This is a genomic window from Streptomyces sp. M41(2017) (genome assembly GCF_002078175.1).
GTDB lineage: Bacteria > Actinomycetota > Actinomycetes > Streptomycetales > Streptomycetaceae > Streptomyces.
The window spans coordinates 1,428,352-1,543,694 of record NZ_MWFK01000001.1; the positions used below are offsets into that span (position 1 = coordinate 1,428,352).

General features: G+C 72.0%; 91 protein-coding genes, 2 tRNA genes and 2 pseudogenes (2 of these 95 only partly in view). 42 read left to right on the forward strand and 53 right to left on the reverse strand.

Annotated features, from left to right (window positions below):
* The 9 genes from B0675_RS06235 to rsmI form a co-directional block, all read right to left on the reverse strand.
* Positions 1-1,937, reverse strand: partial view of a PQQ-binding-like beta-propeller repeat protein gene (locus B0675_RS06235; protein WP_081217745.1) — the 5' portion only. Its footprint begins 10 nt before the window's first position; 1,937 of the gene's 1,947 nt are visible here — the first part of the coding sequence; it begins with the start codon at positions 1,935-1,937; the stop codon falls past the left edge of the window.
* 79 nt (positions 1,938-2,016) lie between these two features.
* Entirely contained in the window at positions 2,017-3,888 is a 1,872-nt protein-coding gene (locus B0675_RS06240; protein ID WP_081217746.1) for a PQQ-binding-like beta-propeller repeat protein, read from the reverse strand.
* Between the two features lie 357 nt (positions 3,889-4,245).
* A complete protein-coding gene (locus B0675_RS06245; RefSeq protein ID WP_081217747.1) occupies positions 4,246-6,051 on the reverse strand; it encodes an ABC-F family ATP-binding cassette domain-containing protein in 1,806 nt (601 codons plus the stop codon).
* Between the two features lie 123 nt (positions 6,052-6,174).
* The gene (locus B0675_RS06250) at positions 6,175-7,077 is read right to left on the reverse strand and encodes a 4-(cytidine 5'-diphospho)-2-C-methyl-D-erythritol kinase (RefSeq protein ID WP_081217748.1); all 903 of its coding nucleotides are present in this window, start codon (positions 7,075-7,077) and stop codon (positions 6,175-6,177) included.
* Positions 7,074-8,063, reverse strand: a complete 990-nt coding sequence (rsmA, locus tag B0675_RS06255) for a 16S rRNA (adenine(1518)-N(6)/adenine(1519)-N(6))-dimethyltransferase RsmA (RefSeq protein WP_081217749.1) — start codon at positions 8,061-8,063, stop codon at positions 7,074-7,076. The genes B0675_RS06250 and rsmA overlap by 4 nt, the downstream gene beginning before the upstream one ends.
* 150 nt (positions 8,064-8,213) lie before the next feature.
* Positions 8,214-9,497, reverse strand: a complete 1,284-nt coding sequence (locus B0675_RS06260) for a resuscitation-promoting factor (RefSeq protein ID WP_081221620.1) — start codon at positions 9,495-9,497, stop codon at positions 8,214-8,216.
* Positions 9,498-10,202: 705 nt separating this feature from the next.
* The gene (locus tag B0675_RS06265) at positions 10,203-11,093 is read right to left on the reverse strand and encodes a TatD family hydrolase (protein ID WP_081217750.1); all 891 of its coding nucleotides are present in this window, start codon (positions 11,091-11,093) and stop codon (positions 10,203-10,205) included.
* Positions 11,094-11,160: 67 nt separating this feature from the next.
* Positions 11,161-11,634 carry a hypothetical protein gene (locus B0675_RS06270; RefSeq protein WP_081217751.1) on the reverse strand — a complete coding sequence of 158 codons (474 nt, stop codon included), beginning with the start codon at positions 11,632-11,634 and terminating at the stop codon, positions 11,161-11,163.
* Positions 11,635-11,875: 241 nt separating this feature from the next.
* Positions 11,876-12,733 carry a 16S rRNA (cytidine(1402)-2'-O)-methyltransferase gene (gene rsmI / locus B0675_RS06275; protein WP_081217752.1) on the reverse strand — a complete coding sequence of 286 codons (858 nt, stop codon included), beginning with the start codon at positions 12,731-12,733 and terminating at the stop codon, positions 11,876-11,878.
* A 95-nt stretch (positions 12,734-12,828) separates the two neighbouring features.
* Between rsmI and B0675_RS06280 the strand changes: the two genes are divergently transcribed.
* The 5 genes from B0675_RS06280 to B0675_RS06300 all read left to right on the forward strand — a co-directional run bounded on the left by B0675_RS06280 (position 12,829) and on the right by B0675_RS06300 (position 19,691).
* A complete protein-coding gene (locus tag B0675_RS06280) occupies positions 12,829-14,568 on the forward strand; it encodes a phospholipid carrier-dependent glycosyltransferase (RefSeq protein WP_081217753.1) in 1,740 nt (579 codons plus the stop codon).
* Positions 14,569-14,808: 240 nt separating this feature from the next.
* Positions 14,809-16,431 carry a penicillin-binding transpeptidase domain-containing protein gene (locus tag B0675_RS06285; protein WP_081217754.1) on the forward strand — a complete coding sequence of 541 codons (1,623 nt, stop codon included), beginning with the start codon at positions 14,809-14,811 and terminating at the stop codon, positions 16,429-16,431.
* A gap of 104 nt (positions 16,432-16,535) precedes the next feature.
* Positions 16,536-18,203 (forward strand): penicillin-binding transpeptidase domain-containing protein, encoded by a 1,668-nt coding sequence (locus tag B0675_RS06290; RefSeq protein ID WP_081217755.1) that lies wholly within the window; start codon positions 16,536-16,538, stop codon positions 18,201-18,203.
* Between the two features lie 115 nt (positions 18,204-18,318).
* Positions 18,319-18,849, forward strand: a complete 531-nt coding sequence (locus B0675_RS06295; protein ID WP_081221621.1) for a YbaK/EbsC family protein — start codon at positions 18,319-18,321, stop codon at positions 18,847-18,849.
* Positions 18,846-19,691, forward strand: coding sequence for a DMT family transporter (locus B0675_RS06300; protein WP_081217756.1), 846 nt, complete (start codon positions 18,846-18,848; stop codon positions 19,689-19,691). The genes B0675_RS06295 and B0675_RS06300 overlap by 4 nt, the downstream gene beginning before the upstream one ends.
* Before the next feature lie 203 nt (positions 19,692-19,894).
* Here B0675_RS06300 and B0675_RS06305 read toward each other — a convergent pair whose 3' ends face one another.
* The 4 genes from B0675_RS06305 to B0675_RS06320 all read right to left on the reverse strand — a co-directional run bounded on the left by B0675_RS06305 (position 19,895) and on the right by B0675_RS06320 (position 23,748).
* Complete coding sequence (locus B0675_RS06305) at positions 19,895-21,055, reverse strand: serine hydrolase domain-containing protein (RefSeq protein ID WP_081221622.1); 1,161 nt, start codon at positions 21,053-21,055, stop codon at positions 19,895-19,897.
* A 74-nt stretch (positions 21,056-21,129) separates the two neighbouring features.
* Positions 21,130-21,921, reverse strand: coding sequence for an ABC transporter ATP-binding protein (locus B0675_RS06310; protein WP_179165259.1), 792 nt, complete (start codon positions 21,919-21,921; stop codon positions 21,130-21,132).
* The gene (cbiQ, locus tag B0675_RS06315; RefSeq protein ID WP_081217757.1) at positions 21,921-22,682 is read right to left on the reverse strand and encodes a cobalt ECF transporter T component CbiQ; all 762 of its coding nucleotides are present in this window, start codon (positions 22,680-22,682) and stop codon (positions 21,921-21,923) included. Before cbiQ ends, B0675_RS06310 begins: the two co-directional genes overlap by 1 nt.
* Before the next feature lies 1 nt (position 22,683).
* Positions 22,684-23,748, reverse strand: a complete 1,065-nt coding sequence (locus tag B0675_RS06320; RefSeq protein WP_081217758.1) for an energy-coupling factor ABC transporter permease — start codon at positions 23,746-23,748, stop codon at positions 22,684-22,686.
* 284 nt (positions 23,749-24,032) lie between these two features.
* Here B0675_RS06320 and B0675_RS06325 point away from each other — a divergent pair, with 284 nt between their 5' ends.
* Positions 24,033-24,413, forward strand: a complete 381-nt coding sequence (locus tag B0675_RS06325) for an SsgA family sporulation/cell division regulator (RefSeq protein WP_081217759.1) — start codon at positions 24,033-24,035, stop codon at positions 24,411-24,413.
* A 69-nt stretch (positions 24,414-24,482) separates the two neighbouring features.
* Here the strand turns inward: B0675_RS06325 and B0675_RS06330 are convergent, their stop codons facing one another.
* Complete coding sequence (locus B0675_RS06330; protein WP_081217760.1) at positions 24,483-26,699, reverse strand: MMPL family transporter; 2,217 nt, start codon at positions 26,697-26,699, stop codon at positions 24,483-24,485.
* Between the two features lie 159 nt (positions 26,700-26,858).
* Positions 26,859-27,449: a TetR/AcrR family transcriptional regulator gene (locus B0675_RS06335; RefSeq protein ID WP_081217761.1), complete on the reverse strand. Its 591-nt coding sequence runs from the start codon at positions 27,447-27,449 to the stop codon at positions 26,859-26,861.
* A 216-nt stretch (positions 27,450-27,665) separates the two neighbouring features.
* On the opposite strand from B0675_RS06335, the gene B0675_RS06340 reads away from it, so the two are divergent.
* Complete coding sequence (locus B0675_RS06340) at positions 27,666-30,944, forward strand: S41 family peptidase (RefSeq protein WP_081217762.1); 3,279 nt, start codon at positions 27,666-27,668, stop codon at positions 30,942-30,944.
* Positions 30,945-31,073: 129 nt separating this feature from the next.
* Here B0675_RS06340 and B0675_RS06345 read toward each other — a convergent pair whose 3' ends face one another.
* From B0675_RS06345 to B0675_RS06360, 4 genes are all read right to left on the reverse strand, one after another.
* On the reverse strand, positions 31,074-31,259 hold the full coding sequence (locus B0675_RS06345) for a hypothetical protein (RefSeq protein WP_081217763.1): 186 nt from the start codon (positions 31,257-31,259) through the stop codon (positions 31,074-31,076).
* Positions 31,260-31,399: 140 nt separating this feature from the next.
* Positions 31,400-32,284, reverse strand: a complete 885-nt coding sequence (locus B0675_RS06350) for an SDR family oxidoreductase (RefSeq protein WP_081217764.1) — start codon at positions 32,282-32,284, stop codon at positions 31,400-31,402.
* Complete coding sequence (locus B0675_RS06355; RefSeq protein ID WP_081217765.1) at positions 32,281-33,219, reverse strand: alpha/beta hydrolase; 939 nt, start codon at positions 33,217-33,219, stop codon at positions 32,281-32,283. The genes B0675_RS06350 and B0675_RS06355 overlap by 4 nt, the downstream gene beginning before the upstream one ends.
* Complete coding sequence (locus tag B0675_RS06360; protein ID WP_081217766.1) at positions 33,216-34,748, reverse strand: NAD(P)/FAD-dependent oxidoreductase; 1,533 nt, start codon at positions 34,746-34,748, stop codon at positions 33,216-33,218. The genes B0675_RS06355 and B0675_RS06360 overlap by 4 nt, the downstream gene beginning before the upstream one ends.
* A gap of 297 nt (positions 34,749-35,045) precedes the next feature.
* Here B0675_RS06360 and B0675_RS06365 point away from each other — a divergent pair, with 297 nt between their 5' ends.
* Positions 35,046-35,687, forward strand: coding sequence for a MerR family transcriptional regulator (locus B0675_RS06365; protein ID WP_081217767.1), 642 nt, complete (start codon positions 35,046-35,048; stop codon positions 35,685-35,687).
* Positions 35,688-35,745: 58 nt separating this feature from the next.
* Here the strand turns inward: B0675_RS06365 and B0675_RS06370 are convergent, their stop codons facing one another.
* Entirely contained in the window at positions 35,746-36,549 is an 804-nt protein-coding gene (locus tag B0675_RS06370) for an exodeoxyribonuclease III (RefSeq protein WP_081221624.1), read from the reverse strand.
* Between the two features lie 137 nt (positions 36,550-36,686).
* Between B0675_RS06370 and B0675_RS06375 the strand changes: the two genes are divergently transcribed.
* Positions 36,687-37,163, forward strand: coding sequence for a GNAT family N-acetyltransferase (locus tag B0675_RS06375; protein WP_081217768.1), 477 nt, complete (start codon positions 36,687-36,689; stop codon positions 37,161-37,163).
* Positions 37,164-37,316: 153 nt separating this feature from the next.
* Here B0675_RS06375 and B0675_RS06380 read toward each other — a convergent pair.
* The 7 genes from B0675_RS06380 to galU form a co-directional block, all read right to left on the reverse strand.
* Positions 37,317-37,390 (reverse strand) — tRNA-Ala (locus B0675_RS06380).
* Positions 37,391-37,487: 97 nt separating this feature from the next.
* On the reverse strand, positions 37,488-38,771 hold the full coding sequence (gene glpR, locus B0675_RS06385; RefSeq protein WP_081217769.1) for a gephyrin-like molybdotransferase receptor GlpR: 1,284 nt from the start codon (positions 38,769-38,771) through the stop codon (positions 37,488-37,490).
* 173 nt (positions 38,772-38,944) lie between these two features.
* Positions 38,945-39,634, reverse strand: a complete 690-nt coding sequence (locus tag B0675_RS06390; protein WP_241539902.1) for a GNAT family protein — start codon at positions 39,632-39,634, stop codon at positions 38,945-38,947.
* Positions 39,631-40,164 carry a MogA/MoaB family molybdenum cofactor biosynthesis protein gene (locus tag B0675_RS06395; RefSeq protein WP_081217770.1) on the reverse strand — a complete coding sequence of 178 codons (534 nt, stop codon included), beginning with the start codon at positions 40,162-40,164 and terminating at the stop codon, positions 39,631-39,633. The genes B0675_RS06390 and B0675_RS06395 overlap by 4 nt, the downstream gene beginning before the upstream one ends.
* Positions 40,161-40,673, reverse strand: coding sequence for a cyclic pyranopterin monophosphate synthase MoaC (gene moaC, locus B0675_RS06400; protein ID WP_081217771.1), 513 nt, complete (start codon positions 40,671-40,673; stop codon positions 40,161-40,163). The genes B0675_RS06395 and moaC overlap by 4 nt, the downstream gene beginning before the upstream one ends.
* 161 nt (positions 40,674-40,834) lie before the next feature.
* Positions 40,835-42,157: a gephyrin-like molybdotransferase Glp gene (glp, locus tag B0675_RS06405; RefSeq protein WP_081217772.1), complete on the reverse strand. Its 1,323-nt coding sequence runs from the start codon at positions 42,155-42,157 to the stop codon at positions 40,835-40,837.
* A 4-nt stretch (positions 42,158-42,161) separates the two neighbouring features.
* Entirely contained in the window at positions 42,162-43,064 is a 903-nt protein-coding gene (galU, locus tag B0675_RS06410; RefSeq protein WP_081217773.1) for a UTP--glucose-1-phosphate uridylyltransferase GalU, read from the reverse strand.
* Positions 43,065-43,197: 133 nt separating this feature from the next.
* On the opposite strand from galU, the gene B0675_RS06415 reads away from it, so the two are divergent.
* Positions 43,198-43,773 carry a 5-formyltetrahydrofolate cyclo-ligase gene (locus tag B0675_RS06415; RefSeq protein WP_107482569.1) on the forward strand — a complete coding sequence of 192 codons (576 nt, stop codon included), beginning with the start codon at positions 43,198-43,200 and terminating at the stop codon, positions 43,771-43,773.
* A 97-nt stretch (positions 43,774-43,870) separates the two neighbouring features.
* Here B0675_RS06415 and B0675_RS06420 read toward each other — a convergent pair whose 3' ends face one another.
* Complete coding sequence (locus B0675_RS06420; RefSeq protein WP_081217774.1) at positions 43,871-46,627, reverse strand: penicillin acylase family protein; 2,757 nt, start codon at positions 46,625-46,627, stop codon at positions 43,871-43,873.
* Positions 46,628-46,917: 290 nt separating this feature from the next.
* On the opposite strand from B0675_RS06420, the gene B0675_RS06425 reads away from it, so the two are divergent.
* The 6 genes and pseudogenes from B0675_RS06425 (at position 46,918) to mscL (ending at position 52,950) form a co-directional block, all read left to right on the forward strand.
* Positions 46,918-48,423 carry a potassium/proton antiporter gene (locus B0675_RS06425; protein WP_241539712.1) on the forward strand — a complete coding sequence of 502 codons (1,506 nt, stop codon included), beginning with the start codon at positions 46,918-46,920 and terminating at the stop codon, positions 48,421-48,423.
* 262 nt (positions 48,424-48,685) lie between these two features.
* Positions 48,686-49,948, forward strand: a complete 1,263-nt coding sequence (locus B0675_RS06430) for an MFS transporter (RefSeq protein WP_081217776.1) — start codon at positions 48,686-48,688, stop codon at positions 49,946-49,948.
* Positions 49,949-50,016: 68 nt separating this feature from the next.
* Positions 50,017-50,340, forward strand: coding sequence for an FmdB family zinc ribbon protein (locus tag B0675_RS06435; RefSeq protein WP_081217777.1), 324 nt, complete (start codon positions 50,017-50,019; stop codon positions 50,338-50,340).
* Positions 50,341-50,469: 129 nt separating this feature from the next.
* A complete protein-coding gene (locus tag B0675_RS06440) occupies positions 50,470-51,345 on the forward strand; it encodes an S-methyl-5'-thioadenosine phosphorylase (RefSeq protein WP_081217778.1) in 876 nt (291 codons plus the stop codon).
* 489 nt (positions 51,346-51,834) lie between these two features.
* Positions 51,835-52,365, forward strand: a pseudogene (locus B0675_RS06450) (hypothetical protein); the annotation flags it as partial.
* A 114-nt stretch (positions 52,366-52,479) separates the two neighbouring features.
* Complete coding sequence (mscL, locus tag B0675_RS06455) at positions 52,480-52,950, forward strand: large conductance mechanosensitive channel protein MscL (RefSeq protein WP_081221627.1); 471 nt, start codon at positions 52,480-52,482, stop codon at positions 52,948-52,950.
* A 22-nt stretch (positions 52,951-52,972) separates the two neighbouring features.
* Here the strand turns inward: mscL and B0675_RS06460 are convergent, their stop codons facing one another.
* On the reverse strand, positions 52,973-53,155 hold the full coding sequence (locus B0675_RS06460; RefSeq protein WP_081217781.1) for a hypothetical protein: 183 nt from the start codon (positions 53,153-53,155) through the stop codon (positions 52,973-52,975).
* 124 nt (positions 53,156-53,279) lie between these two features.
* Between B0675_RS06460 and B0675_RS06465 the strand changes: the two genes are divergently transcribed.
* The 4 genes from B0675_RS06465 (at position 53,280) to B0675_RS06480 (ending at position 57,912) form a co-directional block, all read left to right on the forward strand.
* Positions 53,280-54,509: a low temperature requirement protein A gene (locus tag B0675_RS06465; protein ID WP_081217782.1), complete on the forward strand. Its 1,230-nt coding sequence runs from the start codon at positions 53,280-53,282 to the stop codon at positions 54,507-54,509.
* 68 nt (positions 54,510-54,577) lie between these two features.
* Positions 54,578-55,606 (forward strand): P1 family peptidase, encoded by a 1,029-nt coding sequence (locus tag B0675_RS06470; RefSeq protein WP_081217783.1) that lies wholly within the window; start codon positions 54,578-54,580, stop codon positions 55,604-55,606.
* Positions 55,607-55,829: 223 nt separating this feature from the next.
* Complete coding sequence (locus tag B0675_RS06475; protein ID WP_107482570.1) at positions 55,830-57,005, forward strand: Ig-like domain-containing protein; 1,176 nt, start codon at positions 55,830-55,832, stop codon at positions 57,003-57,005.
* Between the two features lie 157 nt (positions 57,006-57,162).
* On the forward strand, positions 57,163-57,912 hold the full coding sequence (locus B0675_RS06480) for a DUF6227 family protein (protein ID WP_081217785.1): 750 nt from the start codon (positions 57,163-57,165) through the stop codon (positions 57,910-57,912).
* Positions 57,913-58,104: 192 nt separating this feature from the next.
* Here the strand turns inward: B0675_RS06480 and B0675_RS06485 are convergent, their stop codons facing one another.
* The 5 genes from B0675_RS06485 to B0675_RS06505 all read right to left on the reverse strand — a co-directional run bounded on the left by B0675_RS06485 (position 58,105) and on the right by B0675_RS06505 (position 64,516).
* Complete coding sequence (locus B0675_RS06485; RefSeq protein WP_081217786.1) at positions 58,105-58,362, reverse strand: hypothetical protein; 258 nt, start codon at positions 58,360-58,362, stop codon at positions 58,105-58,107.
* A 109-nt stretch (positions 58,363-58,471) separates the two neighbouring features.
* Positions 58,472-60,637 carry a fructose-specific PTS transporter subunit EIIC gene (locus B0675_RS06490; RefSeq protein ID WP_081217787.1) on the reverse strand — a complete coding sequence of 722 codons (2,166 nt, stop codon included), beginning with the start codon at positions 60,635-60,637 and terminating at the stop codon, positions 58,472-58,474.
* Between the two features lie 130 nt (positions 60,638-60,767).
* The gene (pfkB, locus tag B0675_RS06495) at positions 60,768-61,721 is read right to left on the reverse strand and encodes a 1-phosphofructokinase (RefSeq protein ID WP_081217788.1); all 954 of its coding nucleotides are present in this window, start codon (positions 61,719-61,721) and stop codon (positions 60,768-60,770) included.
* 159 nt (positions 61,722-61,880) lie between these two features.
* A complete protein-coding gene (locus B0675_RS06500; RefSeq protein ID WP_081217789.1) occupies positions 61,881-62,642 on the reverse strand; it encodes a DeoR/GlpR family DNA-binding transcription regulator in 762 nt (253 codons plus the stop codon).
* Positions 62,643-62,962: 320 nt separating this feature from the next.
* On the reverse strand, positions 62,963-64,516 hold the full coding sequence (locus B0675_RS06505; protein WP_081217790.1) for an MFS transporter: 1,554 nt from the start codon (positions 64,514-64,516) through the stop codon (positions 62,963-62,965).
* A gap of 62 nt (positions 64,517-64,578) precedes the next feature.
* Here B0675_RS06505 and B0675_RS06510 point away from each other — a divergent pair, with 62 nt between their 5' ends.
* Positions 64,579-65,553, forward strand: coding sequence for a YafY family protein (locus tag B0675_RS06510; protein ID WP_081217791.1), 975 nt, complete (start codon positions 64,579-64,581; stop codon positions 65,551-65,553).
* A gap of 43 nt (positions 65,554-65,596) precedes the next feature.
* Here the strand turns inward: B0675_RS06510 and B0675_RS06515 are convergent, their stop codons facing one another.
* Both B0675_RS06515 and B0675_RS06520 read right to left on the reverse strand, forming a co-directional pair.
* On the reverse strand, positions 65,597-66,262 hold the full coding sequence (locus tag B0675_RS06515) for a TetR family transcriptional regulator (protein ID WP_081221628.1): 666 nt from the start codon (positions 66,260-66,262) through the stop codon (positions 65,597-65,599).
* Between the two features lie 638 nt (positions 66,263-66,900).
* Positions 66,901-67,899 carry a sigma-70 family RNA polymerase sigma factor gene (locus tag B0675_RS06520; RefSeq protein ID WP_081217792.1) on the reverse strand — a complete coding sequence of 333 codons (999 nt, stop codon included), beginning with the start codon at positions 67,897-67,899 and terminating at the stop codon, positions 66,901-66,903.
* Positions 67,900-68,067: 168 nt separating this feature from the next.
* On the opposite strand from B0675_RS06520, the gene B0675_RS06525 reads away from it, so the two are divergent.
* Positions 68,068-68,592: a GNAT family N-acetyltransferase gene (locus B0675_RS06525; RefSeq protein ID WP_081217793.1), complete on the forward strand. Its 525-nt coding sequence runs from the start codon at positions 68,068-68,070 to the stop codon at positions 68,590-68,592.
* 118 nt (positions 68,593-68,710) lie between these two features.
* On the opposite strand, the gene B0675_RS06530 is transcribed toward B0675_RS06525, so the two are convergent.
* Entirely contained in the window at positions 68,711-69,517 is an 807-nt protein-coding gene (locus B0675_RS06530; RefSeq protein ID WP_081217794.1) for a class III extradiol ring-cleavage dioxygenase, read from the reverse strand.
* Between the two features lie 141 nt (positions 69,518-69,658).
* Here B0675_RS06530 and B0675_RS06535 point away from each other — a divergent pair, with 141 nt between their 5' ends.
* Entirely contained in the window at positions 69,659-70,168 is a 510-nt protein-coding gene (locus tag B0675_RS06535) for a MarR family transcriptional regulator (protein WP_081217795.1), read from the forward strand.
* 148 nt (positions 70,169-70,316) lie between these two features.
* Here B0675_RS06535 and B0675_RS06540 read toward each other — a convergent pair whose 3' ends face one another.
* Positions 70,317-71,861: an MFS transporter gene (locus B0675_RS06540; protein ID WP_081217796.1), complete on the reverse strand. Its 1,545-nt coding sequence runs from the start codon at positions 71,859-71,861 to the stop codon at positions 70,317-70,319.
* A 285-nt stretch (positions 71,862-72,146) separates the two neighbouring features.
* Positions 72,147-72,794 carry a TetR/AcrR family transcriptional regulator gene (locus tag B0675_RS06545; protein WP_081217797.1) on the reverse strand — a complete coding sequence of 216 codons (648 nt, stop codon included), beginning with the start codon at positions 72,792-72,794 and terminating at the stop codon, positions 72,147-72,149.
* Positions 72,795-73,338: 544 nt separating this feature from the next.
* Between B0675_RS06545 and B0675_RS06550 the strand changes: the two genes are divergently transcribed.
* The 5 genes from B0675_RS06550 to B0675_RS06575 all read left to right on the forward strand — a co-directional run bounded on the left by B0675_RS06550 (position 73,339) and on the right by B0675_RS06575 (position 79,439).
* Positions 73,339-74,613, forward strand: coding sequence for a M6 family metalloprotease domain-containing protein (locus B0675_RS06550; protein WP_081217798.1), 1,275 nt, complete (start codon positions 73,339-73,341; stop codon positions 74,611-74,613).
* Positions 74,614-75,214: 601 nt separating this feature from the next.
* The gene (locus tag B0675_RS06560; protein ID WP_081217800.1) at positions 75,215-77,032 is read left to right on the forward strand and encodes an IclR family transcriptional regulator C-terminal domain-containing protein; all 1,818 of its coding nucleotides are present in this window, start codon (positions 75,215-75,217) and stop codon (positions 77,030-77,032) included.
* Positions 77,033-77,182: 150 nt separating this feature from the next.
* Positions 77,183-78,175, forward strand: coding sequence for a TetR/AcrR family transcriptional regulator (locus tag B0675_RS41740; protein WP_081217801.1), 993 nt, complete (start codon positions 77,183-77,185; stop codon positions 78,173-78,175).
* Between the two features lie 348 nt (positions 78,176-78,523).
* Positions 78,524-78,596 (forward strand) — tRNA-Arg (locus tag B0675_RS06570).
* 651 nt (positions 78,597-79,247) lie between these two features.
* Complete coding sequence (locus B0675_RS06575) at positions 79,248-79,439, forward strand: hypothetical protein (RefSeq protein ID WP_081217802.1); 192 nt, start codon at positions 79,248-79,250, stop codon at positions 79,437-79,439.
* Between the two features lie 595 nt (positions 79,440-80,034).
* Here B0675_RS06575 and B0675_RS06585 read toward each other — a convergent pair.
* Complete coding sequence (locus B0675_RS06585) at positions 80,035-80,505, reverse strand: VOC family protein (protein WP_081217804.1); 471 nt, start codon at positions 80,503-80,505, stop codon at positions 80,035-80,037.
* Positions 80,506-80,912: 407 nt separating this feature from the next.
* Between B0675_RS06585 and B0675_RS06590 the strand changes: the two genes are divergently transcribed.
* Entirely contained in the window at positions 80,913-82,943 is a 2,031-nt protein-coding gene (locus tag B0675_RS06590) for a cell wall-binding repeat-containing protein (protein ID WP_081217805.1), read from the forward strand.
* 225 nt (positions 82,944-83,168) lie between these two features.
* Here B0675_RS06590 and B0675_RS06595 read toward each other — a convergent pair whose 3' ends face one another.
* The 4 genes and pseudogenes from B0675_RS06595 to B0675_RS41870 all read right to left on the reverse strand — a co-directional run.
* On the reverse strand, positions 83,169-83,975 hold the full coding sequence (locus tag B0675_RS06595; protein ID WP_241539713.1) for a hypothetical protein: 807 nt from the start codon (positions 83,973-83,975) through the stop codon (positions 83,169-83,171).
* Positions 83,975-84,514: a SigE family RNA polymerase sigma factor gene (locus tag B0675_RS06600; protein ID WP_081217807.1), complete on the reverse strand. Its 540-nt coding sequence runs from the start codon at positions 84,512-84,514 to the stop codon at positions 83,975-83,977. The genes B0675_RS06595 and B0675_RS06600 overlap by 1 nt, the downstream gene beginning before the upstream one ends.
* Before the next feature lie 162 nt (positions 84,515-84,676).
* Positions 84,677-84,772 (reverse strand): hypothetical protein, encoded by a 96-nt coding sequence (locus B0675_RS41865; RefSeq protein WP_241539903.1) that lies wholly within the window; start codon positions 84,770-84,772, stop codon positions 84,677-84,679.
* Positions 84,773-84,825: 53 nt separating this feature from the next.
* Positions 84,826-85,974, reverse strand: a pseudogene (locus B0675_RS41870) (MFS transporter); the annotation flags it as partial.
* A 163-nt stretch (positions 85,975-86,137) separates the two neighbouring features.
* Between B0675_RS41870 and B0675_RS06610 the strand changes: the two are divergent.
* The 4 genes from B0675_RS06610 to B0675_RS06625 all read left to right on the forward strand — a co-directional run bounded on the left by B0675_RS06610 (position 86,138) and on the right by B0675_RS06625 (position 90,181).
* Positions 86,138-87,145, forward strand: a complete 1,008-nt coding sequence (locus B0675_RS06610; RefSeq protein WP_081217808.1) for an ArsR family transcriptional regulator — start codon at positions 86,138-86,140, stop codon at positions 87,143-87,145.
* Positions 87,146-87,154: 9 nt separating this feature from the next.
* Positions 87,155-87,658 (forward strand): glutathione peroxidase, encoded by a 504-nt coding sequence (locus tag B0675_RS06615; RefSeq protein WP_081217809.1) that lies wholly within the window; start codon positions 87,155-87,157, stop codon positions 87,656-87,658.
* A 66-nt stretch (positions 87,659-87,724) separates the two neighbouring features.
* The gene (locus tag B0675_RS06620; RefSeq protein ID WP_081217810.1) at positions 87,725-88,591 is read left to right on the forward strand and encodes a MerR family transcriptional regulator; all 867 of its coding nucleotides are present in this window, start codon (positions 87,725-87,727) and stop codon (positions 88,589-88,591) included.
* A gap of 654 nt (positions 88,592-89,245) precedes the next feature.
* On the forward strand, positions 89,246-90,181 hold the full coding sequence (locus B0675_RS06625) for an alpha/beta fold hydrolase (RefSeq protein ID WP_081217811.1): 936 nt from the start codon (positions 89,246-89,248) through the stop codon (positions 90,179-90,181).
* Between the two features lie 43 nt (positions 90,182-90,224).
* Here B0675_RS06625 and B0675_RS06630 read toward each other — a convergent pair whose 3' ends face one another.
* Together B0675_RS06630 and B0675_RS06635 are read right to left on the reverse strand one after the other, a co-directional pair.
* Positions 90,225-92,090: a hypothetical protein gene (locus B0675_RS06630; RefSeq protein ID WP_081217812.1), complete on the reverse strand. Its 1,866-nt coding sequence runs from the start codon at positions 92,088-92,090 to the stop codon at positions 90,225-90,227.
* 203 nt (positions 92,091-92,293) lie between these two features.
* Positions 92,294-94,906 (reverse strand): D-alanyl-D-alanine carboxypeptidase, encoded by a 2,613-nt coding sequence (locus tag B0675_RS06635; RefSeq protein ID WP_241539714.1) that lies wholly within the window; start codon positions 94,904-94,906, stop codon positions 92,294-92,296.
* Here B0675_RS06635 and B0675_RS41875 point away from each other — a divergent pair.
* From B0675_RS41875 to B0675_RS06650, 4 genes are all read left to right on the forward strand, one after another.
* Positions 94,878-95,153, forward strand: a complete 276-nt coding sequence (locus B0675_RS41875; RefSeq protein WP_241539715.1) for a hypothetical protein — start codon at positions 94,878-94,880, stop codon at positions 95,151-95,153. The genes B0675_RS06635 and B0675_RS41875 overlap by 29 nt on opposite strands.
* A gap of 217 nt (positions 95,154-95,370) precedes the next feature.
* A complete protein-coding gene (locus B0675_RS06640) occupies positions 95,371-96,126 on the forward strand; it encodes a GPP34 family phosphoprotein (protein WP_081217814.1) in 756 nt (251 codons plus the stop codon).
* Between the two features lie 414 nt (positions 96,127-96,540).
* The gene (locus B0675_RS06645; RefSeq protein WP_081217815.1) at positions 96,541-97,398 is read left to right on the forward strand and encodes a helix-turn-helix transcriptional regulator; all 858 of its coding nucleotides are present in this window, start codon (positions 96,541-96,543) and stop codon (positions 97,396-97,398) included.
* Between the two features lie 302 nt (positions 97,399-97,700).
* Positions 97,701-97,910, forward strand: a complete 210-nt coding sequence (locus B0675_RS06650; RefSeq protein ID WP_081217816.1) for a DUF397 domain-containing protein — start codon at positions 97,701-97,703, stop codon at positions 97,908-97,910.
* 236 nt (positions 97,911-98,146) lie between these two features.
* On the opposite strand, the gene B0675_RS06655 is transcribed toward B0675_RS06650, so the two are convergent.
* Positions 98,147-98,986 (reverse strand): hypothetical protein, encoded by an 840-nt coding sequence (locus B0675_RS06655; protein ID WP_081217817.1) that lies wholly within the window; start codon positions 98,984-98,986, stop codon positions 98,147-98,149.
* Positions 98,987-99,096: 110 nt separating this feature from the next.
* On the opposite strand from B0675_RS06655, the gene B0675_RS06660 reads away from it, so the two are divergent.
* The gene (locus B0675_RS06660; protein WP_081217818.1) at positions 99,097-99,882 is read left to right on the forward strand and encodes an SDR family oxidoreductase; all 786 of its coding nucleotides are present in this window, start codon (positions 99,097-99,099) and stop codon (positions 99,880-99,882) included.
* A gap of 380 nt (positions 99,883-100,262) precedes the next feature.
* On the forward strand, positions 100,263-101,837 hold the full coding sequence (locus B0675_RS06665) for a sodium:solute symporter family protein (RefSeq protein ID WP_081217819.1): 1,575 nt from the start codon (positions 100,263-100,265) through the stop codon (positions 101,835-101,837).
* A gap of 25 nt (positions 101,838-101,862) precedes the next feature.
* On the opposite strand, the gene B0675_RS06670 is transcribed toward B0675_RS06665, so the two are convergent.
* The gene (locus B0675_RS06670; protein ID WP_081217820.1) at positions 101,863-102,978 is read right to left on the reverse strand and encodes an ADP-ribosylglycohydrolase family protein; all 1,116 of its coding nucleotides are present in this window, start codon (positions 102,976-102,978) and stop codon (positions 101,863-101,865) included.
* Positions 102,979-103,244: 266 nt separating this feature from the next.
* Between B0675_RS06670 and B0675_RS06675 the strand changes: the two genes are divergently transcribed.
* Together B0675_RS06675 and B0675_RS06680 are read left to right on the forward strand one after the other, a co-directional pair.
* On the forward strand, positions 103,245-104,054 hold the full coding sequence (locus tag B0675_RS06675) for a helix-turn-helix transcriptional regulator (RefSeq protein ID WP_241539904.1): 810 nt from the start codon (positions 103,245-103,247) through the stop codon (positions 104,052-104,054).
* The gene (locus B0675_RS06680) at positions 104,051-104,266 is read left to right on the forward strand and encodes a DUF397 domain-containing protein (protein WP_081217822.1); all 216 of its coding nucleotides are present in this window, start codon (positions 104,051-104,053) and stop codon (positions 104,264-104,266) included. The genes B0675_RS06675 and B0675_RS06680 overlap by 4 nt, the downstream gene beginning before the upstream one ends.
* A 3-nt stretch (positions 104,267-104,269) precedes the next feature.
* Here B0675_RS06680 and B0675_RS06685 read toward each other — a convergent pair whose 3' ends face one another.
* From B0675_RS06685 to B0675_RS06695, 3 genes are all read right to left on the reverse strand, one after another.
* Positions 104,270-106,660, reverse strand: a complete 2,391-nt coding sequence (locus tag B0675_RS06685; protein ID WP_347108198.1) for a tetratricopeptide repeat protein — start codon at positions 106,658-106,660, stop codon at positions 104,270-104,272.
* A gap of 183 nt (positions 106,661-106,843) precedes the next feature.
* Positions 106,844-108,949, reverse strand: a complete 2,106-nt coding sequence (locus tag B0675_RS06690; RefSeq protein ID WP_081221630.1) for a LamG domain-containing protein — start codon at positions 108,947-108,949, stop codon at positions 106,844-106,846.
* A gap of 131 nt (positions 108,950-109,080) precedes the next feature.
* Complete coding sequence (locus B0675_RS06695) at positions 109,081-111,675, reverse strand: bifunctional FO biosynthesis protein CofGH (protein ID WP_081217823.1); 2,595 nt, start codon at positions 111,673-111,675, stop codon at positions 109,081-109,083.
* A gap of 198 nt (positions 111,676-111,873) precedes the next feature.
* Between B0675_RS06695 and B0675_RS06700 the strand changes: the two genes are divergently transcribed.
* The gene (locus B0675_RS06700; protein WP_081217824.1) at positions 111,874-113,418 is read left to right on the forward strand and encodes a CehA/McbA family metallohydrolase; all 1,545 of its coding nucleotides are present in this window, start codon (positions 111,874-111,876) and stop codon (positions 113,416-113,418) included.
* A gap of 135 nt (positions 113,419-113,553) precedes the next feature.
* Here the strand turns inward: B0675_RS06700 and B0675_RS06705 are convergent, their stop codons facing one another.
* Positions 113,554-115,023, reverse strand: coding sequence for an aldehyde dehydrogenase family protein (locus B0675_RS06705; protein WP_081217825.1), 1,470 nt, complete (start codon positions 115,021-115,023; stop codon positions 113,554-113,556).
* Positions 115,020-115,343, reverse strand: partial view of a D-aminoacylase gene (locus B0675_RS06710; protein WP_081217826.1) — the 3' portion only. It continues 1,407 nt past the right edge of the window; 324 of the gene's 1,731 nt are visible here — the last part of the coding sequence; its start codon lies beyond the right edge, outside the window — the gene reads right to left on this strand; it ends in the stop codon at positions 115,020-115,022. The genes B0675_RS06705 and B0675_RS06710 overlap by 4 nt, the downstream gene beginning before the upstream one ends.

Below are 115,343 nucleotides of genomic sequence, written 5' to 3' on the forward strand. Positions count from 1 at the left end.
CCGAAGGCGATCGCCAGGTAGTCCTTGGTGCCCGTCGTCGACGGCTTGTCCGCGAAGACCTGGGACATGTAGAGGTGCCCGTCGTGGAAGAGGATCTCGGCGTACTCCGGGAGCATGCTGGACTCCGCGTCGCGCACCGACTGGTCCGCCGGGTTCTCCAGGAGCTTGGTCTCCTTGAACGAGGTCCCGTCGATCGTGACGATCTGCCCGCCCTTGTCGTACGGCGGCCGCTTGTACGCGAGGAGGTTGGTGCCGTCCATGCGCAGCGGGGTGATGGTGTAGCCGTCCCCGGCGTCCGCGCGCTGGCCGGTCTGCTTGCCGGTGGCCAGGTCGAAGGCGACGATCTCGTTGGTCCGGCTGTACTCGCCGGAGCCGTCGTGCTCCTCGGTCGGGATGTACAGCCTGTCGTTGCCGACGGCGAGCGAGGAGCAGTACTCGATCCTGGTGATGCCGTCGCAGCGGGCCGCGTACGTCTTGCCCGGCGCGGAGATCTTGGTGCGCAGCGTGCCGGTCTTGTTGTCGATGGAGAAGAAGTCCGAGATGCCGCTGCCGTCCCCGGCGGAGTCGCCGACGTCGGCCGCGACGACCAGCGGGTCGGTGGAGACGACGCTCGCGTACTCGATGCCGGGCGACATCTTGTACTCGGAGATCACCTTCCCGGTCTTCGGGTCGATGGTCTGGATGTGCAGCTGGCGCGTGCTGCCGTACTCGCCGCACTTGCGGACCGCGACGAGCTTCGGGCCGCCGCCGTAACCGGAGTCGTAGCAGCTGTCGGTGGTCTTGGGGGCCCAGAGCGGCTTGGCGGTGGAGATGTCGAACGCGCCGCCGCCGCTGGTGCTGCCGGCGGCGACCGTGTTGCCGCTGACCGTCACGTTGTCGAGGTTGATCGGCTGGTCACCGGACTTGATCGTCCGGGTCCAGAGCTTCTTGCCGGTGTCGAGGTCGATGGCGGCGAGCTGGCTGCAGCCGTGCGACGGTTCCGCCTTGGTGGGCATGGCGGGCTCGTAGATGATCGCCGTGCGGTCGGATTCGGTGGTGTGCCGGCTCGCCTGGCAGACCGGGCCCGGGAGCTTGATCGTCCAGGTCTTGGCGCCGGAGTCCGGGTCGTAGCCGTTGATCTCGGCGACACCGCTCTTGGCGTACACCTTGTCGGTGAGCCAGGAGCCGACCGTGGTCACGCTCGTGTCGTCCTTGGGGATGGCGGGCGCGGGGATCTGGAACAGCGGGGTGGAGGCGGTGCTCGCCGGCACCTTCTCCTGTCCGTTGGACGAGGTGCCGCCGGTGCCCTTGCCGTCGCCGCCCTTGCCACCGGTGCCGCCGCCCGAGTCGGCGGAGGTCTTCTTGTCGTCGCTCTTGCCGGAGGAGTTCGCGTACCAGACGCCGCCGCCGATGATCAGCGCGACGGCCACGACGGCCGCCACGATGATGACGATCTGGGCGTTGACCTTCCCGCCGCCGGAGCCCCCTTGGGGAGCCTGCGGCTGGTGGGGCATGGTCTGCTGCTGCGGGTAGCCGTAGGGACCGGGCGCGCCGTACGGGGCCTGCGGCTGGCCGGGTGCGCCGTACGGGCTCTGCGGCTGGCCGGGATAGCCGTAGCCCGGCTGGGCCGGGGGCGGGGTCTGCGGGTAGCCGTAGGGCTGCTGCTGCGGGGCCCCGGGCGGTGCCGTCTGCGGGGGCGGGGGCGTCTGCGGGTAGCCGTAGCCGGGGCCCTGCGCGGGCGGCGGGGGCGGCGTGGGCGCGCCGAAGCCACCGGGGGGCGGGCTCTGCGGGGCGCCGAAGCCACCCGGCGGGGGGCTCTGCGGAGCGCCGAACCCGCCGGGCGGGGGGTCCTGGGGCGCGCCGAAGTCGCCCTTCTGCGGTTCCTTCGGCTCGGGCTGGTCCGACGGCGGCTGGTCCGACGGCGGCTGGTTCGGGGGCGGCGGGGGCGGCTGGCTCATGGCGTGGGTACCTCGGGGGACGAAGGGGCGGCGGGCCGGTGCGCGCGGGGATCGCGCGGGAACGGGAGGCGGGCTGCGGTCACTTGCCGTAAGCCAGCATCAGCTTCTCCTTCGCCTCGTCGTTGCCCGTCAGCCGGGTGGTGGAGATGTAGAACCGCCCGTCCACGTAGTCGACGGCCTTCGAGAAGAAGCTGCTCTCGATGTTCGCCGTGCCCTGCGGGTTCTGGAGGAGCGTGCTGGGCTTGTGGCTGCCGGTCGTCGGGACGGACACGACGCGTCCGCCGCCGTCGTAGGACGCCTCGACGTAGGCGACGAGGGTGCCGCCCTCCGTCCGCATCGGCATCATCGTGGCGTCCGCGGGGGACTTGACCCGCCACTTCTCCTTGCCGGTCGCCAGGTCGAACGCGACGACCTCGTTGGCCCCGGTCTTCTCGTCGGTCGGGAGGTACAGCGTGGTCGCGTCGGCGACGGCGCCGAAGCAGCCCGTCAGATCGCGGCTGAGGATCGCGAAGCCGCACTCGGGCGCGAACCCGTCGTCGCTCTTGAGCTGCGCGCGGATGCTGCCGTTGCTGTCGTTCAGGACACTGACGTTGACGGTCTTCTTCGCGTCGTTGGTCAGGTAGAGGACGACCGGGTCGACGGAGTAGGCGCGCTGGACCTTCCAGCCCTTGGCGATCTTCGTCGTCCACTTCACGTGGCCGGTGGCGGGGTCCAGTTCCTGGACCTCGTCGTGCTCGGTGTCGCTGCCGGCGCCGCAGGACGAGACGGAGAGCAGCCTGCTGCCGCCGGCGAACCCGGCCGGGTAGCAACTGGCACCGTACTTCTCCTTGTCCCACAGCTTCTTGCCGCTGGAGACGTCGTACGCCGTGCCGGACATCGAGCGGCCGACGGTCAGGGTGTCGCCGCTGATGGACAGTTCGACGGAGAGCGCGCTGTCGAACAGGCCGCCGTCGGCGACCTTGCCGCTCCAGCCCTTGGCGCCGGTGTTCAGGTCGATCTGCTGGAGCTGGTTGCACTTGGCGCTGCTGGTGGAGCCGCTCATGTACGCGATGACGACCTTGTCGTCGGACGTCTTCTGCGGGGTGACGGCGCAGATCTTCTGCGGGAACGTCAGCGTGTCCCAGGCCGGCTTGCCGTTGCCGACGTCGAACGCGAAGACCTGCTTGTACGCGGCCTTGACCGCCGCCTTGCCGGTGATCCACAGGCCGGGCGCGTCGGCACCCGAACCGGGCGCGTCCGGGGCGGACTTGTACCAGAGCACCTTCGCCTCGCCCGGCTTGCGGCCGGCGTTCAGGTTCTCGTCGTCCGTGCCGCCGTCGCCGCTGCCGTCCCCGGGGTTGACCGGGTCGTCCGACGCGGACGCCTTCGGGCTCCCGCTCGGGCTCTCCTTGGCGACGGGCTTCTTCCCGTCGTCACCGCCGCTCGTGACGGCCCATACGGTGCCGCCGACGACGAGCAGTCCGGCCACGGCCGCCGCGATGACGAGCGCGGGCCTGCCCTTGAACGGGTTCTTCGAGCCGCCGGGCGGCGGGGTGCCGGGACCGCCCGGGTACGTGGGCTGCTGCGGATAGCCGTAGCCCGGCTGCTGCTGCGGGTAGCCGTAGGGCCCGGGCTGGCCGTAGGGCCCCGGCTGGGCGTACGGGCCCGGCTGCTGCGGCTGCCCGTACGGACCGGGCTGCTGCGGCTGCCCGTACGGTCCCGGCTGCTGCGGGTAGCCGTAGCCGGGCTGCGGGGGCGGCGGTGCGCCCTGCGGCGGCGGAGGCGTGGTGGGCGGCGCGGCCGGCGGCGGACCCGCGGGCGGGGTCTGCGGCGGCTGCTGGGGCGGAGGCTGCGGTGCGCCGAAGCCTCCCTGCGAGCGCGGGTCCTGCGGTGTGCCGGAACCGCCCGTCGGCGGCTGGTCCTGCGGTGCTCCGAACCCGCCCTGCGGCGGCTGACTCGGCGGCTGACTCATCAGCGCTTCCCCCTCTTCACTGATGTGGCGCCCCATCGGCGGCGCTGGATCTCCGCCACACCCGGTGGTTCTCAGACTGTTCTCAGACGGCTCTTTCTATCACTGCGGGGGGCGCGGGCAGGGGGCCGGTGCGCGCCCTGTTCCCAAGGGAGAACCGGGCTGTGATGCCGCCGTTACGCGTCTTCACGGGGCCTTCACGCCACAAGCGCGAGGGATGTTCCTCCGCCGGTGAGGCGGTTCCTCCCCGGCGGCGGAGAGGGGCGCGCTCCTCAACACGGGGGCGCCCACCGGGAGGCGCACGCCGTCCCGGTGGGCCGTGGGCGCCCGAGGATCACGCCGGGCGGGCGCCCCCCGGAGTCACGCGTCCTCGGCCAGTTCCAGCCAGCGCATCTCCAGCTCCTCGCGCTCGCCGGTCAACTCGCGCAGCTCGGCGTCGAGTTGGGCGACCTTCCCGAAGTCCGTGGCGTTGTCGGCGATCTGCGCGTGCAGCTTGGTCTCCTTCTCGGACATCTTGTCCAGCTGCCGCTCGATCTTCTGGAGTTCCTTCTTCGCGGCCCGCGCGTCGGCCGCGGAGGCCGACTTGACGGGGGCGGGGGCGGCGGCGAGGACGGCGGCCGCGGCCACCTCCTCCATCTTCCGGCGCCGCTCCAGGTACTCGTCGATCCCGCGCGGCAGCATGCGCAGCGTGCCGTCCCCGAGCAGCGCGAACACGTTGTCGGTGGTGCGCTCGACGAAGAAGCGGTCGTGGGAGATCACGATCATGGAGCCGGGCCAGCCGTCGAGGAGGTCCTCCAGCTGCGTGAGGGTCTCGATGTCGAGGTCGTTCGTGGGCTCGTCGAGGAAGAGGACGTTCGGTTCGTCCATCAGCAGACGCAGCAGCTGGAGCCGCCGGCGCTCACCACCGCTGAGGTCGCCGACCGGCGTCCACTGCTTCTCCTTGTTGAAGCCGAACGTCTCGCACAGCTGCCCGGCGGTCAGTTCACGCCCGGTGCCGAGGTCGACGCGGTCGCGGACCGATTGGACGGCCTGGAGGACCCGCCAGGTGGGGTCGAGTTCGGCGACCTCCTGGGAGAGGTAGGCGAGCTTCACCGTCTTGCCGGTGACGATCCGGCCGGCGGCGGGCTGCTGTTCGCCGCCGCTGCGGGCGGCGTCGGCCAGGGCGCGCAGCAGGGACGTCTTGCCCGCGCCGTTCACGCCGACGAGGCCGACCCGGTCGCCCGGGCCGAGCTGCCAGGTCAGGTGCTTGAGCAGCACCTTGGGCCCGGCCTGCACGGTGACGTCCTCCAGCTCGAAGACGGTCTTGCCGAGCCGCGTACCCGCGAAGCGCATCAGCTCGCTCTTGTCGCGGGGCGGCGGCACGTCGGCGATCAGCTCGTTGGCGGCCTCCACGCGGAAGCGGGGCTTGGACGTGCGGGCGGGGGCGCCGCGCCGCAGCCACGCCAGTTCCTTGCGGACCAGGTTCTGCCGCTTGACCTCCTCGGTCGCGGCGATGCGCTCCCGCTCGGCCCGGGCGAACACGTAGTCCGAGTAGCCGCCCTCGTACTCGTAGACGGCACCCTTCTGCACGTCCCACATGCGGGTGCAGACCTGGTCGAGGAACCACCGGTCGTGGGTCACGCAGACGAGAGCGGAACGGCGCTCGCGCAGGTGCCGGGCGAGCCAGGCGATGCCCTCGACGTCCAGATGGTTGGTGGGCTCGTCGAGGATGATCAGGTCCTGCTCCTCGATGAGGAGCTTGGCGAGTGCGATGCGGCGCCGCTCGCCACCCGAGAGCGGACCGATCACGGTGTCGAGGCCCTGCGGGAAGCCGGGCAGGTCGAGGCCGCCGAAGAGACCCGTCAGCACGTCCCTGATCTTGGCGTTGCCCGCCCACTCGTGGTCCGCCATGTCGCGGATGACCTCGTGGCGGACGGTGGCATTGGGGTCGAGCGAGTCGTGCTGGGTGAGGACGCCGGTGTGCAGGCCCCCGGAGTGCGTGACCCGCCCGGTGTCCGCCTCCTCCAGCTTGGCGATCATGCGGATCAGGGTGGTCTTGCCGTCGCCGTTCCGGCCGACCACGCCGATCCGGTCCCCCTCGCTGACGCCGAGGGAGACCCCGTCGAGCAGCGCACGGGTGCCGTACACCTTGCTGACGGACTCGACATTGACCAGGTTGACGGCCATTTCTCTCCTGAACAAGGGGGACGATCGACCCTCAAGGGTAGTCCGCGAGCTGGGCTTCCCCTCCCGCGCGTCCCCCTCGCCCTTCCCTGCCCGCTCCCGGCCCGTCGGGGGCCGGTCCGCAGGTCAGCCGAGGACGTGCGCGCCGGGTGCCGGGGACCGGGTGACGCGGACCGACCGGCAGGTGCCCGACGCGCTCAGCGCCTCGGCGACCGTGCGCGCGGCCACCGCGTCCGGGGCGAGGAACGCCGTGGTCGGCCCGGAGCCGGAGACGAGCGCGGCGAGCGCGCCGGCCGAGCGGCCCGCGACGAGGGTGTCGGCGAGGGCGGGGAAGAGCGAGAGGGCCGCGGGCTGGAGATCGTTGGAGACGGCGCTCGCGAGGGCCGCGGCGTCCCCCTTCGCCAGGGCGTCCAGCAGGTCCTGTGAGGCGACCGGCTCCGGGACGGGCGCCCCCTCGTGCATCCGGTCGAACTCCCGGAAGACCGCCGGGGTCGACAGCCCGTGCTCGGCCATCGCGAACACCCAGTGGAAGGTCCCGCCGACCTCCAGGGCGCGCAGCTGCTCGCCGCGGCCGGTGCCGAGCGCCGCCCCGCCCACCAGACTGAACGGCACGTCACTGCCCAACTCGGCACAGATGTCGAGGAGTTCGTCGCGCGAGGCGTTCGTGCCCCACAGCGCGTCGCAGGCGAGGAGCGCGGCGGCCCCGTCCGCGCTGCCGCCCGCCATGCCGCCGGCGACGGGGATGTCCTTGGCGATGTGGAGGTGGACGGCGGGATCGACGCCGTACCGGCGGGCGAGTTCCAGGGCGGCACGGGCCGCGAGATTCGTACGGTCCAGGGGCACCTGGCCGGCATCCGGGCCCGCGCAGGTGACGCGCAGCTCGTCGGCCGGGGTGACCGTGACCTCGTCGTAGAGGCCGACCGCGAGAAACACGTTGGCCAGGTCGTGGAAACCGTCGGGGCGGACACCGCCGACCGCGAGCTGGACGTTGACCTTGGCAGGGACGCGTACCGTCACCGTCTCCGTCACGGCTGGGTCGACTCCTCGTGCTCGGTGTTCTCGGGGTTCTCGGTGTTTTCGGGGTTCTCGCGGTTCTCGGTGTGCTCGGTCTCGGGGCGGTACCGGCGGGCGTTCCTGGTGTCCGCGCCCTTCGCGTCGCCGCGGTTCTCCGCGATCCGGGCGAACTCCTCGACCGTCAGGGACTCCCCGCGGGCCTGCGGGGAGACACCGGCGGCGACCAGCGCGGCCTCGGCCGCCGGGGCCGAACCGGCCCAGCCGGCGAGGGCGGCACGCAACGTCTTGCGGCGCTGCGCGAAGGCCGCGTCCACCGCCGCGAACACGTCGTTCTTCGGGGCGGCCGTGGAGACCGGCTCGGCACGCCGGGTGAGCGACACGAGCCCGCTGTCGACGTTGGGCGCCGGCCAGAAGACGTTGCGGCCGATGGAACCGGCGCGCTTGACCTCCGCGTACCAGTTCGCCTTCACGGACGGCACGCCGTACACCTTCGAACCGGGCGCCGCGGCGAGCCGGTCGGCGACCTCCGCCTGGACCATCACGAGGGTGCGCTCGATGGTCGGGAAGGTGTCGAGCATGTGCAGCAGGACGGGCACGGCGACGTTGTACGGGAGGTTCGCGACCAGGGCGGTCGGCGGCGGACCCGGCAGTTCCCGGACCTGCATGGCGTCCGAGTGGACCAGCGTGAAACGGTCGGCCCGTTCGGGCATGCGCGCCGCCACCGTCGCGGGCAGGGCGCTCGCGAGGACGTCGTCGATCTCGACGGCGACGACCCGGTCGGCCGTCTCCAGCAGGCCCAGCGTCAGCGAGCCGAGGCCGGGTCCCACCTCCACGACCACGTCGTCGGGCCGTACCTCCGCGGTCCGCACGATGCGGCGCACCGTGTTCGCGTCGATCACAAAGTTCTGGCCGCGCTGCTTGGTGGGCCGTACGCCGAGCGCTGCCGCGAGTTCGCGGACGTCGGCGGGGCCCAGGAGGGCGTCGGGGGTGGGGCTGGTCACGCCCCAAGGGTACGGGTGCGGAACCCCCCACCGAGCTCACGCCCCTCACCGGGCGCGGGGCGCGTCCCCCGCGGCGGCGACTCCGGCTCCCCGGCGTTGGAACGGAGTCGGGTCCCGTCCGGGCAGAGCGGGGCGGCCCGCCGGACGGGCTCAGCCGTGGAGACGGGCTCCGCAGTGCGGCCAGGGGCTCGCCCCCCGGCGTACGTACAGCTTCTTCGCGCGCAGCGTCTGTTCGGCGGCCGGCGCGTCCTGGGGGCGTCCGCTGCCGCCGAGGGTCTGCCAGGTGTGGGTGTCGAACTGGTAGAGGCCGCCGTACGTGCCCGACGGGTCCACCGCGCCGGGCCGGCCGCCGGACTCGCAGGCGGCGAGGCCGGACCAGTTCAGGTGGTCGGCGCCGTCGACGGAGGCCGGATGCGGCTTCGTACCGACCCTGACCAGCTGGACCTGCGGCTCCCGCACCACCTCGGCACGGATACGGCGCGGCTTCTCGTGGACGCCGTTGACGGTCCGCAGCGCGTACGTCACACGCCGCGCGCCGAACCGGCCGGGTCGTTCGACCACCTCGGTGCCCTTGAACAAGGAGGCGTCCTCGGTCCGCCGGATCTCGAACGGGATCCGTTCCTCGCGGACCTCCCGGGTCCCGGTGACCCGCAGGACGGTGACCGTCTGCCCGTCGCGCGGGAAGCTCCCGGCCGGGACCGACGTGGTGTCCTGCCCGTGCAGGGCGATCCCGGCCGCCTCGACGGCCTCGCCCACGCTCGCCGCGTTCGTGCGGATGGTCCGCGCCCGGCCGTCGGCCATGATCGTGACGGTGCGTTCGGTGCGCACGTCGAGCTCCAGCCCCGTGCGCCCGATCGGCTGGGAGCGCGAGGCCGACAGGTACGCGCCCTCGGCACGCACCCCCAGCTGTCTGAGCGCCCCCTCGACGGTGTGCGCGGTGGTCCACACCCGGCGCTGGGTGCCGTCGATGGTGAGGCTCACCGGGCGTCCGTAGTGCACCGCGACCTCGTCGCCGTTCGACAGGGGTGTGCCGGGGGCGGGCGCGACGACGTCGTGGGCGCCCACCTTCACGCCCTCGTCGGCGAGCAGCTCCGTCACGTCGTCGGCGAAGGTGTGCAGGGTGCGGGGTCGGCCGTCGACGCTGAGCTCGATCGCCTTGTCGCTGGCGACGAACGCGGAGGTGCCGCCGGCCAGGAAGGCGACGACCAGGGCCTGCGGGAGCAGCCTGCGCAACGCGTCGGGCCGGTCGGTGACGCGCTTGCGCCGGGCCGCGCGGCGCGCGTCGGCCCGTCCGCCGGCCGGACGGATCCCGTCGCCCGCGTCGGGCCGCACGGCCCCGCGGTCGGGCACGGTGACGACCACGGTGTCCGCGAAGGCGATCGGGTCGGTGAGCACGACGGTGTCGGCCCGCGCGAACCCGCTTCCGTCGACCACGGTGTCGGCCTGCGCGAACCCCCTCCCGTGCCCGTCCGGGCCGGTCTGGGCGGGGGCGTCCGTGTACTGGCGCGGGAGCAACGGCTCGGCGGGGCCGACGGCACCGGCAGGTTCAGCGAGGCCGCGGTGAACCCAGGACGCGGGCGCACCGGGCGTGTCCGGCGCCCCGTGTCCTGGCGTGCGCGCCTCGTACGCCGGGCGGTAGGTGTCGGCGTACCCGTGGCCGTACGGCTCCCAGCGCACGTACTCCACGTGACCGGAGCCCGAGCCCGGACGGGAGCCCGAGCCGGAGTCGGAGCCCGCGTCGGAGTACGCGCCGTAGGCCTCGTGAGCGGCGTGGACCTCTCCGGCTCCCGGCGGCGGGACCGCCCCTCCGCCCGGCCCGCCCGCCGTGTCCCGCGCGGGGACCGCGACGCGCGCGTGGCGTCCACCGGGCGCGGCGGCCCCGGGGGGCGGGCCGGCGGTCACGGCGGCGCCGGTGGCGTCGACGACCGTGGTGGCGTCGGCGCCACCGGTCGGTCCGTACGTCTCGTACTGCTCGTACCGCGAGCTGCTCACGACGACACGCTCCAGGGTCCGGATCGGGCGACCAGAACCTAGCGGAGCGGTCGTCACTCTCCCAAGCAACGCGGCTACGCTGTGTCGCGATACTCCCCCGCCCGAGACGGGCGTCCGACCAGGGAAAACACCCGGAGCTGTTATCGGTCAGTAATCGAATGCGCGCGCGGTGTTGGCGGAGAGGGAGGTCGCGAGGGTGTCCTCGTCGATCCCGCGCACCGCGGCCATGGCGCGCACCGTGACCGGAACGAGATACGGAGCGTTGGGCCGTCCGCGGTACGGCGCGGGGGTCAGGAAGGGCGCGTCCGTCTCGACGAGGACGAGGTCGAGCGGGGCCACGGCGAGCGCGTCGCGCAGCGGCTGGGCGTTCTTGAAGGTCATGTTCCCGGCGAAGGACATGAAGTAGCCGGCGCGGGCGCAGACCTCGGCCATCGCGGCGTCGCCGGAGTAGCAGTGGAAGACGGTCCGCTCGGGGGCGCCCTCCTCCTTGAGGATGCGCAGCACGTCGGCGTGGGCGTCGCGGTCGTGGATGACCAGGGCCTTGCCGTGCCGCTTGGCGATCTCGATGTGGGCGCGGAAGGAGCGCTCCTGGGCCGCCTTGCCCTCGGGGCCGGTCCTGAAGTAGTCGAGGCCGGTCTCGCCGACGCCCTTGACCTGCGGGAGGGCGGCGAGACGGTCGATCTCCGCGAGCGCCTCGTCCAGCGCGGCGTCCCCTCCCGGCTCGCGGGCGCCCTGCCGGGACCAGCCGTCGGGGTCGCCGTGCACGATCCGGGGCGCCTCGTTGGGGTGCAGGGCGACGGTGGCGTGGACGGCGTCGTACGCGGCCGCCGTCTCGGCCGCCCAGCGGGAGCCGTCCAGGTCGCAGCCGACCTGGACGACGGTCGTGACGCCGACCGACGCGGCCTTGGCCAGGGCCTCCTCGACCGTGCCGGACTGCATGTCGAGGTGGGTGTGCGAGTCGGCGACCGGGACGCGCAGGGGCTCGGGGAGCGGGGGCGCGGCGTTCTTGTCGGTGGCGTCGGATACGGAGGAAGGCATGCCCCGATCCTACGAAGGGGGCATGCCGTCCTTCACGTCGCGGCCGCGGCCGCCCGGGTCCGCGGGATCAGCCGGCCTTGCGGTGCTGGAACGGGTGCAGCAGGTCCGACAGGTGCCAGTGGTGCGGTTCCTTCGGCGTCTCGGAGGAGTCGCCCGGAGCGGCCCCTTCCGCACCCTCGGCACCCTCGGCGGGCTGTCGCGGCACCGGCCGGGGCTTGGTCACGGAGTGCAGGGAATCGAGGACGGAGGACACCTGGCCGGCGCGCATGATGCGCACCACGTGGCTGTCGCAGTTCAGGCAGGAAGGACGGCTGAGCGGCGACGGCACGGTCCGGCCGTCCGCCACGTACGTCACGAACTCGGCGCCGTCCCCGTCGTGGTGGTGCTCGATCGCGTAGGACTGCTCCCAGCCGTGCCCGCAGCGCATGCAGGCGAAGGAATACGATTCGTGGACAACGGCCGTCGCCGCACTGCGATGCCCGGTCTGTTCGGTGACCTGACCGGCGGCGACGCCGCCGGTCCGTCCTGTGGTCTCACTCATTCCGACTGCTCCTCTTGTCCGCTGGACAAGCACCTCCGGCACCTCCATCGACGGGATCTCCCCCTGGAGTCCGCCGATGCGCCGCAGGCGAGGGACGGGTGCGTCCCTTCATCCAGTGGACGCTTCTCCCGGCGCGAACGCATCCGCCCTGTCGACTGTTGGAGCCGTTTTGGCCGTTCCTTGTCGGAACGGCCCCGCCACGCGGCCTGAGCTTTGCTTTTGAAGCCGGCCCTTTGCCCTTCTATGGGGTGGTTCGGGCGGCGTTCTTTGCCGCGACGACGGCATCAAAGACGTCACGTTTGGGAATTTGGGCCTCCGCGGCGACGGCGGCGATCGCCTCCTTGCGGCGCTCCCCCGCCTCCTCGCGCACCTGCACCCTGCGCACCAACTCGGCGGCGTCGAGTTCCTCCGCGCCCTTGTCGGGGGCGCCCTCGACGACCACGGTGATCTCGCCGCGAACCCCCTCCGCCGCCCAGGCGGCCAGCTCGCCCAGCGGGCCGCGCTTGATCTCCTCGTACGTCTTGGTCAGCTCGCGGCAGACGGCGGCGCGGCGCTGGGCGCCGAGGATCTCGGCCATCGCGGCGAGGGTGTCGTCGAGGCGGTGCGGGGCCTCGAAGTAGACCAGCGTCCGGCGTTCCTCGGCGACCTCCCGGAGCCGGGAGAGCCGCTCACCGGCCTTCCTCGGCAGGAAGCCCTCGAAGCAGAACCGGTCGACGGGCAGCCCGGACAGGGCCAGCGCGGTGAGCACGGCGGAGGGGCCCGGTACGGCGGTGACCTTGATGTCCTTCTCGACCGCGGCGGCCACGAGCCGGTAGCCGGGGTCCGACACGGACGGCATCCCGGCGTCGGTCACCAGCAGCACCCGCGCCCCGCCGACCAGCGCCTCGACGAGCTCCGGGGTCCGGGCGGCCTCGTTCCCCTCGAAGTAGGAGACGACCCGGCCGGTCGTCTGGACGCCGAGCGCCTGGGTGAGCCGGCGCAGCCTGCGGGTGTCCTCGGCGGCGACGACATCGGCTCCGGCCAGTTCCGCGGCGAGCCGTGGCGGCGCGTCCGAGATGTCGCCGATGGGGGTGCCTGCCAACACAAGGATTCCTGTCACGCTCCCATCCTCGCAGGGGTACCGTCCGACAAGCTCATCCGGCCGGAAGGGCCCGGGCGCGGGACTCCCACAGACGCGTTCCCTACGATGGCGCGGTGACCAGTACCGCGTCCTCCACGGACACCCGGCAGGGCCAGGCCGCCGACGATCAGCGGCCGTCGTGGCAGCGGCGGCTGCGCCGATTCGGCTACACGGCGCCGCCCCGAAGCGATGTGCGCGACCGGCTCGTACCGCCGTACCCCGAGCCACGGTCGCGGATCTGGGCCGCCCTCGGTCTGCGCCAGGAGGTCGCCGACCGCTTCCACCGCTGGTCGGGGTGGGGTGGCCCGCTCCTGGTGACCCTCTTCGCCGGGCTGCTGCGGTTCTGGCATCTGGGCAGCCCCAAGGCGGTGATATTCGACGAGACGTACTACGCCAAGGACGCCTGGGCCCTGATCCACCGCGGGTACGAGGTGAACTGGGCCAAGAACGCCAACGACCTGATCCTCCAGGGCAACGGCGACGTCCGGATCCCCAGCGACGCCGCCTATGTCGTGCACCCGCCGGTCGGCAAGTACGTCATCGGGCTCGGCGAGTGGATGTTCGGCTTCAACCCCTTCGGCTGGCGCTTCATGACGGCGGTGCTCGGCACGCTGTCGGTGCTGCTGCTGTGCCGGATCGGGCGGCGGCTGTTCCGGTCGACGTTCCTCGGCTGTCTCGCGGGCACGCTCATGGCGGTGGACGGCCTGCACTTCGTGATGAGCCGCACCTCGCTGCTCGACGGCGTGCTGATGTTCTTCGTGCTCGCGGCCTTCGGCTGCCTGGTCATCGACCGGGACAAGGCGAGGGCCCGGCTGGCGGCGGCGCTGCCCGTCGACGAGGACGGCACGGTCCGGCCCGACGCGGAGGCCGCCGAGAGCACCCGTCTCGGCTGGCGGCCCTGGCGCTGGACGGCCGGCCTGATGCTCGGCCTGGCCATCGGCACGAAGTGGAACGGCCTGTACGTCCTCGCCGCGTTCTGCGTGATGGCGGTCCTGTGGGACGTGGGGTCGCGCCGGGTCGCCGGCGCCCGCCACCCGTACACGGCGGCCCTCAAGCGCGACACCGGCATCACCTTCCTCGCCACGGTCCCCGTCGCGGTCGCGGTGTACCTGATCTCCTGGACCGGCTGGATCCTGTCGCCGGCCGACGGCAGCGGCGGCTACTTCCGCAACTGGGCGGCGACGGACGGCAGGGGCGGCACCTGGACGTTCCTGCCCGACTGGGTGCGCAGCCTGTGGCACTACGAGCACGAGGTCTACAAGTTCCACGTCGGCCTCTCCTCGCCGCACACCTACCAGTCCAACCCGTGGAGCTGGCTCGTCCTCGGCCGCCCGGTCTCGTACTTCTACGAGTCCCCGCTGCCCGGCAAGGACGGCTGCCCCTCCGACGCGGGCGACAAGTGCGCCCGCGAGGTGCTGGCCCTCGGCACGCCCCTGCTGTGGTGGGCGGCCTGCTTCGCGATCCTCTACGTGCTGTGGCGCTGGGCGTTCCGCCGCGACTGGCGCGCGGGCGCGATCGCCTGCGGCGTCGCCGCCGGGTACCTCCCCTGGTTCCTGTACCAGGAGCGCACGATCTTCTTCTTCTACGCCGTCGTCTTCGTGCCGTTCCTCTGCCTGGCCGTCACGATGATGATCGGCGCGATCCTCGGCCCACCGGGCGCGACGGAACGCCGCCGCACGGTCGGCGCGGCGGCGGCAGGCGTCCTGGTCCTCCTGATCGCCTGGAACTTCATCTACTTCTGGCCCCTGTACACCGGCACCGCGATCCCCATCGATCAGTGGAGATCGCGGATGTGGCTGGATACGTGGGTCTAGCGGGGCTTCGGACCAGGAGGGCGCGGCCGGTGGCCGCGCCCTCCGGCGTTGCCGTGGCCGGATCCCGTGCACCCGGTCCCGCCGATAGATGGTGTTCACACCCATAACCGCCCGCCCCGCGCTAACGATTCGGAGAAACCGCTGTCATGGCGGCCCCACCCGCATCTACAGTTCGGTGAGAACAGCTTTTCTGAACGCGTTCAGAAGTTCGGGAAGGGTTCACGGGGAGGGAATCGCGCGATGCGCAAGGGGGCCAAGGCTGCCGTCATCGGCAGTGTGTTCGCCGTCGTACTGGGGGGCGCCGGGTACGGCGCGTACAACTTCGTCACCGCGGTCAGCGGAGGCACCGGGGCCGCCGGGCCGGCGCCCGTGAAGACCGGTCCGCCGAGCGGCTCCGAGGTCAAGGAGACCAGCCGCGCGTTCTTCGCGGCCTGGGAGAAGGGCGACGCGGCGAAGGCCGCGGGCTACACCAACTACGAGTCCGGCGCCGAGAGCCTGCTCGCCGGATACAGCGGCGCCGCGCACCTGACCCGTGTGCGGATCACGCCGGGCGCGACGGCCGGGGCGACCGTGCCGTTCTCCGTGAAGGCGACGGTGTCCTACGACGGGAAGAGCAAGCCCCTCGCGTACGCCTCCCGGCTGACCGTGGTCCGCGGGGAGACGACCGGCAAGGCCCTGGTGGACTGGAAGCCGTCCGTCGTCCACCCGCAGCTGAAGGACGGCGACACCCTGGTCACCGGCGAGTCGGCCAGCCCGGCCATCGAGGCCGTGGACCGGAACAACGTTGTCCTGACCAAGGACAAGTACCCCTCGCTGGGGCCGATCCTGGACGCGCTGCGCGACAAGTACGGCGACAAGGCTGGCGGCACTCCCGGCATCGAGCTGGCGATCCACCACGGAACCACCGAGACCCCCGACACCACGCTGGCCACCCTCGCCGAGGGACGTCCCGGCAAGGTCCGCACGACGCTGAGCGCGAGCGCGCAGGCCGCCGCCGAGAAAGCGGTGGAGCGGTACGCGGAGTCGTCCGTGGTGGCGGTGAAGCCGAGCACCGGCGAGGTGCTGGCCGTCGCCAACCACCGCCAGGACGGCTTCAACGCGGCGTTCCTCGGCAAGCTCGCCCCCGGCTCCACGATGAAGATCATCAGCGCGGCGACCCTCATCGACAACGGCATCACCACGTCGACCGGACCCGCGCCCTGCCCGCCCACCGCGACCTGGCAGAGCCAGACCTTCCACAACCTCAAGGGCATGCAGCCGCAGGAGAACGCGACACTGTCCGACAGCTTCTCCCGCTCCTGCAACACCGCGTTCGTGAAGTACGCGGACGAGGTGAAGGTGGACTCGCTGACGAACGAGGCCCAGCAGCGCTTCGGGCTCGGCAGGAACAACTGGAAGACCGGCATCGAGTCGTTCGACGGCTCGGTGCCCGCCTCCGGCGGCCCGGACACCGCGGCCAACATGATCGGCCAGGGCCAGGTCCAGATGAGCCCGCTCAACATGGCCTCGGTGACCGCGACCGCCATGACCGGCGCCTTCCGCCAGCCGGTCATCGTGGCCCGCTCCCTCGACGGCCGCGAACTGGCCACCGCCAAGGGCCTGTCCGGCGGTACGGTCGCGCAACTGCGCACGATGATGAACCGCACGGCGGTCAGCGGCACCGCGGCCCAGGTGATGGCCGGACTCGGCGGCAGCATCGGCGCCAAGACCGGCTCCGCCGAGGTCGACGGACAGACCGTCTCCAACAGCTGGTTCACCGGCTACCGCAACGACATCGCTGCCGCCGCCATGACCCAGGAGGGCGGACACGGCGGCGACGCGGCCGGTCCGATCGTCGCAGCAGTGCTACGAACGGGTGGCTGAGGTCACTTCGTACAGGGCGGGACCCTAGGGTGGGGCATCTCGTTGAGGAGCGAGAGGCGCGGGGGCGCCACAGGGCACCAGGGGACAGCGGAGGACGATCAGCCGTGGGCAAGAGAAGACGGGTCGCCGAGCGACCGAGGACCAGACAGCCCGCCGTGATCGGCGGCGTGATCGCGGTGGTCGTCGCCGGCGGCGCGTTCGGCGCCTACAGCCTGTACGGGGGCGGCGCCGGGGACGACACGTCCGCCGGCGGCGCGCACACGACGGTGAAGACGGGTCCGCTGTCGGCGACCGAGATCCACACCGCGTCGACCGCCTTCCTCACCGCCTGGCAGAAGGGCGACGTCGCCGGGGCCGCCGCCGCCACCGACGACTCGGCCTCCGCCACGACCGTCCTGACCGGCTACGGCAAGGACGCCCACATCACCGGCGTCACCCTGACCGGCGGCAAGCCGTCGGGCACCGACGTCCCGTTCACCGTCAAGGCCACGGTCCGCTACAAGGGCACGTCCAAGCCCCTGACGTACTCCTCGAAGCTGACCGTCGTACGACGGGCCAAGGACGGCGCCGCGCTCGTCGGCTGGAAGCCGTCCGTCGTCCACCCGGACCTCCAGGACGGCGACCGGCTGGTCACCGGCGCGTCCGGGACGCCGCCCGTCACCGCCCTCGACCGCGACGGCGGGGAGCTGACCACCGCCAAGTACCCGTCGCTGGGCACGGTCCTGGACGGGCTGCGCGAGAAGTTCGGCAAGACGGCCGGCGGCAAGGCCGGCATCGAACTGCGCGTGGTCCGCAAGGCCCCGAAGAAGGGCGCCCAGAAGACGCCCGACAAGACCCTCGTGACGCTCAGCGAGGGCACCCCCGGCAAGGTGACGACGACCCTCGACCCGGCCCTCCAGGCCGAGGCCGAACGCCGGGTCGCCGCCAAGGAGAAGGCGTCGGTGGTCCTGCTGCGCCCCTCCACCGGCGAGATCCTCGCCGTCGCCAACACCTCCCACGGCTTCAACACCGCCTTCCAGGGCTCCCTCGCGCCCGGCTCCACCATGAAGGTCATCACCGCCTCGCTCCTCTTCGACAAGGGCCTGGCCTCCGCGGACAAGCCGCACCCCTGCCCCAAGACGGCGACGTACGGCGGCTGGAAGTTCCACAACGACGACGACTTCGAGATCAAGGACGGCACGTTCAAGGCGAGCTTCGCGCGGTCCTGCAACACCGCCTTCATCACCCAGGCGAAGAAGCTGGAGAACGACGACCTGACGAAGCAGGCCCAGCAGGTCTTCGGGCTGAGCATGAACAACTGGGCCGTCGGTGTCCCCTCGTTCGACGGTTCGGTGCCCGTGCAGAGCGCGGCGCAGATGGCGGCGTCCCTGATGGGCCAGGGCGGTGTCCGGATGAACCCGCTGAACATGGCGTCCATCTCCGCCACGGTGAAGTCGGGCACCTTCCACCAGCCCTACCTGGTCTCCCCCGACGTCGACCACCGCACCCTCGCCAAGGCCTCCCGCACCCTGTCGGCGTCCACGCTCTCCCAGCTGCGCGAGGTCATGCAGTACACCGCCGCCGCGGGCACCGCAGCCGAGGCCATGTCCGGCCTCGGCCCCGACTACGGCGCCAAGACCGGCTCCGCCGAGGTCGACAACCAGAAGCAGCCGAACGGCTGGTTCACCGCGTGGAAGGGCGACCTCGCGGGCGCGGGCGTCGTCCAGCAGGGCGGCCACGGCGGCGACACGGCCGGCCCGATCGTCGCGGCGCTGCTGAAGGCGGGCCGTTAGGTCCGGCACACGGTTCCGGCACAAGGGGGCCCCGCGCGGGCGTCCCCTCCCCGGGTTCCCGGTGCGACGGGAACCCGGTCGCGTGCCGCGTACACCGACCGCTAGCGTGCTGCGCATGACCGCCACCGATGAGAACACCACGGGATCCGCGTCCCGTGGTGAGGACACCGTGCACCCCCGGTTCGCCGAAGCGCTGCGGGAGTTGGGGCTCGACGAGCTGACCGGGCGGGTCCGGCGCTTCCCGGACGCGACCCGCACCGCCGCCGAGGCCGCCGCCGCGATCGGCTGCGACCTGAACCAGATCTGCAAGTCCCTGATCTTCGCGGCGGACGGCATCCCCGTGCTGGTGCTGATGGACGGCGCCTCCCGGGTCGACATGGACCGTGTCCGGGACGCGCTCGGCGCCGAGAAGGTGACCCGGGCCCGCGCGGATCTCGTACGGGAGACGACCGGGTACGCGATCGGCGGGGTGCCGCCCTTCGGGCACCGGACGAAGACCCGTGTGCTGGCCGACCGTTCCCTGCTCGGCCACGCCACGGTGTGGGCCGCGGCGGGAACCCCGTACACCGTCTTCCCGATGGACCCCCGGAGCCTGGTCGCGCACGCGGGGGGCACGCTGGTGGACGTGCGCGAGCGCACCGGATGACACCGGTCGTCACCGCGGCGGTGCTGCTCGCCGCCGTCACGCACGCGTGCTGGAACGCGATCGCGCACCGCATCACGGACAAGCTCGTCGGTTTCACCCTGATCGCCGGCGGCGGCATGCTGATCGGCCTCGCCATGGTGCCGTTCGTGGCGTTCCCGGCGTCCGGGGCATGGCCGTACCTGATCGCCTCCGCCGTGATCCACGTCGCGTACTACATCCTGCTGATGCGCTCCTTCCGCCTCGGGGACTTCGGGCAGGCCTATCCGATCGCGCGCGGCACCGCGCCCCTGATCGTCACCGTGCTCGCGGCGGTGTTCGCGCACGAGGTGCCGGACGGCTGGGCGGCCTCGGGGGTCGCCCTGTCCTGCGCGGGGCTGACCGGGGTCGCGCTGTGGGGGCTGCGCGGCCGGCGTCCCGACTGGGCGGCGATCGGCGCGGCCCTCGCGACGGGCGCGTCGATCGCCGCCTACACGGTCGTCGACGGTCTGGGCGTACGGGCCTCCGGCAGCTCCCTCGGGTACATCGCCTGGCTGATGGCAATCGAGGGCATCGTGATCCCCGCGTTCGCGATCCACCGCTGGCGCGGCGGCACGGTGGCGGTGCTGAAGCCGGTCGCCGCGGTCGGGTTCCTCGGCGCGGCCCTCTCGGTCGCCGCGTACGGGCTGGTCCTGTGGGCCCAGACGCGGGCCGAGCTGGCGCCGATCGCGGCCCTGCGGGAGTCGTCGATCATCGTGGGCGCGGCCATCGGCGCGGTGTTCTTCAAGGAGCGTTTCGGGGCACCCCGGATCGCCGCGGCCGGCCTCCTGGTCGTCGGCATCGGCCTGATGCTGCACACCGGATAGCCGCCGAGGGCCCGCCGGTTGTCGGTGGCCGCGGCTGTGGTTCGGCACCGAGGCCGGACGGAGACGCCCCGCGCGGGGCCCGCGGCACAGGGGGGTGGGTACCGGTAGCGCCCCGGAAGCCACCTCGGGCGTGAAGGAGGACCAGCCGCACCCCACCCCCCTCACCGCCCTCGCCCCCTGATCCGGTCCCGCCGCTCACCGGTCTACGCGTCGACGGCGGCCCGCACCGCACGTACCAGCGCCTGCGCCCGGGCGTCCGCCGTCACGCTCGTGCGGAAGCCGTTGGTGACATAGCCGAAGGCGATGCCCGCCTCCGGGTCGGCGAAGCCGAGGGCGCCGCCGCGGCCGGGGTGACCGAACGAATCCGGGGAGAGCAGTGGCGAGGCCGGGCCGTGGAGCATGTAGCCGAGGCCGAAGCGGGTGTTGACCACCAGGACCCGGTCGGGTCCGGCCGAGTGCTGCGCCCGTGCCTGCGCCGCGGTCTCCGGTGTGAACAGGCGGACGCCGTCCACCTCACCGATCAGGGCGGCGTAGAAGCGGGCCAGGCCGTCGGCGGTGGCGATGCCGTTCGAGGCGGGCAGGACGGCGGCCCGGTAGGCGGGGTCGTTCTCATCGGGCATCGGCGTGATCGCGGCGAAGGCGCGGCGGGTGACGCTGTCCGGGTCGGCGTAGGCCTCCACGACCGCGCGCTTGGGGCGGGTGCGCAGGCCGCCCGGCGCGGGCGGTGCCTCGACCTGGGCGACCCGGCCCACCCGGCCGGCCTGCTCGGGCGGGAGTCCGACCCACAGGTCCAGGTCCAGCGGCCGGGCGATCTCGTCGGCGATCCACGCGCCGAGCGTGCGCCCGGTGACCCGCCGGACCAGCTCGCCCGTCAGCCAGCTGTACGTCTGCGCGTGATAGCCGTGGTCGGTCCCCGGCCGCCAGACCGGTGTCTGCGCGGCCACGGCGGCCGCCGCGATGTCGGGGTCGGCGGCCTCGGCGGGGGTGAGCGGCCGGTCGAGGACCGGGACGCCCGCGCGGTGCGCGAGGAGGTGCCGGACCCGGGTGTGCTCCTTGCCGCGCGCCTTGTAGGCGGGCCAGTGGGACGCGACGGGTGCGTCGAGGTCGAGGAGGCCGCGCTGGGCGAGGAGCAGGACGACGGCGGCGGCGACGCCCTTCGTCGCGGAGCGCACGATCTGAGCGGTCCCGTGCTGCCAGGGCTCGGTGCCGTCGACGTCCCGGGTGCCGGCCCACAGGTCGACGACCCGGTGCCCGTCGCGGTACACGGTGACGGCGGCGCCCCGGTCCCCGAGGGCGGCGAAGTTGCGGGCGAACGCCTCCCTGACCGGTTCGAATCCCTCGGCCACGGTGCCGTTCACGTCCACGGGCCCGTCCGTGCCGGCCGTCGCCGGGGTCGCGGTGTACGGCCCGGCCGGCACTCCGGCGTCCTCTTGTCTCGTCACGCTCCCATTGTCACGGAGCGCGGATCGAAGCCGAACGGCAGCTCCAGGCGGTGCGTGCGCATGAGTGCGTCGTCGGACAGGAGCTCGCCGGTGCGGCCGTCGGCGACGATCACGCCGTCGCTGAGGACGAGGGCGCGCGGGCACAGTTCCAGGGCGTACGGCAGGTCGTGGGTGACCATGAGGACGGTGACGTCCAACGAGCGCAGGATGTCGGCGAGTTCACGCCGGGAGGCGGGGTCGAGGTTGGAGGAGGGCTCGTCGAGGACGAGGATCTCCGGCTCCATCGCGAGCACGGTCGCGACGGCGACCCGGCGGCGCTGTCCGAAGGACAGATGGTGCGGCGGGCGGTCGGCGAAGGCCTCCATGCCGACGCGCTCCAGGGCGGTGCGGACGCGTTCCTCCAGCTCGGCGCCCTTCACTCCCGCGGCGGCCGGTCCGAAGGCGACGTCCTCGCGGACGGTCGGCATGAACAGCTGGTCGTCCGGGTCCTGGAAGACGATGCCGACCCGGCGCCGGATCTCCGCCATGTGCCGCTTGCCGACCGGGAGTCCGGCGACGTGCACGGTGCCGGCGCCGCCGGTCAGGATGCCGTTGAGGTGCAGGACGAGGGTGGTCTTCCCCGCGCCGTTCGGACCGAGCAGTGCGACGCGCTCGCCGCGCCCGATGGTGAAGTCGACGCCGAAGAGGGCCTGGTGCCCGTCGGGGTAGGCGAAGGCGAGCCCGGAGACCTCCAGGGAGGCGGGCACGGCGGGGTCCCCGGAGGGCGTCACGGTGGTTTCGGCAGACATCACAGCGTCCATCCCAGCACACAGACGACGAGGGCGGCGCACGGGAGGGCGAGGGCGTACGACCACTGCGCCCGCGAGGCGGTCACCTCGTCGATGACGGGCATGGTGCCGGCGTAACCCCGGCTGACCATGGCGAGGTGGACGCGCTCACCGCGTTCGTAGGAGCGGATGAACAGCGCGCCCGCCGACTTGGCGAGGACGCCCCAGTGCCGGACCCCGCTCGCCTCGAAGCCGCGGGACTCCCGCGCGATGCGCATGCGCCGCATCTCGTCGGTGATGACGTCGCCGTAGCGGATCATGAAGGAGGCGATCTGCACGAGGAGCGGCGGGAGCCTCAGGCGCTGCAGGCCGAGGAGCAGTTCGCGCAGTTCGGTGGTGGAGGCGAGGAGTACGGAGGCGGCGACGCCGAGGGTGCCCTTGGCGAGGACGTTCCAGGCGCCCCAGAGCCCGTTGACGCTCAGGGACAGGGCGAGGACGTGCACCCGCTCGCCCTCGGCGACGAACGGCATGAGCACGGCGAACGCCACGAACGGGATCTCGATCAGCAGCCGCTTCAGCAGCACGCCGGCCGGTACACGGGCGCGCTGGGCGACCGCGGCGAGCAGCAGGGCGTACAGCGCGAACGCCCACATCGCCTCGCGGGGCGTGGACACGACCACGATCACGAAGGCGAGGGTGGCGGCGAGCTTGGTGTGCGGCGGCAGGCCGTGCACGGGCGAGTGCCCGTGCCGGTAGAGCTTGTGGGTGTGGCCCGCCCCCATGTCAGACGCCTTCCGGCACGGACGTGGGCGAGCTGTCGGTCGTGCGGCGCCTGCGGATCGCCCAGAAGACGCCGGTGCCGGCGACCACCGTGACGCCGACGCCGATCGCGCCGGCCAGACCGCCGGAGACACGGGCGTCGGAGACGTCCTTGACGCCGTATCCGGCGAGCGGCGAGGAATCCTCGGTGGCGTGCTTCTCGGTCTTCGCGTCGATGCCCTTGTCCTTGGCGACCTTCTCCAGGCCGTCGGGGCTGGCGGACGCGTAGAAGCTGACGAATCCGGCGAGGACGAGGGAGGTGACGAGTCCGGTGATCCACACCGTGCGGTGCGAGGAGCGGGCGGCGACGGGGGCCGGGGTCGCGGCGGGGGCTGCGGGCGTGTCGACGAGTTCGCCGTTCACCCGCAGCTTGAGCCGCTGCTGGAGGCCGCGGGCGCCGTGGACGAGGTCGGGGCGTACGGCGATCACCGCGCCCACCGTGAGCGCGGTGATGACCGCCTCGCCGATGCCGATGAGGACGTGGACGCCGATCATCGCGGTGGCGACCTTGGTGATCGCGATGTCCGTGGTGCCGCCGACGGCGTAGATGAGAGTGAAGGCGACGGCGGCGGCCGGGACGGACAGCAGCGCGGCGACGAAGGAGGCGACGGTGACCGAGCGCCGCGTACGGGGCAGCACCTTCACCAGGCCGCGGAAGAGCGCGTAGGAGACGACGGTGGTGACGATCGCCATGTCGGTGATGTTCACGCCGAGCGCGGTGAGGCCGCCGTCGGCGAACAGGATGCCCTGCATGAGCAGGACGACGGAGACGCAGAGGACCCCTGTGTAGGGGCCGACGAGGATCGCGGCGAGGGCGCCGCCGAGCAGATGTCCGCTGGTCCCGGCGGCGACCGGGAAGTTCAGCATCTGTACGGCGAAGATGAAGGCGGCGACCAGGCCGGCGAGCGGGGCGGTCCGCTCGTCGAGTTCGCGGCGGGCGCCTCGCAGGCTGACGGCGATGGCGCCGGCGGCGACCACTCCCGTGACAGCGGAGACAGGGGCGTTGATGAATCCGTCAGGCACATGCACCGTTCGATGATAGTGCCCAGTTGCGAACTACTTGCAAGAGCGATGGACCCTCGAATAGTTCACGAGGGCCCGCCACCCGCCCTGCGTACCGACGGGCGTGACCAGTGCCTCACGGTGTTCCGGACATGCGCACGCCGTGACCGGGAAGGCGTACAGGAACGACACGACGCACATGGAGGAGGGGTCGCGGGCGGCCGGAGAGCGGTTTCCGTGAGATGTGCGACATTGGAATGGTGACGGATTCACACATTCCGCACAGGTTACGCAGCGTGAGGAGTCGGTTCATGTACGCCGTCGAACAATACGCACGCGCTCACATCGTCACCGACACCGCCGACTCCGCCGAGGACGAGCACCGGGCCGTCCCGGTGGCCCTCCGCTACGACCCGCAGAGCGATCCGCCGCAGGTGCACATCACCCTGCCGGGTCCCAAGGAATGGGTCTTCGCCCGTGAACTCCTGGAGCAGGGCCTGCGGGTCCCGGCCAGCAGCGGAGACGTCCGGGTCTGGCCGTGCGGCCGGGTGCAGGCGGTCCTGGAGTTCCACTCGCCGAAAGGGGTGGCGGTCGTACAGCTCGACGCGAAGGTGCTGATCCGCTTCCTCCGCCGCACCTACACGGCCGCGGCCCCCGTGGCGCAACGGGCCGACGAATCGGTAACGCGATAACGCGATCAAGAAGATGGGGCCGGTGAAGCATCGCTTCACCGGCCCACCGCTGCGTCACGGTGCCGACGGTCAGACGCGGGCCAGTTCCCGGTCCTCGTCGCCGTCGCGGCGCTTCTCGTCGAGGGCGCGCAGGCCCTCGCCCTCCACGTCCACGTTCGGCAGCGCGCGGTCCAGCCACTTCGGCAGCCACCAGGCGCGCTTGCCGAGCAGGGCGAGCACCGCCGGGACGATGGCCATGCGGACCACGAACGCGTCGAAGAAGACGGCGATCGCGAGACCGAAGCCGATCATCTTGATCATCGACTCGCTGGAGCCGATGAACCCGGAGAACACGGCGATCATGATGACGGCGGCCGCGGTGACGACCCGCGCCCCGTGCCGGAACCCGGTGACGATCGCCTGGCTCGGCTTCTCGCCGTGGACGTAGGCCTCCCGCATGCGGGTCACGAGGAACACCTCGTAGTCCATGGCCAGACCGAAGACGACGCCCACCATGAAGATCGGCATCATCGACATGATCGGGCCGGTCTCCTCCACGCCCATCAGGCCGGACAGCCAGCCCCACTGGAAGACGGCGACGACCGCGCCGAGGGCCGCCATCACGCTGAGCAGGAAGCCGAGGGCCGCCTTCAGCGGGACGAGGATCGAGCGGAAGACCACGATCAGGAGCAGGAACGCGAGGCCGACGACGAGCGCGAGATACGGGATCAGCGCGTCGTTGAGCTTCTGCGAGAAGTCGATGTTCATGGCCGTGGAGCCGGTGACGAGCACCGTGGCGTCCGTGTCGGCCTTGATCTCGCCGCCGGTGCCGCGGATGGAGTGCACCAGGTCCTCGGTCTTGACGGAGGACGGCTTCGAGTCGGGGACCACCGTGATCATCGCGGTGTCGCCGGACTTGTTGGGCACCGCGGGCGACACGCTGACGACGCCCTTGAGGCCCTTGATCTCGTCGGTGACCTTGGTGAACGCGGCCTTGGGGGCGTCGCTCGCCTTCGCGTCGACGACGATCATCAGCGGGCCGTTGAAGCCGGGCCCGAAGCCGTCGGACAGCAGGTCGTAGGCACGGCGCTGCGTGGTGGACGTGGGCTGCGAACCGTCGTCGGGCAGACCCAGTTCGAGGGAGGTCGCGGGCAGGGCCGCCGCGCCGAGGCCGATCACGCCGAGCAGCAGCACGGCGAGCGGCCGGCGGACGACGAAGCTCGCCCAGCGGGTGCCCATGTTGGGCTTGCCCTCCTTCTTGGCGGCGCGCCCGCCGCCGAGGAGCCTGCTCTTCTTGCCGGCCGGCTGGACCCTGCGGCCCGCGTAGCCGAGCAGCGCGGGGATCATGGTCAGGGCGATGAGGACGGCGATGGCGACGGTGCCCGCGGCGGCGACGCCCATCTTCGTGAGCATCGGGATGTTGACGACCGACAGGCCGACCAGGGCGATGACGACGGTCAGGCCCGCGAAGACCACGGCGGAGCCCGCGGTGCCGACGGCCCGTCCGGCCGCCTCCTCGCGTTCTCGGCCCTCGGCCAGTTCCGCCCGGTAGCGGGAGACGATGAACAGGGCGTAGTCGATGCCGACCGCGAGGCCGATCATCATCGCGAGGGTGGAGGTCGTGGAGCCGAGGTCGAGGGCGCTGGCGAGCGCGGTGATCGTCGAGACGCCGATGCCGACGCCGATCAGCGCGGTGAGCAGCGGCAGCCCGGCCGCGATCAGTGAGCCGAAGGTGATGACGAGCACGACCGCGGCGATCGCGATGCCGATGACCTCGGTGGACCCGGTCTCGGGTGTCGCCTGGAGCGCGTCACCGCCGACCTCGACGGTGAGCCCGGCGTCCCGCGCGTCCTGCGCCGCCGACTCCAGGGCGTCCTTCGAGGAGTCCTCCAGCTCCATGCCGGAGACCTTGTACTTGACCGAGGTGTAGGCGACCGACCCGTCCTTGCTGACGGTGTGCGTCGCGAACGGGTCGTCGACGGAGGTGACCTCGGACCCGGTGCGGAGCACCTTGACGGTCTTCTCGACCGTGGCCTTGTTGTCCTTGTCCGCCATCTTCTCGCCCTCGGGGGCCTTGAAGACGACGCGTGCGGTCGCTCCGTCGGCGCTCATCCCGGGGAAGCGGCTCTCCAGCAGGTCGAAGGCCTTCTGCGCCTCGGTACCGGGGATCGAGAAGGAGGACGCGCCGGCGACGGGCGCGGAGGCCGCGCCCACCCCCGCGAGGGTCAGCAGCGCCACCCACATCAGGGCGACGAAATGCCGTCGCCGGAAGGCGAATCGGCCGAGTTTGTAGAGGAACGTGGCCACGAGGGCGAACTCCCGGTCAGGTCGTGGGATGGCAGGGGCTGGTGTGACCACCCGAGTGGGGGCAGGGGTGATCAGCCCGACGACGTGAGCGGCGCGTCAGGTGCAACTACAGGGGCTTGGAGAGGGTGAGGAAGGTGAAGGGGGTGGAGGGCCGAGGAATCAGGCGCCGAGAGCGGGGAGAACCACGGCGTCGATGTACGAATGCAGGAAGGCCTGCGTCGGCGGGAGTTCGTCGATCATGGTGCGAGCCGCGAAGCCGCCGATCAGCATGTGCATCACGAACTGCATCGCGGGGTTGTCCGCACGGATCTCACCTCGGTCGACACCGCGCTGGAGCACCAGGCGCAGCTCTTCCATCTCCGGCTCGACCAGCCATTCCCGGAACGCCTTCAGCAGATCCGGGTTCCCGTGCGCCGCCATGGCCAGGCCCCGCATCAGCGCGGAGTCCTGCTCCATCTGGCAGTCGTCCTGCCGGGCGGCGAGTGCCAGGAAGTCGCCCCGCAGGCTTCCCGTGTCCACGTCGGAGAACTTCAGCGGCTTGTGGTGCCGCAGCGCTTTCACGACGAGCTCGGCCTTGCCGCCCCACTGGCGGTAGAGCGTGGCCTTGCTGGCACGGGTACGGGTGGCGACGGCGTCCATCGTGAGGGCGTCGTAGCCGACCTCCCGAAGCAGGTCGAGCACGGCCGTGTACAGCTCGGCCTCGCGCTCGGGCGTGATCCGACTGCGACGCACCGTTGCGGCCTCAGTCATCCCGGTCACCTCTGCTTCGTACGACACGGATTCGTATGTCTCTGAAGATACCCCCGCCGTCAACGAAACGAAACCGTTTCGTACGTGGGCTGAGTCACGCCCGCACCGGGAACCCGACCACCGGCGCGGGAAAGGACGGCCGCCGTGAAGACGACGGCGCAGGATTCCCCCGTTCCACGAGTTGCCGGGGCCCCTCGGGCGGAAAAGCATGGGGAGGTGAGCGACGAGCACGAGAACGCGACCACGGACGAGCACTCCCCCGGCTACCTGCGCTTCCCGCACCTGAGCGGCGACCGGCTCTGCTTCGTCACCGAGGACGACCTGTGGGTCGCCCCGCTCGACGGCCGCGGGCGCGCCTGGCGGCTCACCGTCGACCGCACCAAGGTGGGCCACCCCCGCTTCTCGCCGGACGGCCGGACCATCGCCTACACGAGCTGGCGCAGCCTCGTCCCGGAGATCCACCTGGCACCGGTCGACGGCGGCCCCGGCCGCCGGCTCACCTACTGGGGCAGCCCGGACACCCAGGTCTGCGGCTGGTCCCCCGACGGCGACATCCTCGCCGTCGCCTCGCACGGACAGCCCTTCTCGTACTTCACCTGGGCCCACAGCGTCCCCACCGACGGCGACCCCGGGGGCAAGCTGCCCTGGGGGCCCGTCTCGGACATCGCCGTCGCCGACATCGACGGCGAGCGCAGGACCCTGCTGCTCACCGGCACGCCCCCGCACGAACCCGCCGTCTGGAAGCGCTACCGGGGCGGCGCCATGGGCCGCATCTGGCTGCACGGCCGGCAACTCGTCGCCGACATCGGAGGCCACCTCGCCTGCCCGATGTTCGTCGGCGGACGGATCGCCTTCCTCTCCGACCACGAGGGCGTCGGCAACCTCTACTCCTGCGCCCACGACGGCTCCGACCTGCGCCGGCACACCGACCACGACGCCTTCTACGCCCGGCACGCCGCGTCCGACGGCACCCGCGTCGTCTACCAGTGCGCGGGCGACCTGTGGATCGTCGACGACCTCTCCCCCACGTCGGTCCCGCGCCGCCTCGACGTGCGGCTCGGCGGCCCGCGCGCGGGCCGCCGCCCGTACCAGGTGCCGACCGCCCAGCACGTGGACAGCATCTCCGTCGACGAGACGGGCCGGGCCAGCGCCGTCGTCGTCCGCGGCAGCCTGTACTGGCTCACCCACCGCGACGGCCCCGCCCGTACCATCGCGGACACCCCCGGCGTCCGCGTCCGGCTCCCGGAGATGCTCGGCTCGGGCGGCCAGGTCGCCTACGTCACCGACGCGCGGGGCGAGGACGCCGTCGAGATCGCCTACCTGCCCCGCGCGACCGGCGACCGCGCGCCGCGCCGCCTCGCCTCGGGCGACCTCGGCCGCGTCCTGGAACTGGTCGCGGACCCGCAGGGCGAGCGCCTCGCCGTCGCCTCGAACGACGGGCGGCTGCTCCTGCTGGACGCGACGGAGGAGTCCACCGGTGAGGTGACCGAGCTGATCCGGTCCATCAACGGCCCGGTCACCGACCTCGCGTTCTCCCCGGACGGCGCCTGGCTGACCTGGTCGCACCCCGGGATCGGCCGCTCCCTGCGGCAGATCAAGATGGCCCGTATCAAGGACCGCCTGGTCGTCGACGTCACCAACGGCCGCTTCGAGGACGAGAACCCCGTGTTCACCCGGGACGGCCGCTACCTCGCCTTCCTGTCCTGGCGCGGCTTCGACCCCGTCTACGACGTGCACACCGGCGACCTGTCCTTCCCGCTCGGCTGCCGCCCCTACCTCGTCCCCCTGTCCTCCGCCACGCCCTCCCCCTTCGCCCTGAACCCGGACGGGCGGCCGGTCGCCGGCGGCCTCGACCCGGTCGAGGAGGAGTCGGACGACGGCACGGCGGCGACCGTCGAACTCGAAGGGCTGGAGAGCCGGGTGACCCCCTTCCCGGTCACCGCCTCCAAGTACTCGGCGCTCTACCCGGTCGCGGGCGGCGGCCTGGTCTGGCTGCGCTGGCCGATCTCGGGCGCGCTCGGCGAGACCTTCGCCAACCCGGACGACACGACCGGCCGCCCCACCCTGGAGTTCTTCAACATCACCAAGGCCAAGAAGTCCGAACTCGTCGACCACCTCGACTGGTTCGCGGTCAGCGGCGACGGCTCCCGGCTCGTCGTCGTCGACGAGGGCGACCTGCGCGCCGTCCCCTCCACCGAGTCCGGCGACAGCGACTCCACCGTCTGGATCGACCTGCGCCGCATCCTCCACGAGGTCGACCCGCCCGCCGAGTGGCGCCAGGCCTACGACGAGGCGGGCCGGATCACCCGCGCCTACTTCTGGGACCCGGACATGTGCGGCATCGACTGGGACGCGGTCCTCGCGCAGTACCGCCCGCTGGTCGAACGGGTCGCCTCCCCGGACGAGTTCGCCGACCTGCTGCGCGAGGTCCTCGGCGAACTGGGCACCTCGCACGCCTACGTCAGCGCCGCCCGCCGCAACGAGGGCCCGCCCCACTACCAGCGCCGGCAGGGCCTGCTGGGCGCCAACCTCGTGTGCCGCGACGGGAACTGGATGGTCAAGCGGATCCTGCCCGGCGACTCCTCCGACTCCAAGGCGCGCTCCCCGCTGGCAGGCACCGGCATCCGCCCGGGCGCCGTCCTCACCCATGTCGACGGCCGCCCGGTGGACCCGGTGACCGGCCCCTACCCCCTGCTCGCGGGCGCCGGCGGCACCACGGTGGAACTGACCTTCCGGCCGGCCGAGGGCGAGGGCGCGGGCCGTTCCCGCCGGGTCGCGGTGGTCCCGCTGACCGACGAACGCCCGCTGCGCTACCAGGACTGGGTGGCCAAACGCCGCCAGGTGGTCCGGGAGCTGAGCGGCGGCCACTGCGGCTACCTGCACATCCCGGACCTGGGCGGCTCGGGCTGGGCCCAGTTCAACCGCGACCTGCGCCTGGAGGTCTCCCGCCCGGCCCTCATCATCGACGTACGCGGCAACGCGGGCGGTCACATCAGCGAGCTGGTCGTCGAGAAACTGACCCGCACCATCCTCGGCTGGGACCTCACCCGCAACGCCCAGCCCGTCTCGTACGCCTCCAACGCCCCCCGCGGCCCGATCGTGGCCCTCGCCGACGAGGCGACCTCCTCCGACGGCGACATGATCACCGCCGCGTTCAAACTGCTGAAGCTCGGCCCCGTGGTGGGGCAGCGCACCTGGGGCGGGGTCGTCGGCATGACCGGCCGCCACCAGCTCGGCGACGGCAGCGTCATCACGGTCCCGATGAACGCGGCCTGGTTCGACGCCTACGGCTGGTCCGTCGAGAACCACGGCGTCGCCCCCGACCTGGAGATCCTGCGGACCCCGCTCGACTGGGCGGAGGGCCGCCACGCCCAGCTCGACGACGCCGTCCAGCTCTCCCTGGACCTGCTGCGCAGCCGGCCGGCCGCGTCCCCTCCGGACTACTCCGATGTCCCGGACAGGACCCGCCCGAAACTTCCCCCGCGCCCGGAGTGACGGCGCACCTGACAGCGGTCCGACAGCGGCCGGCGCCTTCCCGCGGGACGGGACGGCACCGGCGGGACAGCGGAGTTGGGGCGCCCTCCGTGTGGAGGACACCCCAACTCATGCAGAACGGACGGCCGATCAGGCGTCGAAGTCCTGGTCGAAGCGCTCCTGCGCCTCCTGCCGGGCACGGTCCGCGGCCGGCATGGCGTGGTCGCGCTCCTGCGGGGTCCGCTCGCTCGCCTCGTCACGCGCGGCGCCCGGCTTGCCCTTGGCCTTCTGCTGAAGACGCTCGGCCTTGTCCTTGAACTGGTCCTGCATGCCCATGAGATTCACTCCCGTAGTGGGTGAGGGGGGTTCGGCCCGATCCCGTTGTGAGGGACGGGTGTTCGGGCCTCGATCAGACTGACACGCAGGGACGGACCCCGCATTTCGATCAGTCACGCTCCGTGAGACCCCCCGGTGAATCAGGGTGCCGACGCCCCCCGCTCCTGTTCGTCGGCCGCTCCGCCGGCCCCGACCAGCCCGGTCCGCACCGTCCCGAGCCGCGGCTCGAACCGCCGCATCTCCCGCTGCCCGACGGCGCCGATGATCCCGGGCAGGTACCCGCGGATGCCCTGCATCCCGCGCAGCCACCACTGGGCGTACACATGGCTGGAGCGACGCTCGATCCCCGCCACGATCCGGTCGACGGCCGGGCCCAGCGGATACGTCTTGTTCGACGGCCACGGCAGCCGCTGCCGCAGCTCCCGCATCACCTCGTCCTGGTCGGCGCCCCGCACCATGTCCGTGTCCGTCCACGACAGATAGCCGACGCCCACCCGCACGCCCTTGTAACCGACCTCGGCCCGCAGGCTGTGCGCGTACGCCTCCACACCGGACTTGGACGCGCAGTACGCCGTCATCATCGGGGCCGGCGTGATCGCCGCCAGCGACGCGATCTGCAGCAGGTACCCGCGGCTCTCCATCAGCACCGGCAGGAACGCCCGTGCCGTCACCGCCGACCCGATCAGGTTCACCTCGATGACCCGCCGCCAGGCCACCGGGTCGGAGTCCAGGAACGGGCCCCCGCTCGCCACCCCGGCGTTGGCGACGACGATGTCGACCTTGCCGAACCGCTGCTTGACCTCCCGCGCGACCCGCGCCATCGCCTCGTGGTCGGTGACGTCGGCGTACCAGTGGTCGCTCTCGCTGTGCAGCCGCTCCGAGACCTGCTTCAGCGCGTCCGCCTCCAGGCCGACCAGCGCGATCTTCGCCCCGCGCGCGGAGAGCTTGCGCGCGAGCAGCTCCCCGACGCCGCGCGCCGCCCCCGTGACGACCGCGACCTGTCCTTCGAGACTCACCCTGCTCATGCGCCCTCCTTGATCTCTTCGATCTCCTCGGCGGTCTGCGTGTACGTCGTGACGAGTTCCCGGATCCGGGCGGTCACGAGCTCCGGTGCCTCGATCGGCGTCATGTGCCCGACCCCCGGGAGTTCGGTGCTGCCGACGCAGTTCGGCAGGGCCGCCACCAGGGCCCGCGCGTGCACGACCGGCGTGAGCCGGTCCGCAGTCCCGGCGATCACCGCCGTCGGCACCCTCAACTCCCGTACGCCGTGGTCGAGATCGAGCGACTCCAGGACCGCCGACCAGGCGTGCCGCACGGTCCGCGGGCAGGCGTGCACGATCCGCGCGCAGGCCTCCACCATCAGCGGCGACGAACCGGCGCCCATGGTCGCGTACTTGAGGATCCGGCGGGCGACCGGCGTGACGGGCCCGAGCGGCGCGCGGGAACCGAGCACCGCCGCGGTGACCCGCGTCCGGAGCCGGCCGGCCCGCAGCGGGACGACCCGCGACTCGGCGACCAGCCGGGTGCTCCCGGTGCTGCACAGCAGCGCCGCCGCCGCGTGCTCGGTGAAGCGGGGCCGGGTGGACGCCGCCATCAGCGTCATCCCGCCCATCGAGTGCCCCACGAGCACGGCCTTCTCGCCCGGCGCCAGCGTCGCCGCGAGCACCGCCTCCAGGTCGTCGGCGAGCGCGTCCGTGCTGCACAGCTCGCTCGCCGGACTGCGCCCGTGACCGCGCTGGTCGTAGGCGACGACCCGGTGGTCGACGGCGAGGTCCCGGATCTGCGCCGCCCAGAAGGCCGTCGAACAGGTCCAGCCGTGCGCGAGGACCACGGCCGGCGCGCCCTCGGGACCGTGCACCTCGACGTGCAGGGTCGCGCCGTCCGCGGAGTGCGCGACCAGTTCCCGTACGGGCGGGGGAGGCGCGTACGTCCCGTGCGCGTCGTGCGTCAGCCGGCTCACGCGTCCGCCACCGCCTTCTTCCTGCGGGTGCCCGTCACGGCCGGGCCGGGTTCGGGTTCCGTCGCCCGCACCACCTCGTACTCGGCGAGGTCGACCCGGCGCGTGGCGCCGCGGAACTCCGTGGTGGTGCCGGGCCACACGGTCGTGTTGACGCCGTTGGCGTCGAGGTACCAGCTGGTGCAGCCGCCGGTGTTCCACACGGTGCGCTTCATGCGTTCCTGCACCCGGTCGTTCCAGGCGTCGACGGCGGCGGGCCGCGCGTCGAGCGCCACTCGCCCGCCGAGGACGTCCAACTGCCGTACGAAGTCGGCCATGTAGTTCAGCTGGGACTCGATCATCAGGATCATCGACGAGTTCCCGAGCCCGGTGTTGGGTCCGATGATCGTCATCCAGTTGGGGAAGCCGGCCGCGGTCGCGCCGCGCAGCGACTTCATGCCGTCCTTCCACGACTCGGCCAGCGTCCGGCCGTCCGCCCCGACGACGCGGTCGGCGATCGGCATGTCGGTGACGTGGAAACCGGTCCCGAAGACGATCGCGTCGGCCTCGGCCCGGCTGCCGTCGGCGGCGACCAGCGTGGAGCCCTCGATCCGGGCGAGCCCGGAGGCGACGACGTCGACGTTCGGCTTGGTGAGCGCCGGATAGTAGGCGTTCGACAGCAGGATGCGCTTGCAGCCGATCCGGTAGTCGGGCGTCAGCTTCGCGCGCAGCGCCGGGTCCTTCACGGCCCGCGCGATGTTCCGCTTGGCCAGCCGCTCGACCAGGCCGAGTTCGTCGGGCCGCTTGGTGAACGCCTGCACCTGCAGTTCCCGGATGCCCCACAGCAGTCCGCGCCGGGCCTGCGTGGTGAACGGCAGCTGCCGGTGCAGCCACCGCTCGGCACCGGTGATCGCCCGGTCGACCCGCGGCATCACCCACGGCGGGGTGCGCTGGAACAGGGTGAGCCGGGAGACGTCCGGCTGGATCGCCGGCACGATCTGGATGGCCGAGGCCCCGGTGCCGATCATGGCGACGCGCTTGCCGCGCAGGTCGTGGTCGTGGTCCCAGCGGGCGGAGTGGAACACCTTGCCGGTGAACGTGTCGAGCCCGGGGATCTCGGGGATCTTGGGGTCGGACAGCGGCCCGGTCGCCGAGACCACGAGGTCCGCCGTGAGGTAGCCGCTGCTCGTCTCGATCCCCCAGCGCAGCTTCTCCGCGTCCCAGGTCATCATCCGCACCTCGGAGTTGAACCGCAGATGCGGGCGCAGCCGGAAGACGTCGGCCACGTGTTCCAGGTAGGCCCGGATGTGCTCCTGGCCGGAGAAGGTGCGCGGCCACTCGGGGTTGGGCGCGAACGAGAACGAGTACAGGTGCGACGGGACGTCACAGGCGCACCCGGGGTAGCTGTTGTCCCGCCAGGTGCCGCCCACGCTGTCGGCCCGCTCCAGGACGACGAAGTCGGTGATGCCCTCGCGGCGCAGCCGCACCGCGGCTCCCAGCCCGCCGAACCCGGACCCGATCACCGCCACCCGTACATGCTCGTGCTCGGTCATCCCGACGCCTCCTGGTCCGCACGACTCCGCCAGTGAACACTGGCGCAATCGGAGCGTAGAACAGCTTCGTACTGATGGGTAGGGGTCGGGGACGGGAAAGTTACCGGGGGTACGACGTAGGGTGCGCAGGTGGCCGAGGGATCAGGAAAACGGGACGCCGGGGCGCGATCACGGGGCGCGCGGACGCCGGGGAACGGCGCGCGCGGCGCCGCCGCACAGGCGGGCACGGCCCGCGAGCAGAGCCCGGCACCCCTCGCCGACAGCGGCCGCCCGGACCCCGGCGGGCACGAGTACCGCATGGAGGAACTGGCCGAGAAGGCCGGCATCACCGTGCGCACCCTGCGCTTCTACCGGGAACGCAAGCTCATACCGCCGCCCCGGCGCGAAGGCCGCATCGCCTGGTACGACGACACCCACCTGGCCCGCCTGCGCACCATCTCGGCACTCCTGGAACGCGGCCACACCCTCAACGGCATCGCGGAACTGGCCGAGGCCTTCGACCACGGGCGCGACGTGGGCGAGCTGCTCGGCCTGGGCGAGCCCACCGAGGAGACCCCGGTCCGCCTCTCCCCCGAGGAACTCGCCGACGTCTTCGCCGGGCAGGCGACCCCGGAGAACCTCGCCGCCGCCCTCGACCTCGGCTACCTCGGCACGGACGGCGGCGAGATCGTCCACATCAGCCGCCGCCTGCTGGACGTCTCGGCCGCGCTGGTCCGCGAGGGCATCCCGCTCGCCGACGTCCTGCGCGCCGCCCGCCGCGTCCGCGACCACACCGACGCGCTCGCCGAACTCTTCACCACCCTGGTCCTCACCGAGGACCGCACCCCCCAGGACCTCCAACGCCTGCGCCCCCTCGCGAAGAGCGTGGTGGAGGCGGAACTGTCGATGGCCCTGGACCGCCGCCTGCGGGACAAGGAGAACGGCGAGGGCGGGGTGTAGGGCTACCGGGGGCGACCGCGCACCGGCGGCCGGGGCTCCCCGGCAGTGTCGTGCCCGCTCAGAGGTTGTAGACGACCGTCACCGGCGCATGGTCGGACCAGCGCTCGTCGTGCGTCGCGGCGCGCTCCACGAAGCCCTTGACCGCCTTGGCCGCGAGCCCGGGCGTGCAGACGTGGAGGTCGATCCTCCACCCTGAATCATTGTCGAAAGCCCGCCCCCGGTACGACCACCACGAGTAGGGCCCCTCGGTGTCCGGGTGCAGGGCGCGGACGACGTCCACGTAGCCGCCGTCTGTCGCGTCGAGGACCTGGTCCAGCCAGGCGCGCTCCTCGGGCAGGAAGCCGGAGTTCTTCCGGTTGGCGCGCCAGTTCTTGAGGTCGGCCTCCTGGTGGGCGATGTTCCAGTCGCCGCAGACGACGACCTCGCGCCCGTCGGCGGCGGCGCGCTCCCTGAGTCCCTTGAGGTGGCCGAGGAACTCCGCCATGAAGCGGATCTTCTCGTCCTGCCGCTCGGTGCCGACCTCGCCGGAGGGCAGGTAGAGGCTCGCCACGGTGACGCCGGGCAGGTCCACCTCGACGTGGCGGCCGGAGGCGTCGAACTCCACGGACCCGAAGCCGACGCGGACGGCGTCCGGCTCGCGGCGTGTGTAAAGGGACACACCGGCACGGCCCTTGGCGGCGGCGGGGGCGTGCACGACGTGCCAGCCCTCGGGGGCGCGCACCTCCTCGGGCAGCTGCCCGGGCTCGGCCCGCACCTCCTGGAGACACAGCACGTCCGCGGAGGTCTCCGCGAGCCACTCCACGAAACCCTTCTTCGCGGCGGCCCGGAGCCCGTTCACATTCACAGAGGTCACAGTCAGCACCCGGGCACGATACTGAACCGGTGCGCCCGATCCGAACTCGATCACCCGCCCGGCAGGACGGGAGCGACCGCTCGCGCCGGTCCCGCACGACGCGTCACCAGCCATCACCCATAACGCATAGATGTACGGTATTCCGCATGAACATCCGCCAGGTCCCCTTCGACCATCCCGACGCCGTGAAGCTCAACGACCAGGTGCAGGCCGAGTACGCCGAGCGCTACGGCGACGACGGCGACGCCACGCACCTCGACGCGTGGATGTTCGCCCCGCCCGTGGGCCTCTATCTGATCGCCTACGACGAGCGGGACCGGCCGGTGGCGACGGGCGGCTGGCGCACCCAGGACGAGAACGCCGAGGCCTACTCGGACGGCGACGCCGAACTCAAGCGCATGTACGTGGTCCCCGAGGCCCGCGGTCTCGGTCTCGCCCGGCGCGTCCTCGCCGCCCTGGAGGAGGACGCCCGTACGGCCGGCCGCGTCCGCATGGTCCTGGAGACCGGCGCCAAACAGCCCGAGGCGGTGTCCCTCTACGCGTCGAGCGGCTATGCCCCGTGCGCGAAGTTCGGCTACTACCGCTTCCACGACCTGAGCCTCTGCTTCGCCAAGGCCCTCTAGGACCCGGCGTCCGGAGCGGGCGGCAGCCGGAGCGGGCCCCAGGGGCCCGCTCCACGAGGGGAGTTGTCCGCGTCGCCGTGCGGACATGGCAAGACTGTGCGGACATGGCAAGAGCCCCAGTCGGATCTCTCCGACTGGGGCTCTTGGCTGCGGTGGACCTGTGGGGATTTGAACCCCAGACCCCCTCGATGCGAACGAGGTGCGCTACCAGACTGCGCCACAGGCCCTTGCAACGAGTGAAACTCTAGCATCCCGATCGCGGTGCTTGGAAATCCGTTCCTGGCTGGTCAGCCAGGCCCTTCCGGGCACCGGTCGTCCGGCTTCTCACTCGTTGGCCGCGCGCGGCCGTTCGCCGTCCTCGTACTGGTCGAAGAGCGGGGTCCGGCCGCGTTCGCGGGCGCGGCGCGCCGACGCGGCGCGGCGGGCGTCACTGCGGCCGTCGTCCGCCGCGTCCGCGCAGTCGTCGTCGCACTCGGGGTTCTCCTCGGCCGGTTCGGCCTCGTGGGCGCTCGGCTCGACGGAGCTGGACCGCGCGGAACTCCACGCGTCCGGCGCCCCCAGGTCGACGTCGGAGGTGGCCCGCGGCGCGACGGGCGCGGTCACGTAGGTCGGCAGCGGAACGGGCACCGGGTCCCAGCTGTCGCCCTGTCGGGGGCCGCGCCGGCGTTCACGCTGCTGGTCGACCCACTCGGCGTGGTCCGTCTGCTCGACGAGGGCGCGCCGGTCCGCGGCGAGCGCGGAGAGCCCGGTGTCGGTGTCGGCTCCTGGGCCTTCCTCCGGTTCGTCCACGGCGAGGTCGGCGGCCGCCCGGCGGCGCGGCTGACGCTCCCGCAGCCGCTGCGCGGCGACCTCGGCCCGGCGGCGGTCCATGACGTAGGTGAAGCGCCGCCGCTCCTGGGCCCGCAGATAGACGATGTAGGAGCTCAGCATCACGGCCGGTACGGCGGGCGCCCAGAGGAGCCCGAGGCCGCCGACGGCGGCGACGATCGCGCCGAGTGTGAAGGCGAGGAAGAGCATGACCGTCGTACGCCGGCGGCGCGCGAGGACCTTGACGCGCCGGGCGCGCGCTTCGGCTTCCGCCGAGGGCGCCCGCCGCACGCCGGGTGCGCGGCCCGCCGCGGACGACGTGGCCTGCTGGGGCGCGGACTTGGCCGGCTGTCTCGGCGTGGACGGGGACGACTGCTGCGGTACGGGCCGGGCCGCGCCCGGTGTCTCGTACGCGCCGCTCTCCCTGCCGGCCGTCCGGCCGCCCTGGTTCTGTTCCGCCTGGGCCGGGTCCGGCGACGGCACGCGCTCCTGGACCTGTGGGCGGTGCTGGACCGCCGTCTGGGGCCGGGTCGGAGGCATGGCGAAGGCCCGGACGTCCACCGAATCGGTGGCGTCGTCCGGGTCGGCGTCGGGCTCCCCCTCGTCGGCGGAGCGCGCCCGCAGGTCCTTGGCGTATCGACGCTCCATGCCCGCCCGTCCGGACAGCAGCCGGATGGCGGTGCTGAAGCGTTCCGTCGGACGAGCTTCGTTCAGCTCGTCCTGCCTACGGAGCCACATCGGCACCAAGTAGGCGGCCCAGGCCCCGACGATGACTGCGTAGATGAGGCCGCTGCTGCTCACGCCTCACACGGTAGAGGGGTTTGTGTGAGGCCATCTGCCAATTGCGCCGGTGTGTCGCACGATCTGGCTGATATTTCGAGCTTTTTTTGTGACCGATGCGATCAGCAGGCCACCGGGAGCGCGAAATTAATGCCCCGAGCTGATCGCACAGCGATCAATTTCGAACACCCATTTCATTTACCGGCGTTGCCCGGCGTGCTCGGGTTCTGCGATCCCGACTGATCCGGTCCCAGCCGTTCCGGCCTGGTCTGGACCGATCGGCCGCGGCGCCACCGGGCGAGCAGTCCTTCGGGCACTTCCTCCGCGGTGAGCGCGAAGACGAGATGGTCCCGCCACGCGCCGTCGATGTGGAGATAGCGCGGGCGAAGCCCTTCCTCGCGGAATCCGAGTTTCTCCACGACCCTGCGGCTGGGCCGGTTCTCGGGGCGAATACAGACTTCGACGCGGTGCAGTCCGACCGTGCGGAAGCAGTGGTCGGTCACCAGCGCCACCGCCGTCGGCATCACGCCGCGGCCCGCGACCGACTGGTCCACCCAGTAGCCGACATGCCCCGAACACATCGAGCCCCAGGTGATCCCGGCGACGGTCAACTGCCCCACCAGCCGCCCCTGGTACTCGATCACGAAGGGCAGCATGCGGCCCGCGTTGGCCTCGGCCCGCAGGTGCCGGACCATCTGACGGTAGGTCGGCCGGTGCGCGATCGGACCGCTCGGCGTGGGCGGCGGAATGGTCGCCTCCCAGGGCCGCAGCCAGTCGCGGTTGCGCCGGTTGACCTCACGCCACGTCCGCTGGTCGCGCAGCCTTATCGGCCGGAGGACGACGTCGCCGTCCACCAGCTCGACGGGCCAGGATGGGCTGTTCAGCACGCACCCCCACTGCCGCTGGGTCTGAGGTGGTCGCCGCCGCGCAGCTGGTCGACGGCGTGGACCAGAAGGGGCTCCAGGACGGCCAGGCCGTCCTTCACCCCGCCGGGGGAACCCGGCAGGTTCACGATCAGTGTCCCCCGGGCGACGCCGGCGAGCCCGCGGGAGAGCGCCGCGGTCGGCACCTTCTCCCGGCCGAACGCCCTGATCGCCTCGGGAATGCCCGGGATCTCGTGGTCGAGCACCCGGAGCGTCGCCTCGGGGGTGCGGTCGGTCGGTGAGATCCCGGTGCCGCCGGTGGTGACGATGACGTCGTAGCCCGCCTCGACACCGGCGCGCAGCGCGGCCTCCACGGGGTCGCCGTCCGGCACGACCTGCGGTCCCTCGACGGTGAAGCCCAACGAGGAGAGTCCGGCGGCGATCAACGGGCCGCCCCGGTCCTCGTAGACGCCGGCGGAGGCGCGGTTGGAGGCGGTGACCACCAGGGCGCGGTAGGTCCGCGCGGCGGCCGGGCCGGTGCCGGCGCTCATGTCCGGCTCCAGTCGCCGGACTTCCCGCCCGTCTTCTCTTCCACCCGGACGTCCGTGATGACCGCTCCCTTGTCGACGGCCTTCACCATGTCGATCACGGTGAGCGCCGCGACGCTGACCGCCGTGAGGGCTTCCATCTCGACACCGGTGCGGTCGGTCGTCCTGACGGTGGCGCGGATCTCGACGGCGTCGTCCGCGACCGACAGGTCGACCTCGACGCCCGACACGGACAGCGGGTGGCACAGCGGGATCAGGTCCGGGGTGCGCTTGGCTCCCATGATCCCCGCGATGCGGGCGGTGGCGAGGGCGTCACCCTTGGGAACTCCCTCGCCGCGCAGCAGCTCGACGACGCCGGGCGAGACCAGGACGCGGCCGCTGGCCCGCGCGGTGCGCGCGGTCACGTCCTTCCCGGACACGTCGACCATGCGGGCGGCGCCCGCCTCGTCGATGTGCGTCAGTCGGTCCTGCACGGGGGGTCCGGAGGTGTCCCCCCGGGACGGAACAGTCATGTGCGTGGGCGCTCCCGGTCAGGGCCCGTCGCGGTGCGGCGCGTGGGCCTGGTGTGCGCGACACGTTACCGCCCGGTCGTCCGCCGCCACGCCTCCGTGATGAGCGTGCGCCTCTCTCGTGACCCGGCGGTGCGTCGGCGGGCGGCCCGGGTCCCGGCCGCTCAGCCGAGCAGCACGACCTCGACCTCGGTGCCGGGCTCGACCGAGGTGGCGCTCTCGGGGACGACGATCAGCGCGTCGGCGTGCGCGAGGGCGGCGACCAGGTGCGATCCGGCGCCGCCGACCGGTGTCACGGTGCCGTCCGCGTAGGTGCCGCGCAGGAACTGGCGGCGGCCCTCCGGCGAGGTCAGCGCCTTGTCCGCGGCGAGGGTGGCACGGGTGGTGGGCCGGTGGACGTCCTGGAGGCCCGCGAGCGTGCGGATGGCGGGGCGCACGAAGAGCTCGAAGGAGACGTAGGACGAGACGGGGTTGCCCGGGAGGGCGAGCAGCGGGGTGTGGTCGGGGCCGATGGAGCCGAAGCCCTGGGGCTTGCCGGGCTGCATGGCGAGCTTGCGGAAGTCGATGCCGCCGCCGGCCTCGTCCTCGTCGCCCACGGAGGACAGCGCCTCCTTGACCACGTCGTAGGCGCCGACGCTCACCCCGCCGGTGGTGACCACGAGGTCGGCGCGGATGAGCTGGTCCTCGATGGTGGCGCGCAGGGTCTCGGCGTCGTCGGCGACCGCGCCGACGCGGTAGGCGATGGCGCCGGCGTCACGGGCGGCCGCGTACAGCGCGAAGCTGTTCGAGTCGTAGATCTGGCCGGTGCCCAACGTCTCGCCGGGCTGGGCGAGTTCGCTGCCGGTCGAGAGGACGACCACGCGGGGGCGGGGCCGTACGCGCACGGTGGCGCGGCCGATCGCGGCGAGCAGGCCGATCTGCGGGGGGCCGAGGACGGTGCCCGCTTCGAGGGCGCGGTCGCCCGCCTTCACGTCGCTGCCGGCGGCGCGCACGTGCGCGCGTGCCTCGGCGGCGCGGTGGATGTGCACCTGCCCGAAGGCGCCCTCGGGGCTGGCGCTGTGCGCGCGCATCCCGGTGACCGGGCCCTCTCCGAGTCCTCCGTCCGTCCACTCGACGGGGACGACGGCCTCGGCGCCGGGCGGCAGCGGGGCACCGGTCATGATGCGGACGGCTTGGCCGGGGCCCACGTAGGGCGCCTCGGCCTGGCCGGCCGCGACATCGCCGACGACCGTCAGGACCGCCGGGTACTCCTCGCTCGCGCCCGCGACGTCCGCGACCCGGACCGCGTACCCGTCCATCGAGCTGTTGTCGAAGGGCGGCAGGGACACCGGCACCGTGACGTCCTCGACCAGGACACAGCCCTGGGCGTCGAGGAGTTGCAGCTCGATGGGTTCGAGAGGGCGGACGGTGCCGAGGATGTCCTCCAGGTGGTCGTCCACCGACCAGAGGTGATCCTGGCCGGCGGTGCGGGTCGCGGCGCTGCTCAAAGTCCTACATCTCCTCGGCTACGTAACTTCGAAGCCAGGTCCGGAAGTCCGGTCCCAGGTCTTCACGTTCGCACGCGAGTCTGACAATGGCACGCAGGTAGTCGCCACGGTCGCCGGTGTCATAGCGGCGGCCCTTGAAGACGACGCCGTGCACGGGGCCGCCGACCTTCTCGTCGGAGGCGAGCTGCTGGAGCGCGTCGGTGAGCTGGATCTCGCCGCCGCGACCGGGCTCGGTCGTGCGCAGTATGTCGAAGATGTGCGGGTCCAGGACGTAGCGCCCGATGATGGCGTAGTTGCTGGGCGCGTCGGAGGCGTCGGGCTTCTCGACCAGGCCGGTCACCTTCACGAGATCGGCCTCGCCCGTGATTTCGACGGCGGCGCATCCGTAGAGGTGGATCTGCTCGGGTGCGACCTCCATGAGGGCGATGACGCTGCCGCCGTGCTGCTCCTGGACCTCGACCATGCGGGCGAGCAGGGGGTCGCGCGGGTCGATCAGGTCGTCGCCGAGGAGGACGGCGAAGGGTTCGTGGCCGACGTGCGGGGCCGCGCACAGGACGGCGTGACCGAGTCCCTTGGGGTCGCCCTGGCGCACGTAGTGCATGGTCGCGAGGTCGCTGGACTCCTGGACCTTGGCGAGCCGCCCGGCGTCGCCCTTCTTCTGGAGCGCCGACTCGAGCTCGTAGTTGCGGTCGAAGTGGTCTTCCAGCGGGCGCTTGTTGCGGCCCGTGATCATCAGGACGTCGTCAAGACCCGCCGACGCGGCCTCTTCGACCACGTACTGGATCGCCGGCTTGTCGACGACCGGCAGCATCTCCTTGGGCGTGGCTTTGGTGGCCGGCAGGAACCGGGTGCCGAGGCCTGCCGCGGGGATGACAGCCTTACTGATCCTGGGGTGTGACTCAGTCATGCCCGTAACCATATCCGGTGGCTATGTGCTGAATCTGTGGCTCCGGTTAATTCGCTCTCATATGAGCGCATTGAGAAGAGTACGGGAGCCGCCTGTGAGCCACCTGGGACCCGAACCGGACCCTACGAAGCCAATGTTGCGCCGAGGGTTCCTGTCGGTGAGAACCGGGTTGACGGACGATGACGTGCGCAAGTCCGCCGCGGCGCTCGCCGTCCGGGCCCTGGAACTGCCCGAACTGGCGCACGCGCGCTCGGTGGCGGCGTACGTCTCCGTGGGGAGCGAGCCCGGCACCCTCGCACTCCTAGACGCGCTCCACGCGCGCGGGGTGCGGGTTCTGCTGCCGGTCCTGCTGCCGGACAACGACCTGGACTGGGGCCCGTACGAGGGGGCCGGCTCCCTCGCCCCGGTCCGGCACGGCACGAGAATGGCCCTTCTGGAGCCTGTGGGCGACCGGTTGGGCCCGGAGGCCGTCTCAGGGGCGGACGTGGTCCTGCTGCCCGGGCTCGCCGTCGACGGGCGCGGAATGCGGCTGGGCCGCGGCGGGGGTTCCTACGACCGCGTCCTGGCCCGCCTGGAACGGTCGGGCGCGGATCCCGCCCTGGTGGTGCTCCTGTACGACACCGAAGTCGTCGAGCGGGTACCGGCGGAGGCCCACGACCGGCCCGTCCACGCCGTGGTGACCCCTTCCGGGGTCCGCCGCTTCCGCTGACCCCGGCTGAACCCCGACCGGCCCTCCACGCGTGCGTGGAGGGCCACTTCGGCCGGGCCGGGGGCGGGGCGTCACACCCCGCCGGTCTCCGGACCCGTCACGGTTCGAGGACGAGGGTGTCGCTGGTCCTCTTGTCGACGGCCTTGCCCGAGAAGGCCCAGGGCAGGAGTTCACCCTTGGCCCACAGATCCGTCTGGTCCGTGTAGTGCGCGCTGTACGCGTGCCCGCTGGCTCCCGACAGGTTGATCCACTTCGACTTGTCGAGGTCGCCGAGGTTCACGACCATCCGCATCGAGGGCACCCACACCACGCCGTAGCCGCCCGCCGCGTTCCAGCCGGTCGCGTTGACCGTCGCCTCGCCGCCGCCGAGCTTCCACGGGCCGCGGTTGAGCATGTACTGGAGGAAACGGGGGCCTTCGGTACCGAGGGTCTGGTTCTTCAGGAACAGGCGGTGCAGCCGGCCCCAGCTCCAGGTGTCGATGTCCTTGCCGAGCTTGGCGGTCAGCTCCCAGCGGGCGTCCCGCAGAGCGCGGCCGAACAGCTCGTCACGCGTGTCGGTTGCCTTCTGGGTGCGCGTCTTCGGCAGCTGCCACCAGTCGTTCTTCTCATCGTTGATGATCTTGCGGACGACCTCGAACCAGCGGTCGCCGCCGTCCGGCTGCGCCTGGTCCGCGTCGCGCTCGCCGCACTCGCGCACCTTCTGGTCCGCGTCCGCGGGGCCCGTGGTGTCGACCCGGTCGACGTTCAGGCACTGGCCCTTGACCCGCAGTTCCTTGGGCAGCTTGTTGCCGAAGGCGAGCTTGAGGATGTTGCGCCAGGTGGCGTTGAAGTAGGCGGCCGCCGCGGAGTCGGAGTCCTGGGTGTAGTCCCAGCCCTCCAGCAGCTTCTGCGCCTGCCGGACGTCCGGGTCGGCCACGTCGATCTTGAGCAGCTTCGGCACGATCAGCTTGGCGATCTCGCTGCTGTTGTCGAGCTGCATCTGCCGCATGTCGTCGGTGGAGATCTTGCCGCCGCCGTTGATCTTCGACTCGATCAGGTCGTTGATCCGCTGGCTGCGCGTGCCGTAGCCCCAGTCCGTGGTGAGCGTGTAGGGGTACTTGTCCTTGTCGACGACCGCCTGGTTCGCGGTGACGATGTACCCGCGCTTCGGGTTGTACTCGTAGGGCAGCGCGGACTGCTTGATGTATCCGGTCCAGCGGTACTTGGACTCCCAGCCGGGCGAGGGCAGCGAACCGTCGTCGCCCTCGGCGCGCGTCGGGATCCGTCCCGGCAGCTGGTAGCCGATGTTGCCCTCGGTGTCGGCGTACACGAGGTTCTGCGAGGGCACGTCGAACGACGTGGACGCCTTGCGGAACTCGGTCCAGTCCGACGCCTTGTCCATCTCGAAGACGGCGTCCATCGAGTTGCCGGGGTCCAGCGCGGTCCAGCGCAGCGCGATGGCGTAGCCGTCCCCGCGGTCGGGCGCCCCGGCGTCGACGGTGGCCTTCTTGCCGACCTTGACCAGTTCGTCGTCGCGGTCGGAGAGCAGCGGCATGCCGTCCTCGGTCGACCGGACCACGATCGTCTTGCTCGCGCCGCCCGCGACCTTGATGGTCTCCTTGCGGGTGCTGAAGGGCCGCACCTTGCCGTCGTACTCGTAGCCCTCGCCGGTGATCTTCTCCAGGTAGAGGTCGGTGACGTCGACCCCGGAGTTGGTCATGCCCCAGGCGATGTCCTGGTTGTGGCCGATGACCACGCCGGGCATCCCCGCGAAGGTGTAGCCGGCGACGTCGTACTGGCACTTGGCGGAGAGCGCCGTGCAGTGCAGGCCCATCTGGTACCAGACCGAGGGCAGCGAGGCCGACAGGTGGGGGTCGTTGGCGAGCAGCGGCTTGCCGGTGATGGTGTGGCTGCCCGAGACGACCCAGGAGTTGGAGCCGATGCCGTTGCCGTTGACGCCGACGGCGGTGGGCACCTTGTCGAGCACGTCGTAGAGGCCCGAGAGCTGGCTCTGGAAGCCGGCGGGTGCCTCGGTGTTGCCGGTGAGCCCCGTGCCCGCCGTGGACGACGCGCCCGAGGCGGTGCCGGTCCGCGCGTACGTCCCGGTGACGCTGTCGTACGCGCCCTCCTGGACGATCGCCTTGTTCCGGCTGTACGGGTACTCCGGGTACAGGTCGGCGATCTGCTTCGGTCCGAGCCGGCTCGTCATCAGGGAGCGGTCGATCTCGTCCTGCATGTTGCCGCGCAGGTCCCAGGCCATCGCCTTGAGCCAGGCCACGGAGTCGACCGGGGTCCACTGCTGGGGCGTGTAGTCGTTGCTGAAGCCGAGGGCGGCGTACTCCAGGGAGATGTCCTTGCCGTCCTTGCCCTTCAGGTAGGCGTTGACTCCCTTGGCGTACGCCTGGAGGTACTTCTTCGTGGAGGCCGACAGCTTGGTGTCGTACTCCTTCTGCGCCACGCGGTTCCAGCCCAGCGTGCGCAGGAACTCGTCGTTCTTGACCTGGCCCTTGCCGAACATCTCGGACAGCCGGCCCGAGGTCATGTGGCGGCGCACGTCCATCTCGTAGAACCGGTCCTGCGCCTGGACGAAGCCCTGGGCCATGAACAGGTCCTCGTCGGACGAGGCGTAGACCTGGGGGATGCCGTTGCCGTCGCGCTTCACGTTCACCGGCCCCGACAGGCCGTCGAGCTTTATGGAGCCCTTGGTCTGCGGGAAGGAGGCGCGCACGGTGCTGACGCTCCAGTACGCGCCGAAGGCGATGCCCCCGATGATGGCAAGAACCAGGACAATCAAGAACAGTCGGGCTTTGCGCCCCTTCTTCCTGCCGGACTTGCCGGGCTTTTGGCCGGAAGAGGCGGTGGTGTTGGGGGGCATCGCTGTCCTTGCTGTCCTAACGCGAGCGGCAGGCGGTCCTGGAGTGCTGGAGCAACCATAGGCGCAGGGCCAACCGCGCCTTGACGCGGAGTGGGGAACCGAGAAGCACGGGCGTTCGATCTTGCCTCCCGGAACGTCAAGAAAGCGTCAAGAGTTAGGTAAGGTAACGAAGTACTTGCACTGAAGTACCCGGCTTCCGGTGCTCGGATCCGCGTACTCGTCCCGGCGGGACCGGATCGGCGAGAAAGGAACAGCCCCTGACTGTCCACCACCTCAACCAGCTCCTGCTCGTGTGCGCGCTCGTCCTCCTCGTCGCCGTGGCGGCGGTCCGGATCTCCTCACGCAGCGGGCTCCCCACCCTGCTCGTGTACCTGGGGATCGGCGTCGCCATGGGCCAGGACGGCATCGGCGACGTCCACTTCAACAGCGCCGAACTGACCCAGGTCATCGGGTACGCGGCCCTGGTCGTGATCCTGGCCGAGGGCGGACTCGGCACGAAGTGGAAGGAGATCAAGCCGGCGCTCCCGGCGGCCTCCTCGCTGGCACTGGTGGGTGTCGCGGTGAGCGTCGGTGTCACCGCGACGGCGGCGCACTACCTGATCGACCTGGACTGGCGGCAGGCCCTCATCGTCGGGGCGGTGGTGTCCTCGACGGACGCCGCGGCGGTCTTCTCCGTCCTGCGGAAGATCCCCCTGCCCGCGCGCGTGACGGGCATCCTGGAGGCCGAGTCCGGCTTCAACGACGCCCCGGTGGTCATCCTCGTCGTCGCCTTCTCCACCGCCGGACCGGTGGAGCACTGGTACGCGCTGGTCGGCGAGATAGCCCTGGAACTCGCGATCGGCGCCGCCATCGGGATCGCGGTCGGCTGGCTCGGCTCCTTCGGGCTGCGGCACGTGGCGCTGCCCGCCTCCGGCCTCTACCCGATCGCCGTGATGGCCATCGCGGTCGTCGCCTACGCCGCCGGGGCCCTGGCGCACGGCAGTGGATTCCTCGCCGTCTACCTCGCCTCGATGCTGCTGGGCAACGCCAAGCTCCCGCACTGGCCCGCCACCCGCGGCTTCGCCGAGGGACTCGGCTGGATCGCCCAGATCGGCATGTTCGTCCTGCTCGGCCTGCTGGTCACACCGCACGAGATGGGCGACGACATCGTGCCCGCCCTGCTCGTCGGCCTGATTCTGACCATGGCGGCGCGGCCCCTCAGCGTGATCGTCAGCCTGGCGCCCTTCCGCATGCCCTGGCAGGAGCAGACCCTGCTCTCCTGGGCGGGCCTGCGCGGCGCCGTGCCCATCATCCTGGCGACCATCCCCATGGTGAACGGCGTCTCGGACAGCCGGCGCATCTTCAACATCGTCTTCGTCCTGGTCGTCGTCTACACCCTCGTCCAGGGCCCGACCCTGCCCTGGCTGGCCCGCAAACTCCGGCTCGGAGCATCCCCCGGCGCCGCCGACCTGGGCATCGAGTCGGCCCCTCTTGAGCGGCTGCGCGGCCACCTGCTGTCGGTCGCCATCCCCGAGGGATCCCGGATGCACGGCGTCGAGGTGGGCGAGCTGCGGATGCCCCCGGGCGCCGCGGTCACCCTGGTCGTCCGCGAGGGGAAGTCCTTCGTGCCGATGCCCACGACCGTGCTGCGGCTCGGCGACGAGCTGCTGGTGGTGGCCACCGACCCGGTCCGGGACGCCGCCGAGAAGCGGCTCCGCGCAGTGGGCCAGGGCGGCAAGCTGGCCGGCTGGCTGGGCACCGGCGAGGTCGCCACGGAGAACCAGCGCGGCCACACGGCCCACCAAAAGGGCCTTTAACGGGACAACCGAGGACGGCGGGCATTCCCAGGCGTACGTTGCCACGGTGCTCGCTTTCACAGGCGAGGGAAGGCCCGGCCCCTGTACGATGAAGGCACACCCAGATCGGACCAACTCTGCCTGACGCAGAGCTGGCGCGACCGTATGGCGGCCGTGACGCCCTCCTGCCGAGGACGCCGGTATCTACCGCAGATCCGCGCAAGAGGACAGCTCTCGGCGCCCCCGCACGGGCGCGCTACCAGGCGGCAGAAAGGCACGGGCCGTGGCATCCACGGTCACTTCCCGTCCTGGATACGGCCGGCTGCTGCGCACCCGCGGCGCCTGGACGTTCCTGCTTCCCGGATTCGCCGCACGGCAGCCGTTCGCCATGCTGACGATCTCCATCGTGCTGCTCGTGCAGCACACCACCGGCTCCTACGGAGCGGCCGGCGCCGTCGCGGCCGTGACCGGCGTCGCCATGGCCCTGTTCGCGCCCTTCACCGGCCGGCTGGCCGACCGCCACGGACAGCGGGCCGTCCTGCTGCCGGGCGTCCTCGTGCACGCCCTGGCGGGCCTCTCCCTGACCGCGCTGGCACTGGCGGACGCCCCGCTGTGGGCGCTCTTCGCCGCCGCGGTGCCCACCGGCGCCTCGGTGCCCCAGGTCGGGCCCATGGTGCGGGCCCGCTGGGGCGTGAAGCTCCAGGGCTCCCCCCTCATGACGACCGCGGCGGCCTTCGAGTCCGTCACGGACGAACTGACCTTCGTCTTCGGCCCGCTGCTCGCCACCGCTCTGTGCACGGCCGTCAACCCCGCCGCGGGCCTGCTCACGGAGGCCTCGCTGACCCTCGTCGGCGGCCTGCTGTTCGCCGCCCAGCGGAGCACCCAGCCCTCCGTCTCCGCCGACCGGCACACGCGCGTGGACCACGGTTCCGCGCTGCGCGTCCCCGGGGTCCGCGTCCTCATCGTGACGTTCCTGGGCATCGGCTCCGTCTTCGGCGGCATGCAGGTCTCCCTGGCCGCGTTCAGCGAGTCGATCGGCGAGCCCGGCCTGAACGGCGTCCTGTACGGCGTCTTCGCGGCGGGCAACATGGTCTCCGGCATCGTCTGCGGTGCCATCGCCTGGAAGGTCGCCCCGCAGCGACGGCTCCTCGTCGGATACGCCGCCCTCGCGCTGACCGCCTCCGGACTGTGGGCCGCGCACTCCGTGGTCGTGCTCTCCGGAATCGGCCTCCTGGTCGGCATGTGCATCGCCCCGGCCCTGATCACCGGCTACACCCTGGTCGAGAGCCTGGTCCCGCAGGGCGCCCGCACCGAGGCCTTCACCTGGCTCACCGGCGCGGTCGCGCTCGGCCAGGCGGCGGCCGTCACGGTCGCCGGCCAGTTGGAGGACCACGCCTGGGACGGTGCCGGCTTCCTGGTGCCGATGGCCGGTACGGTCCTTGCGCTGGCGACACTCCTGACCCTGCGGTCACGCCTCACCACGAGCGCTCCGAGCCGGACGGTCGCACGTGGCGTCGGTCACCGAGTGCCGGTGACAGTGGACTGATCCCGCGGAATACGTCACTATGGACCGTCGTTAGCACTCATTGAGTGAGAGTGCCAGGAGGAAGACAAGTGCCGACCTACCAGTACCAGTGCACCGAGTGTGGCGAGGGCCTCGAGGCGGTGCAGAAGTTCACCGACGATGCCCTGACCGAGTGCCCCAACTGCGGTGGCCGCCTGAAGAAGGTGTTCTCGGCCGTCGGCATTGTCTTCAAGGGCTCCGGCTTCTACCGCAATGACAGCCGCGGTTCCTCGTCGAGCAGCTCGCCCGCGTCCAAGCCGTCGACGTCCACCGCGGCGTCGTCCGACTCGAAGTCGACGTCCGGTTCGTCGTCCTCGTCGTCCTCGGACTCGAAGTCGTCGGGCTCCGGCTCGGCCGGCAGCTCCGCCGCCTAGGACCTCTCCGGCCGGCCAGGGCGACCGCCCCGGCCCCGGGAGCCCTCTCCCGGCTCGTTCGCACCCGACCCCGTCGCCCTACGACGACGGGGTCTTCGGTGTTTCTCCGGCCCGGTTAGGGTGCGGTCCATGGCGAATACGGACAACCCCCAGAGCCCGGCCGGCGAGCAGGCGGACCGGGCCGAGATCGGTGTCATCGGCGGCTCGGGCTTCTACTCCTTCCTCGACGACGTGACCGAACTCCAGGTCGACACCCCCTACGGGCCGCCCAGCGACTCCTTGTTCCTCGGTGAGATCGCCGGACGGCGGGTCGCCTTCCTCCCCCGCCACGGCCGCGGCCACCACCTGCCGCCGCACCGCATCAACTACCGGGCCAACCTATGGGCGCTGCGCTCCGTCGGCGCACGCCAGATCCTCGGGCCGTGCGCCGTGGGCGGTCTGCGCGAGGAGTACGGGCCCGGAACCCTGCTCGTGCCGGACCAGTTCGTGGACCGTACGAAGGCGCGGGCCCAGTCCTACTTCGACGGGCTGCCGCTGCCGGACGACGCGGTGCCGAACGTGGTGCACGTGTCCCTCGCCGACCCCTACTGCCCCGTCGGCCGCAAGGTCGCCCTGGACGCGGCGCGCGGCCGGAACTGGGAGCCGGTGGACGGCGGCACACTCGTCGTCGTGGAGGGCCCCCGCTTCTCCACCCGGGCCGAGTCCCTCTGGCACCAGGCACAGGGCTGGTCGGTGGTCGGTATGACCGGTCACCCGGAGGCTGCGCTGGCCCGCGAACTGGAGCTCTGCTACACGTCGTTGACGCTGGTCACCGACCTGGACGCGGGCGCCGAGAGCGGCGAGGGCGTCTCCCACGACGAGGTGCTGAAGGTGTTCGCGGCGAACGTGGACCGGCTTCGGGGCGTGCTCTTCGACGCGGTCGCGGGGCTCCCGGAGAACGGCACCCGGGACTGCCTGTGCACGACGGCCCTGGGCGGGATGGATCCCGGGTTCGAGCTGCCGTAGGCGCGCTCCGCCGGAGACTTCGGGACGGGTCCCGCCGGGTTGCCGTTACGGGGCCGGGGCGCCGTGTCCCGGGACGCCGGGGCGGTGAGTGACGGACGGGGACTCACGGGCTGTGGCGGGCCGGTGGGCCTCCTCGTCGGTGACGCCGATGAGCGGCGCCGTCGGTGCTCTGCGGAGCCGGCCCGCCCGGATCGCGGACAGGCAGGAATCTCCCGTTCGGGTGAGGGAGTTGTCCACAATCCGCCGACCGTCCACCGACTCCGGCGGGCTTCGCCGCGAGGCCTCATCGTGGGATCGCAAGCCGGTCCCTCGTCACAGGTGGTGGTCTCCATGACTCAGTACACCCGCCCCGCCCAGCTCCCCCCGCGGGCCCAACTCCCCCGGCCGCCGCAGCAGGCGGCGTCGCTCCCTCCGCGGTCGCGGCGGCCGGCACCGTCCCCTGCCCCACGCCCACGCCCTTCTCGGGCACAGCTCACGGGACTCGACCGTCCACCGGGCGGGGACGCTCCTCCGACCTGCGCCGTCCCGCTCTTCGCGCCGGTCCACGTGCGCGGCGGGCGGTACCGGCTGCGGCGCCTCGTCAGGCACCGGAGGGGGGCGATCGCCGCGGGCCTGGCGATGACGGCGGCCGCTCTCGTGGCGGCCGGCCCGCAGGACGCCGAAGGGGCACGCGGACATCCGGCGCCCGCTCGGCCCGCCGGCTCGGTGGCCGCCCCACCCGGCGGAGCCGGCCCTGCTCGCGCACACGGGACGCCCCCCGTCCGCACCGTGACGGCCCCCGTCCGGATCGCCGACGGCGCGACGGTCGGACTGCTGCACCCCGGTGACCGCGTGGACGTGGTGGCCGCGGACAGCCGTGGCGCCGTGCGGGTGGTGGCGACCGGTGCGCGCGTCACCGAGGTGCCGGACGTCGGCGGCACCGAGGCCGGCGCGCTGGTGGTCCTCGCCGTGCCCCGCCCGACGGCCGTGCGCCTGGCCGGCGCGGGCACGACGTCACGGCTGGCGGTGACGTTGCGGTGAGGGGAGGAACCGTGTCAAGTCCCTCGTTGGAGCGACCCAATTGGACACGCCCGGCAGGCCCTGCCGTAGGTTTCGGAGCTGTTTGTTCCACGACTTGTGCAGAGGGGCCTCCTGGTGAGCGACAAGCAGCAGCCCGGCGTCTGGGAGGGCTTCAAGGCCTTCCTGATGCGCGGCAACGTGATCGACCTGGCCGTCGCGGTGGTCATCGGCGCGGCCTTCACCAACATCGTCAACTCCGTGGTGAAGGGCATCATCAACCCGGTGGTCGGGGCGATCGGGACGAAGAACCTCGACAACTACAGCTCGTGCCTGAAGCACCCGTGTCGCGGCACCGGCGACACCGCCGAGGGCATCCGCATCATGTGGGGTTCGGTGCTGGGCGCCACGCTCAGCTTCGTGATCACGGCCGCCGTCGTGTACTTCCTGATGGTGCTGCCCATGGCCAAGTTCCTGGCCCGGCAGGCCGCCCGCCAGAAGGCGAAGGAGAACACCAAGGAGGTCATGGACGTGACCGAGCTGGAGGTGCTCAAGGAGATCCGCGACGCGCTGGTCGCCCAGCGGGGGAACGGCCACCGCGAAAGCTGACCGCGGGGGCCCCGGGCCGCGCTCAGATGTGGTGGGGCGGCTTCTCGTCGAGGAAGCGCTTCAGGTCGGCGGCACTGTCACCGGTGCTGTCGGCCTGCTCTCCCCATCCGCGGTCCGTGTCGTCCGAGGACTGCTGGCTCAGCGGGTCGTCGAAGACCAGCGCCGGCTTCGGATCGCGCGGTTCGGAGGCGGGGGCGGTACTCATGCCTCCAGAGTACGTCTCGGGCGGCACGGCACCCGCCCGGCGGCGTCCGGGGGACTTCGGCGCCACGACCGCGGGTGACCCCCTTCACACGAATTCGCTCCGCTTTTCTGCTGTGCTTGGCCGCATGACCTCCCGTTCCACTCCCGAGCCCACCGCGGCGGCACGACCCGCGGACCGTCGGCCCCTGCGCAGAATGACCGCCCGCGGGCGCGACGAGGCCCACCGGGTGGCGTCGCCGCTGGAGCTCTTCTTCGACCTGTGCTTCGTGGTGGCCATCTCCCAGGCCGGCGCCGAGCTGGTGCACGCCGTGGCCGAGGGACACGCGGGCAAGGGCATCCTCAACTACGCGATGGTCTTCTTCGCCATCTGGTGGGCGTGGATGAACTTCAGCTGGTTCGCGTCGGCGTACGACAACGACGACGTGCTCTACCGGGTCGTCACGCTGGTGCAGATCGCGGGCGTCCTGGTGCTGGCCGCCGGGGTGTCGAAGGCGTTCGAGAGCCATGACTTCCTGGTCGTCTGGATCGGCTACGTGATCATGCGGCTGGCGATGATCGCCCAGTGGCTGCGGGTGGCGCGCTCCACGGAGGGCGCCGAGAGAACGATGGCGCTGCGGTACGCGGGCGGCGTGCTGCTCTGCCAGGTCGGCTGGCTCGGTCTGCTGTTCACGCCCGAGGGAGCCCTGCCGTGGGTGTTCCTGGTCGTGGTGATCGCCGAGCTGTGCGTGCCGCTGTTCGCGGAGAAGGACTACTCGACGTCCTGGCACCCGCACCACATCTCCGAGCGCTACGGGCTGTTCACGATCATCGTGCTGGGCGAGACGATCGCGGCGGCCACGGTCGCGGTGAAGTCGGCGGTGGACGAGCACGACGCCCTCGGCGAGTTGCTGCCGATCGCGGCGGGCGGACTGCTGATCGTGTTCGCCGCCTGGTGGATCTACTTCGTGGTGCCGATCCACGGACACCTGCGGACCAGCGGGCAGGCGTTCCTGTGGGGGTACGGGCACTATCTGATCTTCGCGTCGGCCGCCGCGATCGGCGCCGGCCTGGAGGTCGCGGTCGAGCAGGCGGTGGGCACGGCGCACGTCTCGACCCTCGCGGCGTCCGCCGCCGTGACCCTGCCGACCGCGCTGTACTTCCTCGCGGTGTGGGTGCTGCACTCGCGCTACTTCAAGGTGGGCATCGGTCAGCAGCTCGTCCTGCCGACGACCGCCCTGCTGGTCATCCTGTGCACGTTCCTCGGCGACTGGGCGGTGCCCGCCGCGGGCATCGTCGCGGCGCTGGCCGTGGCGGTGGGTGTGGTGCTGACGGCGCGGACGGTGACGCGGGAGGCGCCGGTGGACGCGGACGCGTAGGCACGCGGGGCCGGGGTTCCCGATGCGGCTGCCGTGGGCCGGGGCAGGTGCCGGGGAACACTGGGCGCATGACAGTTGACGCTCTGACGGATGTGGCCGGTCTGCGGGTGGGGCACGCGACGCGTACCGGCGACGGGTGGCTCACGGGGACGACAGTCGTGCTCACCCCCGAAGGCGGTGCGATCGCCGCCGTGGACGTGCGGGGCGGCGGGCCCGGCACCAAGGAGACCGACGCGCTCGATCCCCGCAACCTCGTGCAGAAGGTCGAGGCGGTGGTGCTGACCGGCGGCAGCGCCTACGGGCTGGACGCGGCCTCGGGCGTGATGGCCTGGCTGGAGGAGCGGGGGCGCGGGGTGCGGGTGGGCCCCGACCCGCTGCACGTCGTGCCGGTCGTGCCCGCGGCCTGCGTCTTCGACCTGGGCCGGGGCGGGGAGTTCCGGTGCCGGCCGGACGCCGCCACCGGTCGGGCCGCGGTCGAGGCGGCCGACGCGAGCGAGCCGGGCGCCGAGGTGCCCGAGGGAGGGGTGGGTGCCGGAACGGGAGCGGTGGTCGGGGAGATCAAGGGCGGGGTCGGGACGGCGAGCGTCGTGCTGGAGTCCGGCGTCACGGTCGGCGCGCTGGTGGTGGCCAACGCGGCGGGCTCGGCGGTGGAACCGGTGACGGGGGCGCTGTACGGGGAGTTGACCGTGGGACGTGCGCAGTATCCGGCCGGGTCCGTGCACGAGGCGGCTCGGCGACGGCTCGCGGAGAGCGCGGCGAGGAACGCGCCGCCGCCGCTGAACACCACCCTGGCCGTGGTCGCCACCGACGCCGATCTGACGCGCGCGCAGGCGCAGAAGCTCGCGGGCACGGCGCACGACGGGATCGCCCGCGCCGTACGCCCGGTGCATCTGCTGAACGACGGGGACACGGTGTTCGCGCTGGCCACGGGCACGCGGGCGCTCGACGCCGGGAACCCGCTCGCGTTGAACGAGATCCTGGCGGCGGGCGCGGACCTGGTGACGCGCGCCATCGTGCGGGCCGTGCGCGCCGCCGGTCCGGTGGAGGGGCCGGGCGGCGTGTGGCCGTCGTACGAGGAGCTCTACGGAAGGGGGTAGGGCCTGATCCGGACGGCCGGCCCGGGGGTTTCCGGCCGTCGGGCGGGCGATTGTCCTGGTTGTGTCACGTGACGGTCCCCGGCCCGAGTCGGCGGGAACCCCTCCCGGCGCCGCTCGCTCTTTCTCCCCGTACCGCAGCGGACGCCGCAGACGACGACAACGGGGAGCAGACGTGACAACGCCGAAGAGGACAGCACGCGCACTGGGGGCCTGTGCCGCCCTGATGATCGGCGCTCTCACGCTCACCGCCTGCGGCGGCGACGCCAGCGCCGACACCACGAGCGGCAAGGACGGCAAGGGCGGCGGGAACTCCGCCCGGACGTCCACGGCACGGATCGTCATCTCGGCGAAGGACGGCTCGACGAGCGCGTCCATCAACGCCACGGGTGTGAAGGTGAGCCACGGCAGGCTGACCGACGTGAGGATGACGGTCGCCGGAACCGGGACGGCCGTGCCGGGGGCGATCGCGGCGGACGGCGGCTCCTGGAAGCCGAAGGAGCAGCTGGAGCGAGGCACGAAGTACCGGATCTCGGCGACGGCGAAGGATGCCGGCGGGCGGACCGCGGCGGCCAACTCGATCTTCACCACGGTCTCTTCGGGTAACAGCTTCATCGGCACGTACACGCCGGACGACGGCTCCACGGTCGGGGTCGGCATGCCGGTGTCGTTCACCTTCGACAAGGCGATCGGCGACAAGAAGACCGTCCAGTCGCACATCAGGGTCACCTCCAGCACGGGCCAGCAGGTCGTGGGCCACTGGTTCGGGACGCAGCGCCTCGACTTCCGGCCCGAGACGTACTGGAAGGCCGGCTCCAAGGTCACGATGAAGATCGACCTGGACGGCGTCGAGGGCGCCAACGGCGTCTACGGGGTGCAGAAGAAGACCGTCACCTTCACCGTCGGACGCTCCCAGGTCTCCACGGTCGACGTGAACACCCAGACCATGACCGTCGTGCGGGACGGGAAGACCGTCAAGAGCGTGCCGATCTCGGCGGGCAGCCCCGAGCACACCACGTACAACGGGCAGATGGTGATCTCGGAGAAGTTCGAGCGGACGCGGATGAACGGTTCGACGGTCGGATACGGCGGCGAGTACGACATCCCCGACGTGCCGCACGCGATGCGTCTGACGTCGTCGGGGACGTTCATCCACGGCAACTACTGGTACAGCCGCGGGAACGCGCCCTTCGGGCGGCAGGGCACCAGCCACGGTTGTGTCGGCCTCGCCGACGAGCAGGGCACGCAGGGGGCCACGCCCGCCAAGTGGTTCTTCGACAACTCGCTCGTCGGGGACGTCGTGACGGTCAAGAACTCTCCCGACAAGACGGTCGCGCCGGACAACGGGCTCAACGGCTGGAACATGTCGTGGAGTGCCTGGACCGCCGGAAGTGCCCTCTGACGAGGGCCTTTTGAGGGCCGGGCGGGCCGCGCGGGAACTCCCCGCCCGGCCCGCCCGTTTTCCGTCCGTACGTTTTCTCGGTTCGCGGACATGATGTCCGACCGAGGGGCTACGGTATGCACCCACAAGGTGACATGCAGCAACGCCGGGAGAAACCTTGAGCGTTCCGTACGAGACAGCAGCGTACGAACCACCCGAGTCGCCCGAGTCTCCGGAGGAGCATCTCGAAAGGCTTCTGGGCCGCGCCCTGAACTCGTTCGAGCTGCCCGACGAGACGATACGGCTTCTCGACTGCGCGCTGGCGCACGACAGCTCGTTGCACTCCGCGCACCACAGCGCCGGACTGCACCGGGAGACGTACCGGCACACGTGGCTGCTCTCCGACGGCTCCGCCGTCACCCTGTGGGAGCTGGTGCACAACACGGCGGTCGGCCGCGACGCACAGCACGAGGTGTACATCGACGAGGAGGAGGTGCGCGCGGCCACGGCCCGGCTCGCCCTCCCGCCCGACGCACCGGACTTCGAACTGCCCGCGTTCGTGCAGCTGTCGTCGATCCCCGAGCCTCGGCACACCTACGTGCCCGACGCCTCCGCCGATCACGCGCGCCGGCTCCTGCGCCGCGCGGAGAACGCGGACGGGCCGGACGCCGAACTCTCGGCACTGCTGCTGCGCGAGGCCTTCGCGCACCAGATCACCCAGGCCTTCGGGCGCCCGGGACGCACCGGCCAGGCGGGGTTGTCCTTCTCGCTGTACGAGCACGCGTTCCTGCTGCGGGACGGGCGGGAGATCTCCCTGTGGGAGGTCGAGCACACAGCGACACCGGACCGCCGGCACATGTGCGAGGTGTACGCCACGGAGGACGCGGCGCGGGACGCCATGGAACGGCGCGCGGCCCGACTCGGCTGACGCCACTCGACTCACGCGCTGCGACCCACCCGGCCCGGCTGACGCGAGCCGACTGACGCGAGCCGGCCGACGCGATGTGCCCCACCCGGCCCGTCCCGCCAGGCGCGGCCGAACCGATTCGGCCGCCCGACGTGGCTGGCCGACGTGGCTGGCCGACTGTGCCGACCGAGTGCGCGGCCTCGCGGACCCGCCCTACGGACGGCTGTCGCTGAACTGCCGTACCAGGCGCGCGAAGGCGACCCGTTCCTCGGGGGTGAGTTCCACGGCTTCCGTGTCGGGGCCGTGGTCGCGCTGACCGGGCAGCGCGCGGAGCGCCTCGCCGGGATGCGGCGCCATGGTGACGGAGGGGCCGCCGCGCAGCAGGCGGCCCAGGCCGACGACCCAGACGACGGTCGCCAGCGCGAGGAACGCCACGCCGGTCAGCTGGAGGATCGACACGTGCTCGGGCATGCGCCCCAGTAGACACCACGGTCCGGGACTTTGACCCCGGACCGTGACGCATCTCGCAGAAGCGGTGAAGGCCTCACAGGTGCTCCAAAAGGGCACCTTGGCAGGCGGTTCAGGCCGCGACCGGCTCCTTCGAACCGGCCGGGGACGCCGCGCCGGCGCCGGTGCTCTCGGCGCCGGCACCCGACGGGGACCGCTTGCGCAGGCCCTTCAGGACGACGACCAGAGCGGTGGTGACGCCGACGCCTGCGGCGACGGCGATGAGGTAGAGGAACGGGTTGCCGATCAGCGGGACCACGAAGATGCCGCCGTGCGGGGCGCGCAGCGTGGCACCGAACGTCATCGACAGGGCGCCGGTGACGGCGCCGCCCGCCATCGCGGAGGGGATGACACGCAGCGGGTCGGCGGCGGCGAACGGGATGGCGCCTTCGGTGATGAAGGAGGCGCCCAGTACCCAGGCGGCCTTGCCGTTCTCGCGCTCGGTCGGGGTGAAGAGGCGGGCGCGCACGGTCGTCGCGAGGGCCATCGCCAGCGGCGGGACCATGCCCGCCGCCATCACGGCCGCCATGATCTTCATCGCCGAGTCGCCGGGGTTCGCGACGGCGATCCCCGCGGTGGCGAAGGTGTAGGCGACCTTGTTGACCGGGCCGCCGAGGTCGAAGCACATCATCAGGCCGAGGAGGGCACCGAGCAGGACGGCGTTCGCGCCGGTGAGGCCGTTCAGCCAGTCGGTCATGCCCTTCTGGGCGGACGCGATGGGCTTGCCGATCACCACGAACATCAGGAATCCGACGACCGCCGAGGAGATCAGCGGGATCACCACCACCGGCATGATGCCGCGCACCGCCGCCGGGATGCGGACCTTCTGGATCGCCATGACCACGCCGCCGGCGATGAGGCCCGCCGCGAGACCGCCGAGGAAGCCCGCGTTGATGGTGAGGGCGATCGATCCGCCGACGAATCCGGGGACGAGGCCGGGCCGGTCCGCCATGCCGTAGGCGATGTAGCCGGCCAGGACCGGGATCAGGAAGTTGAAGGCGACGCCGCCGATCTGGAACAGCAGCGCGCCCCAGCTGTCCGCCTGGGTCCCTACGAAGTGGTCCATGACCGACGGAGCCTTGTTGACCTGCCAGCCGCCGATCGCGAAGCCGAGGGCGATGAGCAGACCGCCCGCGGCGACGAACGGGACCATGTAGCTCACCCCGGACATGAGCCAGGTGCGGAGCCGGGTGCCGTAGCCCTCGCCGGTCCCCCCGGCGCGCTCGACGGGCGTGCCGGAGGCCGAGCCGGCGGCGGAGCCCGGCGCCGATCCGGCGGTGACCTCACCGCGGGCGGCCTTCTCCCGTACCTCGGCGACGAGTTCGGCGGGACGGTTGATCCCCGCCTTCACCCCGACGTCGACGGTCGGCTTCCCGGCGAAGCGTTCCTTCTCCCGTACGGGCACGTCGTGGGCGAGGATCACACCGTCGGCGGCCGCGATCACCGCCGGGTCGAGGCGGGTGAAGCCGGCCGATCCCTGCGTCTCCACGACGAGTTCGATCCCGGCCTCACGGCCCGCGTTCTCCAGGGACTCCGCCGCCATGTAGGTGTGCGCGATGCCGGTGGGGCAGGAGGTGACGGCGACGACACGGAACGGGCGGCCGTCCGGAGCGGCCGTGGCGCCGGACACCGGGCCGGATCCGTCCTCGGCGCTCGCGCCCCGCACCGGGGCCGTGCCGCTCACGGCGGTGTCCTCGGCGGAGGCCACCGCGCCGGGCGCGCCCGCCTCCGTCGCCCCGGAGCCCTCCGGACGCTCGGCGTTCCCGGCGTCTGCGGGGACGTCCACGGATGCCGGGGTCCGGTCGCCGCGGACGAGCGCCGCGGCGGTCTCCGTGTCGTCCACGGCCCGCAGCGCGGCGGTGAACGCGGTGTTCGTCAGCTGCCGGGCGAGGGCCGACAGGATGGTGAGGTGGGCGTCGTCCGCGCCCGCCGGGGCGGCGATCAGGAAGATCAGGTCGGCGGGGCCGTCCGGCGCACCGAAGTCGATCCCGGCGGCCTTGCGTCCGAAGGCGAGCGTCGGTTCCGTGACGTGTTCGCTGCGGCAGTGCGGGATGCCGATGCCGCCGTCCAGGCCGGTCGGCATCTGGGCCTCGCGGGCGGCCACGTCGGCGAGGAACCCGTCCAGGTCGGTGACCCGGCCCAGGGCGGCCATGCGCTCGGCGAGGGCACGGGCCGCCGCCTCCTTGGTGTCGGCGGACAGGTCGAGATCGACCAGGTCCGCGGTGATCATCTCGCTCATCGCGGGCTCCTTCGCACGCGTATCGCCCGGGGGGAGTCGTGGGCGGGAACGGAAGGGGGGACGGGGACTGCGGTGGGGACGGGAACAGAGGTGGGGACGGGGGAGCGGGGTTCGGTGGGGGCGGGGCCGGTCACGACGCCGGCTCCGTCAGGGGGCGGGACTCCGGGATCTCCGTCGTGACGGTCACGGCGTCCGGGGCGAGGTCGGCCGGGCCCGGCATCACGCTGCCGGGGAGCTGGACGGCGGCGGCGCCGTGCGCGACGGCGGAGGCGAGGGCGCGCGGCCCGCCGCCCCCGGCGATCAGGAACCCGGCGAGCGAGGAGTCACCGGCACCCACGTTGCTGCGTACGGTGTCGACGCGGGCGCTGCCGAACCAGGTGCCTGCGGCGTCGACGAGCACCTGCCCGTCGGCGCCGAGGCTCGCGAGCACGGCGCCCGCGCCCATCGCGCGCAGTTCCTCGGCCGCCTTCACCGCGTCGCCCACCGTGACGAGGGGACGGCCGACGGCCGCGGCCAGTTCCTCGGCGTTCGGCTTCACCACGTCGGGCCGCTCGCGCAGCGCCGCGAGGAGCGCCGGCCCGGAGGTGTCGAGGGCGATCCGGGCGCCCACCGCGTGGGCCCGCGCGACGAGTTCGGCGTACCAGGACGGCGCGAGTCCGCGGGGCAGGCTGCCGCAGCAGGTGATCCAGCCGGTCTCGCCGGGACGGTGAACGCGGCGGACGGTCTCCAGCAGGAGTTCGGCCTCGGCGGCGGAGAGGTCGGGGCCGGGCGCGTTGATCTTCGTCAGGGTGCCGTCCGGCTCGGCGACCGAGATGTTGGAGCGGGTGGCCCCGGCGACCGGGACCGGCGCGACCTCGATGCCCTGGGCCGCGAGGAGTTCGGCGACGAGCGCGCCGGGGGCGCCCCCGAGAGGCAGGACGGCGACCGTGCGCCGTCCCGCGGCGGCGACCGCCCGGGAGACGTTCACGCCCTTGCCGCCCGGGTCCACGCGTTCCCCGGTGGCCCGGACGACCTCGCCGCGGCCCAGGGCCGGGACCTCGTACGTGCGGTCCAGCGAGGGGTTGGGGGTGACGGTGAGGATCATGCGCTCTCGTTTCTCGGCACGTGGCCTGCGGCAGGTGGCCTGTGGTTTCCCGGCTCTCGGCACGTGGCCGCGGCAGGGCACCTGTGGCTCTCGGCTCTCGGCTCTCGGCTCTCGGCTCTCGGCAGGGTGGCCGCGCTTCCTGGGGTCCGGCGGCGGTCGCTAGACGCGGAGCACTTCGGTGCCGCCGCTCTCGACGGCGGAGGCGTCCTCGGGGTCGAGCCCGCTGTCGGTGATCAGCAGGTCCACCTCGTCGAGGTCGCCGAACCGCGCGAAGTGTTCCTGGCCGCTCTTGGAGGAGTCCGCGAGCAGGACGACCCGGCGTGCGGCGTGCAGGGCCGCCCGCTTGACCGCGGCCTCCGCGAGGTCGGGCGTGGTCAGTCCGCTCGCGGGCGAGAAGCCGTTGGCGGCGACGAAGACGACGTCGGCGCGGATCTCGGCGTACGCGCGCAGCGCCCAGGCGTCCACCGCGGCACGGGTCCGGGTGCGCACGCGCCCCCCGACGAGGTGCAGTTGGACGCCGGGGTGGTCGGCGAGGCGGGCGGCGGTCGGGAGGCTGTGGGTGACGACGGTGAGCGTCGCCTCCAGCGGGAGGGACGCGGCGAGCCGGGCGACCGTGGAGCCGGCGTCCAGGATCACCGTGCCGTCGTGCGGCAGTTCGGCGATCGCGGCCTCGGCGATCCGGTCCTTCTGGCCGGCGGCGGTCGACTCGCGCTCGGCGAGGTCCGGCTCGAAGTCGAGCCGGCCCGCGGGGATCGCGCCGCCGTGCACCCGGCGCACCAGTCCGGCGCGGTCCAGCGCCTTCAGGTCCCGCCGGATGGTCTCCGCGGTGACCTGGAAGGTGTCGGCCAGCGACAGGACGTCCACCCGGCCGCCGTCACGGGCGAGCCGCAGGATCTCCTGCTGCCGCTCCGGTGCGTACATGTCCGTTCGCCTCCGCCTGATGTCCGAGCCTGTGGTTTCAGACGGAGACTACGCACCCATGCCCGGGAAGTAAACAAGTTCGGGCCTGTTTCGGGCATGAACAGACACGAGAGAGACAAGGAGGGGGAGGACGGACGGGCTCACGGGAGAAGCCGGAGTCTCCGGGCGGGCAGGCTCTCCCCGGGGGAGCCGGAGCGCACGGGCAGCCGGGGCTCTCGCGCGAGGAGAGCGGAAAGCCCGAAGGGGCCCGGCACATGAAGCGCCGGGCCCCTTCGGACGGTCGACGTGGGCGTCGGCCCACTCGGTCCCGCTCGGTCGGCTCAGCCGACGAGTTCGGGCTGCTTCGGGTCGGTCTCCCCGGTCACGACCGCGTCCTCCACGCCCTCCACATGCTGGGCGGGCTTCTTGGGCAGCGCGAACATCACCAGGAAGATGACGACCAGGACCCCGGCGACCCAGCCCAGCGCGTGCTGGAAGGCGTTCACGAAGGCGGGACCCACCTGGGAGCGGGTCAGGTGGTCGCTGATCTCGCCGAAGAAGACGACCGAGACCAGGCCGAGGCCGAGCGCGTTGCCCATCTGCTGCACCGTGTTGATCAGACCCGATGCCGAGCCCGCGTGCTCGCGCGGGACGTCGGAGAGCACGGCGTCCGTCAGCGGGGCGACGATGAAGCCCATGCCCGCGCCCATGACGACCAGCGGAAGGGCCATCTGCCAGGAGGCGATGTCCATGCCGTACCGGTCGGACTCCCAGATGTAGAGCAGGACGCCGAACGCCATGAGCAGGGCGCCGGCCTGGAGCACCTTGCGTCCGAAGCGCGGGACCAGCAGTTGCACGGACATGCCCGCGGCGGCCGAGACGGCGATCGAGAACGGCACTCCGGTGAGTCCCGCCCGCAGCGCGCTCCAGCCGAGGCCCTCCTGCATGTACAGCGTCCAGACCAGGAAGAAGATGCCGAGTGCGATACCGAAGACGGTCTGCACGGCGATGCCCGCCGCGAAGCTCTTCACCTTGAACAGCGACAGCTCGACGAGCGGCGAACCGTCCCGCGCCGCCTTCCGCTTCTCGAAGGCCACCAGCGCCGCGAAGACGAGGGCGGAACCGGCCATCGACAGGTAACCCCACAGCGGCCAGCCCAGCTCACGGCCGCGGGTCAGCGGGTACAGCAGCATGAGCAGAGCGAGGGTGACGAGGGCGACGCCGACCAGGTCGAGCTTGAGGGCGCGCGGGGCCTTGGACTCGCTGATGAAGCGACGGCCGAGGATCAGCGCGACGATGCCGACGGGCAGGTTGATGAGGAAGATCGGCCGCCATTCCAGGCCGAACAGGTTCCACTCGGTGAGCAGGGCGCCGAGGAGGGGGCCCGAGACGGCACCGAGGCCGACGATGGCGCCGAACAGGCCGAAGACCTTGCCGCGTTCGTGCGCGGGGAAGGTGGCGTGCACGATCGACAGGACCTGGGGCACCATCATCGCGGCCATGGCGCCTTGGAGGATGCGCGAGGCGACGAGCATCTCCGGGTTCACCGCGAAGCCGCACAACGCGGACGCGAAGGTGAAGCCCGCTATGCCGAGGAGGAAGAGCCGCTTGCGGCCGTGGATGTCACCGAGCCGCCCACCGGTGATGAGCCCCGCCGCGAAGGCCAGCGCGTATCCGGCGGTGATCCACTGGATCTGGCTGTACGTGGCGCCCTCGTGCCGCTGGATCGACGGGATCGCGATGTTGACGATCGTGACGTCGACCAGGTCCATGAAGGCCGCGGTCATCACGATGGCGAGGGCGAACCAGCGCCGCCGGTCGGCCGCGGTACCGGCGGCCGGACCGCCGGGAAGGTCTGAGGTCTCTGTCGCAGAGGACTCGGTGGAAGAGGTCATGCGGTCAAGCTAGGGCCCCATTAGGTCAGATCGTGTCCTAGTGGTGCGGCACCCTGGAGGGCATGACGACGGACACCCCGGCGCGACTCCTCCAGCTCCTCTCCCTCCTCCAGACACCCCGTGAATGGCCCGGCGGCGAGTTGTCCGAGCGGCTCGGGGTGTCCCGGCGCACGGTCCGCCGTGACATCGACCGGCTGCGCGAGCTGGGTTATCCGGTGCAGGCGAGCAAGGGCGCCGACGGGGGATACCGCCTGGTCGCGGGCAAGGCGATGCCACCGCTCGTCCTGGACGACGAGGAGGCGGTGGCGATCGCGGTGGGTCTGCGGGCCGGCGCCGGTCACGCGGTCGAGGGCGTGGACGAGGCGTCCGTCCGGGCGCTCGCCAAGCTGGAGCAGGTCCTGCCGTCCCGGCTGCGGCACCGCGTGTCCACGCTCCAGGCCGCGACGACACCACTGACCAGTGGTGACGGTGCCAGCATCGCGCCGGAGACGCTCACCGTGATGGCGTCGAGCGTGGCGGGCCGGGAGCGGCTGCGGTTCGCCTACCGCTCGGGGGACGGAACGCCGTCGCGGCGGCTGACCGAGCCGTACCGGCTGGTGTCCACCGGCCGCCGCTGGTACCTCGTGGCGTACGACCTCGACCGCGAGGACTGGCGGACGTTCCGCGTCGACCGGGTCACCGAACCCGTCGCGACCGGCGCCCGGTTCACACCGCGCGAGCTGCCGACCGGGAGCGCCGCCGAGTACCTGCGCCAGTCGGTCTACGGCCGCCAGGAGACGTACGCCTTCGACGTCACCTTCGCCGCACCGGCCGACTTCGTCACGGCGCGTCTGCCCGCCTGGCTCGGCGCCCCGGAACCGATCGACGAGCACAGCTGCCGGCTCCGCGCCTCCTCCGGCGACTCCGTGGAGTGGCTGGCGGTGCGGATAGCGATGGTCGACTGCGAGTTCACGGTGCACGAGCCCGGAGAACTGGTGCACTACGTAAGGGACTTGGGCGCCCGTCTGCGTCGCGCGGCGGGCGGCGCCGGGGACTGACGCCCTGGCCGTCGGCCGTGGAGGCGGCTGTCCCGACCGCTCCTCATCCCGTGCGCATGCTCCACGGGAAGGCGTCCAGCGCTTCGAGGTTGCGCAGGGCGAGGGCGACCGGGCCGGCCGGCCCGTCGGAGGTGGCGTTGCCCGCCGCCCAGGCCTCGACGGCCACGCGGACGGCGGCGCTGGCCACGGCGGCCGTGAACCGCAGACCGGCGTCCGGGTCGGCGGCCGGCGGAATCCCGGGCGCACCGGAACCCCCGGCTTCCAGCGGGCGGAGCCCCTCTCCAGGAGCCCCGGCGCCGGTGCCCTCCCCCGCCGTCCTCGCCGCCAGTACCGACGCGAGCGTCCGCTCCGCCGTCTGGCACGCCTCGCCCCAGACCCGCAGCAGGGCCGGGTTCGCCTCGGCCAGCCTCAGCAGGGAGCGGACCCAGTCGAGGGACTCGTACCGGACGCCGACGCCGGGGGTCAGCGTGGCGACGACCGCGTGCCGGAGCGCCTCGGGAACGGGCAGGCCGGCCGGTGCGTCGCGGACCGCCTCGGCCCAGCGCTGGGCTCCGGCGGCGAAGAGCGGGCCGAGTGACTCCTCCTTGGCCGCGAAGTAGCGGTAGAAGGTGCGGGGTGCGATTCCGGCCGCGCGGGCGATGTCCTCCGCGCGGGTGGCCCGCAGTCCGTTGCGCATGAAAAGACCCGCGGCGGCCCGGGCGATCTCCATACGGGTGGCCGCCTTGCGCCGCTCGACGAGCGAGGGGCCGTCCACGGCCGCACGCCCGGCGGGGTCGGAGGCGGTGCCGGAGCCCGCTCGGCCGGTCGGGGTGCGTGCCCCACGTTCACTACCGCTCACGAACGGCAGGCTATGCCGCTGTGGCAGAATCTGCCATCCGGGTCACCCCGGGGTTCAGGTCCGGGGTGGCCCGTCCCCTCCTGCCCGCAATCCGATCAGGCACCGGATCAGGCACCCGCCGTTCCGGGCTCGAAGCCTCGCTCGCCGGGACCGCCGCCACGGGACATGGAGCCGGGCCCCGGCGCCAGGGGGGGGAAGGCGCCGGAGCCCGGCTCTGGAAGAGTCCCGGCGCGGGGGGGGGGTGTGCGTCGGGACTCGGTTCTCGGGGGCGTGTCACGTCCGCCCGGACGGAGCCCTGAACCCTGGACCCAGAAGTCTTGTTCCCTGAGCCCAGCAGCTTGAAGCGGTCTTACATGGCCATGTCTGGTCGACTTGTGGCCAACGTGGCACGCGTGCCCCTGCGCGGACCGGGCGAGCGGGGTCTCGTACCCCGTGCGCGAGTGAACCCGTACGGCGCACTCACGTCGCTCGCCCGCTCGTCACGGACACGTCCCGCACCCTCGCACGGGTCACGCCGCCGCGTCGAATCCCGTGTCCCGCGCGAGCTTCTTCAGTTCGAGCAGGGCGTGCTTCTCGATCTGGCGGATGCGCTCGCGGGTCAGCCCGTGTTCCTTGCCGACCTCGGTCAGCGTGCGCTCCCGGCCGTCCTCGATGCCGTACCGCATCTTGATGATGGAGGCCGTGCGCTGGTCGAGGCGGCCGATCAGGTCGTCCAGTTCCTCGCTGCGCAGCAGGGTCAGGACGGACTGCTCGGGGGACACGGCGGAGGTGTCCTCCAGGAGGTCACCGAACTGGGTGTCGCCGTCGTCGTCCACCGCCATGTTGAGCGAGACCGGGTCGCGGGCCCAGTCCAGGACGTCGCCCACGCGCTCCGGCGTCGAGTCGAGCTCCTTGGCGATCTCCGCGTGCTCGGGCTCACGGCCGTTCTCACGGTTGAACTCGCGCTGGACGCGGCGGATCCGGCCCAGCTCCTCGACCAGGTGGACGGGGAGACGGATCGTGCGCGACTGGTCGGCTATGGAACGGGTGATGGCCTGCCGGATCCACCAGGTGGCGTAGGTGGAGAACTTGAAGCCCTTGCGGTAGTCGAACTTCTCGACCGCGCGCACCAGGCCGGCGTTCCCCTCCTGGATCAGGTCGAGCAGGGGGAGGCCGCTGCGCGGGTAGCGGCGCGCCACGGCCACGACCAGGCGGAGGTTCGAGCGGATGAAGACGTCCTTCGCGCGCTCGCTGTCGGCGACGAGCGCCTCCAGCTCCTCGCGCGAGGCGTCCGCCTTGGCCTCCGCCTCGCCGTCGAGGATCTGCTGCGCGAACACACCCGCCTCGATGACCTGGGACAGCTCGACTTCCTTGGCGGCGTCGAGCAGCGGTGTACGCGCGATCTCGTCGAGGTACATGCCGACCAGGTCGCGATCGGCGATCTCGCCGCCAACGGCGCGAACACTGCGTGCCGCGTCGGTGGTCTCGCCGGTGGCGGACTGACGACGGGCGACGGCACGGGTTGCCATGCGTGCTCCCTTGCGATGGTGGGCTTGCGGGTGGTCCTGGACTTCCGTTCACCATTCCGGGTGCCCGGCATCCGAAGGAAACAACGACTGGAATCAGGACAGAATTCCCAAGGCGCCCCTTGATTTTTCTGATCATGCAGTACCCTGTCGCACCACACGGGAGGGCTGATGCCGTCGGAACCTACAGAGGTGCAGGTCAGGCCGGGAGTCGCCGCCGACCTCGACGCCCTCACCGGCCTCTACAACCACTACGTGCGCGAGACGCCCGTCACGTTCGACACGGTCGCCTTCACGCCGGAGGAGCGCCGGCCGTGGTTGCTCTCCCACCCTGAAGACGGACGGCACCGCCTGATGGTTGCCACGGACACCGGTTCACCGGCGATCCTGGGGTACGCCACGTCCAGCGCCTTCCGGGTGAAGCCGGCGTACGAGACCTCGGTCGAGGTCACCGTGTACGTCGCGCCCGACGCCGGGGGGCGCGGTGTCGGCACGCTCCTGTACGCGTCCCTGTTCGCCGCGCTCGCGAGCGAGGACGTGCACCGGGCCTACGCCGGGATCGTGCCGCCCAACGAGGCGTCCGTGCGGCTGCACGAACGCTTCGGGTTCCATCACGTGGGCACCTATCGCGAGGTCGGCCGCAAGTTCGGCCGCTACTGGGACGTCGCCTGGTACGAGAAGGACCTCACGCCGTAACACCCGGCCGGGCCCGACACCTGGCCCGGCCCGGCACCTGGCCCAGGCGACACCGGGCCGGGACCGAGCACGGCCCCGGCCGTCCCGACGGCCGGGGCACTCCCTCCATCGCGCACGCTCAGCCGAACTGCACCGACCGCTTCGCCATTCCCAGCCAGAAGCCGTCGATCACCGACCGCTGCCCGTCCAGCTCGCCGGCCGCGTCGGCAGCGCCCATGGTCACGAAGAGCGGGGCGAAGTGCTCGGTGCGCGGGTGGGCGAGCCGGCCCGCCGGGGACTTGCGCTCGAAGTCGAGCAGCGCGTCCACGTCACCGGCCTCCAGGGCCCGGTGCCCCCAGTCGTCGAACTCGCTCGACCAGGTGGGCACTCCCCCGCCGGTGTGCCGCAGCGCCGCGAGGTTGTGGGTGAAGAAGCCGGATCCGACGATCAGCACGCCCTCGTCGCGCAGCGGCGCGAGCCTGCGTCCGATCTCGAAGAGCCGGACCGAGTCGAGCGTCGGCAGGGACACCTGAAGCACCGGTATGTCGGCCTCCGGGAACATCTCGACCAGCGGGACGTACGCGCCGTGGTCGAGCCCCCGGTCCGGGATGTCCTGCACCGGCGTGCCCGGCGCGCGGAGCAGTTTCCGTACGGACTCGGCGAGCCGCGGGGCGCCGGGAGCCGCGTAGGTCACCTGGTAGTAGTGCTCGGGGAAGCCCCAGAAGTCGTAGACGAGCGGGACCGTCTCGGTCGCGCCGAGGGCGAGCGGGGCCTCCTCCCAATGGGCGGAGACCATGAGGATCGCCTGGGGGCGGGGCAGGTCCGCGGACCAGGCGGCGAGCTGGCCGGGCCAGACCGGGTCGTCGGCGAGCGGCGGGGCGCCGTGGCTCAGGTAGAGGGCGGGCATGCGCTCCGGCGCGGGGCGCTCCTCGGCGGCGGCGGACATGGCGGCTCCCTCCAGCGGGTTCGCGTTCGATCGTACGGCGCGATGTTTGATATTTGAAGCAGTTGCTTAAAGTCTCAAGTTCTTCGACGAGGCTACGCCCGGTTTGTTTAATTTTCAAGAAGGGGTCGTACAGTGGAGTACATGAACACGGCATCCGCTCCCGCTGAAGAGCCGCGCTGGCTGACCGACGAGGAACAGCGCATCTGGCGCGCGTACATGCACGCCACGACCCTCCTCGAGGACCATCTGGACCGCCAGCTCCAGCGCGACGCGGGCATGCCGCACATCTACTACGGCCTGCTCGTCCAGCTCGCCGAGGCCCCGCGCCGCCGGCTGCGGATGACCGAGCTGGCCATGAACGCGAAGATCACCCGGTCCCGCCTCTCGCACGCGGTCGCCCGTCTGGAGAAGAGCGGCTGGGTGCGGCGCGAGGACTGCCCCTCCGACAAGCGGGGCCAGTTCGCGGTGCTGACCGACGAGGGCTACGAGGTGCTGCGGCGTACCGCGCCGGGCCATGTGGCCGCCGTGCGCCAGGCGCTGTTCGACCGGCTCGGCCCGGACCAGCAGAAGGCCTTCGGCGAGGCCATGCGGATCATCGCCGAGGGGCTCCAGCCGAAGGACGCGGGCGCGGACCTGCCCTGGCTCCGTTAGCGGACCGGTCCGGGACGCGGGACTGCCCCGGCTCCCTGTGCTGGGAGCCGGGGCAGTCCCCGGAGTCGTACGGACGAGGCGTCCCCACCCCGCGTCCGTACGCGAAGTACCCGATGTACCCGGAGTGAGCCGATGCGGGCCGCTGCCGTCAGTGGGCGATGACGGGAACCTTCAGCTCGTCCTCCGCGCCCTCGCCCGCGCCGGAGACCAGATTGGCGTCCGGACGTCCGGTGTTGATGAGGGTGAAGGCGATGCCCGCGGCGAGCACGAGGATGCCGACGGCGAGCCAGATCGCGATGCTGTAGCCGTGCACCGCACCCTGCGCCTGCACGAGCTTCTGCTGCGCGGGGGACGTGGCACCGGCGATGTGGTCCGTGATGTACGCGGTCGTCGCCGAGGCGGCGAACGTGTTCAGCAGGGCCGTACCGATCGCGCCGCCGACCTGCTGCGAGGTGTTGACCATCGCGGAGGCGACACCGGCGTCACGCGGCTCGATGCCGTACGTGGCGAGCGACATGGCCGGCATGAACGCCGTACCCATGCCGAGGCCGAGGAGCAGCAGGCCCGGCAGCACCACGGTGGAGTACGAGGAGCCGATCTCCAGCTGCGTCAGGAGCAGCATGCCGAGCGCGGCGACCAGGAAGCCGGGGCCCATGAGCAGACGCGGGGCGACCCGGGTCATCAGACGGGCACCGATCTGGGTGGAGCCCGTGATCATGCCCGCGACCATCGGCAGGAAGGCGAAGCCGGTGGAGATGGGCGAGAAGCCCTTCACGATCTGCAGGTAGTAGGTCAGGAAGAGGAACGTGCCGAACATCGCGATGATCGCGAGACCCAGGGAGAGGTAGACGCCACCGCGGTTGCGCTCGGTGAGGACGCGCAGCGGCAGCAGCGGGGCCTTGACCTTGGACTCGGTGTAGACGAACGCGGCCAGCAGCAGGGCGGCGGCCACGAACAGGCCGAGGGTCACGGAGTCGCTCCAGCCGTCGGACTCGGCGCGGGTGAAGCCGTAGACCAGGGAGACCAGTCCGAGGGTGGACAGGACGACGCCCGGGATGTCGAGCGGCGAACGGTTGCGGCCGCCCTTGGGCTCACGGATGACGAAGTACGCGCCCGCGGCCGCGACGATCGCGAAGGGGATGTTGACGAAGAAGGTCCAGCGCCAGTTCATGTACTCGGTGAGGACACCGCCGAGGATGAAGCCGACGGCGCCGCCGCCACCGGCGATCGCACCGTAGATGCCGAACGCCTTGGCGCGTTCCTTGGCGTCGGTGAACATGACCGCGAGGAGCGAGAGGGCGGCGGGCGCGAGCAGCGCGCCGAAGACACCCTGCAGGGCGCGGGCGCCGAACATCATCGCGCCGCTCTGGGACGCGCCGCCGAGGGCGGAGGCCAGGGCGAAGCCGACGAGGCCGACGACGAAGGCGCGCTTGCGGCCCCAGAGGTCGGCGATCCGGCCGCCGAAGAGCAGGAGACCGCCGAAGGCGAGGGCGTAGGCCGTGACGACCCACTGCCGGTTGCCGTCGGTGATACCGAGGTCCTGCTGGGCGGACGGCAGCGCGATGTTCACGATCGTCGCGTCGAGCACCACCATCAGCTGGGCGAGCGCGATGAAGACGAGCGCTTTCCAGCGATTGCTGTGCGCGTCGGACTCCTGGTCCGGGACTGCTCTGGTCGTTGCTGTTTCAGACATGGGGATACCCACTCCGGGACTTCGTAGCGAAAAAATCCAGTGAAAACCGGCGGGACCGGCAAGACGGGACGGCTCGTCGACGGTGACGGCCGGATGCGCGGGACGGCCCGTCACGCGGGCCGGTGCCCGGTGCCGAGTGCCTGGCGCCCTTCGCGCGTGATGAGGACGCGGTGGGCGCGGGCGTCGCGCGGTCGGTTGTGTGGTCGAGGGCGGTGTCAGGTTCGAGTTCGGGTCACGAGGGCCGAGGGCGGGTACGGGCGCGGGTCGCGCGCCGGGTCCCTGCGGTCAGCAGCCTCGTCGCAGTTCCTCCACGGTGGCGGCCACTCCGGGCAGTTCGGAGCGGGCCGGAGCCCGCATACCGTCCAGGAACAGCTGCAGATGACGGTGCACGAATCGGTCGATGCCCTGGCACGCGGTGCCCGGCAGCGGCCTGGTGAGCTGACTGACGGCGATCATGAGATCGCCCAGCTCGACGTCGGGTCGCAGCTGTCCGGCCGCGCGGGCGCGGGCCATCAGCCGCTCGATCAGGTCGGTGATCCGGTCGCGCGCGGCGACCAGGTCGGGGTGGTGCTGGTCGAAGCCCTCGGCGAGCATCGGGCACAGGGCGCCGATCCGCTCGTCGGCGGCGAAGTGCACGAAGCCGCTCAGCGACTCGAAGGCGTCGCCGCCCCGGGCCAGCGCTTCCTCGACCCACTCCGAGGTGCGGTCCATCACCGAGCAGACGACCTCACGGGCGAGGGCGTCACGGTCGGGGAAGTTGCGGTACACCGTGGCGTTGCCGACGCCGGCCCGGCGGGCGATCTCGTCGAAGGGCACCTCGGCCCCGAACTCGACGAACATCTCCCGGGCGGCCGCGACGATCCGCTCCCGGTTGCGCAGAGCATCGGCGCGGGGCCTGGACACTTTGCGCTGCACGGGGGATGCGGTCTGCACGGTGTACTCCTCGAAGCTTCTCGGTGTCGGATCGCGATCCGGGGATTCGGTCCCCGTTTCGCTCGGACGTAGAGCTAAACGGGGAAACGATCCCCGGTTATTTCCGTCGGAGCGAAGAAGATGATGTGACCTGGGTCACATCGAGGAACGCGTCGCCCACGGCTCCGGAGACCGGGCCCTCCCGGCCCGCTTCCGGGGCCTCCCTGGCCCGCTTCCGGCCCTACCCGGCGCGCTTCCGGCCTTCCACGCCCGCTTCCGGGGCCGTCGAGCGCCGGGGCCTTCCGGCCCCGGGGTCTTCGGGCACCAGGGGCTGGGGCGCCAGGGACCTTCGGGCGTCAGGACAGCAGGAGGCGACCAGGCGAAAGCGGGGCTCCAGCCCTGCCGGGAAGCACCCCATCGGCCCAGTCCCCGCCCCTTTCGAAGCCCGCCCGAGGGATGAACCCGATCGGGCTCATCCAGCGCGCGCCCGGCGCGTCGCCCACTCAGGGTGATCGAAAGGGCGCAGTCGGACACCGGCGACTGCCGCGGAGCGAAGGGCCCCCGTATGCAGCCGTCCAGCCGCCGGATACGCCCGCGCCGTCTGGCCGCCCTCGCCACCGTGACCGTGCTGACCCTGGCCGTCAGCACCTCGGCGGTCAGCGGGCACCTGACGGCGGGCTCGGCGACGGCGGGCTCCGTGCCGCTGGCCCGATCCACGGCACTGGGACCCTGCATGATCAACGGTCCGGCGGGCATCCAGATGGGCGAAGGCATCCCGACGGCACCCGGCTACGCCCGCTCCACCGGTACGGTCCGCGCGCTGACGCTGATGGTCGACTTCTCCGACGCACCCGGCAAGGGCAGCGCGCTCGACCGGTACGGCGAGTTCTTCCCCAAGACGCAGGAGTGGTTCCGCACCGGCTCCTACGGCCGCCTCGACTACCGCCCCGAAGCCCCCATCCGGCACTGGCTGCGGATGCCCAAGGCGTTCAAGGACTACGGCATAGAACGCGGCGCGCCCTTCGACCCCGGGTACCGCGAACTGGTCCAGGACATCGTGGCCGCGGCCGACCCCGAGGTCGACTTCCGCTCGTACGACATCCTGAACGTGCTGGTCACCCCCAACGCCGGACCCTCCGCCCTGGACACCGTGCTGTCCGTGACGTTCGCCGGCAACACCGAGGCGCCGGTCGCGGACGGCGTCCCGGTCTCCAACGCGTCCTTCGTCTACAGCCGCCAGGACGACGGCTCCGGTTCCTACGCCGACACCGGCTACCGCGTCCTGCCGCACGAGAACGGCCACACCTTCGGCCTGCCCGACCTCTATACGCAGGCCGGCGGCGGGGCCGTCGGGCACTGGGACATCATGAGCGAGGACTGGGGGGCCGACAACGACCTCCTGGGCTGGCACAAGTGGAAGCTCGGCTGGCTCGACGACTCCCAGATCCGCTGCGCGGCGGCGCCCGGGACCACCGAGTACGAGCTGACCCCGCTGGAGCGGCGCGGCGGCGCCAAGCTCGTCATCGTCCCGCTCGGCCCCAAGAGCGGCTACGTCCTCGAACTGCGCACCCGCGCCGGGAACGACTCCGCCGTCTGCAGCCCCGGCATCCTCGTCTACAAGGTCGACACGGACGTGGACACCGGGAACGGGCCGGTCACGGTGACCGACGCGCACCGCGACAGCGGCGGCTGCACCCGCTCCCCCAATGTGCACGCCGAGCTCTCCGACGCGCCCTTCTCCCCCGGTGAGACGTTCAAGGACACGAAGGCCGGACTCACCGTCCGGGTCGCGGACGCGGACACCGAGGGGAAGTATCGGGTGTACGTGACGCGCCGCTGACGTCACCGCCGACGGCCGGACGAGCCGCCGCGGGCCCATCGGGACGGGTGCGCGCGACAGACCCGCGGCCGGGGCCGGGAACGGCCGGCCTGCCCCGCCGGCCTGGCACGCACTACCGTGGCTCGTCTGAGATCCGCCACACGGTGACTCTTCCGAGAGCCGCAACGGAGAGCCCATGTCATCGAACGCCACCCCGTCGAACACCACACCGCCTCGTGCGACACCGCCGCGTGCGACACCGCCTTGTACGACGCCGCCGGACGCCTCACTGGGGGTTCCCGTCCCGGGGAGCACCCCCGTTCCGGTGATCCCCTCGGCGGGCGGACCCGGCGGCCCGGCGCAGGTCTCCGCGGACACCCCGGCGAAGGTCCGAGGGGCGGCTGGGCCCTCCCGGGAGGCACGTGCTTCCGGGGCGGCCGGTGTCTTCGGGGAGGCGGGGGTCGCCGGGGGTGGCGGTGGCTCCGGGGAGGCCGGCGTTCCCGGAGAAGCCGGTGGCTTTGGAGAGGCAGGTGTTTCCGGGGGTGGCCATGATCTCGGGGAGGCAGTTGTTTCCGGAGGGGCCGGTGGCCCTGGAGAAGCCGGTGATCCTCGGGAAGACGGTGTGCCCGGGGAGGCGGTCACGCCGCTGATCCGGGGGATCGCGGTGCTGCGGCGGCTGACCTCGGCGGACGGGTCGTCCAGCCTGAGCGCCCTGGAACGCTCCACGGGCCTCGCCCGGTCCACCGTCGACCGGATCACCGCGACGCTCGCCCGCATGGGATACGTGCGCCTCGACGGCCGCGACGCGGTCCTGACCCCCCGGCTGATGGAACTCGGCAACGCCTACCTCGCCGCCCTCCGGGTCCCCCGTCTGCTGGGCGCGCACGCCGACGCGCTCGCCGACGAGCTGGACGAGTCGGTGTCCCTCGCCGTCGGGGACCGCGACGGCATCCGCTTCATCCACCAGGCGACACGGCGCCGAGCGATGTCCCTCAGCTTCCGCATCGGCGACCTGCTCCCCGCCGAACGCACCGCTCCGGGACCGCTGTTCGCGTCCGAGTGGAACGAGGAGGAGTGGACGCACTGGCGCCGGCGCCGGGCGACCGACCCGGAGGACCGCGGCTTCCCCGCCGTACCGGCCCGCAGCAGGCCGTACGTCGAGGAGAACACCGGGCCCTACGCGGAGGGGGCGGGGAGGGCGTACCCGGGAGGAGCGGGGACGGCGTTCCCGGAGGGGGCACGGAGGCCGGACCGGGGCGACGGTGGGACGCCCCACGCCGAGAAGGGCACCTCGGGCACACTCCCGGCGAACCGGCTCCCCGCGGTGGGAGACGACTTCGAGGAACGGGCGGCCGAGGCGGGCCGGCTGGGCTGGGCCTCGGACGACCAGCTGATCGAACCGGGACTGGTCGCCGTCTCGATGCCTGTGCGCGACGGGGGCCGGATCGCCTGCGTGGTGAACGTGGTGAGCCACACCAGCCGGCACAGCGCGGCCGATCTGCGCGAGACCCTGCTGCCCCGCCTGCGGACCGCGGTGGCCGCCATGGAACGGGAGTTGACGACGGAACACCCGACCCCGCTCCCCGACCGCGCGGGGCACACCGCCCCGGGCCGGCCGGCACCCTCGGGTCTCGCCGACTGGACCAGCGCCTCCAAGCACGAACTGGGGCGGGAGTTCGTCGAGTCGCTGGCCCGCGGCCTGACCGTGATCACCGCGTTCGGCGAGGGCCGCACCGAACTCACCCTCACCGCGGTGGCCCAGGCGACGGGACTCGCCCGCGCGACCGCCCGCCGCGCCCTGATCACGCTGGAACACCTCGGATACGTCACCGCGCACGACCGCTTCTTCCGGCTCACGCCGCGCGTGCTGGGCCTCGGCTACCCGCCGCTCTCCCGGACCACGCTCCCCGAGATCGCGGCACCCCACCTGAGCGAACTCTCGGAACGGCTGCACGACTCGGTGTCCCTGGCGGTGCTGGCCGGTGACGAGATCCAGTACACCGGCCGGGTCTCGACCAGTCGCGTCATGAGCGTGAACATCACCGTCGGCACCCGCCTGCCCGCGTACGCCACCGCGCTGGGCCGCGTGATTCTGGCCGATCTTCCGGAGGGACAGGCTCCGCTGCCAACGGAGTTGGACCCACTGACCCCGCGGACCATCACGGACCCGGAGCGCCTCAGAGCGGAACTCGACCGCGTACGGCAGGCCGGATACGCGCTGGTGGAAGGCGAGTTGGAGCAGGGGCTGCGGTCCATCGCCGTTCCGGTGCGGGACCGCGACGGGCGGGTCGTGGCCGCGGTGAACGTCGCGATGCACAGCACCCGCCGTACGGCGGAGTCGTGCGTCCGCGATGTCCTGCCCGACCTGCACGCGACGGCGACACGCGTCGAGCAGGACCTGCGCATCGCGGGATCCTTCCGGCGGGTACCGCTGAACTAGCGGGCCCTCGCGGCCCGGTGGCGTGAAGATGATCGGTGAGGGACCGCCTCGTTGACAGATCCAAAAGGGAATTCCTAGCGTCGTCCGCGGCAGACGGAAGCGGCTGAACGACAGGAGCCCGGGTGATCGCGTCGTGGTGAGGCAGCAGCCGTGGTGAGGCAGGAGAGGTCCGAACGAACCCGGCGCAACCTCGTCGGGGCGGCGTCGACGGTGTTCGACCAGTCCGGCTACGAGCGCGCCACCCTGTCGGCGATCAGCGAACGCGCGCAGGTCACCAAGGGCGCCCTGTCCTTCCACTTCGCCGCCAAGGCCGACCTGGCGCGGGCGGTCCAGGCGGACGCCTGCGCGGTGTCGGGGGCGGCGCTCGCGGAGATCGCGCGCCGCGAGACCCCGGCCTTCGAGATCGCCACCGCGATGACCCACGCCGTCGTACGACTCGTGGAGAGCGACGCCCTGGTCCGCGCGGGCGCCCGCCTCACCCAGGAGATCCGCACCCCGGACGACCCGGCGCTGCACGTCCACCTCAACTGGCTGGGCGCGCTGCACGGGGCGCTGCGCCGGGCGAAGGCCGACGGCTCGCTGCTCAGCAACGTCGACGTCCCTGCGGCGGCGTCCCTGCTCCTCTCCTTGATCACGGGCACGACAACGCTCCCGCACCTCACCGGCCGCGGCACGAGCCCCACGTACTGGGGCCACCGACCACCCCGCGAGCCGGACGACCGCCGGCCCGAGCGGGAGGCCCATCGACCCGAGCCGGGAAACCGCCGGCCCGAGTGGGGGAACCTACGGCCCGAGCCGGACGACCCCCGACCGGGGTCGGGGAACCTCCGCCCCGAGTCGGACGACCACCGACCGGGGTCGGGGAGCCTTCGGCCCGAGTCGGGGGGCCGCTTACCCGAGTCCGGCGACCGTCGGCCCGTGCCCGGGGACCGTCGGCCTGTGCTCGGGGACCGCCTACCCGAGTCGGGGGACCGGCCGTACGAGCGGGGGGAACGTCGGCCCGAGAGCGGGGATCTGCCGTACGAGTGGGGAGAAGGGGCTCGCGGAGCGGGAGACCGGCCGCGTGAGACGGGAGACCAATGGCTGACCCGCACGCTCCACTTGATCCGCCCGGCCCTCTCCCACCTCCGGCCCACCCTCTGATCGCCGGGCCGTCTCACACCCCCGAGCCACCCTCTGATCCGCGGGCCCTCTCACATCCTCCGGCCCACCCCTTAATCCGCCGGGCCCTCTCGCACCCCCGGGCCACCCCCTGCTCCGCAGGCCCCTCTCACACCCCGGGCCACGCCCTGATCCGCCGGTCCTCTCGCACCCCCGGCCCCCTTGGTCCGAACGGCCGCCCACCGATCCGGACCGCCGCGGGCTCAGCACCTGCCCGCGTCCGCCCGCTCCAGACGGGGGTCCACCTCCGCCGACCTGCGCAAAGGGGAACCTTCCCAGCCCCCAGCCCACATCCGCTAGGCTAGCCACCGGATCGCACACGATCCGCACGCCTTCGTAGCTCAGGGGATAGAGCACCGCTCTCCTAAAGCGGGTGTCGCAGGTTCGAATCCTGCCGGGGGCACCGACAGAAGGGCCGGTCCAGGAGGGGTTTCCTCCTGGACCGGCCCTTTGCCGTTTCCTGTGCCGCGCCGCTCAGGTTCCAACTCCGCCCGAGTGGAGCTCGCGCCGTGCCCGGACTTAGGCACGGCGGGGGTAAGCACGTGAAGCGAGACGGTCACGCCGGCCGAGAGGAAGCGGGAAGACTCGGCCGGCCACAGAGCAAGCCGCCAAAGTCACCAACTCGCCGAGGGTGCTCTACAGACGAGCTCACGTCACCGCCCGTGCAACCGGCACCCCGTCGCGACCTCGCGGCTCCTTTCCTGCTCGTCCGGTGGATTGAGCAAGGAACCCTCTGAGATTGCTCAAATATGTTGATCATTCTTTCAAGATCGATATTGTTTGTCCCGCTCCACCGAAACATGAAGCTTTGCACATGGGGGAACGTCAATTGAAGATCAAGAATTCGGCTCATGCCGCGCTGCTGACCACAGCGCTCATAGCCGGAACTGCGGCACCGGCCTTCGCCGGCGTCCTTCGCCCAGGGGGCGTCGACGTGACCGCGGGTCGCAGCGCCTGCGCTGTTCGCCGAAGCGACCATGTCGTAGCCGCCGGCTCCATCGCGAACGGCAACTCCGTCCCCACGAACTAGCTCCTCGCCCTTGGCGGAACTGTCGTGTCCTGGATACCGCACCCGGCCGCGGTCGTCGGGGGCCGGAGCCTCGCGGTCATTGCGGGAGTCGCGGTCGCGGCCGACAAGTGCGTGAAGATCAAGGTCAACCCCGGACTGTCCGTCCTCTCACCGGCGGCAGCCGTGGCCGGAAGCGGCTACTACAGCGGCAAGAGCGGCGACGGGTACTGCAAGTAGACGGCTACCACACGTGAACAGACCGCCGGCCGATCGATCCTGAAAAGGGAGTACGGCTGACCGTGATAGCCGGATACACATCTCGGCTTCTGAATTTGAAAGGTTGCGGAATGGACGCTCTAACCGTTCTGGCGTCGGCCGCTTTTGGCTCCACCCTGTATCTCACGACTTTCTCGGCTGTGAGGTGGCTGAACCAGCTGGCGTCGCGCACCAAGGCCGTGGGACTTGTGGTGACCGCCGTGGTTCTGTGCGCAGTTGTCGGAGCAGTCGCGTACGCGAGCCAGAGCGTCGTGGTCGGATTCGTCGTGGGTGCCGGTCTGACGCCGCCCGTACACCGATGGATCCTGCAACGACGCAGGCACGTCGCCAGTTCCTGACGTTCGGCGAACTCGAGCCCGCGGTCAGGAAGGTGGATGGCGTGGACAGTGATCACCGCCTGACGATCTTCGACGCGCAACGGCATCCCCAACTGAACAACCGACTGGGCAGTCCAGCAGACCCCGGCAAAGGCCCCGGACCGCTCGTGGTCCGGGGCCCTCGTGCCGGGGATCGCCGTCGATGGGCCGCGTCGGCGCAGTGCCTGGGCGGTGATCGGTCAGGCCGGGGTGTCGGCTTCCTGGGGCGAGGACGTGGCCGCCTCCGGGCCCTGCTCCGCCGCGGTCGGGTCCATCCACATGACCTGCCAGCCGTGACCGTCGAGGTCGAAGAAGCTGCGGGAGTACATGAAGCCGTAGTCCTCGGCGTCGTCCGCCTTGGTGGCGCCCGCCTCCAGCGCGGCGGCGCTGACCTTGTCGACCTCTTCGCGGGACGACACGCTGAAGCAGTACAGCGCCAGCGTGTGCGTGGTGGGATCGGCCAACGGCAGTTTCGCGAACTGCGCGAACTTCTCCCGGCTGAGCAGCATGACGAAGGCGTTCTCGCCGACCAGCATGCAGGCGGACGCCTCGTCGGCGAACAGCGGGTTGAAGCCGAACCCGAGCCCGGCGAAGAACGCCTTGCTGCGCTCCAGGTCTGCCACGGGAAGGTTCACGAACAGGTTGCGGCCCGGGTGCGCGGGATTCGTCATGGCGGGTCTCCAGTCGGTGGCTCGATGGCGTACGTCCTGATAGACCGGGCCGGCCCACGGAACTCATCGGTGTTTCGCCGCCGGTTGCCCGAGGAACGGATGCCGGCGCTCGGGGTCCTGACGCACACGGCCGGCGGTCACCTGCCCGCCCGCGGGATCTCAGCGCAGCGCGATCTCAGCGCAGCGCGATCTCGTCCCCGATGCGTCGCCGGTGGCCCGCCGGCAGGGAGCGGGAGCCGGCGTTCGCCGACGCCGTCCCGGTTGTACCGGCCATGTTTCCTGTGAGAACTCTGTTCCCCTCCGCCGCCTGCACCGCTACGGTGATCCAACTGTCGTCAGGAACGTGAGGTTGCCGTTCCGCGTCGGGGAGACGAACGACAGACCTTTGATCACTCTTGTGGGGGCACATGAAGATTCACAGACGTCGCGTGCTCGCGGCGCTGGGCACCGCGGTGGCCGTGGCGGCGGGTACGGCCGTCGCTCCGGGCGCGGCCGCCTCCGGTCCGGTGACGTGGAACGCGAAGGACGGCATGCTCGCGTTCCGCAACGGGGCCGAGCAGAGCCTGCAGCTCGTGAAACCGGGCGGCAGCACGTACACCACCATCGCCGACCAGGCCACGCAGCCGGCCTGGTCACCCGACGGCAGCCGGATCGCGTACGTCCGCGGCGGTCGCGTCGAGACCCGCCGGTACACCGGATCCACCCTGGTGAAGATCCAGGAGAACAGCAGTTCCGTGGGCAGCGCGAGCGACCCCACGTTCGTCGGCGGCGGCGGGATCATCGTCTACTCGGCGAGCGGCCGGCTCCGCTGGGCCGAGTCCGACGGTTCCCGCTACGCCCAGCCGCTGTTCTCCACGGCGGAGGACGGCTGCGACCGTCAGCCGAGCGGGTCGGTCAACAGGCTGATCGCCTTCGTCCGTACCGGAGACACTTGCGGCAGCCCGACCGGATCGGCGATCTGGCTGTTCGACGCCGACACCCAGGGCTTCACCAAGCTCGCGGACAACGGCTCGCACCCGGCGATCTCGCCCGACGGCACGCGCGTCGCCTTCGTCCGCACGGTGGACTCGGTCGGCGAGCTGTTCGTGACGAACGTGGACGGCACCGGAGAGCGGCAGCTCACCACCGGGGCGCACGCCACCACTCCGGAGTGGGCGCCGACCGGCACGAAGATCGCGTTCAACACCGGTGACGACGACGTCTCGTCGACCCGTGTCCTGGACCTCGCGGACAGCTCCCTCTCCACGCTGCCGCTGCCGCCCCACACGTCGTCGACCGTCGACGTCGCCTGGCAGCCGCTGCGCAACCAGAACACCGGCCGGATCTGGGGCGCCGACTCGGCGGGCACCAACATGGCCGCGTCGCGCTGGACCTGGAACACGCTCGGCCAGAGCGAGCCGGGTCTGGTCGACGCCAAGTCGGCCGTCCTCATCAACCAGGACAGCCCGTCCTACGCGCTGACCGCGCAGTCGCTCGGCGGTCAGAAGCAGGGCCCGGTGCTGGTCACGTCGAAGTCGTCGCTGTCGTCCGCCACGCAGGCGGAGCTGAAGCGGACGCTGAAGCGGGGTGCCACGGTCTATCTCGTCGGCGGCACCGACGTCCTCTCCAGCGCGGTCTCCAGCAAGGTCAGTTCGCTGGGCTTCACCCCGAAGCGGCTGGCGGGCACCTCCCGCTACTCGACGTCCGTGGCCGTCGCCAAGACCGTGACCGGTTCGCCGGACTACGTCTTCGTCGCCACCGGAACGGACTACCACTCGGCACTCGCGGCCTCCGCCGCCGCCGGGTCGCTCGGCACCGGGGGCAAAGCCACGGTCGTCCTCAACGACGGCAACTCGCTGACGTCGTCCGTGCAGGCGTACCTGAACTCGCTCGACCCCGACGAGACGATGATCATCCCCATCGGCAGCACGGCGAAGTACGCGGTCACGCACACCTACTTCTCCAAGTGGCCCGACACCTTCACGTACTACCCGGTCAGCGGCAGCGGGCACGACGGCACCTCGGTGGCGCTCGCCGAGTTCTGGTGGTCGGCGCCGTCCCAGGTGGGCCTGGCGTGGACGGACAGCTGGCGCGGTGGCGTCTCCGCGGGCGCGGGCATGCTCGGGTACGGGCCGATCCTGTGGTCCGACGACGCGACCCTGACGGAGGCGGACGCGACCTACCTGCGCCGGCAGGCCTCGGGCGTGGGCGCCGTCTTCGCGTTCGGCGGTACGACGTCCATCTCGTCGTCCGAGCTGACGGCTGCGGGCTCGGCGATCAGCGCGGGTACCTCGAACGTGACGTACTTCCCGTACTACAAGGGAGTCGAGGCGGCCGCGCAGAAGTCGGCGCTCTCCGCGCCGGTCGCCGGGGACGCCGTCGGCGCGACCGGTCCGGTGCGGGACGTGCAGGCACCGCGGCCCGACCTGGCGTCGGTGCGCACCACGCAGAGCAAGTAGCGGGAACCTCCCCCGGTTACGCATCGGTCGGCCCCGGGTGCACTGTGCACCCGGGGCCGACCGTCTTCGTGGTGGTGGTGGTCGTGGTCGGCGGACGCGGCGACGGACTCCGGGCGGCCGTCCCGACCCGCCACGCTGCCGGAAGCCGGGGCAGGCCGAGAGCCCGCTCCCCTCCGATCCCCCGTCCTTCAGCCCCAGTCCGCCTCGTCCCCTCACACCCGTCCCCTACTTCGTGACCTCCGCCGACTTGTACGTCGTCGATGCCGGGGCCACGCACGCGAACCAGTTCGCGGTGGGGTACCCGTCGACCGAGCGGATCACGGCTTGGACGTCGTGCTGGGCCGCGTTGTCGGGCGCGAGGTCGGCGAGGGTCGTGCTGCCGTTCTTCCAGTGGCAGGCGACCTGCTTCGCGGTCTTGGCGACGGTGCCGACGACCAGGCGGAGGGGGGCACCCTTCTCGGTGAGGGGCTGCGGGATCGCGTCGATCTCGGTCCCCTTCGGCCGCGGCAGCCGGGCGACGGTGTCGAAGGTCACCAGGCGGGTGCCGGTGTCGCCGTATCCGCGCAGGACGAAGTAGCTGGTCCTGCCCACCAGGTCGGACGGTCCGCCCGTGGTCACCGGGGTGAGCCCCCAGCTGTTCATGGCCTTCAGCTGCCGGGCGGCCTCCGTCGTGTCGCGGGGCGCCGGCCACACCTGGACGTTCACACCCCACTTCGCGCCGTCGTACGTGCCGAAGCCGACGTGCGAGATCCGCGGCTCGTCCACCTGACGCTCGTAGGCCGGGGCGGGTCTCGCGGGCGAGGTGTCGTCACCCGTGCCGGGCAGGCCCGTCATGGCCAGGGCTCCCGTCGATCCCGCCAGCACCACCGCGGCGGCAGCCGTGACCGTCCGCCGCCGGGCCCGGCGCCTGCCGCCTGCGCGCATGACCGCCTGGACGGGGGCGGCACCCACCTCGAACTCGTCCGCGATGTCCGTGAGAAGAGGGGAGATCTCCCTCGGCGCCATGGTGTCGTTCTCCCGGTCCGTGCTCATCACTTCCGCCCCCTCTGGCCCACGACGTCGTTCAGGACCGGCAGGGCGCGCAGCTTCGCTATCCCCTTGGCCGCGTTGCTCTTGACCGTGCCGACCGAGCAGCCCATCGCCTCCGCCGTCTGCGTCTCGGTGAGGTCGGCCCAGTAGCGCAGGACCACCGCCTCCCGTTGCCGGGGCGGCAGTCCGGTCAGTGCCCCGAGCAGTGCGTCGCGGTCGTCGGCCCGGGCCATCAGGTCGTCGGCGTCGGCGATGTCGCCGACGAGGTCGGAGTCGTCCCGCGGCGCGAGAAACTCCTTCAGCTTTCGTCTGTGCTTACGAGCGTGCATGTTGATCATCACGCGTCTCACGTACGCCTCGGGGTCGTCGGCCGCCCCGACCCTGCGCCAGGACGCGTAGACGCGTTCCAGCGTCGACTGCGCCAGGTCCTCGGCCGCGTGCCGATCCCCCGTGAGAAGAAACGCCGTACGCATCAACCGTGGCCAGTGGCCCGTCATGAACTGCTGGAACTCCGCGTCCCGGACCTGCTTGCCGTCCCTCATGAGCACCTCCTCCACAAGGAAAGGAGTCCGCGAACGGACCGGATCGTTGCCTCCCTCATTCACCTCGGACCTCGGACCCCGGACCTCGGAGAGGAGATTCTCTCCGGCCACCGGGACGCCGGCCGCTCCGGGCCCGGTCACTCCGGGCCCGGCGACGGTCCCTCAGTCCTGGTACACCCGGTTCACCCCCGCTCCTCCCGACAGTTTGTCCGTGGCCGGGCCGCCGTGGAGGAGGTCGTTGCCGGTGTTGCCGTAGATCGTGTCGGCGCCGGGGCCGCCGTGGAGGCGGTCGTTGCCGCGGCCCTCCCCCGGCGCAGTGACGGCGCCAGCGTCAGCGTCACCGCGATCGACGCCGCCGCCATGACGGTCATCGCGGTCGCGGGCGAGGCGAGTTGGGCCACGCCTCCGGCGATCGCGGCGCTCACGCCCTGCATGGTGAGCATGCCCGCGGTGTGGAGGCCCAGGGCGTGGCCGCTGAGGTCGTCGGGGATCAGGGCGACCAGGCGTTCCTGCTGGATCAGGCTCGACCCGAAGCCGACCGAGGCGACGGTCACGCAGACGGCGGCCACCCCGATCCCGGGCCGCAGCGCGAAGAGCAGGTAGGGCGACGCGAGGAGCAGCAGGAACGGGATGCCCAGGCGGGCCCGGACCCGGGGCGCGAGGAGGCGCCCGGTCGTCACGTCCCCGAGGAACATGCCGAACGCCGCGAAGGCGAACAGCACGCCGGCCCTGCTCGGCGCGTAGGACACGTACAGCGACTCGCAGCCGACGACCAGGCCGTTGGGCACCCAGAGGAGGAGATAGAGGGTGCGGCGTTCCGGTGAGGAGAAGAGCCGGGCGTTCGTCCGCCAGGTCCGGGCGATCGACGGGCGGCCAGAGGCGCGGGGCGCCCGGGGTGTGAGGCCGAGGCGGGCGGTGAGGGCCGACGCCAGGTAGAGGCCGGCCGCGAGGAGGAGCGTGACCCGAGGGGAGAGCAGGGCCACCAGGACGCCGCCGGCCGCGTATCCGGTGATCTGCGCGAGGCCGCTCATCATGTTGAACACCGAACGCCCCAGCAGATAGCCCTCCTTGGCGAGGATCTCGTTCACCAGCCCCCACTGGACGCCGCCGCCGAACGACTGGACCAGGCCGAGGAGCAGCAGGAGGGCGAAGACCGTCCAGACCGGGAGGCCGGGGATCGCCATGACGGCCGTGCCGAGCCCGAAGAGGAACGCGATGCCGGACACGGTCGCCCGGGGCGGCAGCCGGTCGGCGGCCGACAGCATGGTCGTCGCGCCGACCACCTGGGCCAGCGCGGGACCGAACATGCTGAGCGCGGTGAGCAACGGGGACCGTGTGGCCCGGTACACGAGGGTGGCGAGGGCGAGGCCGCTCACGGTCGAGGCGGCGGTTCTGAGGCAGGCGGACAGGAAGAGCGGGGTGAACTCCCGCGTGCGGAAGAGCTCCGAGTAGCTGCGCATGCGGGGAGTCTCCGGCCCGGACGGGACGCCCGATATTGTTTCGCGCACCCGCGAAACGTCACCAGCAGCCGGGGGGGGGGGAGCACGCAGAGCGCGTGGAGCACGTAGGCGGGAAGGCTCGCGGTAGGCCGGGGCGGCCGGGGAACGGGGGGTGGACGTCCGTATGGGCTGGTGGCAGGTCAACGCCGACACACTCGCCGGAAGCCGCTTCGTGCTGTCGCCGCTCGCCGAGACCTTCGCCTGTCTGAAGCTGCTGCACGCGGGCGTCGCCGCGCACCCCGGTGAACAGGCCTGGCTGGACACCCACCTGCCCGCGTACCGCGGGCGGCTGGCCGCCGACCCCGTCACCGCGCTGCTCGTCCGCTCGGGACTCGGGCGCGGCTGGATCGCCGACTTCCTCACACCGACCCCGTACGGCGACGAACCCTTCGAGACCGAGATCGCCCGCGTGCGGGAGGCACCTGCCGAGGAGGCCCACGCCCACCTCGTCCGTTCCACGGGCGGCCCGTTGCCCGCCGTCCTCGCGGACCGTGTCGACCTGCCGGAGCGCGCCGCCGCGCTGCTCACCTCCCTCTGGGAGGAGTCCGTGCGCCCCGACTGGGAGCGGCGGCGGCGCGTCCTGGAGGCCGATGTGGTCGCGCGGACGGCGCAGTTGAGCCAGGGCGGCTGGGCCGCGGCGCTGGACGGGCTGCGGCCGGGGACCCGCTGGCTGGGCGGCAACCGCCTCCAGGTGAACCTGCAGGAGTACCCGCCGCGCGAGATCTCCGGCGCCCAGCTGGTCTTCGTGCCGGTCACGCCGACGGCCGGATGGGTGTCCTGGGAGGGCACCCGGCGCTACGCCGTGGTCTACCCGTGCACCGGCGCCCTGGCCGACGTACGGACGGCGGCCGTCCCGGAGAGTCTCGGGGCCCTTCTCGGGAGCGCCCGCGCCCATGTCCTCGTCCTCCTCGACTCACCGCTCTCGACCAGCCAGCTCGTCGCCGTGACCGGGCAGGGGCTCGGATCGGTGGGCCGGCATCTGCGGGTGCTGCTGGACGCGCGGCTCGTGCGGCGCCGGCGGGCGGGCCGGTCGGTGCTGTACTCGCGGACGGCCGCCGGCGAGGTGCTCGTCACGGCCCAGCGCGAGGGACGGGAGGGCGGGGCCGACGGTCCCGTCATCCACCGGAGTTAGCATCCGCTCATGACTACTGACCACTCTGACTCTGTGCTCGACATCGAGATCGGCTCCCTCCAGGGGGGTTCCGCCGACCTGTCCCAGTACGCGGGCAAGGCCGTCCTCGTCGTGAACGTGGCCTCCAAGTGCGGGCTGACCCCGCAGTACGCGGGTCTGGAGCAGCTGCACGAGCGCTACGCCGCGCAGGGCTTCACCGTCCTCGGCGTGCCCTGCAACCAGTTCATGGGCCAGGAGCCCGGCAGCTCCGAGGAGATCGCCGAGTTCTGCTCCGCCACCTACGGCGTGACCTTCCCGATGACCGAGAAGGTCGAGGTGAACGGCGACGGGCGGCACGGCCTGTACGAGCGCCTGGTGGGCACCGCCGACGCCGAGGGGCACACCGGCGACATCCGCTGGAACTTCGAGAAGTTCCTGATCGGGCGGGACGGCACCGTCGTGGGCCGCTTCTCCCCGCAGACCGAGCCCGAGTCCGCCGAGCTGGTCTCCGCGGTCGAGAAGGCCATCGGCTGAACCCTTTCGTTGACCTTGCCCCTGGGGCAAGGGGCAGCGTCCTCCTCACCGGGCGGCCCTCGCCCGGTGACGGAGGATGACCGGGTGGACAAGGACCTGCTCACCATCGGCGCGTTCGCCTCGCGGGCGCGGCTGTCGGCCAAGGCGCTGCGCCTCTACGACCGCCTCGGGCTGCTGCGCCCGGCGTACGTCGACGAGGTCAGCGGCTACCGCTACTACCGCGCCGGGCAGACCGAGCGGGCCCGGCTCGTCGCGCTGCTGCGCCAGCTGGACATGCCGCTCGCGCGCATCGCCGAGGTGGTGGAGGCGCCCGAGTCCGACGCGGCCGCGCTGCTCACCGCGTACTGGGACGGCGCCGAGGCGCGGTTCGCCTCGCAGCGGGCCCTCGCCGGCTACCTCCGTGGACGTCTTTCCGGGAGGAGTTCCGAGATGTACGAGAAGTTCGTCGTCGAGACCGCCGAGGTGCCCGAGCAGGTCGTGCTGAGCGAGACGCGGCACGTCCTCGCGCCCGAGCTGCCGGTGTGGATCCCCGGCTCGCTGGGCCGGCTGGAGCAGGGCGCCGGGGAGTCCGGCGGGATCACCGGGGCGCCCTTCGTCGTCTACCACGCGGAGGTGAGCGTGGAGAGCGACGGGCCCGCCGAGTCCTGTGTGCCCGTCGCCGACGAGGGCGCCGCCCGTGCCTGGGCGGAGCGGCAGGGCCGGGCCACCGGGGCGCGGGTCCGGGTGGAGCCGGCGCGGCGCGTCGCCTACGTCCGGATCACCAAGGCGCAGGTCGCCCACCCGCAGATCCTCGCCGCCTTCGAGGCCGTCGAGCACTGGGTCGCCGGGCAGGGCCTGACCGTCGACGGCCCGTGCCGGGAGATCTACTTCGCCGACTGGGACGCGGCCGGACCGGGGGACCCGGTGTGCGACGTGGCGTTCCCGGTCCGGTGACGGGCCGCCCGATCCGGTGACCGACCGTCCGGTCCGGCGGCCGGTCGGTCCGGCGGCCGGTCGGCCAGGAGACGGACGGCCGACGGACGGACTGGGTGTGGCCGGCGTGCCTCGTCCCGTCCGGACGGGACGGGCACGCGCCGCGTCCCCTTCCCGGCGGGACAGCCACACGCCGCGCCCCCTTCCCGGCAGCACACGCACGCGCCGCACCCCCTTCCCAGCAGGACAGCCACACGCCGCGCCCCCTTCCCGGCAGGACAGCCACGCACCGCACCCCCTTCCCGGCAGCACACGCACGCACCGCACCCCCTTCCGGGCGGGACCGGTCCGCCGCATCACCCTCCGGACGGGCGGACGGGCGGACGGTCCGGCGGACCGGGACGCGCCCCTCCGGGCGGAGACCGGGACGCGGTGCCGAGCGCGGACCGGGACGCCGTAGCGCGCCTCCGCGCGGAGACCGGTAGCCCCGCGCCCCTCCGGACGCGTAGCGGCGCGCCGCGCCGCCGCCCCCTCCGGGAGAGGAAACCGGTGCGCTGCGCCGCGCCCACCTTCGGGTGAAGCTCCGTCCACCTTCGTGTGACGGAACGGGCACGGCTCCCGGGAGCCGTGTACCAGTGGGAGTTTCGGTGATCTCGTCCCTCCCGGGAGTTCCTTGTGCCTTCTGTCGCTTCCTCGGTCCACGTCCCCGCCCAGGCGCCGGGAGGCGGGGCGTCCACGGAAGTCGAGGAGCGCCCGCTCTCGTGGGAGGGGTACGCGTACACCGCCCGGGTCGTCCGGCGGAACGACCCCGTCACGGAGCCGCTCCTCGTGCTCGGCGGCTCGGACCAGACGCGGTACTCGTGGGTGCGTCACGAGCGGTGGCTCGGCGAGCTGGGGACCGTCGTCACGGTGGACCTGCCCGGCTTCGGGGACGCGGACTTCCTGCCCGCCGAGCACGGCATCGACTTCCTCGCCGAGTGCGCGGCGCACATGTTGCGCGAGCTGGGGCTCGGCCCGGTGAACCTGTACGCCGGCTGCTACGGCGGGGCCGTCGGCCTGCGGCTGGCCCAGCGCCACCCGGAGCACCTGCGGCGGATCGCCGTGCAGGGCATGTCGGACCACGTGCCGGGCTGGTTCGCGAAGGCGCTCGTGGGCTGGGTGCGCATGCTGGAGGAGGGGCGCGTCGAGGAGACCGCGGAGGAGTTCGTGCGCTGCTTCGTGCCGCCGCCGGGCGACCTCACCGTGCGCAAGCACACCGCGCTGGCCCGTCTGATGTACCAGCAGTTCGCGGCGCAGACCCCGCGCGACGTGGCGGTGACGATCGAGCGGAACCGGCGGCTGCTGGCCCACGAGTGGTACCGGCGGGCGCCGCTGCCCGCCGTGCCGTATCTGGCGTTCACGGGTGAGCACGACACGCTCACGACACCCGACATGGTCCGCGCGGTGGCGGCGGACCTGCCGGGCTCCCGCTTCACGACGATCGCGGAGTGCGGACACCTGGCCCACCTCCAGCGGCCGCAGGACTTCTGCGACCTGCTCGTCCGGTTCTTCCGCGACGAGCCGCTGGAGGACGCGGGCCTGGCGTACTGCGGCCCCTTCGAGCGGAACTGAGACCCGGCCCTCCGGCGGGCCCGGGGACCGGCCCTCCGGCGATCTAGCGCAGCTCCTCCGGGCACGGGGTGCCCCGGGGGAGCTGGTACGGCGCCGCGAGCCGGTAGGTGCCCGGCTTCGGGGCCAGCAGCTCCGTCCACTTGTCGCCCGCCGCGGTCTCCTCGGTCGGCATCAGGCACCCGTTGAGGTTGTCGTACGTCTTCGCGGTGCCCTCCTCGCGCTCCTTCGACGCCTTCGTCTCCTGCGGCGGCTTCAGGCTCTTGCCGTCCGCGTCGACGATGCTCAGCCACGGCGAGTACGGGATGCGGATGAGGATGCGGCCCGCCTGCTTCACCTCGATGGTCAGCTCGCCCTGCTCGGCCCGGTCGACGACGGCGTGCGGTTCGGCGAGCGGGGCCGGGTCGGTGACGGTGAACAGCTGCCAGTTGGCATCGCCCCAGACCTGGCGGAGGTAGGGCATGCCGCGCTGCACGAGCTGGCGTTCGCGTTCGCCGCCGTCGCCGTCCGGTTCGCCCTTGGGCAGCACGACGTAGTGGACGGCCCAGCGCTGCAGCCACTCGTGGTAGTTCGCCGAGTTGAGTGTGTCGTCGTAGAAGAGCGGGTTGCGCTCCATGTCGGCCTGGCGGTTCCAGCCGCGGGCCAGGTTCACGTACGGCGCGAGGGCGGACGCCTCGCGGTGCGAGCGGGCCGGAACCACCTCGACGCGGCCCTTCTCGGCGTTCACCACCTGCAGCTGGTTGACGAGCGGGGCCAGCTCACGCGCCCAGGAGGCGGCCGGGGTGGTGTGCACGACGTCGTCGACCGACTTGATGCCGACCCAGGCGTTGAAGCCGACGAACGCGATGACGATGGCGTACCACTTGCGTGATCTCGGGACGGCGAAGGGCAGCGCCGCGATCAGCGCGACGCCGCCGAACAGCATCGACAGACGCGTGATGTTCGACCCGATCTGCGAGCTGATCAGCCAGACGCCGAGCACCGCGAGCCCGGAGACCGCCGCCGTGATCCGGACCGTCGTCCACTCCTTGGGGACCAGGAAGAAGACCAGGACCGCGTACAGGAACGGCAGGATGACCGACCAGACGGCCATCGGCTGGGTGCCGGAGAAGGGGAACAGCCAGGCGGAGACGGCGACGACGATCGCCGGCGCGATGCCGAGGGCGTAGGCGCCGGGGCGGCGCTTCTGCAGGAACAGGGCGACCGCGATCAGGCCGACGAACAGTCCGGCCACCGGTGAGGCGGCCGTCGCGAGGGCGGCGAGCGGCGCCGCGCACAGCGCCTTCGCCCAGCGCTTGTAGCGCCAGCGGTAGGGCCAGCAGAAGACGACAGCGACCGCGGCGAGCGCGAACACCGTGCCGAGGCCGTACGTCACGCGGCCCGAGGCGGCGTTGCAGAGCAGCGCGAAGACACCGGCGAGCGCCGGAGCCGTCGGATTCCTGACCGCACGGCTGCGGATGAGGATCATCGTCAGCAGCCCTGCCGAGAGCGTCCCGGCGATCATCATGGTCGTGCGGACGCCGAGCACCGACATCAGGTACGGCGACACCACGCTGTACGACACCGGGTGCATCCCGCCGTACCAGGCGAGGTTGTACGCCGAGTCCGGGTGCCGGCCGACGAACTCCGCCCACGCGTCCTGCGCCGCCAGGTCACCGCCGCTGTTCGCGAAGGTGAAGAACCACACGACGTGCAGGACACCGGCGAGGACGGTCGAGAGCAGGACGGGATGACGGCGGAAGAGGTTCGGGCGGACGGTGCCGGACGGCGCTACCGCTGCGGCGGCGCCGGACTCCGCGGGGTCGTCCGCCTCGTCGAGCGGCTCGGGGACACGGCCGCGCAGCGGTATCGGCGGGTCCGTTCCAGGGCCCGGATCGGCGTCGTCGGCGTGGGTCGGCTCCGCTGTCGCCACTGCAAGGTTCTCCCCGTGTCCCGTTGTCCGTTCTGGGCCGGGACCCGCGGCTCGCGAGCAGCCCCGATTGTCGCGACGCTAGCACGCACTCCGCCGGACAGCGCCCGGGTGGGGCACTGTCCGGCGGCGTGCGGTGCGGGTGCCGCTCCCCGGCGTACGTCACCGATCCGTCCGCCGGCACGTCGCCGGCGGCCCCTGTCGGCTCAGGCGATACGGGTCAGCTTCGCGCCGAGACCGGGCTCGGCGAGGTCCGACTTCAGCGCGACCGGAATCTTGACGGAGCGGCTCGATCCGTCGCCGACCGTCAGCTCACCGACGACCGCGCCGGCCTTGCCGGTGTGCGGCACCGCGGCGTCGCCCGCGCCGATCGACAGGTGGGTCTTGAGACCGGGCCAGCCGACCGCCGTCATGTTCTTCGTGGCGACGACCGGGGTGCGTCCGCCGAGCTGGTCGTCCACGTAGCCGACGACCTGGCCCTTCTTCACCACGGTGGCGGTGGTCAGGCTCTTCTGGACCTTGTCGATCAGCTTCTGGCTGTTGGTGAGCGCCAGGTGGAGGCTGTCCCAGACCTTGCCGGTGCCGGCGTTCTGGTTCATCACCGCGCCGTAGATCGTCTGCGTCTTGCCGTCGACGTTCTTCGTCGCGGCCCACACCAGGTTGCCGCCGGCCGGCGTCGAGGAGCCGGTCTTCAGGCCGATCACGCCGACCTGCTGCACCAGCAGGTCGTTGTTGTTGTAGATCGTGTTGTCCAGCCCGGGGATGTCCGCCTTGGCCATCCCGACGACGCTGCGGAACACGTCGTTCTGCATGACCTTCTTGGCCAGCTTGATCTGGTCGACGGCCGTGCTGACCGTGGTCTTCTGCAGACCGCTCGGGTCCGTGTACGTGGAGTTCTTCATGCCGAGGTCCTTGGCCGCGGCGTTCATCTTGGCGACGAAGCTCTTGCTGTCGGAGTCCCAGCGGGCCAGCAGCCGCGCCACGTTGTTGCCGGAGGGGATCATCAGCATCTGGAGCATCTGGCGCTCCGTGAACTGCTGGCCCTTCGACATCGCCGCCGTCGACTCGTCGGGCAGCTTCGACTCGTCCTCCGCCTGCTGGTCGACGGTGATCTTCTCGCCGTCCTCGTTCCCCTTCAGCGGGTGCTCCTGGAGGATCACGTACGCCGTCATGATCTTGGCGACGCTCGCCACGGGAGCGGGGGTCTGCTTGCCGTCGGTGCCGAGGCTGCCGACGCCGTCGACCTCGATCGCGGACTGGCCCTGGCCGGGCCACGGCAGGTCGAGTGTGCCGCCGTCGAAGGTGTACGTCTCGTCGGCGGTGAGCGTGAGGCCCGCTGCCGGCAGCGGACGGAAGGCCTGTGCGACCGCAAAGATCACGATGAGCAGCAGGACCAGCGGCGTCCAGATCTTGACCCGCCGCACGATCGTGCGGACCGGTGTCTGCGGGGGCGGCGGGGTGTTCGTCAGCTCGGCGAGCAGGTCCAGCGGGGGCTTCGGCGGAAGCGGCTGCTGGGTGGTGCGCTCGGGGCCGACCTGCGGCACGACCGCGGTGGCCGAGGCCGGCTTGTCGGCACCCGCCGGGGCGGCCGGCTGCTTCGGACGTGCCGGGGCGGCGGCCTCGTCCAGCGACTTGAGGGCGACGAACCGACTGGTGCGCTCGGCCTCGCCGACGGGCTTGGCCGGCGGTTCCTCCACGGCCTTGCCCGCGGCGGCCTCGTCCGCGGCCTTCTCGCCGGTCTTCTCGCCCGTCTTCTCGTCGGCCTTCTTGCCGGCCGGGCGGCGGGCCGCGTCGCCCAGCTTGAGCATGGTGGTGGGCTGGTCCACGGCGGGCCGCGGCGTCTTGAAGATCGCGGTCGGCTGGTCGACCGGGGGCTCGTCGGCGGGGGCCGCGTCGACGGGGGGCTGCGGAGCGGTGTCGCCGTCGTGGGTGGCGTCCGCACCGGTGTCACCCGCCGCGTCCGTGCCCGGGGCAGCGTCGGCGGCGGGGGCGGCCGCAGGAGCGTCCTCGGGGGCGTCCTCGGGCGCGGGAGCCGCATCCCGTACGGAGTCGGCACCGGGCCGGTCCTCGGGCTCGACGTCGGCAGACGCGGGCTTCGCGTCCGCGGAGGCGGGCTTCGCGTCCGCGGGCTCGGCGTCGGACACGGCGGGCTCGGGTTCGGCGTCCGCGGGCCCGGACGGTGCGGAGGCGGGTGCGGTGGCCGGCGTGGCGGCCTTCGCGGACGCGGCGTCGGGACCGGGCTCGCCCGCGTCGGACGTCTCGCCGGAGGCGGCGTCCGGCTTCGGGTCGGCACGCTGCTCGTCGGCGGCGGCCACGGCATCGGGCGTCGAGTCGGTGGTGGCGTCGGGCCCGGACACCACGGCGGGCCCGGCGGACGGGCCCGAGTCCTTCCCGGAACCGGCGTCGGCCGCGCTGTCGGCGCTCTCCGCGTCCGCGGGGTCCTCGGCGGCGTCCTCGGGCCCGTCGGCCGCCGTGGCGGCGTCGGAGCGGTCCGTGCGGTCGGGCACTGCGGCTCCGCTCACGGCACCTTCATCGTGACCGTGACCGTCGCCGTCCCCGGACGCGCCCGGGGACGCCGGGTTCTCGTCCGATCCCGCGACCCACGCGGCGACCGCGGCACGCAGCCGGGTGTCGCCCTCGGCGGGCGCCTCGGCGGCGTCCGTGCCCGCCGCGGGCTCGGCGGCCCGCTCGGACCCGGCGGTGCGCGAGGCCTCCGCCGTGGCCGTGGCGTCGGCCGTGGCCGATGCCGTCGGCTCCGCCGGGCGGGAGGTGTCCGCCGACAGGGCCTTCGTGGAGAAGACCGCCGTCGCCTGGTCCACCCGGACCGTGGCCGCCCGCTCGCGGGCCATCGCCATGCGCGGATCGGCCGGAGCCGTGCCCTGCGCCGACGACGGCGCGACGGCCCCCGGCGACGCCGGGGACGCCGCCGACGACGGATCGCCCGGCCGCGCCGGACCCGGAACCGGCGCCGGGGTCACCGGCGTCGCTTCTGCCGACGACGCCGACGACTCGTTCTGCTTCGACCTGTCGGGGGACTCGCCCGCCACCGATGCCTCCTCCATGTGACGCACGCCCTCCGCGCGCCGAACCGAACCGTCAAACCCTTAACCCGCCGCCCGGACATCGCTGTCCGAACCATGTACCAGTGTCCTGTGTGAGGGATTGACCCCTGCGGTAGACGAGAACGACATACCTACTGGTTCCACTACATTCCGGTCACGCACCCTCGACAGACCAATGTGAGAGGGGTCACCCTGTCATTCATCCACGCGGGGAGGCATGGATGGGCAGGAGCCGCAGAACAATTCCGGAGGAGCTTCTGCTGCTGGCGTTGGACCCGACCACGGGTACCACCGCGCAGCCGCAGTCGCTCGACCTCGGTCTGGCCGGAGCGCAGCTAGTGGAGCTGGCGCTGGCCGGACGGATAGCCCCAGACGGGGATCGTATCGCCGTGGTGGTGCCACGGCCGACTGGAGATCCAACACTGGACTGTGCGTTGGAACTGCTTCGCCGACGCGGAGCACCCGTACGCGCGGTCAACTGGATTGGCGGGCCCCGACTGGGGCTGCGCCAGACCTATCTCTCGCATCTGGAGAGGTGCGGCATGGTCCATGCCGTGGCCGGCCAGATGTGCGGGGTGCTTCCGACGACTCGCTATCAGGCGACGGACACGGAAATCAGCCGGGAGATCAGGGTCCGGCTGGACAACGCGATCCGCACCGGCGTCCCGCCGGACCCGCGGACCGCGGCGCTCGCCGCGCTGGCCCATGCGGTCGGACTCGGCAAGCACCTGTATCCGGGTAACGAGGGACGATCGTCCCGCTCCCGGCTGCGGGACCTGATCAGGCACGACCCCATGGGCGGCCTCGTGGCGCACGCCGTGATGGACGTTCAGAACGGTGTGGCCGCACAGCCGCGCCGCAGCCCGGCACCGGCAGGCCGTCCGGCCACCGCCGGAGTCAGGTCCGCACCGGAGACCGCGCGCGGTGTTCCGATGCAACCGCGTCACGGGTCGATGGCACGCGCCGTGGTCCACTGAGCCGCAGTCCCACGGCACACCGCACGACTCGCACCACCCGCAGCACCAGCACCGCCGCAGGACAACAGCGCCGCACCGCAGTCCCCATGATCCGGTTCGGGAGCCGCTGGCTCGCGCGGGGCGACAGGACCGTACGTCCGGACGACGACACGGTTCCGCCGCCCCGCGCGGCCGCATTCCACGGCGGGTCCGGCGACCGGCTCCGCGAACCGGAACCGGCGACCCCGCCGGGGCGTCGCGACGGGCGGTCGGGGCCGAGGAGCCCGCGCGGGGACGCGGATACCCGCCGAAACCCCGAAGGTGCGCCTACCCAGCGCATATCCGCTGTTTCCCAGCGGTAGAAAGCACCTTGGTGGCAATCTGCTCAACAGCAGATACGCAAAGTAGAGGCCCGCAGCCGGAGGTGCACGTCCCGTGGCGTCAAGTGTCAATCCCACCGTCCGGCGACGCCGGCTGGGCCAGGAGCTGCGCCGGCTCCGCGAGCTCAAGGGCATGACGGCGGAAGAGGTCGCCGAGCGACTGCTGGTCTCGCAGTCGAAGATCAGCCGCCTGGAGAACGGGCGCCGCAGCATCAGCCAGCGCGACGTCCGCGACCTGTGCGGGGTCTACGAGGTCGAGGACCACCGGATCGTCGACTCGCTGATGCAGATGGCCAAGGACTCGCGCCAGCAGGGCTGGTGGCACTCCTTCGGCGACATCCCCTACAGCGTCTACATCGGCCTGGAGACCGACGCGGCGAGTCTGCGCGTGTACGACCCCCAGGTCGTCCCCGGTCTCCTCCAGACCCGGCCCTACGCGGAGTCCCTGATCGCGGGAGCCCTGCCGGAGACGGCGGCCGCCGACATCGACAAGCGCGTCCAGGTCCGCCTCAAGAGGCAGGAACGAATCTCCGCCCCGGACAACCCGCTGCGCCTGTGGACCGTGCTCGACGAGTCCGCCCTGCGCCGCGCCGTCGGCAACCGCTCCCTCATGCGCGAGCAGTTGGAGCACCTGGTCGAGCAGTCCCAACTGCCGCACGTCACCGTGCAGGTGATCCCCTTCGAGATGGGCGCGCACCCGGGCCTCAACGGCCAGTACGCGATCCTGGAGTTCCCCGACGCGGCGGACTCCAGCGTCGTCTACATCGAGGGCGTGACGAGCGACCTGTACCTGGAGAAGGCGAACGACGTCCAGAAGTACAGCGTGATGTACGAGCACCTGCGCGCCCAGGCCCTGAACGTGGAGCAGTCGCGTCAGTTCATCGCGGACATCGCCAAGGAGTACGCGCGCTGAGGCGTGACGAGGGGAACTGCGGGGGTTCGGAGGGGACTTGTGAAGGCCCGCCGCAGAGAAGGTGCCGGACCCTACACCTTCGGCACCTCAACATGGAAGACCCCACTGGAATATGCCATCCAGTCGAGTGAATAGTCGCTTCGCCTCCCGAAGTTGGCGAGTAGCGTCGATCACGCCACCGAAGAACAACGTTGGCGCAAACCGAGCTGCGGATTCCGTAGCGGATCCGCAGCCCGGTGACAGCGCGTCGATGGCGTCGAAGGCGGCAACTCACCGAAGAACGACTGCTTTCTGGAGCGATCATGGCAATTCAGCAGGGTGCCACCGACACGTGGACCAAGTCTTCCTACTCCACCGGCAACGGCGCCTGCGTCGAGGTCAAGTCCCCGGCTCTCACGGCGATGGCCGTGCGTGACTCCAAGGTTCCCGCCGGCCCCACGCTGGCCTTTCCCGCGGACGCGTGGAACACCTTCGTGGCCGAGGTCGGCCGAGGAGCCTCCGACCTCGTCTGACGCCGGATGACCCGACACAACTTCATACGTTCCACCGACAGAGCCCTCTCGACCGGCCCGCCGTCCTGGCCGAGGGGGCCCTCCCCTTTTTTTGGGGCTCGGTTCGCCTCCGGGGCGCAGAAGCCTGTGTCGGGAGGCCGACCGTGCTCGACCCCTCCTCCGTCGGGGCCTCCGCGCGCTCGGCCTCCCGACACAGGCGCGCCCCTTCGGCTCACTCGCCGTGGGGTGCCGTCGGTTCAGCGGAGCTCGTTCACGTAGCGGTCCGTTCCCGGGACCGTGGGGATGAAGGGGGCGAGCAACTCGACCCGGCCCAGGCCTGATTCGGCCACCGCCTCGTCCAGGCCCGTGAAGTGGTCGTCCCAGCAGTCCCGGGGGTCCGCCTCCAGGAACCACAGCAGGGTCAGCCGGGTGTCCACGCCCTCCACCTGCTTCACGTACGTCATCCGGTCACCCGGGAGCGGGGTGGGCCGGAAGACGGTCACCAGGGCCGAGGGAGAGCCGGCCAGGCGCCTCGGCAGGTGGCGGGAGCGCAGCCACTCCAGCAACTCCGCCCGCCGCTCGGGTGACGCGGCGTCGACGACCTGGAGGACAAGCCCCGCGTAGGGGTGGTCGAGGGCGTGGAAGTCCCGGGGGCCGGCGGCGCCGTCCCGGTACACGGTGGCCTCGTGGTCCTGGAAGGCCGTGAAGACGTGCGTACGGTCCTGGTAGACGCGGCCGTCCCGGTTCAGTCGCCGGTTGATGCCGACGGTCCACTTCATGTGGTCGTCGTAGCGGCCGTCGGTGACCCAGTACGTCGACAGGTAGCAGCCGGCGGTGACCGGCTCCGCGACCGCGGACTTCTCGGGGCGGCGCAGCAGTTGGAGGTCCCGGGTCGCCACCCAGCGGCGTCCGGCGTACATCCAGGGCATGGCCATCGCGCCCGCGTAGTAGTGGTCGTCCTCGTACCAGCGGTTGTAGGCGTACTCGTGGCCCGGGTGCGGTTCGACCAGGGTGATCAGGGCGTGGCCCGGGCGGACGCCGTACGGGCCGAGGGCGGCCAGTTCCGCGTAGGTGTCGCTGCGGGTCTCCTCCGACATGACGGTCCCCTTCCTCGGTGGAGCGTGCGTGCGCGGGGCTTCCTTCCTCCGCCGAACGCCCATACTCTGACGCTCCGTCAGACAATTGGCCAGAGTCGGGGAGGCCCCGGATGTCACTGCTGACCGGCAGGACCGTCGTGGTGTCGGGCGTCGGAGCGGGACTCGGCCACCAGGTCGCGGCGGCCGTGGTGCGCGACGGCGGGAACGCGGTGCTCGGCGCCCGCACGGAGGCGAACCTGGCGAAGTCCGCGGCCGAACTCGACCCGGAGGGCACGCACACGGCGTACCGGGCGACGGACATCACCGACGAGGGGCAGTGCGAGGCGCTGGCGGCGCTCGCGGTGGAGCGGTTCGGGAGGATCGACGCGGTCGTCCATGTCGCCGCCTGGGACAGCTACTTCGGCGGCTTGGAGGACGCGGACTTCACGACCTGGCAGGCGGTCATCGACGTGAACCTGCTCGGCACCCTGCGGATGACCCGCGCCTGCCTGCCCGCCCTGAAGGAGCGCGGCGGTTCGGTGGTCGTCATCGGCACCCAGTCGTCGGTCGCCGCGCCGAGCCAGGTGCGGCAGGCCGCCTACGCCGCCTCCAAGGGCGCGCTGACGAGTGCGATGTACTCGCTGGCCCGGGAGCTCGGCCCGCACCGGATACGGGTCAACACCGTGCTGCCCGGCTGGATGTGGGGCCCGCCCGTCGAGGCGTACGTGCAGTTCACGGCGCACACGGAGCAGGTGCCCGAGGCGGACGTGCTGCGCCGCCTCACCGAGCGGATGGCGCTGCCGGAGCTGGCCACGGACGGGGACGTCGCGGACGCCGCGGTGTTCCTGGCGTGCGACCGGGCGCGGGCGATCACGGGGCAGTCGCTGCTTGTGAACGCCGGCGAACTCATGCGGTAGGCGGTACGGCCCGAGGGACCCCCTCTCCCAGGCGCACGGGACCCGCATCCCGTACGGCTGTCGTCGCGTCGTTGCTCTGTGGGTCTGGCGAAGTGCCCGCTCATCGTGTGTTCCACGTCACGAGCACGACAACAGCCGGACGGGTAAAGGAGAGGCAAAATCGTTCTGCTTTCTGATCTGCGTTCATATCCGTGACCGTGCGAGGTCTTGACCGGCCGGTCGCCGCAGCGGTTCAATCCCCCAAGTCCCCGCTCCCGCACGGGGCCCCGCCCCTCCTTCGATCGCTCGGCTCCGCCCGAGCGGGGAGGGACCTCCATGTGTACTGGCGAAGTGCCGTCCGGTATCTGCAGGTTCACAAGGCGGACCCCTGGAGGGGGCACATGAACGGTCTCGACTGGGCCGTCCTGGTCGCGTATTTCGGTGTCATGACCGCGATCGGGATCTGGTCCCACAAGCGCGTGGACGACGTCAGCGACTTCTTCACCGCGGGCGGCAAGATGCCCTGGTGGCTGTCCGGCATCTCGCACCACATGTCGGGCTACAGCGCGGTGATGTTCACCGGGTACGCCGGCATCGCGTACACCTACGGCATCACCTCGTACGTCACCTGGGCCCTGCCCATCGCCATCGGCGTCGCCCTCGGCGCCAAGGCCTTCGCGCCCCGGCTCAACCGGCTGCGCTCACGCCTGCACGTCGCCTCACCGCTCGAGTACCTCAAGGACCGCTACAACGTGCAGACCCAGCAGGCGCTGGCGTGGTCCGGCATCCTGCTGAAGATCGTGGACGTCGGCGCGAAGTGGGCGGCCATCGCCACCCTGCTCAGCGTCTTCACCGGCGTCACGCTCACCCAGGGCATCCTCATCACCGGCGGCATCACGGCGGTGTACTGCACCATCGGCGGTCTCTGGGCGGACGCGCTGACCGAACTCGGCCAGTTCATCATCCAGTTGATGGCCGGCCTCGCGATGCTGATCATCGCGCTGAACAAGATCTCCGACCAGGGCGGTCTGTCCAAGGCGCTGGACTCGCCGAAGCTGCACGGTCACGCGGACGGGTTCGCCGGCCCGTACATGACGGTGTTCTTCATCGCGTACCTGTTCATCAAGCTGTTCGAGTACAACGGCGGCATGTGGAACCAGGCCCAGCGCTACATGGCCACCGGCAGCGCCAAGCAGGCCACGCGGTCCGCGTTCCTGTCCGCCGCACTGTGGTTCGTGTGGCCGGTCATCCTGTTCATCCCGATGTGGCTGTCCCCACTCCTGGTGACGGCGCAGAAGCCGGACGGCTCGGACGCGTACGGCCTGATGGCCGACCAGTTGCTGCCGCACGGGCTGCTGGGCCTGGTCGTCGTCGGGTTCTTCTCGCACACCATGGCCATGTGCTCCTCGGACGCGAACGCCATCGCGGCCGTCTTCACGCGGGACGTGATGCCTGCGTTCTCCCGTGCGGCACGCGCCTGGGACACCCGCACGGGGCTGATCGCGGGCCGTGTCACCACGGTCGCCTTCCTCGGCTTCTCCATGGCGGTGGCCACCCAGGTCAACTCCCCCACGTTCAAGGACATCATCACCGTCGTCATCAAGTGGGTGGCGGGTCTGATGGGGCCGATCGCGATCCCGTTCATCCTGGGCCTGCTCCGGCCGTTCCGTAAGTCGGGACCGACGGCCGCCCTGACGAGCTGGGCGTGCGGTCTGCTCGCGTTCTTCTTCGTCAACTACAACCTGGACTTCTCCCAGCGCACCGATGTGAAGCTGGAGTACCAGGTCGCCCTCCCGATGGTCATCTCCCTCGTCCTGTACGTCCTCGTCGGCATCGTGAAGCCCGAGGACACACCGGAGCGGGACGCCATCATCGAGAAGATCAACACGGACGACGACGGCACCACGGCCGCCGCGGTCCCGGCTCCCGCCGAGGCCCCGGAGGGGGAGGTGCTGGGCACGCCGGTCAAGGACTGAGGGAGCGCCCCGGGCCCGCTCCGGCTCAGGCCCGCGGGTAGCGGGTGAGCCAGCCCGGGGAGGAGCCCGCGGGACCGTGCAGAGCGGGCCCCTGGGTCATCTCCATCGCGAAGTCGTCCGCGAGGACCAGCACCGAGGGGCGGCCCTCCAGTTCGGCCAGCCAGGCCGGCGGGAGGGCCGTCTCGCCGTGCAGGGCGCCCAGCAGGCCGCCGGTGAGGGCACCGGCCGCGGCGGAGGGACCGCCGTGGTTCACGGCGAGGCACAGGCCGTGCCGGACGTCGTCGCCGACGAGCACGCAGTACACCGCGGCGGCGAGCAGTCCCTCCGCGGTGCCGTCCCCGGCGAGTTCCTCGACCCGGCCCGGGGAGGGCATGCCCTGCCGTACGGCCCCCAGGGCGTGCTGGAGGGCGTCGGTGACCTGTTGCTGCCCGGGGCGCCCCGCGAGCAGCGCGAGGGCCTGCTGCACGGCCGCGTCGAGGCTCTCCCCGCGGGCCAGCGCGTGCACGACGACGGCGTACGCGCCCGCCGACAGGTAGGCCGTGGGGTGTCCGTGGGTCTGCGCGGCGCACTCGACGGCGAGCTGCATCACGAGCTGGGGCTCCCAGCCGACGAGCAGGCCGAAGGGCGCGGAGCGGGCGGTGGCCTCAGGGCCCGTCTCTCCGGGGTTCTTGGGCGCGTCCAGCGTGCCCATGATGTCGTCGCCGAGGCCCAGCAGGCAGGACCTGGCCGGATCGCGGCGGGCGTAGAGCCACTCCTCGCGGGCCAGCCAGCCGTCCTCCTTGCGCCGCTCGTCGGGGCCCCAGTCGCTCTGGGTGGCCGCCCACCGGCGGTAGGCGCGGTGCACGTCGGTCGGCGGGTGCCAGGCTCCGGTGTCCCGGCGGACCTGCGCGCGGACCAGTCCGTCGACGCTGAACAGGGTGAGCTGCGTGAGGTGGGTGACGGCGCCGCGTCTGCCGTACGCCGGGGCCAGGTCGAGGAGGCCCTCCGCGCCGTGCGCCGCCCGGATCCCCTCCAGGGAGAGCGCGTCGACGGGCGCGCCCAGGGCGTCGCCGACGGCCGCGCCGAGCAGCGTCCCGCGCACCCGGCTGCGGAAGTCCTGCTGCTCCGCACGCCCCCAGACGGCACCGGCTGTCGCAGCCACCGAGACCTCCTCAGGCACCGTCCGCACGTCCGACAGTTCAGCACTGTAATCGAACGGGAACGGTCGGTTGAGGTCGCGGATCCAGATGCTGGATGTGACGCGAGCGGAAGTAAGCGGTCTCGTACGGACGGCGCGATTGATCTTTCCCCTCTCGTCACTCTGAGTGGTCATTTCTGGCTAGCCTGAACGGCGTTGGGGCCGGTATGGGCGATACAGGCGATACGACGGGTACGGGCGACGCGGCTGAAGGGGGCGGGATGGGCGATGTGGAGGACGAGGAGGCCGCTGCCGTACTCAGGGCGGTAGGCCGGCAGATCAAGTCCTGGCGGGAGGCGGCCGGTCTGCGGCAGGCCGAGTTCGGCGCGGCCATCGGCTACGGCGAGGAGATGGTCTCGTCGGTGGAACGGGGCCGCCGGGCGCCGAAGCCCGAGTTCCTGGACAAGGCCGACGACGTGCTCGGCGCCGCCGGGAAGATCTCCGCAATGCGCAGGGACGTGGAGGAGGCGCGCTACCCGAAGAAGGTCCGGGACCTGGCCAAGCTGGAGGAAGAGTCGGTCGAGTTGGGGGCGTATGCCAACCACAACATGCACGGCCTGCTCCAGACGCCCGAGTACACCCGGGCGTTGTTCGCGATGCGCGCGCCGTCGTTCTCCGAGGACGAGATCGACCGACAGGTCTCGGCTCGCATGGCGCGCCAGGCCGTCTTCGAACGCCGGCCCGCGCCGTTCCTCACTTTCGTCCAGGAAGAGGTGACGCTTCGACGGCCGATCGGGGGCAGAGTTGTCCTGCGGCACCAGCTGGAACACTTGCTGAAGATCGGCAGGTTGCGGCACGTCGCGCTCCAGGTGATGCCGACCGACCGTGAGGATCACGCGGGCATGGGCGGACCGCTCCAGTTGCTGAAACTCCACGGCGGCAAGGCGCTGGGGCACTCGGAGGCCCAGCTGCACAGCCGCCTGATCAGCGACCCGCGGGACGTCCAGATCCTGGAGATGCGCTATGGAATGATCCGGGCGCAGGCTCTCCCGCCTCGGGAGTCACTGGCCTTCATCGAGAAAGTGCTGGAGGAGACATGACCGCCACCGCCTCGCTTTCCGGGACCGACTCCACGCTGTCCTGGTTCACGAGCAGCTACAGCAGCAACGACGGACCTGAATGCGTGGAGGTCGCGATAGCCACCTCTCGGGCCACCGTCCACGTCCGTGACTCCAAGGACGTGCACCGCGCCTGTCTCACGTTCTCCGACGGCACGTGGTCGGACTTCCTGGCGTTCACCGCCGGGCGCTGAGGCTCACTCCGCCTCGGCGGCCCGGGCCTGGATCACCGTCCGGCGGCTCAGCGCCCACGCGTATCCGGGCCGCAGGGCGAGCGCCCGGTCGAGATCCGCGAGCGCCTCGGCGTGATGGCCCAGTTCGCTGCGGGAGACGGCGCGGCTCGCGTACGCCGACGCGTAGTCCGGGTCGAGGGCAACGGCCCGGTCGTACTCGGCCAGCGCCTCCGCGTGCCGTCCCGCGACGCGCAGCGCGTCGCCCCGCTCACAGGCGCCCCACGCCCAATCGGGCTGGAGGGCCACGGCCCGGTCGAGGTCCGCCATCTGCCGGTCCTCCTCGCCGAGTGCGCGCCACACCCGGGCCCGGCGGGCCAGCGCCCACCCGTACTCGGGCTTCAGCTCCACCGCCCGGCCCAGATCGACGAGAGCCTCGTGGAGTTCGCCGCGGCTCAGCCGGGTGGCGCCGCGGGACGCCCAGGCGAAGTCGCGGGAGGGGTCGAGAGCAATGCCCCGGTCCAGGTCGGCGAGTGCCGCGTCGTAGTCCCCGAGGGCCCGGTGGTACTCACCCCTGACGGACAGCGCCCGTCCGTCGTCGGGAGCCAGGGCGAGCGCCCGGTCCAGGTCGGCGATCCCGCCCGCGTAGTCGCCGGACTCGGCCCGTGTCATGGCTCTGCCGCGATAGGCGCGAACCAGCCCGGGATCGAGCGCGAGCGCCCGGTCGTACTCCGCCGTCGCCTGCCCGTACGCACCGTCGTGCCGCAGGACACTGCCGCGTACCGAGCGCGCGACGGCCTCGACCTCGGGGCCGAATCCCGCGCGGTTCAGCAGGAGTTCGAGGGCCGCGGCCTGTCCGCCGTCCTCCAGCGCGTGCCACAGGTCGCTCCCCCAGCGGGCCGGCGTCTCGGCCTCGGCGTCCCGGCCGGCCTCAGCCAGCGCCCGCGCCCACTGACGGGCGGGCACCTCACCGGCGTCGCAGGCGTACACGACGTCGCGGAGCACTACCGGCAGCGCGGTCCGGGGCGCGGCGCAGAGCAGGTGGTACGACTCGGCGAGCCTCATCTCGCGCCACCCGTCCCAGGTCCACAGCTCGTCCTCGTTCTCGCCCGTCTCGGCCTCCCGCCGCCACCTGCCGAAGGTCTCCGCGAGTCTCGTGTGCCGCCCGGTCCAGCCGCGCGGCGACCGGAGCCGCTGGGAGCGCAGCATCGGCGCCCGTACGACGTCGTGGTACTGGATGCCGCCGCCGCGCTCGGTGACGAAGGGCAGGCCGCGCAGCCAGTCGTACAGGGCGTCGGCCTCCTCCTCGGGGCGTTCCGCGGCCGCGCGGAAGACGTCGGCGTCCAGGCGCCTCGGGAAGGCGCAGCCGAGGGCGACGGAGCGGTGCACGGGGTCGTGCTCCCACTTGAGGAAGCTGTCGACGGCCGTGGCGCTCGGGTCGCCGACGTCGTCCGGGTCGGCCGGGCGGGTCTCGGCGAGGGTCGAGACGAGGACCGGCAGGCGTCCGGTGAGGCGCAGGATCTCCTCGACGACCGGTTCCGCGACCACGCCCCGGCCGGCGAGCACTTCGCGCGCCTCCTGCTCGGTGAACGGCAGCAGGGGCATCTCGGCCACCGAGTCCGAGCAGCCTCCCCAGCGGTCCAGGTCCAGCGGGCTCCGGCCCGCCGTCACGACGACCACGTTCCCGGGCATGACGCCGTGGCGTTCCAGGGCCATCGTCGCGTGCAGCCAGGCGTCGAGGAAGAGACCGGTCCGCTCGTACGTGTCGAAGAACAGGACCTGGCGGGGGAACCGGCCTGCGGCGCGGGCCAGTTCCTCCAGCAGCACCGGGGTGAGGACCTCTTCGGGCGACATGACGAGCCGTACGTCGTCCCGGCTGCGGAAGTGTGCGCTCAGCCCGGCCCGCATCCGGTCGGCGGCGCCCGCGAGTTGGCCCGGATCGACGGCCCCGGCGAAGGGCCCGACACCGGGGACCATGCCGAGACCCACGAGGCCGGCCCGCGCCAGGGCCGTCCCGGCGGCGGAGGGCTCGCCCGGGGCCGCCTCCCGGGTCAGCGAGTCCGCCTCGTGGCGCCGCTCGCGGTACCGCTCCAGCAGCCGCTCCAGCTCCTTGAGCCGGCGTCCCTGACGGGCGAACCCGGCGCAGACCGTCTCCATCGCCTCGGGCACGCTGCCGGTGCTCTCGTCCACGTACGCGGTCAGTGCCCCGGCCTCGCGCGCGAGCTGCTCCAACTCACGGACGAGGAACGTCTTCCCGACTCCGGCGTTGCCGTGCACGTGGAACAGGAACCGCCGCCCCGGATCCCGCACCGGCACGTCGAAGTTCCGTAGGAAGGCGGCGCGTTCGGCCCCCCGCCCGACGAACGAGAGCCGCCTGCGCTCCTCGATCAACTCCTGCATCGACGGCTGCGCGCCCACCCTGCGTCCCTTCTCTCCCCCGCCGGTCCGCCCGGACCACGCGTCCAGTCTCACCCAACTCGCCCGCGTGGAAGGGTGATCGGCCGGCACCGGACGGACGGCGGCCCGCCGGAACGCGGTTCCGGCGGGCCGTCGTACGGTCGGTACGCAGACGTCAGCGCGCCACACTCGGGTGGATGCGGCTCAGCAGACGCAGGGGTCCGTGCCCCAGCCCAGACCGCCGACGTCCTCCAACGCCCCGGCGTAGGCCTGCACCTCGTCCACGTCACCGTGCAGGTACTCGCCCCAGCCACCGTCGACCTTGCCCCGTCCGATCTGGAGGGGACCGGTGCTACGCCAGCCGTTCGCGAAGGCGGCCGGTTCCTCCGCGCCGACGGTGCCGTCCAAGGAGAGCTTGATCGTGTCGGACGCGTCGTCGTAGACCACGGCGAGGCGGTGGCCCTGGCCCTCGCCGCCGTCCGCGCCCTCGATCTGGGACACCACCTTCTCGGGCGCTCCCGCCTCGTCCCGCACCGGCATCACCAACTGCCAGGTGTGCGTGGAGGGGACGTAGCGCAGCTTGAAGGCGTCCGTGTGCTCGCCCGCCTGCGAGAGCACCGTCATCGGGTGGGCCGGCTCGGAGTCCGCCAGGCGCACCACGACTCCGAGCGTGAAGCTGTCCCCCGTGTCCACGACCGGACCGTCCGTGGCCGCGTACCCGGTTTCGCCGTCCAGGCGCAGGTGTCCTTCGCCGACCAGCGCCGGGGGCACGGGGGTGCAGTCGGGGTCCAGCTCCGGGATGCAGGAGCTGTCGGAGCCGTTGTAGATCGTCGCCCCGGTGCCGAGCCGCAGCGGTGTGCCGTCCGACTGCTCGGGGCTCACACCGTCCGTCGCGTTCTCCAACGACCAGTGACCGAGCAGCTTCGGCTTGCGCTGTGCCAGTTCGGCAGCCTCGCCCGGCACCACGACCCGGTCGTGGACCCGGACGTCACCGACCTCGCCGTGCCACCGGTCGCGGTAGCCGGCGGTGCCCCGGGCGCGGCCGATCTGGAAGGCGCCGGACGCCTCGGTGGGCGTCGCGTCCGCCGCGGTTCCGACCTCGTGGCCGTTGACGTAGAGCCGTGCCTTGCCGGTCTCCGCGTCGTACAGGCCCAGCACGTGAGCCCATTCACCGGTCTCGGGCGCTCCGCCCGTGATCCGGCTGCCGCCGATCGCGAAGGACCAGGCGGGGCCGGAGTCCTCGGCCCGGAGGCCGAGGGTGAAGCCCGGCTTCCCGGCCGCGTCCTGGCTGGCGACCGTCATCGTGCGGCCGGTCTCGGCGGGGCGCACCCAGGCGCTCACCGCGAAGGACGCGCGAAGGTCGGTGGCCGGGACGTCCGGGGTGAGGAAGCCGTGGCCGGTGCCGTCGAGGCTCACGGTGGCGGTCGCCTCCGTGCCCGAGGGGGCCGGGCCGCCGAAGGTCACGCCGGTGCCCGCGCGGGCAGCGGTGCCGGTCTCTGCCGCGGCGGAGCGGGAGCCGGCCGGGTCGTCGAGTGTCCAGCGGGCGACGGGGGCGCGCCCCTCCTTCACGTTGAACTCGTACCGTGTCTCTCCGCTGCTGCGCCCCGCTCGGTCGATCGCGCGGACCGTGAGCCACTTGGGGCCCGAGGTGAGCGGCAGGTACGGGAGGGTGACGGCCGCACCCGGACGGTCCGCCGCCACGGTGCCGTAGGGGCCACCGGGGAAGCCGTACGAGTACGCGACGACGTCGTCCGAGGGCGAGTCCATCGTGAAGTGGCCGTAGACGCCGACGCCGTCCACCCAGAAGACGTCGTCGGGGTTGGGGTACTCGGGCGAGGTGATCGTGGCCTTCTCCGGGTTCACGTCGTCGTAGACGAACGAGCACACCGAGCCGTCGCCCTCGTCGCTCCACGGCGAGGTCGCCTTGCCGTCGTTCGCCCGGACGTGCCAGGAGATGCTGGTGTTCGCCGGGATGTCGGAGGGCACGGTCCAGTACTGGGGCGATCCCGAACCCAGGGTGATGGTGGTGTACGTGCGGCGCTGCTCCGCGCCCGACGCATCGGTCCACCAGGCCTCGAACTCACCCTGGACCGGGCTGAACTCGGACGGCTGTTTGTCCTCCTCCGGGTCGAACAGCACGGCGTTCAGCCGGGGCGGCTGCGAGACGTACACCGTGTCGTCCCCCGTGGCGCAGGCCTTCCCGCCCGTCTGGAGATCCTTCACCAGCGGCTGCTTCGGCGGCAGGTTGTCCACCGCGTTCGCCGTGCCCGCGGCGCCCGCCAGCAGCGCGGTCGCGCAACCCGCCACCAGCAGCCGTCTGCGTCTGCCGGTCCTTCGGAATGTGTTCAAGTGGCCCTCCCCTGTTCGCGCTTGACGCCCGTGGATCACACGGGCGGCAAGAAGCTAACAGGGGTCACTGACAGCAATGAAAGGGTTTTCTGTCACTCCAGCACCGGCAGCAGCTCCGGCAGGTGGCCGTCCGAGGCCGCCGCCGCCCGCTGCCGTTCCTCCGGGACCTCGCCGTAGGTCGTCGTGCGGGGCCTGGCCGGGCGGCCCGCCGCCTCGGCGACCGCGATCAGGTCCTTGACCGACTTGTAGGAGCCGTAACTGGAGCCCGCCATACGGGAGATGGTCTCCTCCATGAGGGTGCCGCCGAGGTCGTTCGCGCCGGAGCGGAGCATCTCGGCCGCGCCCTCGGTGCCCAGCTTGACCCAGCTGGTCTGGATGTTGGGGATGTGCGGGTGCAGCAGGAGGCGGGCCATCGCCATGACCGCGCGGTTGTCGCGGGTCGTCGGGCCGGGGCGGGCGATGCCGGCCAGGTAGACGGGGGCGTTGGTGTGGATGAAGGGGAGGGTCACGAACTCCGTGAAGCCGCCGGTCTGCTGCTGGATGCGGGAGAGCGTGCGGAAGTGGCCGAGCCAGTGCCGGGGCTGGTCGACATGCCCGTACATCATCGTGGAGGACGAGCGGATGCCGAGTTCGTGGGCCGTGGTGACGACCTCGATCCAGGTCGCCGTGGGCAGCTTGCCCTTCGTCAGGACCCAGCGCACCTCGTCGTCGAGGATCTCGGCGGCGGTGCCGGGGATGGTGTCGAGGCCGGCCTCCTTGGCGGCGGTCAGCCACTCGCGGATGGACAGGCCGGTGCGGGTCGCGCCGTTCACCACCTCCATCGGGGAGAAGGCGTGCACGTGCATGCCGGGGACCCGCTCCTTGACGGCCTTGGCGATGTCGAAGTAGGCGGTGCCCGGCAGATCCGGGTGGATGCCGCCCTGCATGCACACCTCGACCGCGCCCACGTCCCACGCCTGGGCGGCGCGGTCCGCGACCTGGTCCAGGGAGAGCGTGTACGCGTCGGCGTCGGTGCGGCGCTGGGCGAACGCGCAGAAGCGGCAGCCGGTGTAACAGACGTTGGTGAAGTTGATGTTGCGGGTGACGATGTAGGTGACGTCGTCGCCGACCGCGGCCCGGCGGACGTCGTCGGCGATCCGGCAGAGGGCGTCGAGTGCCGGGCCGTCGGCGTGCAGCAGGGCGAGCGCCTCGTCGTCGGTCAGCTTCGTCGGGTCGTCGGCCGCCGTGGCCAGTGCCGAACGGACGTCGGTGTCGATGCGGGACGGCACCATGCCGGGGGCGGCCGCCTCCCGCAGGGCCTCCCAGTCGCCGTACACCGCGTCGAAGTCGTCGCGGCGGTCGCCGGTGCGGCCCTCGGTGTCGATGGTGTGGTGCAGGTCGGTGCGGCCGGAGGCGGTGAAGGCCTCCTCGGGTTCCTGCCAGGGGTGGCCCTCGACGACCGCGTCCGGGAGCGCGAGGCCCGTCTCCGGGTCGGCGAGCGCGCGGACGTGCGGCAGCAGGCGCGGGTCCAGCCAGGGCTCGCCGCGCTGCACGAACTCGGGGTAGACGCAGAGGCGTTCGCGGAGCTCGAAGCCCGCCTCGGAGGACTGCTCGCGCAGCAGCTCGATCTGCGGCCAGGGTCGTTCGGGGTTGACGTGGTCGATGGTGAGCGGGGAGACCCCGCCCCAGTCGTCGATGCCGGCGCCGATCAGCCGTCCGTACTCGCTGTCGACGAGGTTGGGCGGTGCCTGGAGGCAGGCGGCCGGGCCCATGATGTGCCGGGCGACGGCGACGGTGGCGATCAGTTCGTCCAGTTCGGCGTCCGGCATCCCGCGCATCGCGGTGTCCGGCTTGGCGCGGAAGTTCTGGATGATCAGTTCCTGGATGCCGTGGTAGGCGCGGGAGATCCGGCGCAGCGCGAACAGCGAGTCGGCGCGCTCCTCGTACGTCTCGCCGATGCCGATGAGCAGTCCGCTGGTGAAGGGGACGGAGGAGCGGCCGGCGTCCTCCAGGACCCGCAGCCGGACGGCGGGCTCCTTGTCCGGGGAGCCGTGGTGGGGGCCGCCGGGCTCGGACCACAACCGGGTCGCGGTGGTCTCCAGCATCATGCCCATCGACGGCGCGACGGGCTTGAGCCGCTGGAAGTCGGTCCACGACATGACACCCGGGTTGAGGTGCGGCAGCAGGCCGGTCTCCTCCAGGATGCGGATGGAGATGGCCCGTACGTACGCGATCGTGTCGTCGTACCCGTGCGCGTCCAGCCATTCGCGGGCCTCGGGCCAGCGGTCCTCGGGCTTGTCGCCGAGGGTGATCAGGGCTTCCTTGCAGCCGAGTTCGGCGCCCCGGCGGGCGATGTCGAGGACCTCGTCGGGGGACATGAACATCCCGTGGCCGGCCCGGCGCAGTTTGCCGGGGACGGTGACGAAGGTGCAGTAGTGGCACTTGTCCCGGCACAGCCGGGTGAGCGGGATGAAGACGCTCTTGGAGTAGGTGATGACGCCGGGGCGGCCGGCCGCGTCGAGGCCGGCGTCCCGTACCCGGGCGGCGGAGGCCGTCAGGTCGTCGAGGTCCGTGCCGCGGGCCTGGAGCAGCACCGCGGCCTCGGTCACGTCGAGCGCGACGCCGTCCCTTGCGCGCTTGAGCGCACGCCGCATGGAGTTCGCCGTCGGCCCGGATCCGGGAGTCGCGCCCGTCGCGGAGGTCGTCATCCTTCGAGCATACGATCGCGTTGATCAGGCGTTACAGGGCATGGCCGATTCCGTGCGCGCCGCGTCTCGTTACGGAGGGGCACCGGTGCCGCTCACCTTCCCGTGCCCCGGTGTTCACGGCCGGACAGCAGTCTTGCCGGTGCCGGCCCCCTGCCCGAACATGTCATGTCACTGCCACGCCGATCCCGGGAGCAGCCCATGTGCGACGACGACCACGGAATCGGTATGCCACGGCGTGCCCTGTTCGTGACGGGAGCGGCCGCGGCCCTTACGTTGGGAAGCGTGACCTTCGCGAGCGGCGCCGACGCGGCCGGCGGACCGGGCACCCCGGCCTCCGGCACGGAGACCCGGACGGTGCGCGGCACCCTGCCCACCGGTTCGCCGGACTTCGTGTACCTGCCGGTCGAAGTCCCGCGCGGGGTGCGGGAGATCAAGGTCGCCTACACCTACGAGAAGCCGTCGGTCCCGGCCGGCACCGCGGGCAACGCCCTGGACATCGGCATCTTCGACGAGCGCGGCACCGACCTCGGCGGCCGGGGCTTCCGCGGGTGGTCGGGCGGCGCGCGCTCCGAGTTCTTCCTGCGCGGCGACGACGCGACCCCCGGCTACCTCCCCGGCCCCGTCCGGCCCGGCACCTGGCACATCGCGCTCGGCCCGTACACGGTGGCACCGCAGGGGCTCACGTACGAGGTCACGGTCACCCTGACGTACGGGGAGCAGGCCGTGACGCCGAAGCCGGTGTACCCGCCCGCCCGTGCCCGGGGCCGCGGCCGCGCCTGGTACCGCGGCGACTGCCATCTGCACTCCTGGTACTCGGACGGCCGCCGCACCCCGGCGGAGATCGCCGCGCTGGCGCGCGCCGCGGGCCTGGACTTCATCAACTCCTCGGACCACAACACCCACTCCTCGCACCCGCACTGGGCGGACCAGGCCGGTGACGACCTGCTGATCCTGCTCGGCGAGGAGATCACCACCCGCAACGGCCATGTGCTGGCCCTCGGCACCGACCCGGGCACCTTCGTCGACTGGCGCTACCGGGCCCGTGACAACCGCTTCGGGAAGTTCGCCCGCCGTGTCCGGGAGGCGGGCGGACTCGTCGTGCCGGCCCATCCGCACGCCACCTGCATCGGCTGCGGCTGGAAGTTCGGCTTCGGCGAGGCGGACGCGGTCGAGGTGTGGAACGGCCCGTACACCCCCGACGACGAGATCGCCCTGGCCGACTGGGACAACATGCTCGTCGCAGCGGTCCGGAGCGGCGGTCACGGCTGGCTCCCGGCGATGGGCAACAGCGACGCCCACCGCGACCCCGACCAGGTCGGCACCCCGCAGACGGTCGTGCTCGCCGAGGACCTGACCCGCGAGGCCGTCCAGGCGGGCCTGCGCGCGGGCCGCTCCTACGTCGCCGAGTCGCAGCTGGTCTCCCTCGCGTTCACCGCGTCCGGCGCCCGGGGCGAGCACGCGGGGATCGGGGAGCGGCTGAAGGTCGCCCCGGACACCCCGGTCACCGTCCGCGTGGAGGTCGCCGGCGCCCCGCGCTGCACGGTCCGCCTGGTCACCGACGAGGGTCTGCTGTTCACCTCCGACCCGCTGCCGGTGTCCGGGGCGGGCACGGTGGAGTGGCGCACGACGGCTGCCTACGCGGCGTACGTGCGCGCGGAACTGCGCCACGAGGCGGCGGCGGGGCCGCTGCCGGGCGCGCTGGCGGCGTTCACGAACCCGATCTTCCTGGGAGGCGCCCCATAGCCGGCTCCCCCTCGACGGCCGGACCCGCGGGGTGGTCCGCCGAGGGACCGGCGGGCTCCTCCGGTACGGCGGCGGGTGCCGTCGCACCGGGGTGCCGACGTCACCGGCCGACGACCGCGGGCCGAGCCCCTCGCCTCACCCCGGCCAGACGATCGCCTGGGTCTCGCTGTACGCGTGCAGGGCGTAGGACCCCACGTCCCGGCCGACGCCGCTCTTCTTGAAGCCGCCGAAGGGGGCCTCCATGTTGCGGCCGACGGTGTTGACGCCGACGCCGCCCGCGCGCAGCCGGCGGGCCACCCGGAAGGCGCGGGCGACGTCGCCGGACCAGACGTAGTCGATGAGGCCGTAGTCCGAGTCGTTGGCGAGGGCGACCGCCTCGTCCTCGTCGTCGAAGGGCAGGACCACGACGACCGGCCCGAAGATCTCCTCGCGGACCACCCTCATGTCGGGGGTGCAGTCGGCGAGCAGGGTCGGGGCGACGTAGAACCCGGTGTCCAGGGGCGGCCGTTCGCCGCCCGCCACCACCCGGGCACCCTCCTTGCGGCCGAGTTCGACGTAGGCCTCGACGCGGTCGCGGTGGGCCGCCGAGATGACCGGGCCGACCACCGTGCCCTTCTCCCGGGGATCACCCACCTTCACGTGACCCGCGTAGGCGCCAAGTCGCTGTACGAGGAGGTCGTGCGCGCCGCGCTGGACCAGGACCCGGGTCGGCGCGGTGCAGATCTGTCCGCTGTAGAAGGAGAAGGTCGTGCCGATGCCGGCGACGGCCGAGGCCAGGTCGGCGTCGTCGAACACGACGGCGGCGCCCTTGCCGCCCAGCTCCATCAGCTGGCGTTTCATGCCGCGCCCGCACACCTCGGCGATCCGCTGTCCGACGACGGTGGAGCCGGTGAAGCTGACCATGTCGACGTCCGCGGAGTCGACCGCGGCCTCGCCCGACTCGGGCGTGGAGCCGCTCACCACGTTCACCACTCCCCGGGGCACCCCCGCCGCCTCCAGCGCCTCGGCCATCCGGTACACGGACAGCGGGTCCTGCGGCGCCGGTTTCACCACCACGGTGTTGCCCATCGCGAGCGCGGGTGCGATCTTGCCGGCCGGGTTGGCCCACGGGTTGTTGTACGAGGTGATGCAGGTGACCACGCCGACGGGCTGGCGCACCGCGAGCGCGCCCATGACGGCGGCCGCACCGAACGGGCCCGCCTCGTTGATCTGCGGCGGCAGCGGCTGCTCGACCGGTTCGGGCCGCGCGTAGCGGCGGAACCGCGCCGCCCCGACCCCCACCTGCATCCCGCGCGCCGTGCCCGTGGTGGCGCCGCTCTCGGCCTGCGCGAGGTCGGCGTACGGGACGAGGTGGCGCCCGATGTGGTCCGCCGCGCGGGCGAGGACGGCGCCCCGTTCCTCCGCGGGGGTGCGCGACCAGGGCCCGAACGCCTCGCGGGCCGCGGCCGCCGCCGCGTGCACCTGGGCCCGGGAGGCCTCGGGGGCGAGCCCGACGACCCGCTCGGTCGCCGGGTCGGTCACCTCGTAGAACCCGTTCTCCGGTGCCACCCAGGAGCCGCCGATGAACAGGCGCTGCTCCCCGTGCCCTCCCCCGGCGCCCGTCACCGGGTGCTCACCGTGTGGGTGTCGCGGCCCGAGCGGAGCACCGTCCCCGGCACCGCGCCGGTCACCACGTCGTCCCGGATCGACTCGACGCCGTTGACCCACACGGCCCGTACGCCGATCGCCCGGGAGTCGAGCCGGGGGCTGTCGCCCGGCAGGTCGTGCACGAGGGTGGCCTTGCCGGCGTCGATGCGCTCCGGGTCGAACAGCACCAGGTCGGCGTGGAAGCCGACCTCGACGCGTCCGCGCTCCCGCAGCCCGAACAGCCGTGCCGGGTCGTCCGTGAGCATCTTCACCGCCTGCTCCAGGGAGGCGAGCCTGCG

What these genes read in the sequence shown, in the direction of transcription:
- B0675_RS06335 (WP_081217761.1), bottom strand. Translation starts at nt 27,449, where the DNA reads ATGACTGAGGCCGCAACGGTGCGTCGCAGTCGGATCACGCCCGAGCGC.
- B0675_RS06585 (WP_081217804.1), bottom strand. Translation starts at nt 80,505, where the DNA reads ATGACGAATCCCGCGCACCCGGGCCGCAACCTGTTCGTGAACCTTCCC.
- B0675_RS06485 (WP_081217786.1), bottom strand. Translation starts at nt 58,362, where the DNA reads ATGCCCGAGCACGTGTCGATCCTCCAGCTGACCGGCGTGGCGTTCCTC.
- B0675_RS06475 (WP_107482570.1), top strand. Translation starts at nt 55,830, where the DNA reads ATGATCGGCGCTCTCACGCTCACCGCCTGCGGCGGCGACGCCAGCGCC.
- B0675_RS06470 (WP_081217783.1), top strand. Translation starts at nt 54,578, where the DNA reads ATGACAGTTGACGCTCTGACGGATGTGGCCGGTCTGCGGGTGGGGCAC.
- B0675_RS06245 (WP_081217747.1), bottom strand. Translation starts at nt 6,051, where the DNA reads ATGGCCGTCAACCTGGTCAATGTCGAGTCCGTCAGCAAGGTGTACGGC.
- B0675_RS06650 (WP_081217816.1), top strand. Translation starts at nt 97,701, where the DNA reads ATGGCAATTCAGCAGGGTGCCACCGACACGTGGACCAAGTCTTCCTAC.
- B0675_RS06420 (WP_081217774.1), bottom strand. Translation starts at nt 46,627, where the DNA reads ATGCCCCCCAACACCACCGCCTCTTCCGGCCAAAAGCCCGGCAAGTCC.
- B0675_RS06310 (WP_179165259.1), bottom strand. Translation starts at nt 21,921, where the DNA reads ATGTCTGCCGAAACCACCGTGACGCCCTCCGGGGACCCCGCCGTGCCC.
- B0675_RS06600 (WP_081217807.1), bottom strand. Translation starts at nt 84,514, where the DNA reads ATGAGGGACGGCAAGCAGGTCCGGGACGCGGAGTTCCAGCAGTTCATG.
- B0675_RS06590 (WP_081217805.1), top strand. Translation starts at nt 80,913, where the DNA reads ATGAAGATTCACAGACGTCGCGTGCTCGCGGCGCTGGGCACCGCGGTG.
- B0675_RS06610 (WP_081217808.1), top strand. Translation starts at nt 86,138, where the DNA reads ATGGGCTGGTGGCAGGTCAACGCCGACACACTCGCCGGAAGCCGCTTC.
- galU (WP_081217773.1), bottom strand. Translation starts at nt 43,064, where the DNA reads ATGACTGAGTCACACCCCAGGATCAGTAAGGCTGTCATCCCCGCGGCA.
- B0675_RS06695 (WP_081217823.1), bottom strand. Translation starts at nt 111,675, where the DNA reads ATGACGACCTCCGCGACGGGCGCGACTCCCGGATCCGGGCCGACGGCG.
- moaC (WP_081217771.1), bottom strand. Translation starts at nt 40,673, where the DNA reads ATGACTGTTCCGTCCCGGGGGGACACCTCCGGACCCCCCGTGCAGGAC.
- B0675_RS06535 (WP_081217795.1), top strand. Translation starts at nt 69,659, where the DNA reads ATGAACACGGCATCCGCTCCCGCTGAAGAGCCGCGCTGGCTGACCGAC.
- B0675_RS06365 (WP_081217767.1), top strand. Translation starts at nt 35,046, where the DNA reads ATGGAGGAACTGGCCGAGAAGGCCGGCATCACCGTGCGCACCCTGCGC.
- B0675_RS06540 (WP_081217796.1), bottom strand. Translation starts at nt 71,861, where the DNA reads ATGTCTGAAACAGCAACGACCAGAGCAGTCCCGGACCAGGAGTCCGAC.
- B0675_RS06665 (WP_081217819.1), top strand. Translation starts at nt 100,263, where the DNA reads ATGAACGGTCTCGACTGGGCCGTCCTGGTCGCGTATTTCGGTGTCATG.
- B0675_RS06265 (WP_081217750.1), bottom strand. Translation starts at nt 11,093, where the DNA reads ATGCCTTCCTCCGTATCCGACGCCACCGACAAGAACGCCGCGCCCCCG.
- B0675_RS06510 (WP_081217791.1), top strand. Translation starts at nt 64,579, where the DNA reads ATGACGACGGACACCCCGGCGCGACTCCTCCAGCTCCTCTCCCTCCTC.
- B0675_RS06660 (WP_081217818.1), top strand. Translation starts at nt 99,097, where the DNA reads ATGTCACTGCTGACCGGCAGGACCGTCGTGGTGTCGGGCGTCGGAGCG.
- B0675_RS06285 (WP_081217754.1), top strand. Translation starts at nt 14,809, where the DNA reads ATGCGCAAGGGGGCCAAGGCTGCCGTCATCGGCAGTGTGTTCGCCGTC.
- B0675_RS06360 (WP_081217766.1), bottom strand. Translation starts at nt 34,748, where the DNA reads ATGACCGAGCACGAGCATGTACGGGTGGCGGTGATCGGGTCCGGGTTC.
- B0675_RS06680 (WP_081217822.1), top strand. Translation starts at nt 104,051, where the DNA reads ATGACCGCCACCGCCTCGCTTTCCGGGACCGACTCCACGCTGTCCTGG.
- cbiQ (WP_081217757.1), bottom strand. Translation starts at nt 22,682, where the DNA reads ATGGGGGCGGGCCACACCCACAAGCTCTACCGGCACGGGCACTCGCCC.
- B0675_RS06415 (WP_107482569.1), top strand. Translation starts at nt 43,198, where the DNA reads ATGTTGCGCCGAGGGTTCCTGTCGGTGAGAACCGGGTTGACGGACGAT.
- B0675_RS06515 (WP_081221628.1), bottom strand. Translation starts at nt 66,262, where the DNA reads ATGGAGATCGCCCGGGCCGCCGCGGGTCTTTTCATGCGCAACGGACTG.
- B0675_RS06350 (WP_081217764.1), bottom strand. Translation starts at nt 32,284, where the DNA reads ATGAGCAGGGTGAGTCTCGAAGGACAGGTCGCGGTCGTCACGGGGGCG.
- B0675_RS06325 (WP_081217759.1), top strand. Translation starts at nt 24,033, where the DNA reads ATGTACGCCGTCGAACAATACGCACGCGCTCACATCGTCACCGACACC.
- B0675_RS06295 (WP_081221621.1), top strand. Translation starts at nt 18,319, where the DNA reads ATGACCGCCACCGATGAGAACACCACGGGATCCGCGTCCCGTGGTGAG.
- B0675_RS06655 (WP_081217817.1), bottom strand. Translation starts at nt 98,986, where the DNA reads ATGTCGGAGGAGACCCGCAGCGACACCTACGCGGAACTGGCCGCCCTC.
- B0675_RS06530 (WP_081217794.1), bottom strand. Translation starts at nt 69,517, where the DNA reads ATGTCCGCCGCCGCCGAGGAGCGCCCCGCGCCGGAGCGCATGCCCGCC.
- B0675_RS06615 (WP_081217809.1), top strand. Translation starts at nt 87,155, where the DNA reads ATGACTACTGACCACTCTGACTCTGTGCTCGACATCGAGATCGGCTCC.
- B0675_RS06490 (WP_081217787.1), bottom strand. Translation starts at nt 60,637, where the DNA reads ATGAGCGAGATGATCACCGCGGACCTGGTCGATCTCGACCTGTCCGCC.
- B0675_RS06395 (WP_081217770.1), bottom strand. Translation starts at nt 40,164, where the DNA reads ATGAGCGCCGGCACCGGCCCGGCCGCCGCGCGGACCTACCGCGCCCTG.
- B0675_RS06500 (WP_081217789.1), bottom strand. Translation starts at nt 62,642, where the DNA reads ATGTACGCACCGGAGCGGCAGCAGGAGATCCTGCGGCTCGCCCGTGAC.
- B0675_RS06505 (WP_081217790.1), bottom strand. Translation starts at nt 64,516, where the DNA reads ATGACCTCTTCCACCGAGTCCTCTGCGACAGAGACCTCAGACCTTCCC.
- B0675_RS06525 (WP_081217793.1), top strand. Translation starts at nt 68,068, where the DNA reads ATGCCGTCGGAACCTACAGAGGTGCAGGTCAGGCCGGGAGTCGCCGCC.
- B0675_RS06345 (WP_081217763.1), bottom strand. Translation starts at nt 31,259, where the DNA reads ATGGGCATGCAGGACCAGTTCAAGGACAAGGCCGAGCGTCTTCAGCAG.
- B0675_RS06595 (WP_241539713.1), bottom strand. Translation starts at nt 83,975, where the DNA reads ATGAGCACGGACCGGGAGAACGACACCATGGCGCCGAGGGAGATCTCC.
- B0675_RS06520 (WP_081217792.1), bottom strand. Translation starts at nt 67,899, where the DNA reads ATGGCAACCCGTGCCGTCGCCCGTCGTCAGTCCGCCACCGGCGAGACC.
- B0675_RS06465 (WP_081217782.1), top strand. Translation starts at nt 53,280, where the DNA reads ATGACCTCCCGTTCCACTCCCGAGCCCACCGCGGCGGCACGACCCGCG.
- B0675_RS06240 (WP_081217746.1), bottom strand. Translation starts at nt 3,888, where the DNA reads ATGAGTCAGCCGCCGAGTCAGCCGCCGCAGGGCGGGTTCGGAGCACCG.
- B0675_RS06550 (WP_081217798.1), top strand. Translation starts at nt 73,339, where the DNA reads ATGCAGCCGTCCAGCCGCCGGATACGCCCGCGCCGTCTGGCCGCCCTC.
- B0675_RS06460 (WP_081217781.1), bottom strand. Translation starts at nt 53,155, where the DNA reads ATGAGTACCGCCCCCGCCTCCGAACCGCGCGATCCGAAGCCGGCGCTG.
- B0675_RS06640 (WP_081217814.1), top strand. Translation starts at nt 95,371, where the DNA reads ATGGGCAGGAGCCGCAGAACAATTCCGGAGGAGCTTCTGCTGCTGGCG.
- B0675_RS06440 (WP_081217778.1), top strand. Translation starts at nt 50,470, where the DNA reads ATGGCGAATACGGACAACCCCCAGAGCCCGGCCGGCGAGCAGGCGGAC.
- B0675_RS06375 (WP_081217768.1), top strand. Translation starts at nt 36,687, where the DNA reads ATGAACATCCGCCAGGTCCCCTTCGACCATCCCGACGCCGTGAAGCTC.
- B0675_RS06270 (WP_081217751.1), bottom strand. Translation starts at nt 11,634, where the DNA reads ATGAGTGAGACCACAGGACGGACCGGCGGCGTCGCCGCCGGTCAGGTC.
- pfkB (WP_081217788.1), bottom strand. Translation starts at nt 61,721, where the DNA reads ATGATCCTCACCGTCACCCCCAACCCCTCGCTGGACCGCACGTACGAG.
- B0675_RS06300 (WP_081217756.1), top strand. Translation starts at nt 18,846, where the DNA reads ATGACACCGGTCGTCACCGCGGCGGTGCTGCTCGCCGCCGTCACGCAC.
- B0675_RS06700 (WP_081217824.1), top strand. Translation starts at nt 111,874, where the DNA reads ATGTGCGACGACGACCACGGAATCGGTATGCCACGGCGTGCCCTGTTC.